This window comes from Halomonas qaidamensis (genome assembly GCF_025917315.1).
Classification (GTDB): domain Bacteria; phylum Pseudomonadota; class Gammaproteobacteria; order Pseudomonadales; family Halomonadaceae; genus Vreelandella; species Vreelandella qaidamensis.
This window is the reverse complement of record NZ_CP080627.1, coordinates 634,386-749,728: the sequence shown is the minus strand read 5'-3', so window position 1 is coordinate 749,728 and position 115,343 is coordinate 634,386. Positions and strand designations below refer to the sequence as shown.

At 53.8% G+C, this 115,343-nt stretch carries 100 protein-coding genes and 1 tRNA gene (1 of these 101 only partly in view); 51 read left to right on the top strand and 50 right to left on the bottom strand.

What is annotated here, in order from left to right; genetic code table 11:
• Positions 1 to 106: 106 nt before the first annotated feature.
• From eno to pilM, 12 genes are all read right to left on the bottom strand, one after another.
• A complete protein-coding gene (eno, locus tag K1Y77_RS03515; RefSeq protein ID WP_264430365.1) occupies positions 107 to 1,396 on the bottom strand; it encodes a phosphopyruvate hydratase in 1,290 nt (429 codons plus the stop codon).
• A 69-nt stretch (positions 1,397 to 1,465) separates the two neighbouring features.
• On the bottom strand, positions 1,466 to 2,350 hold the full coding sequence (gene kdsA, locus K1Y77_RS03510) for a 3-deoxy-8-phosphooctulonate synthase (protein WP_404813844.1): 885 nt from the start codon (positions 2,348 to 2,350) through the stop codon (positions 1,466 to 1,468).
• A 10-nt stretch (positions 2,351 to 2,360) separates the two neighbouring features.
• Positions 2,361 to 4,016, bottom strand: a complete 1,656-nt coding sequence (locus K1Y77_RS03505) for a CTP synthase (protein ID WP_030069662.1) — start codon at positions 4,014 to 4,016, stop codon at positions 2,361 to 2,363.
• Positions 4,017 to 4,312: 296 nt separating this feature from the next.
• Complete coding sequence (locus K1Y77_RS03500) at positions 4,313 to 5,731, bottom strand: FAD-dependent oxidoreductase (RefSeq protein ID WP_030069660.1); 1,419 nt, start codon at positions 5,729 to 5,731, stop codon at positions 4,313 to 4,315.
• 32 nt (positions 5,732 to 5,763) lie between these two features.
• Positions 5,764 to 10,221, bottom strand: coding sequence for a glutamate synthase large subunit (gene gltB, locus K1Y77_RS03495; RefSeq protein WP_264430363.1), 4,458 nt, complete (start codon positions 10,219 to 10,221; stop codon positions 5,764 to 5,766).
• A gap of 524 nt (positions 10,222 to 10,745) precedes the next feature.
• Positions 10,746 to 11,852 carry a 3-dehydroquinate synthase gene (aroB, locus tag K1Y77_RS03490; protein ID WP_264018768.1) on the bottom strand — a complete coding sequence of 369 codons (1,107 nt, stop codon included), beginning with the start codon at positions 11,850 to 11,852 and terminating at the stop codon, positions 10,746 to 10,748.
• A complete protein-coding gene (gene aroK / locus K1Y77_RS03485; protein WP_030069653.1) occupies positions 11,849 to 12,415 on the bottom strand; it encodes a shikimate kinase AroK in 567 nt (188 codons plus the stop codon). Before aroK ends, aroB begins: the two co-directional genes overlap by 4 nt.
• Entirely contained in the window at positions 12,415 to 14,445 is a 2,031-nt protein-coding gene (pilQ, locus tag K1Y77_RS03480) for a type IV pilus secretin family protein (protein ID WP_264430359.1), read from the bottom strand. Before pilQ ends, aroK begins: the two co-directional genes overlap by 1 nt.
• A gap of 29 nt (positions 14,446 to 14,474) precedes the next feature.
• A complete protein-coding gene (locus tag K1Y77_RS03475; RefSeq protein ID WP_264430358.1) occupies positions 14,475 to 14,999 on the bottom strand; it encodes a pilus assembly protein PilP in 525 nt (174 codons plus the stop codon).
• On the bottom strand, positions 14,996 to 15,643 hold the full coding sequence (pilO, locus tag K1Y77_RS03470) for a type IV pilus inner membrane component PilO (RefSeq protein WP_030069647.1): 648 nt from the start codon (positions 15,641 to 15,643) through the stop codon (positions 14,996 to 14,998). The genes K1Y77_RS03475 and pilO overlap by 4 nt, the downstream gene beginning before the upstream one ends.
• Positions 15,640 to 16,209, bottom strand: a complete 570-nt coding sequence (locus tag K1Y77_RS03465) for a PilN domain-containing protein (RefSeq protein WP_264430356.1) — start codon at positions 16,207 to 16,209, stop codon at positions 15,640 to 15,642. Before K1Y77_RS03465 ends, pilO begins: the two co-directional genes overlap by 4 nt.
• Positions 16,206 to 17,267, bottom strand: a complete 1,062-nt coding sequence (pilM, locus tag K1Y77_RS03460) for a pilus assembly protein PilM (protein ID WP_264430354.1) — start codon at positions 17,265 to 17,267, stop codon at positions 16,206 to 16,208. The genes K1Y77_RS03465 and pilM overlap by 4 nt, the downstream gene beginning before the upstream one ends.
• A gap of 193 nt (positions 17,268 to 17,460) precedes the next feature.
• Here pilM and K1Y77_RS03455 point away from each other — a divergent pair, with 193 nt between their 5' ends.
• Positions 17,461 to 19,989 (top strand): penicillin-binding protein 1A, encoded by a 2,529-nt coding sequence (locus K1Y77_RS03455; protein WP_264018773.1) that lies wholly within the window; start codon positions 17,461 to 17,463, stop codon positions 19,987 to 19,989.
• Positions 19,990 to 20,067: 78 nt separating this feature from the next.
• Here the strand turns inward: K1Y77_RS03455 and K1Y77_RS03450 are convergent, their stop codons facing one another.
• The 4 genes from K1Y77_RS03450 to lhgO form a co-directional block, all read right to left on the bottom strand.
• The gene (locus K1Y77_RS03450) at positions 20,068 to 22,080 is read right to left on the bottom strand and encodes a TRAP transporter permease (protein ID WP_264018774.1); all 2,013 of its coding nucleotides are present in this window, start codon (positions 22,078 to 22,080) and stop codon (positions 20,068 to 20,070) included.
• A gap of 32 nt (positions 22,081 to 22,112) precedes the next feature.
• A complete protein-coding gene (locus K1Y77_RS03445) occupies positions 22,113 to 22,625 on the bottom strand; it encodes a DUF1850 domain-containing protein (protein WP_264430352.1) in 513 nt (170 codons plus the stop codon).
• A 44-nt stretch (positions 22,626 to 22,669) separates the two neighbouring features.
• A complete protein-coding gene (locus tag K1Y77_RS03440) occupies positions 22,670 to 23,629 on the bottom strand; it encodes a TAXI family TRAP transporter solute-binding subunit (RefSeq protein ID WP_030069639.1) in 960 nt (319 codons plus the stop codon).
• Between the two features lie 161 nt (positions 23,630 to 23,790).
• Entirely contained in the window at positions 23,791 to 24,987 is a 1,197-nt protein-coding gene (lhgO, locus tag K1Y77_RS03435) for an L-2-hydroxyglutarate oxidase (RefSeq protein WP_264430351.1), read from the bottom strand.
• Between the two features lie 122 nt (positions 24,988 to 25,109).
• Between lhgO and csiR the strand changes: the two genes are divergently transcribed.
• The 5 genes from csiR (at position 25,110) to gabT (ending at position 30,767) form a co-directional block, all read left to right on the top strand.
• Complete coding sequence (csiR, locus tag K1Y77_RS03430) at positions 25,110 to 25,799, top strand: DNA-binding transcriptional regulator CsiR (RefSeq protein ID WP_030069635.1); 690 nt, start codon at positions 25,110 to 25,112, stop codon at positions 25,797 to 25,799.
• 85 nt (positions 25,800 to 25,884) lie between these two features.
• Entirely contained in the window at positions 25,885 to 27,063 is a 1,179-nt protein-coding gene (locus tag K1Y77_RS03425) for an acyl-CoA dehydrogenase (RefSeq protein ID WP_030069633.1), read from the top strand.
• 18 nt (positions 27,064 to 27,081) lie between these two features.
• Positions 27,082 to 28,296 carry a CaiB/BaiF CoA transferase family protein gene (locus K1Y77_RS03420; RefSeq protein ID WP_264430349.1) on the top strand — a complete coding sequence of 405 codons (1,215 nt, stop codon included), beginning with the start codon at positions 27,082 to 27,084 and terminating at the stop codon, positions 28,294 to 28,296.
• Positions 28,297 to 28,523: 227 nt separating this feature from the next.
• A complete protein-coding gene (locus K1Y77_RS03415) occupies positions 28,524 to 29,327 on the top strand; it encodes an EAL domain-containing protein (RefSeq protein ID WP_264430346.1) in 804 nt (267 codons plus the stop codon).
• 165 nt (positions 29,328 to 29,492) lie between these two features.
• Positions 29,493 to 30,767 (top strand): 4-aminobutyrate--2-oxoglutarate transaminase, encoded by a 1,275-nt coding sequence (gene gabT, locus K1Y77_RS03410; protein ID WP_264430344.1) that lies wholly within the window; start codon positions 29,493 to 29,495, stop codon positions 30,765 to 30,767.
• Positions 30,768 to 30,897: 130 nt separating this feature from the next.
• Here gabT and K1Y77_RS03405 read toward each other — a convergent pair whose 3' ends face one another.
• The 4 genes from K1Y77_RS03405 to K1Y77_RS03390 all read right to left on the bottom strand — a co-directional run bounded on the left by K1Y77_RS03405 (position 30,898) and on the right by K1Y77_RS03390 (position 34,703).
• A complete protein-coding gene (locus K1Y77_RS03405) occupies positions 30,898 to 31,146 on the bottom strand; it encodes a YkoF family thiamine/hydroxymethylpyrimidine-binding protein (RefSeq protein WP_038481590.1) in 249 nt (82 codons plus the stop codon).
• 18 nt (positions 31,147 to 31,164) lie between these two features.
• A complete protein-coding gene (locus K1Y77_RS03400; protein WP_264018780.1) occupies positions 31,165 to 31,986 on the bottom strand; it encodes an alpha/beta fold hydrolase in 822 nt (273 codons plus the stop codon).
• A 143-nt stretch (positions 31,987 to 32,129) separates the two neighbouring features.
• On the bottom strand, positions 32,130 to 33,176 hold the full coding sequence (gene dinB / locus K1Y77_RS03395; RefSeq protein WP_264430341.1) for a DNA polymerase IV: 1,047 nt from the start codon (positions 33,174 to 33,176) through the stop codon (positions 32,130 to 32,132).
• A 63-nt stretch (positions 33,177 to 33,239) separates the two neighbouring features.
• Positions 33,240 to 34,703, bottom strand: a complete 1,464-nt coding sequence (locus tag K1Y77_RS03390) for a protein adenylyltransferase SelO (RefSeq protein WP_264430340.1) — start codon at positions 34,701 to 34,703, stop codon at positions 33,240 to 33,242.
• Between the two features lie 70 nt (positions 34,704 to 34,773).
• Here K1Y77_RS03390 and K1Y77_RS03385 point away from each other — a divergent pair, with 70 nt between their 5' ends.
• On the top strand, positions 34,774 to 35,415 hold the full coding sequence (locus K1Y77_RS03385; protein WP_264018782.1) for a DNA-3-methyladenine glycosylase: 642 nt from the start codon (positions 34,774 to 34,776) through the stop codon (positions 35,413 to 35,415).
• Here K1Y77_RS03385 and K1Y77_RS03380 read toward each other — a convergent pair.
• Complete coding sequence (locus K1Y77_RS03380; protein ID WP_035536194.1) at positions 35,412 to 36,251, bottom strand: NAD-dependent protein deacetylase; 840 nt, start codon at positions 36,249 to 36,251, stop codon at positions 35,412 to 35,414. The two genes, K1Y77_RS03385 and K1Y77_RS03380, sit on opposite strands and share 4 nt — an antisense overlap.
• Before the next feature lie 115 nt (positions 36,252 to 36,366).
• On the opposite strand from K1Y77_RS03380, the gene K1Y77_RS03375 reads away from it, so the two are divergent.
• On the top strand, positions 36,367 to 37,539 hold the full coding sequence (locus K1Y77_RS03375; protein ID WP_030069612.1) for a UbiH/UbiF/VisC/COQ6 family ubiquinone biosynthesis hydroxylase: 1,173 nt from the start codon (positions 36,367 to 36,369) through the stop codon (positions 37,537 to 37,539).
• A gap of 77 nt (positions 37,540 to 37,616) precedes the next feature.
• Complete coding sequence (locus K1Y77_RS03370; protein WP_264430336.1) at positions 37,617 to 38,813, top strand: E22 family MetX-like putative esterase; 1,197 nt, start codon at positions 37,617 to 37,619, stop codon at positions 38,811 to 38,813.
• Positions 38,814 to 39,032: 219 nt separating this feature from the next.
• On the opposite strand, the gene K1Y77_RS03365 is transcribed toward K1Y77_RS03370, so the two are convergent.
• The 11 genes from K1Y77_RS03365 to K1Y77_RS03315 all read right to left on the bottom strand — a co-directional run bounded on the left by K1Y77_RS03365 (position 39,033) and on the right by K1Y77_RS03315 (position 49,780).
• Complete coding sequence (locus K1Y77_RS03365; RefSeq protein ID WP_030069608.1) at positions 39,033 to 39,686, bottom strand: DsbA family oxidoreductase; 654 nt, start codon at positions 39,684 to 39,686, stop codon at positions 39,033 to 39,035.
• 111 nt (positions 39,687 to 39,797) lie between these two features.
• Positions 39,798 to 40,760 (bottom strand): ribonuclease Z, encoded by a 963-nt coding sequence (locus tag K1Y77_RS03360; protein ID WP_264430333.1) that lies wholly within the window; start codon positions 40,758 to 40,760, stop codon positions 39,798 to 39,800.
• 118 nt (positions 40,761 to 40,878) lie between these two features.
• Positions 40,879 to 41,172 (bottom strand): HigA family addiction module antitoxin, encoded by a 294-nt coding sequence (locus K1Y77_RS03355; protein ID WP_030069600.1) that lies wholly within the window; start codon positions 41,170 to 41,172, stop codon positions 40,879 to 40,881.
• Complete coding sequence (locus tag K1Y77_RS03350) at positions 41,172 to 41,450, bottom strand: type II toxin-antitoxin system RelE/ParE family toxin (protein WP_030069598.1); 279 nt, start codon at positions 41,448 to 41,450, stop codon at positions 41,172 to 41,174. The genes K1Y77_RS03355 and K1Y77_RS03350 overlap by 1 nt, the downstream gene beginning before the upstream one ends.
• Before the next feature lie 198 nt (positions 41,451 to 41,648).
• Positions 41,649 to 41,912 carry a Txe/YoeB family addiction module toxin gene (locus tag K1Y77_RS03345; protein WP_030069596.1) on the bottom strand — a complete coding sequence of 88 codons (264 nt, stop codon included), beginning with the start codon at positions 41,910 to 41,912 and terminating at the stop codon, positions 41,649 to 41,651.
• On the bottom strand, positions 41,905 to 42,159 hold the full coding sequence (locus K1Y77_RS03340; protein WP_030069594.1) for a type II toxin-antitoxin system Phd/YefM family antitoxin: 255 nt from the start codon (positions 42,157 to 42,159) through the stop codon (positions 41,905 to 41,907). The genes K1Y77_RS03345 and K1Y77_RS03340 overlap by 8 nt, the downstream gene beginning before the upstream one ends.
• A 393-nt stretch (positions 42,160 to 42,552) precedes the next feature.
• Complete coding sequence (locus K1Y77_RS03335) at positions 42,553 to 43,419, bottom strand: DUF7281 domain-containing protein (RefSeq protein ID WP_030069592.1); 867 nt, start codon at positions 43,417 to 43,419, stop codon at positions 42,553 to 42,555.
• On the bottom strand, positions 43,416 to 44,645 hold the full coding sequence (locus K1Y77_RS03330; RefSeq protein ID WP_264430326.1) for a hypothetical protein: 1,230 nt from the start codon (positions 44,643 to 44,645) through the stop codon (positions 43,416 to 43,418). Before K1Y77_RS03330 ends, K1Y77_RS03335 begins: the two co-directional genes overlap by 4 nt.
• Positions 44,642 to 45,271, bottom strand: coding sequence for a condensin complex protein MksE (locus K1Y77_RS03325; RefSeq protein WP_264430324.1), 630 nt, complete (start codon positions 45,269 to 45,271; stop codon positions 44,642 to 44,644). Before K1Y77_RS03325 ends, K1Y77_RS03330 begins: the two co-directional genes overlap by 4 nt.
• Positions 45,268 to 48,933 (bottom strand): ATP-binding protein, encoded by a 3,666-nt coding sequence (locus tag K1Y77_RS03320; RefSeq protein ID WP_264430322.1) that lies wholly within the window; start codon positions 48,931 to 48,933, stop codon positions 45,268 to 45,270. Before K1Y77_RS03320 ends, K1Y77_RS03325 begins: the two co-directional genes overlap by 4 nt.
• 172 nt (positions 48,934 to 49,105) lie before the next feature.
• Positions 49,106 to 49,780 (bottom strand): GntR family transcriptional regulator, encoded by a 675-nt coding sequence (locus K1Y77_RS03315; RefSeq protein ID WP_030069585.1) that lies wholly within the window; start codon positions 49,778 to 49,780, stop codon positions 49,106 to 49,108.
• 265 nt (positions 49,781 to 50,045) lie between these two features.
• Between K1Y77_RS03315 and K1Y77_RS03310 the strand changes: the two genes are divergently transcribed.
• From K1Y77_RS03310 to K1Y77_RS03285, 6 genes are all read left to right on the top strand, one after another.
• Positions 50,046 to 51,602: an ABC transporter substrate-binding protein gene (locus tag K1Y77_RS03310; protein WP_030069583.1), complete on the top strand. Its 1,557-nt coding sequence runs from the start codon at positions 50,046 to 50,048 to the stop codon at positions 51,600 to 51,602.
• Between the two features lie 83 nt (positions 51,603 to 51,685).
• Positions 51,686 to 52,663: an ABC transporter permease gene (locus K1Y77_RS03305; protein ID WP_264430318.1), complete on the top strand. Its 978-nt coding sequence runs from the start codon at positions 51,686 to 51,688 to the stop codon at positions 52,661 to 52,663.
• Positions 52,660 to 53,493: an ABC transporter permease gene (locus K1Y77_RS03300; RefSeq protein ID WP_030069574.1), complete on the top strand. Its 834-nt coding sequence runs from the start codon at positions 52,660 to 52,662 to the stop codon at positions 53,491 to 53,493. Before K1Y77_RS03305 ends, K1Y77_RS03300 begins: the two co-directional genes overlap by 4 nt.
• 10 nt (positions 53,494 to 53,503) lie before the next feature.
• Entirely contained in the window at positions 53,504 to 55,159 is a 1,656-nt protein-coding gene (locus tag K1Y77_RS03295) for an ABC transporter ATP-binding protein (RefSeq protein WP_264018791.1), read from the top strand.
• Between the two features lie 36 nt (positions 55,160 to 55,195).
• Positions 55,196 to 56,578 (top strand): FAD-binding oxidoreductase, encoded by a 1,383-nt coding sequence (locus K1Y77_RS03290; protein ID WP_030069570.1) that lies wholly within the window; start codon positions 55,196 to 55,198, stop codon positions 56,576 to 56,578.
• Between the two features lie 30 nt (positions 56,579 to 56,608).
• Positions 56,609 to 57,718: a pyridoxal phosphate-dependent aminotransferase gene (locus tag K1Y77_RS03285; RefSeq protein ID WP_264430310.1), complete on the top strand. Its 1,110-nt coding sequence runs from the start codon at positions 56,609 to 56,611 to the stop codon at positions 57,716 to 57,718.
• Positions 57,719 to 57,772: 54 nt separating this feature from the next.
• On the opposite strand, the gene K1Y77_RS03280 is transcribed toward K1Y77_RS03285, so the two are convergent.
• The 8 genes from K1Y77_RS03280 to K1Y77_RS03245 all read right to left on the bottom strand — a co-directional run bounded on the left by K1Y77_RS03280 (position 57,773) and on the right by K1Y77_RS03245 (position 70,253).
• The gene (locus K1Y77_RS03280; protein WP_030069565.1) at positions 57,773 to 58,729 is read right to left on the bottom strand and encodes a branched-chain amino acid transaminase; all 957 of its coding nucleotides are present in this window, start codon (positions 58,727 to 58,729) and stop codon (positions 57,773 to 57,775) included.
• Complete coding sequence (locus K1Y77_RS03275) at positions 58,726 to 59,832, bottom strand: class II histone deacetylase (RefSeq protein ID WP_264430307.1); 1,107 nt, start codon at positions 59,830 to 59,832, stop codon at positions 58,726 to 58,728. Before K1Y77_RS03275 ends, K1Y77_RS03280 begins: the two co-directional genes overlap by 4 nt.
• Positions 59,833 to 59,842: 10 nt before the next feature.
• The gene (locus K1Y77_RS03270; protein ID WP_264430305.1) at positions 59,843 to 60,892 is read right to left on the bottom strand and encodes a histone deacetylase family protein; all 1,050 of its coding nucleotides are present in this window, start codon (positions 60,890 to 60,892) and stop codon (positions 59,843 to 59,845) included.
• 31 nt (positions 60,893 to 60,923) lie between these two features.
• Positions 60,924 to 61,862, bottom strand: a complete 939-nt coding sequence (locus K1Y77_RS03265; RefSeq protein ID WP_264430303.1) for an ornithine cyclodeaminase family protein — start codon at positions 61,860 to 61,862, stop codon at positions 60,924 to 60,926.
• A gap of 1 nt (position 61,863) precedes the next feature.
• Positions 61,864 to 62,220: a RidA family protein gene (locus K1Y77_RS03260; RefSeq protein WP_030069556.1), complete on the bottom strand. Its 357-nt coding sequence runs from the start codon at positions 62,218 to 62,220 to the stop codon at positions 61,864 to 61,866.
• Positions 62,221 to 62,364: 144 nt separating this feature from the next.
• Positions 62,365 to 63,132, bottom strand: coding sequence for a helix-turn-helix transcriptional regulator (locus K1Y77_RS03255; RefSeq protein ID WP_030069554.1), 768 nt, complete (start codon positions 63,130 to 63,132; stop codon positions 62,365 to 62,367).
• A 171-nt stretch (positions 63,133 to 63,303) separates the two neighbouring features.
• Complete coding sequence (locus K1Y77_RS03250; protein WP_264430300.1) at positions 63,304 to 69,780, bottom strand: calcium-binding protein; 6,477 nt, start codon at positions 69,778 to 69,780, stop codon at positions 63,304 to 63,306.
• Positions 69,781 to 70,166: 386 nt separating this feature from the next.
• A tRNA-Leu gene (locus K1Y77_RS03245) sits at positions 70,167 to 70,253 on the bottom strand.
• A gap of 113 nt (positions 70,254 to 70,366) precedes the next feature.
• Here K1Y77_RS03245 and queA point away from each other — a divergent pair.
• From queA to secF, 5 genes are all read left to right on the top strand, one after another.
• Positions 70,367 to 71,398: a tRNA preQ1(34) S-adenosylmethionine ribosyltransferase-isomerase QueA gene (gene queA, locus K1Y77_RS03240; RefSeq protein WP_264018801.1), complete on the top strand. Its 1,032-nt coding sequence runs from the start codon at positions 70,367 to 70,369 to the stop codon at positions 71,396 to 71,398.
• Between the two features lie 64 nt (positions 71,399 to 71,462).
• Entirely contained in the window at positions 71,463 to 72,581 is a 1,119-nt protein-coding gene (tgt, locus tag K1Y77_RS03235; RefSeq protein WP_404813845.1) for a tRNA guanosine(34) transglycosylase Tgt, read from the top strand.
• A 71-nt stretch (positions 72,582 to 72,652) separates the two neighbouring features.
• Positions 72,653 to 72,979 carry a preprotein translocase subunit YajC gene (gene yajC, locus K1Y77_RS03230; protein WP_030069547.1) on the top strand — a complete coding sequence of 109 codons (327 nt, stop codon included), beginning with the start codon at positions 72,653 to 72,655 and terminating at the stop codon, positions 72,977 to 72,979.
• Between the two features lie 134 nt (positions 72,980 to 73,113).
• Positions 73,114 to 74,967 (top strand): protein translocase subunit SecD, encoded by a 1,854-nt coding sequence (secD, locus tag K1Y77_RS03225; protein ID WP_030069546.1) that lies wholly within the window; start codon positions 73,114 to 73,116, stop codon positions 74,965 to 74,967.
• 75 nt (positions 74,968 to 75,042) lie between these two features.
• The gene (gene secF, locus K1Y77_RS03220) at positions 75,043 to 75,969 is read left to right on the top strand and encodes a protein translocase subunit SecF (protein ID WP_030069545.1); all 927 of its coding nucleotides are present in this window, start codon (positions 75,043 to 75,045) and stop codon (positions 75,967 to 75,969) included.
• Between the two features lie 129 nt (positions 75,970 to 76,098).
• Here secF and K1Y77_RS03215 read toward each other — a convergent pair whose 3' ends face one another.
• Positions 76,099 to 76,893, bottom strand: a complete 795-nt coding sequence (locus K1Y77_RS03215) for an inositol monophosphatase family protein (protein ID WP_030069543.1) — start codon at positions 76,891 to 76,893, stop codon at positions 76,099 to 76,101.
• A gap of 142 nt (positions 76,894 to 77,035) precedes the next feature.
• On the opposite strand from K1Y77_RS03215, the gene trmJ reads away from it, so the two are divergent.
• The 15 genes from trmJ (at position 77,036) to K1Y77_RS03140 (ending at position 91,447) form a co-directional block, all read left to right on the top strand.
• The gene (trmJ, locus tag K1Y77_RS03210; protein WP_030069541.1) at positions 77,036 to 77,782 is read left to right on the top strand and encodes a tRNA (cytosine(32)/uridine(32)-2'-O)-methyltransferase TrmJ; all 747 of its coding nucleotides are present in this window, start codon (positions 77,036 to 77,038) and stop codon (positions 77,780 to 77,782) included.
• Positions 77,783 to 77,964: 182 nt separating this feature from the next.
• Positions 77,965 to 78,930 carry a serine O-acetyltransferase gene (cysE, locus tag K1Y77_RS03205; RefSeq protein WP_264430297.1) on the top strand — a complete coding sequence of 322 codons (966 nt, stop codon included), beginning with the start codon at positions 77,965 to 77,967 and terminating at the stop codon, positions 78,928 to 78,930.
• Positions 78,931 to 79,006: 76 nt separating this feature from the next.
• Positions 79,007 to 79,474, top strand: coding sequence for a Fe-S cluster assembly transcriptional regulator IscR (gene iscR, locus K1Y77_RS03200; protein WP_030069537.1), 468 nt, complete (start codon positions 79,007 to 79,009; stop codon positions 79,472 to 79,474).
• Positions 79,475 to 79,505: 31 nt separating this feature from the next.
• The gene (locus tag K1Y77_RS03195; protein ID WP_030069535.1) at positions 79,506 to 80,675 is read left to right on the top strand and encodes an aminotransferase class V-fold PLP-dependent enzyme; all 1,170 of its coding nucleotides are present in this window, start codon (positions 79,506 to 79,508) and stop codon (positions 80,673 to 80,675) included.
• Positions 80,676 to 80,732: 57 nt separating this feature from the next.
• The gene (locus tag K1Y77_RS03190) at positions 80,733 to 81,059 is read left to right on the top strand and encodes a HesB/IscA family protein (protein WP_030069533.1); all 327 of its coding nucleotides are present in this window, start codon (positions 80,733 to 80,735) and stop codon (positions 81,057 to 81,059) included.
• Between the two features lie 163 nt (positions 81,060 to 81,222).
• Positions 81,223 to 81,648 (top strand): nucleoside-diphosphate kinase, encoded by a 426-nt coding sequence (gene ndk, locus K1Y77_RS03185; RefSeq protein WP_030069531.1) that lies wholly within the window; start codon positions 81,223 to 81,225, stop codon positions 81,646 to 81,648.
• 85 nt (positions 81,649 to 81,733) lie between these two features.
• Positions 81,734 to 82,918: a 23S rRNA (adenine(2503)-C(2))-methyltransferase RlmN gene (rlmN, locus tag K1Y77_RS03180; protein ID WP_030069529.1), complete on the top strand. Its 1,185-nt coding sequence runs from the start codon at positions 81,734 to 81,736 to the stop codon at positions 82,916 to 82,918.
• A 133-nt stretch (positions 82,919 to 83,051) separates the two neighbouring features.
• Positions 83,052 to 83,786, top strand: a complete 735-nt coding sequence (gene pilW, locus K1Y77_RS03175; RefSeq protein WP_030069527.1) for a type IV pilus biogenesis/stability protein PilW — start codon at positions 83,052 to 83,054, stop codon at positions 83,784 to 83,786.
• Positions 83,787 to 83,825: 39 nt separating this feature from the next.
• Positions 83,826 to 84,833: a RodZ domain-containing protein gene (locus tag K1Y77_RS03170; protein WP_264430291.1), complete on the top strand. Its 1,008-nt coding sequence runs from the start codon at positions 83,826 to 83,828 to the stop codon at positions 84,831 to 84,833.
• 8 nt (positions 84,834 to 84,841) lie between these two features.
• The gene (ispG, locus tag K1Y77_RS03165) at positions 84,842 to 85,957 is read left to right on the top strand and encodes a flavodoxin-dependent (E)-4-hydroxy-3-methylbut-2-enyl-diphosphate synthase (RefSeq protein WP_030069523.1); all 1,116 of its coding nucleotides are present in this window, start codon (positions 84,842 to 84,844) and stop codon (positions 85,955 to 85,957) included.
• Between the two features lie 88 nt (positions 85,958 to 86,045).
• Positions 86,046 to 87,341, top strand: coding sequence for a histidine--tRNA ligase (hisS, locus tag K1Y77_RS03160; RefSeq protein ID WP_264430289.1), 1,296 nt, complete (start codon positions 86,046 to 86,048; stop codon positions 87,339 to 87,341).
• Positions 87,342 to 87,418: 77 nt separating this feature from the next.
• Positions 87,419 to 88,078, top strand: a complete 660-nt coding sequence (locus K1Y77_RS03155; protein WP_030069518.1) for a YfgM family protein — start codon at positions 87,419 to 87,421, stop codon at positions 88,076 to 88,078.
• Positions 88,075 to 89,259 carry an outer membrane protein assembly factor BamB gene (bamB, locus tag K1Y77_RS03150; RefSeq protein ID WP_030069516.1) on the top strand — a complete coding sequence of 395 codons (1,185 nt, stop codon included), beginning with the start codon at positions 88,075 to 88,077 and terminating at the stop codon, positions 89,257 to 89,259. Before K1Y77_RS03155 ends, bamB begins: the two co-directional genes overlap by 4 nt.
• Positions 89,256 to 90,659 carry a ribosome biogenesis GTPase Der gene (der, locus tag K1Y77_RS03145; protein WP_030069514.1) on the top strand — a complete coding sequence of 468 codons (1,404 nt, stop codon included), beginning with the start codon at positions 89,256 to 89,258 and terminating at the stop codon, positions 90,657 to 90,659. Before bamB ends, der begins: the two co-directional genes overlap by 4 nt.
• 173 nt (positions 90,660 to 90,832) lie before the next feature.
• A complete protein-coding gene (locus K1Y77_RS03140) occupies positions 90,833 to 91,447 on the top strand; it encodes a hypothetical protein (protein WP_264018809.1) in 615 nt (204 codons plus the stop codon).
• Here the strand turns inward: K1Y77_RS03140 and K1Y77_RS03135 are convergent.
• A complete protein-coding gene (locus tag K1Y77_RS03135; protein ID WP_030069510.1) occupies positions 91,444 to 92,325 on the bottom strand; it encodes an ATP-binding protein in 882 nt (293 codons plus the stop codon). The two genes, K1Y77_RS03140 and K1Y77_RS03135, sit on opposite strands and share 4 nt — an antisense overlap.
• 97 nt (positions 92,326 to 92,422) lie before the next feature.
• Between K1Y77_RS03135 and K1Y77_RS03130 the strand changes: the two genes are divergently transcribed.
• Together K1Y77_RS03130 and K1Y77_RS03125 are read left to right on the top strand one after the other, a co-directional pair.
• Complete coding sequence (locus tag K1Y77_RS03130; protein WP_030069508.1) at positions 92,423 to 93,226, top strand: M48 family metallopeptidase; 804 nt, start codon at positions 92,423 to 92,425, stop codon at positions 93,224 to 93,226.
• Positions 93,227 to 93,248: 22 nt separating this feature from the next.
• The gene (locus tag K1Y77_RS03125) at positions 93,249 to 93,506 is read left to right on the top strand and encodes a hypothetical protein (RefSeq protein ID WP_030069507.1); all 258 of its coding nucleotides are present in this window, start codon (positions 93,249 to 93,251) and stop codon (positions 93,504 to 93,506) included.
• 93 nt (positions 93,507 to 93,599) lie between these two features.
• Here the strand turns inward: K1Y77_RS03125 and aroE are convergent, their stop codons facing one another.
• The 5 genes from aroE to K1Y77_RS03100 all read right to left on the bottom strand — a co-directional run bounded on the left by aroE (position 93,600) and on the right by K1Y77_RS03100 (position 98,033).
• Entirely contained in the window at positions 93,600 to 94,427 is an 828-nt protein-coding gene (gene aroE / locus K1Y77_RS03120) for a shikimate dehydrogenase (RefSeq protein WP_264430286.1), read from the bottom strand.
• 9 nt (positions 94,428 to 94,436) lie between these two features.
• Positions 94,437 to 95,369, bottom strand: a complete 933-nt coding sequence (hemF, locus tag K1Y77_RS03115; RefSeq protein WP_264018812.1) for an oxygen-dependent coproporphyrinogen oxidase — start codon at positions 95,367 to 95,369, stop codon at positions 94,437 to 94,439.
• A gap of 41 nt (positions 95,370 to 95,410) precedes the next feature.
• A complete protein-coding gene (locus K1Y77_RS03110; protein ID WP_030069502.1) occupies positions 95,411 to 95,968 on the bottom strand; it encodes an L-threonylcarbamoyladenylate synthase in 558 nt (185 codons plus the stop codon).
• Positions 95,969 to 96,050: 82 nt separating this feature from the next.
• Complete coding sequence (gene dprA / locus K1Y77_RS03105) at positions 96,051 to 97,172, bottom strand: DNA-processing protein DprA (protein WP_264430283.1); 1,122 nt, start codon at positions 97,170 to 97,172, stop codon at positions 96,051 to 96,053.
• Between the two features lie 42 nt (positions 97,173 to 97,214).
• On the bottom strand, positions 97,215 to 98,033 hold the full coding sequence (locus tag K1Y77_RS03100; protein WP_454771253.1) for a peptidoglycan-binding protein: 819 nt from the start codon (positions 98,031 to 98,033) through the stop codon (positions 97,215 to 97,217).
• Between the two features lie 228 nt (positions 98,034 to 98,261).
• On the opposite strand from K1Y77_RS03100, the gene def reads away from it, so the two are divergent.
• The 8 genes from def (at position 98,262) to K1Y77_RS03060 (ending at position 106,718) form a co-directional block, all read left to right on the top strand.
• Complete coding sequence (gene def, locus K1Y77_RS03095; protein WP_030069496.1) at positions 98,262 to 98,774, top strand: peptide deformylase; 513 nt, start codon at positions 98,262 to 98,264, stop codon at positions 98,772 to 98,774.
• A 146-nt stretch (positions 98,775 to 98,920) separates the two neighbouring features.
• Positions 98,921 to 99,907, top strand: coding sequence for a methionyl-tRNA formyltransferase (gene fmt, locus K1Y77_RS03090; protein ID WP_264430280.1), 987 nt, complete (start codon positions 98,921 to 98,923; stop codon positions 99,905 to 99,907).
• Positions 99,904 to 101,238 carry a 16S rRNA (cytosine(967)-C(5))-methyltransferase RsmB gene (gene rsmB, locus K1Y77_RS03085; protein WP_264018814.1) on the top strand — a complete coding sequence of 445 codons (1,335 nt, stop codon included), beginning with the start codon at positions 99,904 to 99,906 and terminating at the stop codon, positions 101,236 to 101,238. Before fmt ends, rsmB begins: the two co-directional genes overlap by 4 nt.
• Before the next feature lie 64 nt (positions 101,239 to 101,302).
• Positions 101,303 to 101,509 (top strand): dodecin, encoded by a 207-nt coding sequence (locus K1Y77_RS03080; RefSeq protein ID WP_030069490.1) that lies wholly within the window; start codon positions 101,303 to 101,305, stop codon positions 101,507 to 101,509.
• Between the two features lie 113 nt (positions 101,510 to 101,622).
• A complete protein-coding gene (gene trkA / locus K1Y77_RS03075; RefSeq protein WP_264018816.1) occupies positions 101,623 to 102,996 on the top strand; it encodes a Trk system potassium transporter TrkA in 1,374 nt (457 codons plus the stop codon).
• Positions 102,997 to 103,059: 63 nt separating this feature from the next.
• A complete protein-coding gene (locus K1Y77_RS03070; protein WP_030074886.1) occupies positions 103,060 to 104,508 on the top strand; it encodes a TrkH family potassium uptake protein in 1,449 nt (482 codons plus the stop codon).
• 50 nt (positions 104,509 to 104,558) lie between these two features.
• Entirely contained in the window at positions 104,559 to 105,812 is a 1,254-nt protein-coding gene (locus tag K1Y77_RS03065; protein ID WP_264430277.1) for a TraB/GumN family protein, read from the top strand.
• Positions 105,813 to 106,718, top strand: coding sequence for a DMT family transporter (locus K1Y77_RS03060; RefSeq protein WP_264430275.1), 906 nt, complete (start codon positions 105,813 to 105,815; stop codon positions 106,716 to 106,718).
• On the opposite strand, the gene K1Y77_RS03055 is transcribed toward K1Y77_RS03060, so the two are convergent.
• Entirely contained in the window at positions 106,715 to 107,476 is a 762-nt protein-coding gene (locus tag K1Y77_RS03055; RefSeq protein ID WP_264430273.1) for a tRNA-uridine aminocarboxypropyltransferase, read from the bottom strand. The two genes, K1Y77_RS03060 and K1Y77_RS03055, sit on opposite strands and share 4 nt — an antisense overlap.
• A gap of 210 nt (positions 107,477 to 107,686) precedes the next feature.
• Between K1Y77_RS03055 and bioB the strand changes: the two genes are divergently transcribed.
• From bioB to bioA, 6 genes are read left to right on the top strand one after another with little or no spacing between them, the layout of a single operon-like run.
• Positions 107,687 to 108,763 carry a biotin synthase BioB gene (gene bioB, locus K1Y77_RS03050; protein WP_264430271.1) on the top strand — a complete coding sequence of 359 codons (1,077 nt, stop codon included), beginning with the start codon at positions 107,687 to 107,689 and terminating at the stop codon, positions 108,761 to 108,763.
• The gene (gene bioF, locus K1Y77_RS03045; protein WP_264430268.1) at positions 108,750 to 109,904 is read left to right on the top strand and encodes an 8-amino-7-oxononanoate synthase; all 1,155 of its coding nucleotides are present in this window, start codon (positions 108,750 to 108,752) and stop codon (positions 109,902 to 109,904) included. Before bioB ends, bioF begins: the two co-directional genes overlap by 14 nt.
• The gene (locus K1Y77_RS03040; RefSeq protein ID WP_264430266.1) at positions 109,892 to 110,632 is read left to right on the top strand and encodes an alpha/beta fold hydrolase; all 741 of its coding nucleotides are present in this window, start codon (positions 109,892 to 109,894) and stop codon (positions 110,630 to 110,632) included. Before bioF ends, K1Y77_RS03040 begins: the two co-directional genes overlap by 13 nt.
• Positions 110,623 to 111,402: a methyltransferase domain-containing protein gene (locus tag K1Y77_RS03035; RefSeq protein WP_264430264.1), complete on the top strand. Its 780-nt coding sequence runs from the start codon at positions 110,623 to 110,625 to the stop codon at positions 111,400 to 111,402. Before K1Y77_RS03040 ends, K1Y77_RS03035 begins: the two co-directional genes overlap by 10 nt.
• Entirely contained in the window at positions 111,399 to 112,124 is a 726-nt protein-coding gene (gene bioD / locus K1Y77_RS03030) for a dethiobiotin synthase (protein ID WP_264430262.1), read from the top strand. Before K1Y77_RS03035 ends, bioD begins: the two co-directional genes overlap by 4 nt.
• On the top strand, positions 112,121 to 113,392 hold the full coding sequence (gene bioA / locus K1Y77_RS03025) for an adenosylmethionine--8-amino-7-oxononanoate transaminase (RefSeq protein ID WP_264430261.1): 1,272 nt from the start codon (positions 112,121 to 112,123) through the stop codon (positions 113,390 to 113,392). The genes bioD and bioA overlap by 4 nt, the downstream gene beginning before the upstream one ends.
• Before the next feature lie 5 nt (positions 113,393 to 113,397).
• Here the strand turns inward: bioA and K1Y77_RS03020 are convergent, their stop codons facing one another.
• On the bottom strand, positions 113,398 to 114,111 hold the full coding sequence (locus tag K1Y77_RS03020; RefSeq protein ID WP_264018824.1) for an SIR2 family NAD-dependent protein deacylase: 714 nt from the start codon (positions 114,109 to 114,111) through the stop codon (positions 113,398 to 113,400).
• 32 nt (positions 114,112 to 114,143) lie between these two features.
• Positions 114,144 to 115,343: the 3' portion of a bifunctional isocitrate dehydrogenase kinase/phosphatase gene (gene aceK / locus K1Y77_RS03015; RefSeq protein ID WP_030074864.1), read on the bottom strand. The gene runs 567 nt beyond the window's last position; 1,200 of the gene's 1,767 nt are visible here — the last part of the coding sequence; its start codon lies beyond the right edge, outside the window; it ends in the stop codon at positions 114,144 to 114,146.

The window sequence follows — 115,343 nt, the reverse complement described above, 5'->3', positions numbered from 1 at the left end:
CATAAACCCAAATTACAAAAAGCATTTGAGTCGTTAGCGTCGGCATTTGTAAGACATCTCTTACAAAATTTTGAGATATCTCTTACACGCCGACGCCCATTTCCACCTACTGCCCTTTAATAGCTTTCAAGCCAGGGTAGACCACATTGCCCAATTCGGCTTCGATGACGAGCAGACGGTTATATTTCGCTACGCGGTCGGAACGGCATAGTGAGCCCGTTTTAATTTGGCCTGCACAAGTGCCCACTGCTAAATCAGCAATCGTAGTATCTTCAGTTTCACCGCTGCGATGAGAAATGACGGCTGTAAAGCCAGCATCCTGGGCCATTTTGATCGCATCCAGCGTTTCAGACAGCGAGCCAATTTGATTGAATTTGATCAGAATTGAGTTACCAATTTGTTCGTCGATGCCACGTTTGAGTATTTTAGTATTGGTAACAAACAAATCATCGCCAACCAGCTGTACTTTCTCGCCCAGCTTGTCAGTCAGTGCTTTCCAGCCCGCCCAGTCTGACTCATCCATACCATCTTCGATGGAAACAATCGGATAGTCCGCACAAAGCCCCGCCAGGTACCCGGCAAAACCTTCGGCATCGTAGCTTTTACCTTCACCACTTAAGTTGTACTGGCCATCTTTGTAGAACTCAGAAGAAGCACAATCAAGCGCCAAGGTGACGTCTTTACCCAGGGCATAACCCGCGTCTGCAACAGCTTGCTTAATGATCGCCAGGGCGTCTGCGTTAGATGCCAAGTTAGGAGCAAAACCGCCTTCGTCACCCACAGACGTAGAAAGGCCTTTAGCAGACAGCACTTTTTTCAGCGCGTGGAAAATTTCCGCGCCCATTCGTAGGCCTTCACGGAAGTTTGCCGCACCTACTGGCTGTACCATGAACTCTTGGATATCAACGTTATTATCCGCATGCTCGCCGCCGTTAAGAATGTTCATCATCGGTACCGGCATGCTGTACTGGCCCGGCTGGCCATAAAGCTCGGCAATGTGCGCATAAAGCGGCACACCTTTCGCATTAGCAGCGGCTTTAGCGGCAGCCAGTGACACCGCTAGGATGGCATTTGCGCCCAGATTAGCTTTGTTTTCAGTGCCATCCAGGGCCAACATTGCGTCATCCAGCCCACGCTGATCACGCGCATCCATTCCTAACAACGCACCACTGATTTTGCCATTCACGGCCTCAACGGCTTTTAAAACACCTTTGCCAAGGTAACGTGTCTTGTCGCCATCGCGCAGCTCAAGCGCTTCGCGGGAGCCAGTAGAAGCACCGCTGGGCGCACATGCTTCACCTACGGCGCCACTTTCCAGACGCACCATAGCCTGAACTGTGGGGTTGCCGCGGGAATCAAGCACTTCTAGCGCGCTGATTTCAACAATTTTGGTCATAACAGTATCCTTTGGTTGTCAGTCTAATGGATGATTGGGGTTCAATGTACACCAAGTTTGCTACCGCGGTTAACGGATGGTAAGAGGCGCAAACCCTTTCACCAGGGCATCTAACTGCGAAAGCTGAGTCAAAAATGGCTCTAATTGATCCAATGGCAGTGCACAGGGCCCGTCGCACTTAGCGTTATCTGGGTCTGGATGCGCTTCTAAGAAAATTCCCGCTAAGCCAACTGCGACGCCCGCACGGGCAAGTTCGGCTACTTGGGCACGGCGGCCATCGGCACTGTCCGCACGGCCACCTGGACGCTGTAAGGCATGGGTAACATCGAAAAACACCGGATAGCCGGTCTGCTTCATATCACCAACGCCCAGCATATCCACTACAAGATTGTTATAGCCGAAGCTAGTGCCACGCTCGCACAACATCAGGCGATCGTTACCGGCTTCTTGGAATTTGGTAAGGATATGGCGCATTTCGTGAGGTGCTAGAAACTGCGGTTTTTTTATATTAATCGCCGCGCCGGTGTTGGCCATCGCCACCACTAAATCGGTCTGACGGGCAAGAAACGCTGGCAGCTGAATAATATCAGCAACTTCCGCCGCAGGAGCTGCCTGCCAGGGTTCATGAACGTCGGTTATGATGGGCACGTTATAGCGCGCTTTAATATCCGCTAAAATCTGCAAACCTTTTTCTAGGCCTGGTCCACGATAAGAGTGGATCGAACTACGGTTTGCTTTATCAAAGCTTGCCTTAAAAACATAAGGCATCCCGAGTTTTTGCGTCACCTTCACATAGGCCTGCGCCACTTCATCGGCAAGCGCCGCCGACTCCAGCACATTCATGCCGCCTAATAACATTAGCGGCAAAGAATTGCCGGCGGTTAGGCCGGCAACGTTAATATGACGCTCTGGAAGGGCTGATTGAGACGCCGAAGACATGCTCTTGGAAGACATTCGCTCTCCCTTATTCCTGAGTCGTTGTATGGGCGCGCGTGCGTGCCGTTTTGTGCTCTAAAGCAGCGTTAACAAACCCAGAGAACAGCGGATGCCCATCGCGCGGTGTTGAAGTAAATTCCGGATGGAATTGGCACGCCACGTACCAAGGATGATCAGCCAGCTCGACCACCTCTACCAAGGATTGATCAACGCTCTTGCCTGAAATAACCAAGCCCGCCTGCTCCAACTCATCAATAAACTGGTTATTGACTTCAAAGCGGTGGCGGTGACGCTCGACAATCTCATCAGCGCCATAGGCTTCGCGGGCTTTGCTGCCTGCTTTCAAATGACAGATCTGCCCACCTAGACGCATCGTACCGCCTAAGTCAGAGGCAGCGTCGCGCAGCTCGATCTTGCCTTCGGCGTTAATCCACTCAGTAATCAAGCCCACTACGGGGTGCTTGGTGTCGTGGGTAAATTCGGTAGAGTTAGCGTCTTTCCAGCCAGCTACGTTGCGGGCAAACTCAATGACTGCCACCTGCATGCCAAGACAAATCCCCAAGTAGGGAATATTGTTCTCACGGGCAAACTGGGCGGTAAGAATTTTGCCTTCCACGCCGCGCTCGCCGAAGCCACCAGGCACTAAGATGGCATCTTTGCCAGCGAGCCGTTCGGTTCCGTGGTGCTCAATATCTTCAGAGTCGATATAGTCGACATTAACCTTGATACGCCCTTGAATACCCGCATGAATGAGCGCTTCGTTAAGTGACTTGTAAGCATCCAATAGCTCCATGTACTTGCCGACCATGGCAATGCTTACCGACTTCAGCGGGTTCAGCTTGGAGTCCAGCACCTTAACCCACTCAGAAAGGTCCGCAGGCTCGGCTTCCAAACGCAGCTTGTCGCAAACAATGTCGTCCAGGCCGTGCTCGTGCAGCATCAACGGAATGCGATATATGGTATCGGCATCCTGCAGCGGTACCACCGCACGCTCTTCTACGTTAGTAAACAGAGCAATTTTGCGGCGCTCGCTCTCTTCCAACTCTACTTCACTACGGCAGATCAGAATATCCGGCTGGATACCAATCGAACGTAGCTCTTTAACGCTGTGCTGAGTCGGCTTGGTCTTAGTCTCGCCTGCCGTCTTGATATACGGCACCAGCGTGAGGTGCATGTAAATCGCCCGGCTGGCGCCAAGCTCACTGCGAATCTGGCGAATTGACTCAAGAAACGGTAGCGATTCGATATCACCTACCGTACCACCGATTTCCACCAGCGCCACGTCAAAGCCTTCACCGCCAGCATAGACACGCTGCTTGATCTCATCGGTAATGTGCGGGATGACCTGAACGGTGCCACCCAGGTAATCACCACGGCGCTCTTTGCGCAGCACACTCTCGTACACGCGGCCAGTGGTGAAATTATTACCTTGGGTCATTTTGGTGCGAATAAAGCGCTCGTAGTGCCCTAAGTCCAAGTCCGTCTCGGCGCCATCTTCGGTGACGAACACCTCGCCGTGCTGGAAAGGACTCATGGTGCCCGGGTCCACGTTGATGTAGGGGTCGAGCTTGAGCATGGTGACCTTAAGGCCGCGGGCCTCTAGAATCGCCGCCAGCGAGGCCGACGCGATGCCCTTGCCAAGAGAGGACACAACGCCGCCGGTCACGAAGATATATCGTGTCATGGAAAACCTGTCGAAACGTGATCAAAAGGCGTAACAGAAAGCCACACCAGGATGGGATGACAGAATAGCAGAGTACGCCTAAAGGCTCAATTTGAACTGCTCTCGATGGGCGACACCGAGGTCAGACCTAAACGAGGGTCTTTTGTCATGGCCGGAAAATGTTCCCCTCCGGCATTTCCGCCATCCATGGCGGTCAGATGACAAAAGTAGCGCCCATGGATGGGTTCACAGCGCCCTCGCGAAGGCCTGAAGTCGGGAAAGTCGCCCTATTAAGACTTACTTCCCCAGTCTCACTATCAAACCCCCAGGTAATCCAAAATCCCCTCAGCAGCTTGGCGGCCTTCATAAATTGCGGTCACGACTAAGTCAGAGCCGCGCACCATATCGCCACCGGCAAAAATTTTCTCATTGCTGGTTTGGTAGGCGTACTGGCCGTGTTCTGGCGCTTTTACGCGATCACGCTCATCGACCTGGATGTTGGCACCATCAAACCAAGGCGCTGGACTTGCCTGGAAACCAAACGCTACCACGACAGCGTCAGCAGCAATGATCTCTTCAGACCCAGGCACCACTTCAGGACGACGACGGCCATTCTCATCGGGCTCACCCAAACGGGTGCGCACAACCTTAACCCCTTCGACCTGCTCTTCGCCCACCACCGCAACCGGCTGACGGTTGAACAGAAACTCAACGCCCTCTTCACGCGCATTGGCAACTTCACGGCGTGAACCCGGCATATTCTCTTCATCGCGGCGATAAGCGCAGATCACGCTATCAGCGCGCTGGCGAATGGAGGTGCGATTACAATCCATGGCAGTATCACCACCACCCAGCACCACCACACGCTTACCTTCCATCGAGATAAAATCGTTAGGATCTTTTTCAAAGCCTAACCGGCGATTAACGTTAGCGATCAGGAAATCGAGCGCTTTGTACACGCCAGGCAAATCTTCGCCGGGGAAGCCCCCTTCCATGTACTTATAGGTGCCCATCCCTAGAAAAACAGCATCGTATTCCTGCAGCAGCGTGTCGAATTCGATGTCGGTGCCAATCTCAGTATTCAAACGAAACTCGACACCCATCTCTTCAAAGACAGCGCGGCGACGTTCCATCACGTTCTTTTCCAGTTTGAACTCTGGAATACCGAAAGTAAGCAGGCCGCCAATCTCGGGGTATTTATCAAACACCACCGGCTTGACGCCATTGCGTGCCAGAATATCAGCGCAACCAAGACCTGCGGGCCCCGCACCGACGATAGCGACCTTCTTATCGGTCCACTCCACCTTAGACATATCCGGACGCCAGCCCATCGCAAACGCCGTGTCGGTAATGTACTTCTCCACCGAACCGATAGTAACCGCACCAAAGCCATCGTTCAGCGTACAGTCGCCTTCACACAGACGGTCTTGTGGGCATACGCGGCCACAGACTTCCGGCAGCGAATTGGTTTTGTGTGACAGCTCAGCCGCTTCAATAATGTTGCCTTCCACCACCAGCTGAAGCCAGTTGGGAATATAGTTATGTACTGGGCACTTCCATTCACAGTACGGATTGCCACAGTGCAGGCAACGGTGCGCTTGGCTCGCCGCATCAGTGGGTTTAAAAGGTTCGTAAATTTCAGCGAACTCTTTTGACCGAGTATGTGCGGCTTTTTTCTGTGGGTCTTTACGACCCACATCTACAAACTGAAAATCGTTGTTTAAACGGTTAGCCATGATCTCTCTCCTCGAAGCGTAGGCTCTGGCGGTTATTCCGGCTGACGCCGAGATTGATTCAGCAAACTACCCAAACTTGCCGCTTTTGGCTTCACTAGCCAGAAGTGGCGCGCGTAGTCACCAAAATCTTCCAGAATCGCCGCGCCTCGCGCGGAGCCTGTTGCCGCAACGTAGGCTTCAATCATTTCACGTAGATGACGACGATACGCTTCCATCGCTTCAGTATTGACCCGATGGATTTCGACCAGCTCGTGGTTGTACTTATCCACAAAAGTACGGTCTTCATCCAATACATAGGCAAACCCACCGGTCATGCCCGCGCCAAAGTTAACGCCAGTTTCACCCAGTACGCAGACCAACCCACCAGTCATATATTCACAACAGTGGTCACCTGCGCCTTCAATCACCGCAGTCGCCCCTGAGTTACGCACCGCAAAACGCTCACCGGCAGTTCCTGCGGCAAACAGCGTGCCGCCTGTCGCGCCATACAGACAGGTGTTGCCAATAATGGCGGTTTTGTGGCTCTTAAACTGACTTACCTTGGGTGGCACAATCACAATACTGCCGCCGTTCATGCCTTTGCCGACATAGTCGTTGGCATCGCCTTCGAGATAGAGGTTTAAGCCACGAGCATTCCACACCCCAAAACTTTGCCCAGCCACCCCAGTAAAGCGGGCATTGACTGGCGCTGCCTCCAAGCCATCTTCACCGTAACGTTTAGCAATCGCACCAGAGGTTAACGCGCCCACGCTGCGGTCACAGTTGGTAATAGTGAAATCAAACTCACCCCCCGACTGGCTTTCAATGGCTGCTTTTAGCGCGGCCAGCACTTCCTGGTTCTTGGCGCCTGGATCGTGGGGCACATTACGGCTCACGGTGCAGAACTGCGGCGCCTCTGCGGGCACAAAATCATTTGATAGCAGCGGAGTTAGATCCAACTTACGCTGAGCCGCAGTATTGCCTTCTAACACTTCCAGCAGGTCAGTACGACCAATCAGATCAGTCAACTGACGCACACCCAGCATTGCCATCAGTTCACGCACTTCTTCAGCAATAAAGCGGAAGTAGTTTTTGACCATATCGACAGTGCCACGGAAATGCTCGCCGCGCAGAAAGTCATCCTGTGTTGCGACACCGGTGGCGCAGTTATTCAGGTGGCAGATACGCAGGTACTTACAGCCCAATGCCACCATCGGCGCAGTACCAAAGCCAAAGCTCTCAGCACCAAGAATCGCCGCTTTTACCACGTCAAGACCGGTTTTGAGACCGCCATCGGTCTGTAGACGGATCTTGTCACGCAGGCCGTTAATACGCAGTGCTTGATGAACTTCGGGTAGACCCAGCTCCCAGGGTGATCCCGCGTGTTTAATAGAGGTTAGGGGGCTTGCCGCAGTACCACCGTCATAACCGGAAACGGTGATCAGATCCGCATAGGCCTTCGCCACACCGGTAGCTATGGTGCCAATACCCGGCTCAGAAACCAGCTTTACCGACACCTGTGCCTCTGGGTTGACCTGCTTAAGATCAAAAATCAGCTGCGCCAAATCTTCAATCGAGTAGATATCGTGGTGAGGCGGTGGCGAAATAAGCGTCACACCGGGCACTGAATAACGCAGCCGAGCAATTAACTGGTTGACCTTGCCACCAGGCAGCTGACCACCTTCGCCGGGCTTAGCACCCTGGGCGACTTTGATCTGCAACACGTCTGCATTGACCAAATAGGCCGGGGTAACACCAAAGCGGCCAGACGCAATCTGCTTAATTTTCGAGCTGCGAATAGTGCCGTAGCGAGCAGGATCTTCGCCGCCTTCGCCTGAATTGGAGCGCCCTCCCGCCTCGTTCATTGCTTGGGCTAACGCTTCATGGGCTTCCGGCGAAAGTGCACCTAACGACATACCTGCACTGTCAAAGCGCGGAATAAGCGCTTCAACTGGCTCAACTTCCTCTAATGGAAGAGGCGTCGCAGCAGGTTTTAGTGTCAATAAATCACGAATCGTCGCGACCGGACGTTCATTTACCAACCGGGCGAACTGCTTCCACTTCGCGTAGCTGCCTTCTTGCACCGCAGCCTGAAGCGACTTCACCACATCTGGATTGTAAGCGTGGTACTCATAACCATGGACATACTTCAGCATGCCGCCTTGAGAAATGCCTTTGCGGGCAATCCAGGCATCTTTCGCTAGCAGCTCTTGCTGCATCTGAAGCTCAGCAAAACCAGCACCTTGAATGCGCGATGCCATACCGACAAAGCAGGTATTCATAACCTCATCGGATAGCCCCACCGCTTCAAACAACATAGAGCCACGATAGGAAGCCAGCGTTGAGATTCCCATTTTAGAAAGAATTTTGAACAGCCCTTTCTGCAGGCCTTTACGATAATTCTCCCGTGAATCAGCTGGGTTGCCCGTTAGCTCACCGGTGCGGTGCATGTCAGCCATCACTTGGTAAGCAAGCCAGGGGTAGACCGCCGTTGCACCTACGCCAAACAGCACTGCCATTTGGTGGGCATCCCTTGCATAGCCGGTTTCCACCACGATATTGGCATTGGGACGTAGCGCCAAACGACCAAGGTGAGAGTGAACGGCTCCTACTGCTAAAGCCGCCTGGATGGGCAACTGCCCTTTGGGAAGGTCAGCATCGGTCAACACCAAAATCACTTTGCCCGCATTTACCTGCGCTTCTGCCTCTTGGCAAAGCAAAGTGACTGCCTGCTGAAGGCTACTACTTTCGGGGTCATAGCCAAGTGACAACGTATGGCTGGCAAAAGCAGGGTCATCTTGATTAATAAGTGCAGTGAACTTACGCGGCGACAGCACTGGTGTCGTTAGAATCAAACGGTGAGCATGCTCAGGTGTTGCCTTAAAGACATTTAGCTCTGCACCACAGCAGGTCTCCAGCGACATAACAATCGCTTCACGAAGCGGATCAATCGGCGGGTTTGTTACCTGGGCAAACTTTTGACGGAAGAAATCCGTCAGCAGGCGCGGACGGCTAGACAATACCGCCATAGGCGTATCATCACCCATTGAGCCGACTGCTTCCTGACCACTTTCTGCCAGCGGACGCAGTACCTGATCACGCTCTTCAAAGCTCACCTGGAACATTTTCTGCTGAACATTAAGGGCGTCGGTATCCATCGTCTGGAAACGCGCAAGCTCGGTCAGCGCCGACTCTAGGTAATTAGCTTCCTGCTTAAGCCAACGCTTATAGGGATATGCTGATTTCAGACGGTTATCGATATCCTGGGTGTGCAACACTTCGCCTGTTTCAGTGTCTACCGCTAGCATTTGGCCTGGGCCAACGCGGCCTTTAGCGACAACATCCTCAGGGCGATAACCGTATGTACCAATTTCAGACGCTAGCGTAATGTAACCATTCTTGGTGATCACCCAACGTGCGGGACGAAGGCCGTTACGGTCGAGCATACAAACAGCTTGACGGCCGTCAGTCATCACCACGCCCGCCGGGCCATCCCAAGGCTCCATGTGCATGGAGTTGTACTCATAAAACGCGCGCAGTTCAGCGTCCATGGTCTCAACGTTTTGCCAAGCAGGCGGTACCATCATGCGCACCGCACGATGCAGCTCCATACCACCAGTCAGCAGCACTTCCAGCATGTTATCCATGCTTGAGGAGTCTGAGCCAGTGGTATTGACGATTTCGTCAAGCTCAGCAATATCAGGCAGACGTTCATTAACGAAATTGGCTTTGCGGGAATTCGCCCAGCCGCGGTTGGCTTCAATCGTATTGATCTCACCATTGTGCGCTAGCAGGCGGAATGGCTGGGCCAGCGGCCAGCGCGGTGCGGTGTTAGTAGAGAAACGCTGATGGAACACGCAAATAGCGGTTTCCAGGCTCGGGTCATTTAAGTCTTTGTAGAACGCCGGCAAATCTTCCGGCATGACTAGGCCTTTATAGGAAACAACCTCTGATGAGAGTGAAGCAACATAAAAGTCTTCATCGCTACGTAGCGCTTGCTCTGCATAGCGTCGCGCCATAAACAGATCAACATCGAAGCGTTCACTACCTAAATTTCCACTACTAGCTGGCTGAACAAACAGCTGCTCAATACGCGGCAGACAGTCCAGCGCCATAGGACCACACACGCTAGAGTCGGTGGGCACTACGCGCCAGCCCAGTATCTCCAAGCCGCGGCTGTTTAGCTCGCGCTCAAGGATTTCTTTAGCATGAGCTGCACGCGTATCGTCATCTGGTAAAAAAATAACGCCCACAGCAAAACGCTCACCAAGCTCCGCATCAAGCGCCTTCTTCGCGGCAGCACGCATGAATTGCACCGGCATTTTCAGCAGTAAGCCGCAACCGTCACCGGTTTTGCCATCTGCCGCAATACCGCCGCGATGGGTCATACAGGTAAGTGATTCAATAGCCGTTTTCAGCAAGTCGTGGCTGGCCTGCCCTTCCATATGAGCAATAAGGCCAAAGCCGCAGTTATCGCGAAACTCGCCAGGCTGGTGAAGACCTCTATTCATGGGCGTGCCTCTAGTCAGCGTGTGTTTTTTTAGCAGTGTTTTGATGATATATTGACGAGTTTTTCTTTTTTTAGTATTCCACTGCCTGCTTGAAAACAGGCACTTCTCGCCTTCACTGCTTTAAGAAATGGTCGCCCAGCATAGCGATTTGCCGGTGTGTAGCGCAATCACCCAGAACCCGCAAATCTTCAAAAAACCTCGTCAAATCCTGCATTTGCATTCGCACTGAATGGAAAAATATATTAACTTCAACCACTTGCAATGCAGCAAAACGTTATTTCAACGATGCCAACACAATATTAAACTTTAGTATCAAATCGCTCAAAAACCCCATGCCGATAGCGCATAAGGCATGCGGATTACATACAAAATGATCCTCACTTGACAACCAGGCAACAAAAAACCCACGCGAAGGTGGGTTTTCCGTATAGCTTTTTTATTAATACTTCCTGTCAGCACTATTGACCAGTAATGTCAGTTATCAATACTGCCAGCCTATAGCGTTTAACAATACGCTTTATTATTTAGTTGCGCGGAAAGTGGTGAAGTAGCTCACGCAGCATATCAGGCGGCGTGGCATCACTTACACAGGCGTCTCCTAGGGCATTGAGTAGCACCAAACGTAGGCGGGAATCAATATTCTTCTTATCCAGCTTCATACGAGCTAAAAAGTCATCTACTGTCATTCCGGCAGGTGCCGCCAGTGGTAATCCGGCGCTTTCAATAACTGCCTTAGCACGCGCGAGGGCATTGCTATCAATCCAACCAAGCTGATGAGAGAGCGTTGCCGCCATCGCCATACCCGCTCCCACAGCTTCACCATGTAGCCAGTTACCGTAACCCTGATGCGCTTCGATGGCATGCCCAAAGGTATGCCCCAGGTTTAGCAGCGCACGAACGCCCTGCTCAGTTTCATCCTCCGCCACAATGTCAGCTTTAATTTGGCAACTTTGGGCAATCGCTTCAGCAATTACCGAAGGCTCAACACCACGTAGCGCCTGCATATTCTCTTCTAGCCAGCCCAAGAAACGCTCATCACGGATTAACCCGTACTTGATTACCTCTGCCAAGCCTGCAGAAAGCTCACGACTAGGCAGTGTGGTCAAAGTATTGATATCAACGATGACTGCTTTCGGCTGCCAAAACGCGCCAATCATATTCTTACCCAGCGGGTGATTAACGCCGGTCTTCCCACCTACCGAGGAGTCAACCTGAGAAAGTAGCGTGGTAGGCACCTGAATAAAAGCAACGCCACGCTGATAAGCAGCTGCTGCATAACCGACCATATCGCCAATCACACCACCACCTAAAGCAATCAGCGTACAGCGACGGTTGAAACCCGCCTCTAACAGCGCATCCCAAATCCGGCTTACCTGCTCAATGCTTTTGTACTGTTCGCCGTCAGGTAACACCACGGTATGAACATCTAAATGATCCGGTAGGCTGGCGCAAAGCGATTCTAAATAAAGCGGTGCGATAGTCTCATTGGTCACAACCATCACCTGCTGACCAGCAAGATAAGGCACTAAGACGTTGGCACGTTTAAGCAGCCCAACGCCAATATGTATTGGGTAGCTACGTTCGCCTAGCGCGACGGTGAGTGTGCGCTGGGCGTTTATTGTTTCAGTCATTGTGATACCTTTTTGCTTTGGGCCCGCGCAATTTCCAAAGGGTCCACCATACGATGGACACGACGCAGAATTTCGTTGACCACCGCACGTGGACTGCGCCGATCAGTTCGCACCGTAATATCGGAGGTCGCTCGATACAGCGGATCCCGTGTGGCAAACATATCGTTCAGTACTTGTTCACGATTATCACACTGTAATAACGGGCGGTTGCGATCTTTGGCAGTCCGCTTCAGCTGCTGGTCAACGGTGGTCAGTAAATAAACGACGGTACCGCGTTCACGTAAAGCACGGCGATTTTCTTCACGTAGCACCGCTCCACCGCCGGTCGCTACCACCACGTTCGGCAACTGAGTCAGCTCGTCAATCATCTGGCTTTCACGCAGCCGAAAGCCAGGCTCACCTTCAACGTCAAAAATCCAAGGTATATCCGCGCCGCAGCGGTCTTGTATGGCGTGATCGCTGTCAAAAAACGAGCGCGATAATTCAGCCGCGAGCAAGCGACCTATCGTGCTCTTGCCAGCCCCCATGGGGCCAATTAAAAAAATATTGGGTAATTCTTGCATCAGCGAACCGCCAAACCATCATCAAGTAGTCGTGGAGTAATAAAGACCAATAACTCTACCTTTTCATTGCTCTCTTCGGTATAGCGAAACAGTCGCCCAAGCAAAGGGATATCCCCAAGCAGCGGTGTTTTAGCTATTTGGCTCAACTGTTCTGTTGTCAAAATACCGCCCAGCACTACCGTTTGCCCATTATCAACCAGCACTTGGGTTTCTATTTGGTTCGTATCAATTGGCGGCTCACCACCAAATTCACTTTCCCGGAAACTATCGTTTTTAATCACTAAATCCATAATGATGCGGTTATCCGGAGTGATTTGTGGTGTTACTTCCAAGGAAAGCTCGGCCTCCTTAAACTCTGTATCAGGATTCCCCTGAGCATCTACGCTCTGGAAAGCACGTTCTTCACCTTGACGAATAATAGCAGTACGTTGGTTGGCAGTGATCACTCGGGGCTGAGAAATTGTTTGGCTTTTACCTTCACTTTCCAGCGCTCTTAGCTCTAAATCCAGCAAAATATCACCAGAAAGATAGCCAAAGCTAAACCCTGTATTGGACGCTGCCGTGGATCCTAAATCAACCGCCAGACCCGCTTGGGCTCGATTGAGACTGTTAGGGTTTACATCTCGTCTTTCAAAAACGCCGTTGCTATCTTGCTGGAAGCCTCCCGTAGTTGACGCCCCCCAGTTAATACCCAGCTCCCGTGAGGCGGTATCTCGAGCAATAACAATTCTTGCTTCAATTTGCACCTGCCTCACGGCCACATCCAAGCGATCTAACGTGCGAATAATATCGCGCACCTGGTCTGCGGTATCTTGTACCAGTAGCGTGTTGGTACGCTGATCGATACTAACTCGCCCTCGATCGGTTAACAGACCAAAGCCATCACCACCACGCAACAGTTGGGCAAGGTCTTCAGCGCGCGCGTACTTTACTTCGATAAATTCAGTGACTAAGGGTGCCAACGTTTGGCGCTGGTTGCGTGTTTCTATCTCTTGCCGTTCAAGCGCCGCCAGTTCACTAGCTGGCGCTACTACGATCACATTACCCTGTTCACGGCTTGCAAGCCCTTGGCTTTGCAAGATCAGCGCTAATGCTTGATCCCAGGGAACATCGTTCAAATTAAGCGTAATACGACCAGCAACGCTATCGCTGGCCACTAGATTGAGACCAGTAAACTCTGCCAAGGTAGCCAGTACTGCACGTACTTCAATATCTTGAAAATTAAGGCTTAATCGCTCTCCAGTAAACGACTCCCCTTGTTGCTCTCGCTCCTGCTGTGATGCTTGACTGACTGGCTGAATCTCAACTGCCAGCGTACGTCCATTTTGCGATGAAATCATCGCGTAAGGGCCATTCATTTGCAGTTCAAGTCGCACATCACGCTGCCCAACAAAGGGAGTAATACGAGTAACGGGTGTCGCGAAATCGGTGACATCATAAACTTGGTTAAGCGCATCGGGCAGGTCAATGTCCCTCAGTTCTACCAATACACTGCCTCCGCTCCCTTCACGCAGGTTAGTCACTACACCATCGCGATTAAATGTCACCAAAACACGTCCCGCGCCATTCTCGCCACGCTGAAAATCAATATTTTCAACACGGGGCCCTTGGTTGGGCGGCTGAGTAGCCTGCGATGCTGGCATAGACGCGGAGTTTCCTGAGACGAAGGTGACTCTTAGCTGATCTCCGACTACACGAGAGGTGTAATCAAGGGATTCATTCAAATCAACCACGAGACGCGTTCGCCCACTGCCCTCCAACACGGTCACCTGCTCAACACCACCACGGCTAACGGCAATACGGCGTTGGGCAACGGCACTCTGTGTATCGGCTAAATCAAGCGCTAGACGAGGAGGTGCGTCTAACCGATAGCCTCTTAGCTGGGCAACGCCGCCACTGAACTGCAACACTAACTCTACATTACCGTTATTGGTTTGGCGCACATCTAAATCGGTAAGTACTGAAGCCATGCCGAGCGACGGCACGAAGGCTATCAATAACAGTAAAATTTGGCGAAATGTGACGACCATAGGGGGATATCCGGTAACAAGTAAAAAAATTATTCCTCGAGGGTGAGCGTTGCCTGCCGCTCTTGCCACCCGTGCTGAGGGCTGAAAACGCGTTCAACAATACTGATTTCCTGTGGGCCAATCTGGTTAATAAGACCATGGTTGGTGCCTAGATAATTACCTTCTCGTACGCTAACAATGTCTCCCTCAGGAGGGGCAATTAATGCGACTTGCTGCCCTCCCATACGCAGCGTACCGACTAAGCGTAATGTCTGAAGCTGAAAACGTTCCAACGGCTCTTGGGTGCGCTGTTGATCGGGGGCAAGTTCACTCATGACCTGCTCCACCTGCAACGCATTTTCGCGAACGCCTTCAGGCGCTAAAAAAGGACTGCGTGCATCGCTAAAACGGTAATCAAGCGACTGGTACTCTGGTAATTTCTTAACTATCTCCGGCGCTTGCCCACCAGGAGCACGGCGTATTTCTGAAAGTGTTTGGTCTAGCTGGCCTAATTGAGGATCGCTGCAACCAGATAAGCCGACACTACACAGCAGCAGGCATAACAAGCGCTTCATGGCGTGCTGCCCCCTTCTGCCGATACTGTCTTGTAGCTATATGTGCGTGCAAGTAGCGTCATTCGTAGCGTGTCACCGCTCTGATCAACAGGCAAGAGTGTTAAGTCGTGTTGAGTAATAATTCGCGCTAGATCGCTAATATCCGAGACAAATTGCGCCAACGCATGGTAACCCCCTCGCACCTGGATATCGAAAGGGTGCTCAATATAGTGGGTATTGCTCACCGGAGGCCTTAAACGAATAGTCTCAATGGTCAACCGGTTCTCAATGGCAGCGTCGCTGATGCTATCTAATAAAGAAGGTATTTCTGCGCTGGTAGGCAACATTGCCTGCATCTGCACCATCTGTTCTTCAAGAATCGACAACTGACTACGTATATCTGGCAAAAAGGCAGCTTCAGAGGCTTTGCGTCGATACTCGACTAACAGTCGCTCTTCTTGACGCTGTTCCGCGGCAAGTAAGTCACGCGACTCGCCCACGAACCACCAATTAATAGCTAAAAAAGAAATTAAAAAAACAAATAGTCCTAGTAGAGCTTTCAGCAGCCCGGGCCACTCGCCGGCTTCTTTAACATCCAACGTCTGCCAATCAAGATTGCGCAGACGTTGCCACTCTCGGTTAATCTGTCCACGGTTAACCATCATAGCGCAGCCTCCAGGGAAACAGCGTCACTAAGAGGCTGCTGCATCACTTCAAACTGAAAAACACGCCGTGTGTCATCTTGGCCGCTGGCAACCTCAGAAAATAGCGGTACACCCAACCCAGGCATATCTGCAATTTGTCGTAACTGCTCAGAAATTTGACGCTCATTACTGGCGACCGCGGAAAGGCTAACGAGCTCTCCGCTGCGTGTCATACGTTGATACACCACACCATCGGCAACGCTAGCGGCAATATCATTAAACAGCCTTACTGTACTCATACGTTCGGAATTAAGCGTTTGAAACAACGCTAACTGCTCACCTAAACGTTCCGTATCACCCTGATAGCGCTGCACATCGGAAATTTCAATGTTGAGCTGCTCAATATAGGTAGAAATATAAGCATTACGCTGTTGCTGAGCAGCCAATTGCTGCTGATATATGTACAAGATGCCTAGCCCACACGCAGCACCTGCCACTAGCATCAATAACATAACGCCGTAAAACTTCTTCGTGCGCCTTTCTCGCCGTACTTCACGCCATGGCAAAAGGTTGATATTAATACTCATTGGCTAACTCGCATTGCCAATCCGCCCGCCGTTAGCATCGCAGGTGCGTCATTGCTTAACGCTTCTTTATTAATCCGTTTATTGATGCGCATACGCTGAAACGGTTTAGCGATAGTTACCGACATACCACTATCGTCAGCGATACGCTCTGCAAGGCCCGGAATAACGCTACAACCACCTGCTAACACAATATGTTGAACCTCATGCTGACGACCAGCGGTATAATAAAGCTGCAATGACCGTCCTACCTGTTGCACCACCGTCTCTAAAAATGGAGTGAGCACTTTCTCTTGGTAATCACTAGGTAGCCCGCCACGCTTTTTAGCAAAACCAGCCTCTTCTATGCTCATGTGGTAATACTCACGAATCGTATCGGTTAACTGACGTCCACCAAACACGGTATCGCGGCTATACACAATGTGCCCGCCCCGTACCACGTGAAAAGCGTTCATATTCGCCCCGATATCAACTAACCCCACACACGCAGTTGGATCGTTTGCGACGTTTAGTTGCCGGCGTAACTCGGCCAGCGCACGCTCCATCGCAAATGTTTCTACGTCGACTGCAGCAGGTTCCAGCCCAGCACGTTCTAATGTTTCGGTAAGCTGGGTCACATCTTGTTGGCGACACGCCACTAAAATAACCTCTTGCTTGTCCTCATCAAAAGGAGCGGGACCGAGGCATTGAAAATCAAATGCCACTTCGCTGAACGGAAAAGGAATATGGCGGTCAGATTCGGCGATTATTCGCTCTTCAATTTCTTCTTCGCTTAGCGAAGCAGGAAAGGTCAGTGTTTTAGTAATAGCGGCACTCGCTGGTACAGCCACCGCCGCTTTTCGCGTAGAGGGCTTTGCGTGCTCCACAGCACGCCTAAGCACATTTGCCACATCATTAATGTCGCGGATGCGCCTTTCAACCACCGCGCCTTCTGGCAATGGACGAACAGCGTAGCTTTCTACTTGATAGTTATCGTTATACTGTTTGAGCTCTAACAGCTTGACGGTCGCCGATGTAATATCGACGCCAATCAACCCTTTACGGGGTGTGAGTAAGCGCATCTTGGGTTCGGCTCCGCCTGCCTAACGTGCAAGTTTCGAGATTACATGATTTTCACCTCAGTCACACGCGAATGGCATTACGGCATATCAACACTGGTGACCGCTGCTTCCCCTTCCTATAATGGCAGCCAATTGCGTGATACGGTCGTTTGGATACCGTGTCTATTCTCATTTCCACGGGTGTACTCTGTTCATGACGTTTTTTCGAACCCTCATCCTGTCACTGTTTTCACTGATCGTTGCGCTTATTGGTGCTACCGTATTGGCAGTGGTGGGTGCTGCTATTTATTTCTCACCTGGCCTACCTGATGTGCGCCAGCTGCAGGATTTTGAACTACATACACCGCTTCGCATCTTCACCAATGACGGCAAGCTCATTGGTGAATTTGGCGAAGAACGCCGCATGCCTGTCGACTTTGCTGATATTCCCCAGGACATGATTAACGCACTGATCGCGGCGGAAGATGCCAATTACTTTGATCATGCTGGCGTTGACCCTCGCGGCATTGCAAGGGCGGCGGTAGAGTTAGCCCAGAGTGGCGGAACTATCCAATCCGGCGGCTCGACCATCACGATGCAGGTTGCGCGCAACTATATGTTGACGCTTGACCAGACGTTTACTCGCAAAATTCGCGAGATTCTTCTGGCTCTGCAAATGGAGCAGATTCTTGATAAAGAGGAGATTTTCGAGCTTTACGTCAACAAGATCTTCCTCGGTAATCGCGCTTATGGTATCGCTGCAGCCTCTGAAACATATTACGACAAGCCGCTGGCAGAGCTAACGCTAGCTCAAACGGCCATGATTGCCGGTCTTCCTAAAGCGCCTTCCGCTTTTAACCCGCTAGCTAATTCCGAGCGTTCGCTCATTCGTCGCAACTGGATTTTATTCCGTATGCGCGAGCTTGGTCTTATTGAAAACGATATTTATCTAGCAGCGGTGCAAGAGCCTGTTACTGCACGTCGCCATTACACCCAAACCGAAGTAGATGCGGCTTATGTTTCAGAGATGGCCCGTCAATTTGCTATGGAACGCTTTGGCGATGCGGCATATACCGGTGGCTATCGTATTTACACCACGATTGATAGCACGCTACAGCCCTATGCGCACCAAGCTCTGGCAAACGGCTTATTGGCATACGATCTACGCCACGGCTGGCGTGGGCCAGAACAGCAGGATATCGCTGCCAGCTTGGTTGAAGCTCAAGAGCAAACCGCTACCCTCGGGCTAGAGGAAGAATTATCAGAATCACCCGAAATTCGCGAAACCGCCCGCCAAGCCGCCGAGCGCAGCCAAACACAAGTTGAAGGGGTGGATGGTGATGTTAGTAACTGGTTACAGGTGTTAGAGCGCACGCCCAACTATGGCCTCCTCCAGCCAGCCATTGTGGTTGAGAGCAGTGGTCGTGAGATGCAGGTACTTACCCGTGGCGGAGAGCTGCGTACAATCGAATGGAGCGGCCTAAGCTGGGCACGCCCCTATTTAAGCCCACGCAGTCGCGGTGCAGAACCAAGTAGCGCAGAGCAGATTGCTGTTCGTGGTGACCTGATTCGAGTGGTTGAAAACCAGGACGAAACACTTCGCCTATCGCAACGGCCCGATGCCGAAGGTTCTTTGGTTGCCCAAGATCCTCGCACCGGCGCTATTTTGGCCTTACAGGGTGGGTTTGATTTCAATGCCAGCAAGTTCAATCGCGCCGTTCAAGCCCAGCGCCAATCAGGCTCTATTTTTAAGCCGTTTATCTATCTTGCTGCCCTAGAAAATGGCGAAATGAATGCGGCAAGCGTGGTTAATGATTCCCCAGTTGTACTCGATGACGGCAGTAATTCCTTATGGCGTCCGGTCAATTCAAGCCGGGATTTCCAAGGTCCAATGCGCTTGCGCCCCGCGCTTGCTCGTTCGCGCAACCTAGTCACGATTCGTGTACTACAAGCCATGGGTCTAGACCATACTATTAGCTATTTAGAAGGGTTTGGTTTCTCTCCCAGCCGCTTGCCACGTGGGCTGTCACTTGCTTTAGGCAGTGCTACCTTAACCCCCATGGAAATGACCAACGCCTACTCCGTAATTGCCAACGGCGGCTTCCAGGTCGCACCATGGTTCATTGAACGCGTCACGCGTAACGATGATGAGGAACTAGTGGATGAGGCAACGCCCCAGGTTGCTTGCCCTAGCTGTGCTGAAGGGCAAGAAACTGTTGAAATCGACGGCAAAGAGTACCCTGTTGCTCCTCGAGTAGCCGATCCTGCGGCTGTCTATATTCTGCGCGATATGCTGCGCGACGTTATTACCTCGGGCACAGGACGAGGCGCACTAAGCTTGAACCGCGATGATATTGTTGGCAAAACAGGCACCACCAATAGCCAGCGTGATGCATGGTTCGCTGGCTTTAACAGCGACTTAGTGACCACTGTGTGGGTAGGCAAAGACAGCAATGAAACTATTGCTGAGTATGGCGCCAATGCCGCTCTTCCTATCTGGGTAGATTTTATGGGTGATGCATTAGAAGGTACGCCTTCAGCGTTACCCGAACGTCCAGAAACTATCGTCAGTGCCCGTATCGACCCAACCACTGGCCGCCGCTTGCAGGATGGTCAATCGGGAGGCATTTCGGAACTCTTCCACCGCGACCACCTTCCTGGCTTTCAGCAACGTCGTATCAGTCGTGAACTAGAAGAAGTCAGTGGTTCTCAGGGATCTGGTACTGCTGAGTCAATTTTCTAATCTCAGCCTTCTCAATGTTAAAGCCCGGCGGCCTAATGGTCGCCGGGCTTTTTCATGGTGAGTATTAAAGCTCTTGGATTAACCGTTCACTGGCTGAGACTCTTGCTTGCAGGCGACCCAATTGGCACCAATCGCGACCATCATTATTGCCACCCCAGCAATTTCAGTTAACAGACTAGGGTAGAAGACCCCAACAATAGCGCCACCAATCGCCAAACGCGGCAGCAAGGACATTTTAGTGAATAAGTAGCCCTCCAGTGCTGCAGCAAACGCGCACAGTGCCAAGATAGCAATCAGTGCATTCCACACCACCACCAACACTGGCCCACCCACAATGATCTCTGGGTTGAAGACCATAAACAGCGGAATCAGGTAGAGCCCTTTAGCAAACTTCCAAGCTTGGAAGCCAGTCTCCATCGGCTTACTACCTGCAATCGCTGCCCCTGCAAAGCCTGCCAGGGCGATAGGTGGAGTCACATTAGAATCTTGGGAATACCAGAACACCACTAAGTGGGCGATCAATAGCGGCACCCCAAATTCAGCGGTCAGCGCTGGGCCCACCAGCACAATCAAGACAATGTAGCTGGCGGTTACCGGCAACCCCATCCCCAAAATTAAGCTTGCCAGCAGTACCATCACTAGCGCCAACACTAGGTTGCCGCCAGAGAAAGCCAGCATCATGGAGGAGAATTTAAGGCCAAGCCCTGTCAGGCCCACTACGCCAACAATAATCCCTGCTACGGCACACGCCATGGAAACAGCAACGGCATTACGCGCGCCAAGCTCTAAGCCTTGAACCAGTTTAACTAGCCCTGCCCACACCACGCCTTTAGTGCGGCTAACGGTGACTGGCTGCCCTTGCTTGGGGGCAATAAAGAAGTACCACAGTGCATAACGGAGAACGGCCACGGCGATAATGGTGACCACTGCGTAATAACCCACGCGCATTGGCGACATGCTCATTGCCAGCAGCCACACCAATACTGCCAGTGGCAGCAGGAAGTGCCAGCCATCTTTCATCACCTGACGCATCTGCGGCAGCTCACTTTTTGCTAACCCCTGCATGCCCTGCTTCAAAGCAATAATATGCACAAACAGATACACCGTCGCAAAGTACATTATCGCTGGCAAAATGCTGATTTTGACGATTTCTAAATAAGGCGTATTGGTGTACTCGGCAATTAAGAAGGCACCTGCGCCCATCAGCGGCGGCATAATTTGCCCACCGGTCGATGCTGCGGCTTCAATCCCACCCGCCTGCTTCGGCTGATAGCCCAGCTTTTTCATCAGCGGAATGGTAAATGCCCCAGTGGTCACCACGTTGGCAATCGCACTACCTGAAATGGAGCCCATTCCCGCAGACGCCAGCACAGCAGCTTTTGCGGGGCCACCCCGTTGGCGACCCGTGGCGGCATACGCCATATCGATAAAAAACTTACCCGCACCAGTGCTTTCTAAAAAAGCCCCAAATAGCACGAATATAAAAATATAGGTTGCCGCAACACCCAGCGGCAAACCAAAGATACCCTCTTGCCCTAAATAGAGCTGTCCTGCAATGCGCTCCAAGGTATAGCCGCGATGCTCTAAAATGCCGGGCATCCATTCACCTAGCCATGGCAGCTCGCCACGAGGTCCTGCAAACGCGTAGATAATGGCAAGCAGGCCAATCACTGTCATACCAAACCCAACGGCACGACGGCTTGCCTCAAGTACCGTCACCGTGGCAATGCAAGCCACTAATATATCGGTATCGTTCCAAAAGCCGGCACGGCTAAAAATCGCATCTAGATTAAATACTAAGTAACCACCGGTGATCATCGCGCCGGCTAAAAATAGACAATCGATCCCCCAACCTAAAACACCGCGCTTCCGCTTCGGCCCAAACGCTGGAAACATCAAAAAGGCCAATAGCATAATCAGTGCTAAGTGGATGCTGCGCTGGTAGAAAAGCCCCAGGGGCTGGATTCCCGCAGAGTAAAGCTGAAACAGAGAAAGGCCCACCGCAACCGCGGTGATACACCACAGTACAATGCGGGGCTGCATCGCATTCGCGCCGGGCATCACAACCGGCGGTGGAGTGGAATCGTTCATGAAGTCCTCGGAAGCGTTAACTAATGTCGTTTTTATTCACTTGGGGCGGCGTCGGGGGCAATTAATTGAAGGATGACACGTTGCCCAGCGGCGACCTCACTTAAACTCACCGATGAGCGTTCATCACCTGGCCACACCACTTGATGGTTAACCGCAGGGGAGCCCACTCTTAACACATAGCGGTTGTTGGCAACTGGCTCATTAATGGCGTTAATCCAGTAACCGCCCTCACCGTCTGACACCTGCACCCCACGGCCAAAAACATGCCCAAGCCCGGCGGCAAAATCAGGTTGATGGCTACGCTCTAGCTGCATCACACCAGCCACATTGCGATAGCAGTCAAGTACCGTAAAGTGCTCAACAGAGTGCTTCCATTGAATGCACCAGCGACCGCCATTAGGCACTGCTTGATTCACCAGAGTAGCGCCCTCTTCGGTCACAATGACTAAGCGCATAGACGCAATCGCCGAAGCGGGGGAAGCCCCCACTTCGGCGAGCGGTAGACATGCAACAAGGAGCACCATCAGTCGTTGTTGCCACTGCATGGCTATGTCCTTATGGCAGCGTTCTTTAACAGAACCTTCAACCGTTAAGGGCGCAGACGATCGGGAATATCAGCACCAACTTCTTCAAAATAGCGGATGGCACCCGGGTGTAACGGCACTGGCGTAGAGTTCATGGTGAACTCGATCGTGGTGTCGTTGGCAGCAGGATGAACAGCGATCAGCTCGTCAGTATTCTCGAACAGCAGCTGAGTCAACTGATAGGCAAGCTCTTCATCCATATCAGAATTCACCACCAAGACATTGGGAATACCAATGGTCTGAATGGCCTCATCCATGCCGTCATACATACCCGCTGCCAGCTGATAGGGCGCGAACACTGCTTCTGCTTCCTGGGCGTTAGCAACTTCTTCATCAGAAAGACCGATTAAACGAATATCACGGGTAGCCGCAAGGTTAAGAATGGAACTGGTTGGCGGCCCAACGCTCCAGAAACCGGCATCGATATCGCCATCACGAATGGCATCAGCAGTTTCGTTAAAGTTGAGGCGCTGAGGAGTAAAGTCGTCGTAGCTAATGCCATTGGCTTCCAGTACGGCACGCGCATTGAGTTCGGTACCACTACCCGGCGCACCAACAGAAACGCGCTTACCGGCAAGATCAGCAATCGTTTGGATATCCGACTCGGCTAGCGTCACTAGCTGTACTGCATTGGGGTAAACAGACGCCAGCGCGCGGGTATTTTCAATCTGGCGACTTTCAAAGTCGCCGCTGCCGTTATAAGCCTGATAAACCGTATCCGCGAGCGCGAGTGCCAAATCGGCATCGCCACGCATAATTAGGCCCATATTTTCGACGGAGGCACCGGTAACCTCAGCGGTCGCCTGAGCGCCTTCAATATGGTTATTAATCATTTCAGCAAAGCCACCGCCGATTGGATAATAAACCCCGCCGGTACCACCAGTCGCAATAGAGAGCTGCTGCGCACTGGCGGGCAGTGCGACGGCTAACATAGATGCTGCCACTGTATATTTTAGAGTTCTCATGAGCATTTCCTACGTCCTTTTTGGACTTATTAAGTAGGGTTGACGATAAGGGGGCGTCAAGCCCCTCTGCTTCTGGTTACCGTAAACGGCAAGTAGAAACGGTGCAAAGAAGTTAGCACGGCTTTAGCGTGAGATGCTAATACAACACTACTCATACAACACTACTCACTCAGCAGCCCTTTTACCTGTTCCACAATATGCGCTCCTATTGGTAACGCCGAGGTCGCCGCAGGAGAAGGCGCATTGCCTACGTTGACGGTGCGCCGCGTATTAACAAATAGAAAATCATCCACCAGTTTGCCATCATTCGACACCGCCTGAGCCCGCACCCCCGCAGGATAAGGTGTTAAGTCTTCTGCCGTTAGACTAGGGCAATACTTGCGCACTAAAGACAAATAACCGCGCTTGTAGAGCGAGTTTTTCATCTCAAGCAACCCAGGCTTTAGGTGCTTGCCTAACACTTTCAAGATGCCCGGATGGGTGAATATCTGACCCATGTCGGTCAGCGACATATCCTTTTTACGGTAGCCTTCGCGCTTCAACGCCAGCACCGCATTGGGGCCAACCGTCACCGTGCCATCAATCATGCGCGTCAGGTGTACGCCCAAAAACGGCATGGTAGGATCCGGAATGGGATAAATCAGATGATTAACAATTCGGTTATGGCGCTCTGGCAGCAAGTAATATTCGCCGCGAAACGGACAAATCGTAAAGCCAGGGTCTTGCCCCAGCATGCGGATCACCCGATCAGCCATCAGTCCTGAACAAGACACCAAGTAACGGCTGGTGAACGTGTCATTTTGCGTGGTCACCACAACATCGTTGGTACGCTCATCAAGACCAGTGACGCAGCTGCCATAATGAACTTCACCCCCTAAACGCTCGAATTCAGCGGCCATCGCTTGAGTAACCTCGGCATAATTGACGATGCCACTTGAAGGTACAAAAATACCCGCTACCCCAGAGATATTAGGCTCGCGCTCTTTTAGCGCATCAGCCTCTAGCCATTCTCGCTCCAAACCATTGGCAGCGGTTCGCTCCCATAGCGCTTCCATACGCTGTTTCTCAACGGCATTAGTAGCGACTAACAATTTGCCGCAGATATCGTATTTTACGTTGTGCTGATCGCAAAATTCACGGGTCGCGCGGTTGCCCTCAAGACAAAACTTAGCCTTCAGACTACCCGGTGTGTAATACACCCCGGCATGAATGACTCCACTATTGTGACCCGTTTGGTGCTGCGCGGGGCCAGACTCTTTTTCGAGCACCAGCATACGTTTCTCTGGATACGCTTTTTGCAGCTGCATAGCGGTCGAAAACCCCAAAATACCGCCACCAATAATGATGAAATCCCACATGAATGACGTTACCTGTGCCAAATTTTCAAAATTTATTGATAATAGCCGTTAATCGACGTTGATCGCCACGTCCCTACATTGGTCTAACATACTGACCCGGTACACTCGCCTAGGGAGATACCATGGAGCACGATGCGCCGCGCCCAAACCTCGCTATCAGCGCTTATGGTGCGCTAAAGCACGACATTATTCGCGGCCGCTATGCGCCGGAAGAGAAGCTATTGATGAGCCGTCTAAAGGAGTATTACGGCGTCAGCACCGGCCCACTCCGAGAAGCGCTTTCCCAACTAGTCGCCGACCGTTTGGTGATTGCGATTAGCCAGCGCGGCTATCGTGTTGCGCCGATGTCACTGGCTGAACTCAATGACATCTACGACGCCCGCGCACAGTTAGAGGGCCTGATTTTGCGCTTAGCCATCGAGCGCGGCGACGACGACTGGGAAGCTAACGTGTTGGCGACTGCTCACAGGCTTTCCAAAGTGACTGAAGTGAGCTCACCTGATGAGCTGCTTGATGGCTGGGACTCACGCCATAAAGCGTTTCATACCGCCATTGCCAGCGGTTGCAACTCGCCCCACCTACTACAAATGCGCGATACGCTGTTTAATCAGGTTGAGCGCTATCGCCACCTGTGGCTGCAGGAAACCGTGATGTCTCCCCAAGCGCTGGAAACCAAACGCCAAGAGCATGCTGCCCTAGTCGACGTCATCCTAGCCCGTGACACAGAGCAAGCAGCTAACCTGATGCGCGACCACTTAATGACCCCAGTGCCAATCATTACCCGCGTGCTAACAGCTCGAGGCATTCAATAAATTCGCCGTTTTAAAAAAATGTAGAAATTTTATAAGAACGACGATACATTGAACTCAATATGATAATGCCTGAGGAGTTCACGCCATGACACGCTTCAATTGGGATGACCCGCTACACCTTGAGCACCAGCTTACCGACGAAGAGCGCCAAATTCGCGATGCCGCCCACGACTACTGCCAGGAAAACCTGCAGCCACGTGTGCTGAGTGCTTTTCGCGAGGAGCGCTTTGACCGTCAGATTATGAATGAGATGGGCGAGCTTGGTTTGTTGGGTGCGACCGTCTCCCCAGAGTACGGCGGCGCAGGCGTTAACCATGTAGCCTACGGTTTGATTGCCCGCGAAGTAGAGCGCGTCGATTCTGGCTACCGTTCGGCTATGAGCGTGCAGTCATCGCTCGTGATGTACCCCATTGAAGCCTATGGCTCTGAAGAGCAGAAGCACAAATATTTGCCTAAGCTTGCCAGCGGTGAAATGGTCGGCTGCTTTGGTCTAACCGAACCAGACCATGGTTCAGACCCCGGCTCCATGATTACCCGGGCAGAAAAAGTTGACGGTGGCTATCGCTTAACCGGCGCTAAAATGTGGATTACCAACAGTCCGATTGCTGACATTGCAGTGGTGTGGGCGAAGTCCGCTGCCCACGACAACCAAATTAAAGGCTTTATTGTTGAGCGCGGCACCGACGGCTTCAGCACACCCAAAATTGAAGGCAAAGTGTCACTGCGCGCCTCTATTACCGGTGAAATCGTACTGGATAACGCCTTTATTCCTGACGAAAACTTATTGCCTAACGTTAGCGGCTTAAAAGGCCCCTTCGGCTGCTTGAATAAAGCCCGCTACGGGATTTCCTGGGGCGTATTAGGCACCGCCGAGTTCTGTTGGCATGCCGCTCGCCAATACACGCTAGACCGCAAACAGTTTGGCCGTCCGTTAGCCTCTAATCAGCTGATCCAGAAAAAGCTCGCGGATATGCAAACCGAGATCACCTTGGGCCTGCAAGCCGCCTTGCAGGTAGGCCGCCTGATGGACAGCGGCAACTGGGCGCCTGAAATGATCTCGCTGATTAAACGCAACAACTGCGGTAAAGCGTTGGATATCGCCCGCGTCGCACGGGATATGCACGGAGGTAACGGCGTTTCCGACGAGTATGGCGTTATTCGCCATATGGTGAACCTGGAATCAGTAAACACCTACGAAGGCACACATGATGTCCATGCCTTGATTCTTGGCCGCGCCCAAACCGGTATTCAAGCGTTTTTCTAACGGCAAACGAGGCACCCGATGAGCACAGCAACCAAACCACTTGCAGGCATTAAGGTACTCGACATTTCCCGCGTACTGGCTGGCCCGTGGTGCGGGCAGATGCTCGCGGACATGGGGGCCGACGTGATTAAGGTAGAGCGCCCTGTCAGCGGTGACGACACTCGCCACTGGGGGCCTCCATGGCTCTCTGGTAGCTCAGAGTCGGCGTACTACCTGTGCGCCAATCGAGGCAAGCGCTCGGTTACCGTGGATATGGCAACGGCCGAAGGGCAAGCGCTTATTAAACAGTTGGCCGCTCAGTCTGACGTGCTGCTGGAAAACTTTAAAGTCGGCGGCTTAAAACGCTACGGCCTTGATTACGCCAGCCTAAAGACGCTGAATCCGCGGCTTATTTACTGCTCGATCACCGGCTTTGGCCAGGAAAGCCCTTATGCGCACCGCGCCGGTTATGATTTCATGATTCAAGCCATGGGCGGCATTATGAGCCTAACCGGCAAACCTGACCATGAACCCGGTGGTGGCCCCGTGAAGAGCGGTGTGGCTTTTACCGATATATTCACTGGCTTATATGCCGCCAATGCAGTGCTAGCCGCGCTTTACCAGCGCCGCGATAGCAACGTTGGATGCCATATTGACATGGCGCTGATGGATGTGCAGGTAGGCGTACTGGCAAACCAAGCTCTCAATTACTTAACGTCCGGTCACGTGCCCGAGCGAATGGGCAATGCGCACCCCAATATTGTGCCTTATCAAGCGTTTGCCACCGCAGATGGTCACATGATCGTGGCCGTCGGCAACGACGAACAGTTTAAGCGTTTTTGCCACGTGATTGACCAGCCAAACCTACCGCTAGACGCGCGATTTGCCACCAATGGCGCGCGTGTAAAACACCGCGAGGAATTGCTTCCTGCTATCGCCGCCGCGTTAGCTACTCAGAAAACAGATACGTGGTTAACCGCTTTTGAAAATGTCGGGGTGCCCTGTGGCCCTATCAATACGCTAGATCGCGTCTTTGACGACCCCCATGTTAAAGCCCGCGGCCTAAAGCAAACGCTCCCTCACCACCAAGCAGGCCAGGTTGATTTGGTGGCAAACCCCATCCGCATCAATGGGGAATCGATCAGTGCTCAAACGGCCCCTCCTTCTCTGGGCGAACACACTCAGCAAGTGCTCGATGAGCTGGGCATTACCCGCGAACAGTGCCATGCCTTGCGTCAAGCAGGCATTATTTAACCTTATCCGATTGCACGCCAGACACGCATTAAAGCGCCCAACAGGGCGCTTTTGCTATTTACGCTAGCGTCGCTATAATTTCTATACAAAACCTATACGGAAAGTTCACAAGCGACTAAACTGTTTTCGTCTATAATTAGATAATTAAATAAAGTTTCAAATTAACCGACGACAGCTCAAAAGATCGGCAGGCTGATAATTAAGCGCACGGCGATAGGGGGAATTTCATGGGTCACTGCGCATGGGTAGAGGGTAGTTGTAAACGCTGCGAAGGAGACCTTCCTTTTGAGTTCACGATGGCTTTCCAGCCGATCGTCGACGTATCACTTGCGCGGGTTACGACCCATGAAGCGCTCGTACGGGGTATTAATGGCGAATCGGCTTGGAGCGTTATTTCTCAGGTAACCGATGATTTGATGTACCGCTTTGACCAAGCTTGCCGAGTAAAAGCGATTGAAATGGCAAGCGCACTAAATATGCAAACAGACTTATCAATCAATTTTTTACCCAATGCTGTTTACGAGCCGGAAGCCTGTATTCAAGCGACCCTCGAAGTTTCACAACGCGTTGGGTGGCCAATGGAACGCCTCGTTTTTGAAATCACCGAAACCGAGCGCGTACGTGATCGCCAACATCTACGCAACATTATCGAAGCGTACCGCGAAATGGGCTTTAAAACGGCCTTAGATGACTTTGGTAACGGCTATGCCAATCTTGATTTATTGACTGACCTAACGCCGGACAAGCTTAAAATTGACCGTGAACTGGTGATGAACTGTGACCATGACTCACGCCGCCAAGCGTTGCTTAACTCGATTTTTTTGTTAGCCAAAGAATTAAATATGACACTGATTGCTGAGGGAGTGGAAACCCATGCAGAAGCCCTGTGGTTAGCGCGGACAGGCATTGTTCGCCAGCAGGGATTTTTTTACGCAAAACCCGCCATTAATTGCTTGGGCCCAGACCTCACCTCTCGATTATTAGACTTAAGAGAAGAGGTGTGTGTAGGCTTAGAAACATCAATCTACTGAACACCAACCTTCTGTCTACTACCTACTGTCTTTTATTTACTACCCATAACACCCGTTTTATCGTCTATATAACGAATATGAAACAATGAAGACCGAACCTGTCATATGAACAGTGTCACTGCAGACTTTTTATAAGCAATATCCAACACCCAAAGGAGTTGAGCCATGAGCAATGCCGAGCTAAACGAACTAAAGCAGAAGTACGTTGCGGCGGGCGCTGCCAGCCCTGCTACCGCTTTTGCGGATCGTGCTGAAAATGCTGAGATCTGGGACGCCGACGGCAACCGCTTTATCGACTTCGCAGGTGGCATTGGCGTTTTGAACGTAGGGCATCGTCACCCGAAAGTCGTTGCTGCTGTGAAAGCCCAGCTGGATAAGGTCATGCACACCTGCCAGACCGTCATGCCTTATGAAGGTTATGTGAAGGTTGCTGAAAAACTTAGCCATATTGTACCGGTACGCGGCCACGCAAAAGTCATGCTAGCTAACTCCGGCGCAGAAGCGCTGGAAAATGCGGTTAAAATTGCCCGCGCGGCCACCGGCCGTTCTAACGTTATTTGTTTCGATGGTGGTTATCACGGACGTACGTTTTACACCATGGCCATGAACGGCAAAGTCGCACCGTATCAAACCGATTTCGGCCCGATGCCTGGCACGGTATTCCGCGCCCCTTACCCGGTGCCCTACCACGGTGTCAGCGAAGACGAAGCCATTCGTGGTCTAAAAATGACCCTAAAAACTGACGCCAATCCAAAAGATACCGCCGCTATTATTTTAGAGCCCGTGCTAGGCGAAGGCGGCTTCTATCCCGCGCCCAAGAGCTTTCTTGAGAAAATCCGCGCAATTTGCGATGAGCATGGCATGCTAATGATCATCGACGAAGTGCAGTCTGGCTTTGGCCGTACCGGTAAAATGTTCGCCATTGAGCACAGCGGCGTTGAACCGGACATGATGACCATGGCGAAGAGCATGGCTGACGGCATGCCCATTTCTGCGATTGTTGGCACCGACAAGGTCATGGACGCTTCAGGCCCCAATTCTCTGGGCGGCACCTATACCGGCAGCCCCACGGCCTGTGCCGCAGCGCTGGCCGTGATGGAAGTGTTCGAAGAGGAGAATATTCTTGAAAAAAGCCAAGCGCTGGGTGAAAAGCTAGCGGCGCGTTTTAACGAGTGGCAAACCAAGTTCGATTGCATTGACCATGTGCGCAACATGGGCGCTATGGCAGCATTCGAGCTAGTCTCAAATAAAACCGATCGCACGCCCAATGCTGAGCTTGCTGCCGCGCTGTGTAAAAAAGCCCGTGAGGAAGGTTTGATCTTGCTCTCTTGCGGCATGTACGGCAATACGATTCGCTTCTTAATGCCGGTCACGATTGAAGACAGCGTCCTAAACGAAGGGCTGGATATTATTGAATCCTGCCTGGAATCGCTGGTTTAAGGGGCTCTGATTCAAAAGGCCTATAACAGCTCGTAGCGGGGGTCTTTTGCCATGGATGGCAAAAGTAGCGCCCAGGGATGGGTTTACAGCGCCCCCGCCTAGAGCTGTTTCGGCCATGCCAGCTCTCTACTTACCGAGGGCGTCGATCGCCTTCGAGGAAATTAGCTGTAAAAACCGCTTTTCCATGAGTCTCAAACGACCATTTCATGACATCGCTTAACGCCGCCATCACCGCATCGAATTCCCCGAACACCTGGGTACTCATTCGATTAGGGTGTACTTCTAACCCGGTGGCTTCCAAACGTTTTACCACCTCTTTCACCACTGGCTTAAAATCATCGGCCAGCGGGTAATAGCTTAGCTGTACGGAAAGATACATCCTGCCTCCTTATTCGCTTTATGCGCGCTTACTGGCTCCCTGTGAAAAACGCTGCCACGCCGCTAATATGGCCGCCCGCGTTTCATCTGGATGCTCCATAGGGAACATATGGGTACCAGGAACCTCGCTGATAGCTAACCCACGACGCTGAAGCCGCTTAACCCGTGTGGGGGTGAGTAAGTGCGACTCTTGCCCTGCCACTAGCTGGATCGGCACACCAACTCGGCGTGGCAACCCAGAAAGGTGATCCGGCAGATGGCGAAAAATCTCCACCTCAATACGCGGGTCGAAGGTTAGCTCAGCACTACCATCGTCTAGCAAGCGCGTGCCTGCTTCAATGTAGTCGTTCAACGCCTCTGGGGTAAAGCGGCGAAATAATCCACGGCGGCGTAGCGAGTTAGCCATGGCTTCTCGGCTAGGCCACACGCTGCGCCGCCCCTGGGTTTTGCCAGCGGGCGTGATGCGGTCCATAAAACCGAATCGTTTCGCCGCTTTCATCACCCAGGCATCCGGCCCCAGCATCAACGGCGGGTCAAGCATAATCACACCACAAAAGCGTTCTGGCTGTTTATCTGCCGCCATCGCCATCAGCGTGCCGCCTAACGAGTGACCAACGCCCAATAGCGGCGCGTCTGTTTCAGGTAAATAGCTCAGCAGTTCATCAACTAAATTGCCCCAGTTATGGTTCACCGGGTAATCCGGGTGATGACCCAATCGATCCAGCGGATGAAGGTCAAACGACTCTGCCAGCGGTTCCAGCAGCGTGCGATAGCTTAAGCCAGGAAAGCCATTCGCATGGGCGAACACTAAACGAGGGCGTTGGGTGGCATGGGCAGACATGGTTCGCTCGCAGGGTAAGAAGACAGGAAAGCAGCGTGGCAACAGCATCCACGCTAACTGGCTAGCAAGTAGATAAACTATCATACGTCTGTTTTAACTCGCCTTTAAATGAGCGTCAATCGACATAAGTATTAACAGGCTAATTAAAACAGTGAGAGTTGCTGAACGGTAACTTCTTCTGCCAAGCGATAGCCCACGCCTAAGAGCCGAACCGGCCTCTCCCCTCGTAACCAGCCAATAGTTAACAGGGATTCGAACTGATCTAGGCTGGGCGCTGGGTCGGCGTGTTCCACGGTGGTTTGGGTAAAGTCGTTGAATTTCACCTTTACCATTAGCCCGCGCACGGCGGGCGCTGGGTCTAGTCTGGCATAGCGCTGCTCTAAGTCACTGAGCAGGTCAGGCAACTGCTGGCGACAGGCTTCCAGCGTCGGCAAGTCTTGGGAGTAGGTTTGCTCAGTGCTGATCGATTTTCGCTCGCGATGGGTTTTCACTGGCCGCTCGTCGCGCCCATGGCTTAGCTCGAACAGCCGATGCCCGAAGCGGCCAAACTGTTCGACCAGCTCGGTAAGCGAGCGAGCCCGCAAATCCGCGCAGGTTTGGATACCCAACCCCGCCAATTTTTCAGCGGTGCGCGGCCCTACCCCATGGATTTTCTTGACTGGCAGTTGCTGCACAAAGCTATCAATGTCGTTTGGTGTGATCACAAACAGGCCGTCCGGCTTGCGCCAGTCACTGGCAATTTTGGCAAGAAACTTATTGGGTGCGACACCTGCCGAGACGGTAATACCTATTTCGCTCTTCACCCGCTGACGAATCGCTTCGGCCATGCGGGTGGCGCTACCGTTGCAAAGAGTGACATTGGTCACGTCTAAAAAGGCTTCGTCTAGCGAGAGCGGTTCAATCAGTTCGGTCACATCGCGATAGATCGCAAACACTTGGCGCGCCACCGCTTTGTATTTGGCCATATCGCCACGGATCACGATCAAATGCGGGCAGCGTTTGAGCGCCTGGGCCATGGGCATGGCCGAGTGGATGCCAAATTCGCGGGCGGGGTAGTTACAGGTGGCGACAACCCCGCGCTGCTCAACGCTGCCACCTATCGCAATAGGCACGTCGTTAAGCGCTGGGTTGTCGCGCATCTCTACCGCTGCGTAGAAGCAGTCACAGTCGCAATGAATAATTTTGCGCACAGGTTGCCCTTGCCTCCGCCCTTACCTGTAAATAATCACAGTTTACCACAGGAAAAGCCGCGACTAGGTGCCACAAAACGTTCTTAGTACCTGCTCGTTTTCCGTTGCAGGGGCTGCAAGGCGGCGCGCTTCTGCGGATTCATCAAAGGGCTGGGTGACCACAGCAAGCAAGGTGTGAAACGGCGCAAAATTACCCTCGTAAGCTGCATCGATAACTTCCTGAACACGGTGGTTGCGGGGAATAACAACCGGATTAGCACGCCGCATGGCGTCTAAACGCTCACTGTCTTGGCTGGCAACCTGTGCGGCTTGCCACTGATCCAACCATGCCGCCAGTTCATTGGGCTGGGTGGTCAGCGCTAACAGTGCCTCTTTATGCAGCTCGCTTGAGGTGCTGGCGTAATGTGTCAGCGCATCAAAGGTGGCGGTCATATCCATTCGCCCCTGGTGCATCTGGCTCTTTAGCGCTTTCATCAGCGGATCTGCTTGATCGCTTTCTGGAGCAAGGCCGAGTTTATCTGCATGCAGGCGACACTGCTCGGCATCAAACAGTGGTCCAAAGCGACGAATGCTGTCGGTGGCCTGCTCTACCACGGTATCGCCCTCTTCGCGCATCAGCGGCAGTAACGTTTCTGCAAAGCGGGCTAGGTTCCATTGGGCAATCGCAGGCTGGTTGTCGAAGGCATAGCGCTTACCTTGATCAATCGAGCTGAAGACCTTTTGCGGGTCAAACTGCTCCATAAAGGCACAGGGGCCGTAATCGATGGTTTCTCCGGCAATGCTGCAGTTATCGGTATTCATCACACCATGAATAAAGCCAAGGCTCATCCAACGCGCCACCAGCGCCGCTTGGCGAGCAACGACTGCTTCTAACAAGGCTAAATAAGGATCGTCTGCACTGGCGGCTTCGGGGTAGTGGCGAGCAATCACATGGTCGGCCAACGCCTTCAGGGCAGCTTCATCTCTGCGCACCGCAGCGAATTGGAAGGTGCCTACACGAATATGGCTGCTGGCAACGCGGGTAAAGACCGCGCCAGGTTCAGGCAGTTGGCGCACCACTCGTTCGCCGGTCGAAACAGCGGCTAATGCACGGGTGGTAGGCACGCCCATTGCAGCCATAAATTCACTGACCAAATACTCACGTAATACCGGGCCTAACGGCGAACGACCATCACCACCGCGGGAAAAGGGCGTGCGGCCGCTGCCCTTGAGCTGAACATCGCGCCGTATGCCGTGCTGGTCGATGACTTCCCCTAATAACAGCGCGCGGCCATCCCCTAGTTGCGGCACAAAGTTACCAAACTGGTGCCCAGCGTAACCTAGCGCCCGCGGTTCTGCGCCTGGTGGCAATTGGTTGCCACTAAACCATTGGGCAAGGGTGGCATCATCGGGCTTAACTTCTATTCCTAGCGTTTCTGCCAACCGCTGATTAAATACAATCAGCGTCGGCTGGTTCACTGGCGTTGGCTGACAGGCCATCCACAGTGGCTCGGGAAGCGTGGCAAACTGGTGTTCAAATGACAGCACGGGCGACTCCGCTTTTAAAAGAAAGGACTAACGAATACCCTAGCAGCTTACTCAAGTAATTGGCGATATCATGGCGCATACTGACCCATTAATTGACGTTAATCGACTCGCTAACACAGCGGCGTTACCTCCTCTTCCGCGCGACTTTTATCACCGCGACACCCTCGCCGTCGCTCGGGATCTATTGGGTTGCCGACTGGTTCGTTACTACGAAGGTGAGCTGATGATCGCGAAGATTGTCGAAACAGAGGCCTATCGGGGGTCTGAAGATTCGGCCTGCCATGCGCATCGGCGCAAAACGCCGAGAACGGAGGCCATGTTTGGGCCACCAGGGCACGCCTACGTGTATCTGGTGTATGGCATGCACTGGCTGCTGAACGTTGTGACACAGCCAGAAGGCAACCCGTGCGCGGTGCTTATTCGTGCGGTGGAGCCAGTGTCAGGCGAAGCGGCCATGCGCGCGCTACGTGATGTAAAGGGCCGCAATCTCACCAATGGCCCCGGTAAGCTAACCCGCGCGCTGCGTATTGATAAAACGCTATATGGTCATGATATGACCCAGCCGAACGCGCTATGGATAACAGCGGGCACTCCTCCCGATGCCGTTGCCTCTGGCCCTCGCGTGGGTATCGATTATGCCCAGCCCACCGACCGCGATGCCCCTTGGCGGCTGTGGAGTGAGGGCAATCCCTGGGTCTCGAAAACGCGTTAGTCACGCTTCAAACACGCCACCGCGTGCTCTAGCACTGGCGTTAACGGAGCGCGCCACTGATGGGTTAAGAGCGCATCGGCGCGAGTAACGCCCAACGACAGCGAGGCAACTGGCAAGCCCATGGCGTGGGCATCACGGCAGTAGCGGTAACCGGAATACACCATCAACGAGGTGCCCACAGCCAATACAGCATCGGCGTTTTGCAGCCCTGCTTGAGCAGCCAAGCGCCGCGCTGGCGGCACCACATCGCCGTAATAAACGACCTGGGGCTTTAAGATGCCTTGGCAACGTGGGCAGTCCAGCACCTTAAACGTCGAAAAATCGGTTTCTAAATCTGCATCGCCGTCGGGGGCATGGCGGGCATCTAACGCTGCAAAACGGGGATTCATGTTAGCCATTTCGCTGTGCATAGCATGGCGCATAAGTTGGTAACCGCAGGTCATGCACGCCACCATGTCTGCTCGCCCGTGCAAATCAATCACCTTGCTAGAACCTGCCCGCTGATGCAGACGGTCCACGTTCTGTGTCACCAGCAGTTCCACGTAGCCCATGGTTTCAAGCGCCGCTAGTGCACGATGCGCACCGCTCACCTGGGCTTCACGCATGGCCTTAAAACCAATAAGCGCCCGCGCCCAATAGCGCTGGCGCACCGCCAGTGAGGCCATAAAATCGCCATGCTGTACCGGCGGCGGTCGCTTCCACTGCCCGTCCGCATCACGGTAATCAGGAATGCCGCTGTCGGTGCTGACTCCTGCGCCAGTAATCACCCACAGTTTAGGATGGCGCTCAATAAAACTCGCCAGCGCTTCCCCTGCCTGCGCGATGCTATTTGTCATTTCCACGGCCTGCGTCAATGGATCACCCTATGCAACACTGCGACAAGTAAACGATACTGTATGACAATAAAGGGTCATGCAATATGCCCTCGTTATTCAACGTAAGGAGTGCCTCATGCAGTGGGATCACGAGATTATCATTGTCGGCGGTGGCATGGTGGGAGCTGCACTGGCGGCTCGGTTAGGCCATGCCGGTATATCGGTTGGCTTGGTAGAACGCGGCAGCGCCCCCACCCCGCCCAGCGGCGATTATGACCTGCGTATCTCCTCACTTAATGCCCGCTCGCTGTCGTTTGTAAAAGCAAGCGGCACCGAGCTACCGGAAGAGCGCTGCTGCCCATTTCGCCATATTGATGTCGCCAACCAGGATGGCTCCGGCCATTCGCTATTTTCTGCCCAGGACAGTGGCATGGATGACTTCGGTATTTTTATCGAAAACCGCACCCTGCAATATGCGTTATGGCAGCGCTTAGAGAATCTTCCCAGCGTGACCTGCTACACCCAGTGCGCGCCGCTGAGCACCATGGCCGCCAGCACCGGCCGCATGCTGGAGCTAGATAATGGCAAAACCTTAAGCGCCCGATTAATAGTGGGCGCTGATGGCGCGCATTCAACGCTACGAGAACTCGCCGGCATTAGCGTTAGCAGTTACGACTACCATCAGCGGGCGATGATTATTAACGTGGAGACCGAGCTGCCCCAGCAAGATATTAGTTGGCAGTGTTTCACCCCCACTGGCCCGATTGCCATGCTGCCCTTACCCGGCCAACGTGCATCGCTGGTGTGGTATGACAGCGACGAAGCCACCAAAGCCCGTGAACAGCTATCCAATGACGCTCTAAAAACGGCCATTGAAACCGCCTTTCCTAAGCGGCTTGGCAAGCTAACAAGAGTCGTGGCAAAAGCGAGCTTTCCCATTAGACGCCAGCACGCTAAACGCTATATCGGCAAGCGCTTAGCCTTGATTGGCGATGCCGCCCACGTGGTGCATCCGCTGGCAGGACAAGGGCTGAATATTGGCCTGCATGATGCCGACACACTGGCAGAGCTAATCATCAAAGGCCGCGACCCTGGTGACCACATTAGCCTGCATCGCTTCGAGTGCCAGCGCCGCTTAGCCAACCAAGCCATGATTGCTGCCACTGACAGCTTCCATCACTTGTTTACCGGCGCAAAACCGCTACGCCAGCTGGGTGATCTCAGCCTGCACCTTGCCGAACGCGTACCGCTCGCCAAACGTATGATGATGCAACAAGCTAACGGGCTAAACCCATTTAAAATGCGCTAAAGCCGTCTACGCTAAGAGGGTGGCAACGCAGCCGTTGCCAACAATAATCATAACAATCCCTCATTTAAGGAAGGCGTATGCCCCTCAAGCAACGACACTCTTTATTGACCGTGGTGACGTTCACTAGCCTCGGGTTACTTGCAGCATCACCGCTACTCGCCTGGGATGGCGTCGTCGAAAAACAAACCTTCGAGATGCAAGACTTCACCACTCAAGGCGGCGAAACAATTCCCGAGCTTGCGGTGGGCTGGGAAGCCTACGGTGAATTAAACGACGCCCGTGACAATGCCATTTTAATTACCCATTTTTTCTCTGGCACCAGCCACGCAGCAGGTCGTTATGACCCGGATGGCGAGCCAACCGGTTACTGGGATGCCATCATTGGCCCCGGCAAACCACTGGATACCGACGAGTACTACATTATTGCGTCCGATACGCTGGTGAACCTCAACGCCCACGACCCCAATGTCACTACCACTGGCCCCGCTTCTATTAATCCAGACACCGGCGAACCGTGGGGAATGGACTTTCCTGTAGTGACGATTCGTGACTTTGTCGAGGTACAGCGCGCATTGCTAGAGAGCCAGGGCATTGAATCGCTACACGCGGTCATGGGTGCCTCCATGGGGGCGCTTCAAGCGTTTGAATGGGCCAGCGCGTACCCTGACAAAGTGGACAGGCTGATTCCTGTTATTGGCGGCGGCGTTGCCGACCCCTGGTTACTGGCAACGCTTAGCGCCTGGGCAGCGCCCATTCGCTTAGACGCCAACTGGAATGAAGGCAATTACTACGATGGCGAGCCACCCACCGATGGGCTAAAAGAAGCGCTCAAGCTCGTCACCCTCAATGCCAATCACTGGCAGTGGGCCAACGAAACCTTCAACCGCGACTGGGCTGACGAAGAGCGCGATCCTGCTCAAGATATCAACGCCCGCTACGCCATTGAACAAACGCTGGATGACGTCGCCGCCGCCCGCGCTGAACTTTCCGATGCCAACCACCTGCTCTACCTGGTCCGCGCCAACCAACTCTTTATGGCGGGCCACGGTGATTCACTAGAAGAAGGACTGGCCGCCATCGACGCCCCAACGCTGATGCTGTACAGCGAAAACGACCTCGTCTTCGCCCCCGAAGGCGTACGCCGCACTGCCGAGCTGATAGAAGCCGACGGCACCGAGGTGACGCTTGAAACCCTGGAAGGCAACCGCGGCCATTTAGATGGTGTTGTCGCTATCGACCAAGCCAGCGAAACGCTGCGAGAGTTTTTGAAATAGCTTTTGAAATAGCTTTTGAAATAGCTTTTGAAATAGCTTTTAAAATAGCTTTTGAAATAGCGAGTAACGCGCGGGCTTATTGAGAGCCCGCGCTTAAGAAATAGCGTTTTGAAATCGTTTGACTAGCCACACGCCAGCGACAAAAACGCTGGGAAGCGAAGAGCATTCACCCAGCGTATGGTGATGCAATACTAGAGCCGCCCCAGAGGCTGTAGGGCATTAACGGCTTGCATTTTCCTCAGCCACCTGACGAAGCGCATCGACAAGCACATCAGCTGGCTGGGCGCCAGAAATCAGGTAGCGTCCATCGAGTATAAACCCCGGCACGGCAGTGACCCCTGCCTCCATGAATTTCTGCTCTGCCTCTCGAACGTCGTCCGCGTACTGATCAGACCGGGCGATGGCCTCGGCAACGTCACCGTCAAGCCCAACTTCAATAGCCTTCTCTCGTAGCACCTCTGGATCCGAAGGACGCTTGGCATCACCAAAGTAGGCCTCAAATAATGCCAACTGCAGCGCCGTCTCTCGGTTCTGCGTTGCGGCCCATGCAAGCACACGATGGGCATCGAAGGTATTATTCGCCCGGCGCTCCAGTGCACCACGGAAATTCAGCCCAAGTTCTTCGGCCACGGCCATAATCTCCCGCTGGGACTGCTCCATGCTGGCCGCGTCCTTGCCATACTTGCGGCATAAGTGCTCTAGGATCGGCTCGCCCTCGGGCGGCATGTCCCGGTTGAGCTCAAAGGGCTGCCAGAAGAGTTCTACATCGATCTCACCATCAAGTATCTCTAACGCTTGTTCGAAGCGCCGATAGCCGATCGCGCACCACGGGCATGCTACATCGGACACCAAATCGACTCTCAACTTCTGCATGAGGACTCTCCTTGCTGGGTTCGGTCATCGGGGCTCAAACAGCGCCGAGCACTGGCTTGTAACACGAAACCCCTAAACGTAACCAGCCCAGACGACCACTTGCAGAAAACACTACTCGCCCTTTATTTCAGAAAAGTGGCCCGTTTTTTCCAAGGTGTATTCGCTAAAATCCCGCGCCAAGAAAAGCGAGCCTGAATAGACGCTTTGTGCTTCTTTGCGGATGTCCTCTATAGACGGCGACGCACTGGGGTTAAGCTGATAACGAGGGCTGAAGTGCGTCAGCACCAAATTAGGCAACTGTGCCTTTTCGGCAAAAGCAGCAACAAGTTTGGCGTAGCTATGTCCCACATCACCGGCCTTCTGGGCCATCTCTTCGGTATAGGTGGCCTCATGCACCAACACCTGCGCCTCTGCACACGCCTCGTTCAATAAGTCAGGCTGGTCATTGTCTCCAGCGATCACTACTTTCCTGGGCTTATTCTTAAAAATTAAGTAATCATTGCTTTTTAACTGCTCACCTGCAAACTCACTATCAACCCCTTGCTTCAACTGCCCCCACAACGGCCCTCTTGGAATCCCCTTTTGCGCTAGCTTATCCACGTCCAGGGCAGCATCAACCTTTCGCTCCGTAAATGCATAGGCATAAGACGCCACCCGATGTGAAAGTCCGAAGGTCTCAACCGCGATGCTCTCAAACTCAACGCTTGGCAGATCGTCTGAGGCGATAAACTCCAGGGCGAAAGGTAAGCATAGCTGCGTCACCTCACAGGTTGCCTCCAACCACGTTTGGATACCTGCGGGCGCAACAATAGTCAGCGGCGCTTTCCGGCCACCCATGGCGGCACTCGCCAGAATGCCCGGCAGCCCATAGCAGTGGTCGCCGTGCACATGGGTAATCAAGATGGCTTTCAACGAATGGAACGACAGCTTGGTATGTAAGACCTGATGCTGAGTGCTCTCACCACAATCAACCAGATACCAGCCCTTCCCTTTGCTTTCACGCAAAGCGATCCCAGAGACGTTTCTTTGCTTGGTGGGCACGCCTGCGGAGGTGCCGAGGAAAAGTAGGTTCATATCGCGTCCGTGCTTTCTCTATTAGAAACCTGAACCTAGTCTGGCGGCATACAGATTTCCAATAAGTTTGGTTGCTCAGCTTTTTACAACAGGATGCCAACGACAACAGTAGCAATCGTTAAGCGGCCTCAAAATCCAATGGCTGCAGGTCGTCCAAATTAATTGTGCTGCGAGCCATCCATAGGTCATACATATCCTGCATTAATAGCCAGCTCTCTGGGGTACGTCCGAGAACCTTCGACAAGCGCAAAGACATTTCAGGGCTAATGCCACTATCCCCTTTGAGCAACCGTGACAAGGTGGATGGTGAAACACCCAAGTTGGAAGCAAGCTGACGGGAGCTAATACCAAAAGGCTCTAGGTAAACTTCCCGAATAAATTCGCCAGGATGCGGCGGATTATGCATCGTCATTAGTGATAATCCTCATAATCAAGAATGTACGCATTACCATCTCGAAATTCGAACGTCATGCGCCAATTTCCGTTGACCCAAATTGACCACCGCGCTTTGTCTCTCCCCTTCAACGGGTGGAGCCTAAAACCGGGGATATCCATATCTTCTACTGACACGGCCGTGTCCAGAGCAGCAAGCTGCATACGCAATTTCTTGGCATGATCCGCTTGTATACCAGCGGTGCTGCCACTAGCGTAGAACCGCTTGAGTCCCTTGTGGCGGAATGATTTAATCATCAGTACATCATAGCGCGTTGCGCATCACGCAACAAGCAGATCTATATTATTTGAGTTACCCGAGCCTGAGCCAACAACTTACCCTTTCGGGATTTGGAGTAGCGCTAACGCTTTACTCACCGGAAAATGATGGGCGCCAGCGAGTTATTTTTCCGGTGCAGTAACTAACTTGTTAGCTGCCCTGTGGAAGGGCCGAAACTAATAGTGATAACGACACGAAATGATCGTAATCGCATTATCATCAACTGCGTAGACTAATCGATTCGTATCATCTATACGTCGCGACCAAAAACCAGCTAAGTTTTCCTTTAACGGCTCTGGTTTACCAATACCTTCAAAGGGTGAGCGTCTAGCGTCGTTTATAAGCTTGTTTATTCGTTTCAGCGTTTTTTTGTCCTGGGTTTGCCAATACAGGTAATCGCTCCAGGATTCGTCAGTCCATGACAGTAAACGACTACTCATCCATTAAGTCTCTATGGGTTACCTTACCTGCTTTGAACTGTTCAATTGAGCGATTCAAATGCTCAGCATTCGCCGGTGAGCGCAGTAAGTGCACCGTTTCCATCAGACTGTTGTAGTAGTCTAGCGACATAACAACAGCATCTTCCGAATCACGGCGAGTAATCACCGCTGTATCCGCGTCATTAACAACGGAATCTAATACTGCTTTCAAACTATTTCTTGCCTCTGTAAAAGATACAATTTTCATAGAGCCTCCACTTGTACGCTTTACAGGACAAGTATAGCCTTAGACCTTAACATGTACAACATGATGAACACGTCAGTTGTGGCAGCTAGCACAGGGCACACCGATGGTTTTTAGTCACCGTCCATCATTCCCGAGTCACAGCACATCATTCCCAAGTCACCGCACTGTCATTCCCGAGTGGGGTTATCGGGAATCCACCTTGACCTTGACCTTGACCTGCAGCAGCTCGAAATCCCAGGTCAACATGGATTCCCGCTAAGGGCCTGCGGGAATGACGAGGGCGGCTCGGAGGGCCTGCAGGAATGACGAGGGCGGCTCGGAGGGCTGGGGTAGAGTCATCTTCAGGCACTTATTACACAAAAAACCCAGCCCATCGGTTAATGCCAGTCAGCCTTAACTGAGCGATACACACACCAACTCCCCTCCAAACCACTGCTGTTTTAGCCCGCGCTGTTTTTCCAACAGGGCTAAGTACGGGCGTAGTGGGTGGTGGTCAGGCAACGTGAGATGCAGCTGGCGTAGGCGGCGTTGGAAAGGCAGCTGTTCAGCGGGTTGGTGCAGTGGCGTGACGTTTTGGGCGAGCCATTCGATACCAGGTAGTAGTAAATGCGTCGCGTCGCTGTCTAGGGCTAGGGTCACGCCTTTGGCGTCGAAGTCACCGGCGTAGAGGTGTGGCCGATTGGTTTTGCGCCATGCTTTTTTCAGTTCAGCAAAGCCGCCGCCGTAGTGGCTGTCGCCACGGTAAACCACCAGCGGGTTAGCGTAGCCACTCAGCGCTGCTATCTCAGGTGAAAACACGTAGAAGCTGTCCAAGTTTTCCACTTGAACAAGCGCCCCAAACACGGCCAGCTTCAAGCCGCTTACATCAACATCGCGAATGCTGCGCGGCTCTGGCGCAAGCCACGCCGAGGGCTGCGGTGACAAGTTGATCAGCACGCGTTTTGCGCGTGGGCCTTCGCGGCGGCTTTTATCCTCCTCAACGCCTTCTGCCGCCTGGGCGGCACTGCTTAAACCACTTAACGAGCGCCCTAGCGGTGCCAAACGGTCACTCTCCAGTATATTGTTGATTTGCGCCATTAGGGTGGCGTCAAAGCGCAGCGTTTGATTGGAAATTCGCTTGGTCAGATCTATATCTTGTTGGCGGCACCACGCCACCACATCTTCGACCCATTTGCCTCGGGATTTTTCTACCACGGGCTGGCGGTTAAGCTCTCGAACAACACTGTTGAGCCCGGCACGGGCGCGGCCTGATAACGTCATATCGCCACCGCTAGTGCGACGTCATGAATCAGGCGCAGATCGTTAAATGGGCTGGCCGGTGATTCGTCTTGGTGTAGACGAAACGCTTGCTGCTCGCTACGCGGCAAGCCCTGGTATTCGGAGATCACCTGAAACAGCCAAATTTCATCGGGCCAGTCGAGGTGACTGTCATACAGATAAGCGAGGGCGCTAATCGGCTCGGCGGGGGGCTGATCTAACACCGCGAGGTAAAAGCGTTCCACATCTTGTTTAAGCGCCTGCTGGCGAGCAGCGGCAAGGTCATCTTCCGGCGTGAGCGCAGCCACTGCCGACTCGACGGTGTGCGTAGCATGGCGCGGGGTTGGCAATTCATGCAGCAGTTCTGCCAGCACGCGGCTTTCTAGCGCCCGGTCTAGTGCTGGCGCAGCGGCGGCATGTAACGGCGCAGCGCGGTTGAATAACGCAGGTACGTCGCTGCGTTTAGCGTAATTACTCGGCACAAAGCCTGGATGTTCGCGCATAAACGCGACCATGCCGCTGATCAGGCGGCTGCGTGCCTGCTGTTTGCGAAAGCGTGCCATTAGCTCAATTAACCGCCGCTGCACTTCCCGCAGGCTGGTGTAATGATGGCTTAAGCGCTGCTGTAGCTGGCTGATCAGTAGCTTGCGCAGGCTGCCATCGCTACCTACTAACGCAATCAGCTCGTCGAAATCGATCAGTGCCAGGCCATCCAGCAACCTAACAATTTGTTTTTGGGCGCGGTCGTTTTCGCGGATCTTATCGCTCAACTGGCTAACAAAGCCGAAATCGCTGTTGAGCCGTTGCCAAAGGCTATCAATAGCATCGGCAAAGCGCCCGTTTAGATCGTCGACTTCCTGACGCAGGCGTAGCAGCTGCTGCTCCTGTCGCCAATGCTCACCTTGGCTGCGGGCTTCACGGTAGCTGTGCACCAACGAGCGCACTAGCTCAAGAGTTTCCGCGACATCGGCATTTACATGGCGGCGGGTTTCGTCGGCGAGCATTTCAGCGATCAGGTCGCGCACCTTGGGAGAGAGCTTTATCCCGCTCTGCTCATCTGGCCGCCATAACACCCGAGCGGCCAACAGCTTGCGCAGCGCACTGTCGTTGAGGCCGTCTAACGGCACGTCATCGCGGGTGTAGCCCTGCATCAGCCGTTCGGCGTGCTTGCCCAACAGCGCCAGCCGTTCAGCACCGGTTTTCAGTAGGCGGCTTTCCAGTTCGCTCACAGTAGCGTCTCCTGGGCACCCTCTTCCCGCTCCGCGTCGATGGGCAAGTTTTCCTCATCGCGGATAAAGCGCACCACCTCGATCAGGTAATCAATTTTACCGGTGACCACAAACACCTGACGCTCTGTGTGGGGCTGAAGCAAGTAGCCATGCTCTTTCAAGCGCTTAAATAGCTGCTTTACCTGGGCATCTAACTGGTCACTCTGGGAGCCAAAGAAGCTGTCCGTGGCTAGTCGTTCCAAACGCTCACGCAGGCTTTGGTTGTCTTCGCACTTAGCGCTGAACTCAGCGGGCTTGAGCACATCGCCAGGGGCCGCCAAGGTGTCACGGCCTAGCGCTTCTTGAACCAGCTGCAGCCATTCCAACAATGGCAACAGGCTGTTGACCGTGTCACTCAGCTGGCGCGATAGCTGCTCCCGAGCGGTTTCATTAAGCTGTCGCCAGGCTAAAAAGTAGACACTGCCTTCATCATTGCTCGCCAGCCTGCGGTTGAGCGGTCGCAGGTAGTCATCAATCGCGTCGCGGGTCTCTTCATTTGTCAGGTGGCGGAAAGCGTTGTCATCACTGACGGCGCAGACAAACTCGCCAGCCAGCAAGCGTTCCAGTAGCGGGCCGTGTTCGATCATGCGGTCACCTCTTGCTGACGCTCCTTGATCCGCTGTGCAAGCGGGCTAAGGCGCGGCTCAATACGTTTTAGCAGACGCTGGTTGGGCTGGTTAGGGTCCCGCTCAATCAGGTAGCGATTAGCAAACAGCAGCAGCACATCCGACTCTGGGTTGGGGAAGGCACCGACAATATGAATGCGGTTGCTGTCACAAGCGTCGAATAACTTTTCGACATTGTGATAAGCCAGCGTGCCAATTTCATCAATCGGCCAATGGATAGCAATTTGCGCATCCCCCCGCAGCAGCCGCGTAAACGCCAGCAGAAACTTACACAAAATCAGGTAAGCCATGCCATGGCTGGAAGACTCCAACAGCTGGCGGTCGTTTTTGATCACCAGATCAGTGCCACCTTCGTTTAGGTGCAGTTCAAGTCGCAGCAGACTTTCGAAGCTGTACTGCTGGTCACTGCGCAGTAGGTCAACCACATCGGCCAGTGCATTAAGGTAATCGTCACTGGGCAGCTCCTGGCCGGATTCCCGCCATGCTTTGTAGCGCTGGGCGAACAGCTTTAAAGGCTCCCAAAAGCCCAGTTCATCAATCGTCGATTGAATGCGCACTTCCGCTTTGCTGATGCCTTCTAGGCGCAGGTCATCCGCCACTTCGTCGGAAAGCCGACGGCTCTGGGCGCTGATTCGGCGGTTTAAGTCGCGGAAGACAATAAAGAATTTATCCAGGTCATCGCTTAGGTTGCGCCCTTCCTGAATCAGCTGCTGCTGTTGATCTTCTAACAGTTTTAGCATGTCGCGCAGCAGCGGTAACACCAGTCGCGGGCTGTCATTTGGCAGCTTCTCGCGTTCGCTTTGCAGTGCATCGGCAAAGCCGCTGCTGGCATCTTTAATCAGTTGGCTTTCTACCTCCAGGCAGCCCCGACGCAGCTGCTCAAGCTGCTGATGGCGACTGGTTAGCGCTTGGCGCGCACGCTCAATGCGCTCCTCCATGTCACCTACGACATCTGCTAAGGGCGCACCCTCTGAAACAATGTCCAAACTTTCCAACTGGGTCAGCAGCGGCTTAAGGGCTTCTACGCTGCTGTGGGCATTTGCGCGCTGAATTTTAAGCTCATTAACCGCTGATTGATGCGCGTCGCGTGCGGCATGGAAGTCGTTTTTAAGGCGCGCTTTTTCACGTTTCAACTGCTGGTCAAGCTGCACAAGCTCCGCTTCCTGAGCCACCAGTTGGGGCTTGTGCTGGCTCCACTCTACACGCATAAAGCGTTGGTACTCGGTGAGCTCTTCCTGGCGAGCGGCGACCTTACGAATGCGTTCGTCCTGGTTCGCCAGGCGCTCTTTAGTCTCTTTTAGCTTGGCGGGGTCTACGCCCTGGTCGGCCAGCTCCTGACTAAAGGCTTCTTCCAGTTCCGTGCGTTGGCGCTGATGTTCCTCGTTGGCATCGTTGAGCTGCTGCTTGTACTGGCGTAGCTGCGCCTCCAGGCTATCCAGCTGGTGTTGCGCGTCGGCTTTTAACTCCAGCAGCTGGCTCTGATGGGTTTCGGCAAGCTCGGCAAGCGACTGGCGTTTTTCTTCGCGCAGTCCGGCCTGGGCTTGCTCCTGGCGAGCCAACGCCGCTTGGTGCTCCGCCCGGCGTGCCTGCTGGCACTGGGTATGGCGCTCTTGCTGCTGACGGCGAGCCTCCAGGGCATACTCCACTTCCTGTTCGGCCCGTTGATAGACCAACCGCGCCTGATCTTGCGCCTCATCCGCCTGCTGAACCCGTTCGTTGTGCTGCTTTAGGGCTTTTTCGGCAGCGGTACACTCCGTTTGGGCGCGCTTTTTGACACTATCTGCCTCTTCAATCGCCGCCAGCAAACTGGCTTCGTCCTGGGCGTAATCCGGCAGTGCAATGGCACTTAGGTCCAGCACTAGCCCGAACAAGTCGTCGCTAGCGCTTTCAGCAAGCTGCGGGGCGAGGTCTCGGCGTTCAAGCAGTTCTGGCGCAATGACCTTGCCAAGCTGCTGTTCCCAGCCAGGCCGGTGGTAACGCAAAAAGTGGCGCAAGCTGCCCTGCTCTGGGTCGCGCTGTTGATAGAGCACGTAGCAGTGCTGTTCGGCCCGCTCGCGCTGCTGACGACACTGCACCAGCTGCTGCTCGGCGGCATCGCGCTCACGCTTGTGGCTTTCAAGCTCGCGGCGCAGAGCTTCCAACGTGGCGGCGGCGACGCTGCGTTCCTGCTGTGTTTGGTCTAAACGCGCTTGGGCAAGCTCGGCTTCTTGAACTTCTTCAGCAGTTTGGGTGGGCATCGCCAGCTGCGCTTTTAATTCGGCTAGCTGCTCAACACCCAGTTCTAACTGCGCTTGATACTCACCTTCTAGCCGTTGGCGCTCTTGCTGATAGCGCTCGTTATGCTGCTGTTCGGCTTGCCACTGTCGCTCTCGGCGCTGGGCTTTTTCCTCGACCAGGGCATCTATCAATTCCTGATTTTCTTGAGTTTGGCGGGCAAGTATTTCGGAAAGCTCGCGTAACCGGCCATCTAAGCGCGCCTGGCTTTCTTTTACCGCCTCTTGCATAAAATGCAGATGCTGCTGGAGCTGATCACGCTGTTCACGCCACTGGGGCAAGGCGTTGATATCGCGCTCCAGCCCGGCCATGTCAGCATCGGCGTAGTGCTCGAACTGAGTTTGCAGATCATTCAGGCGGCGCTGAGTGTGCTGCAAGTCGCTTGCGACTTCACTGCGGCGGTCGTTCAGCTCATCGCGCTGCTGGGTATAGGCATGTTCACGCTGTTGGAACTCTCGCTGGTGGCGGTTTAACTCACCATCCAGGTCCGCAATGCGCTGCTCCGCCTGCTGATGATCGGCGCTTAGCTGGGGCTTCAACTGCCAAAGCGTGGTCTCTAGCTGGGCCAGTTCGCGGTCGATGCCGCCAAGTTTGGTCAACGCGGCCTGCAGTGGCTCCAGGCGCATGGATTGGCGCATCTGGGCAATCCACTCCCGCGCTTTGGCACTGCGAATGCGGGTGACCGGCAGCTCCACGCCATCCTCTTCGAAAATTGCCGCCAGCATGGTTTTGAGGGTGTCCATCTTGCCCTCTTTCGCATGCACCGCAGAGACCAGCTTTTCGATATGACGGATACGCCGTTCAGGGTTAACTAGGCTAAATTGCGCTGCGATTTGGCGCAGCTTTAAGCCATCGCGGCTATTACCGTGAAGCTGGGTGAAGTCGTTTTGGATCACCGAGCGAAACTCGGAGGTAGCTCCCAGCTTGGAAGAGACAGGAATCCCGCTGCTACGCAGCCCGCTAGACCACTGTGGGTACTCCAGCGCCAAGGGGCCTTTTTCAGTGTCGATCAGATAGTCTTCTGGCCGATAAGGGGCACCGACAAAACGGTACTCCACGCCACCTTCTTGCTTGCGCGTCAGAACTACTTGGCAAACATTGCCTGCTTCGCGGCGGTATTCGTAAACGAGATAGCTTTGACGAGTGGGCAAATAGAAGGCATCAAACTTCATGCGGGTTTTCGGCACCACCTTGTTGGGCAGCTCGCCGTAAAACACCGGCACTAACCGCTGAAGCGTGGTTTTGCCTGACGCGTTGGTGCCACAAATATTGGTGTGGCCATCCACATTGAGTTCAACCACTCCCGACAAGTGGCCGTGAATCATAACGATGCGTAGCAAATGCGCCATGCCGTGTCCTTGATCGTCAAACGTCCGAAAACGCTATCTTGCCAGACCTAGCGCAAAGCGGCATCTGTTCACATGTGAACTATTCATTCACAGGATTTATCAACGTCGGACACGTCTCCAGCTTTTTCTTCAATTACTTTTTCAATTACTTCTTCAATTACTTCTTCGCCGTTCAATCGCCCACACTGCGCACTACGAAGTCTCTGGCGACACCGATATGGTAATCAATCGCCTCACGGCAAGCCTCGGCGCTGCCGCTACCCAATGCATCGAGCAGCTGGAAATGGCTAGTGGCAATGGTATCGGGGGCTTCGTGGGTTTTGGTAATCAGCGTAATGCACAGACGAAGTTCGTGGGTTAAACCATCAAAGGCCCTCAGCAGCCGCTCGTTGCCTGCATGATGAAGCATTAACCGATGAAACTGCAGGTCTTCTTCAATGCGACGTGTTCCATCATTGCTGGCGGCCGCTTCGCACAACGTGTCTACCTGCTGTTTTAAGGCGCGCTCAGCCTCGCTGCTATAGCGCTCTGACAAGCGCTGGATAGCATGGCGCTCAAGGCATAGCCGCAGATCGAAGACATCCTCCAATTCAACGGCATTCAACGCTCTGACAAAAAAACCTCGCCTTGGTTTTGAGACCAAAAGCCCACGACTTTCCAGTAAGCGCGCAGCCTCACGAACCGGTGCGCGGCTGACGCCTAAATCCCGGGATAGCTGCACTTCTGACAGCCGCTCACCGGGCAAAAAGTGTTGCTGGATAATCGCTTGCGTCAAATAGTCAGCCACCTGCTCAACAAGGTTTTGCTGTTGAATAAAGCCACCGGGAGCCACTGAGGAAGAGACCATAGAGTCTACTCTTATTAAGTATTACGTATTTTTAGTATGACGCAAAAAAGCATTCTGTCGACGGCCGATTGCCGACTGTCGACAGTTTTACAAACCACTGCTATGTTCAAAAAGGTCTCGCCTAACGACCACAACAACGATTTATAACGGCAACTCATAACAACGCTCTATCACAACAATCACAACTGGGCTGTTTTGTATCACGCCTCGCTCGCCTAACGACAACGTAAATCTATTACGTGCTAATAACCGAGGAGCAGGAAACATGAAGACACCACTGGCTTTGGCAATTTCCGCTGCAGCATTCGCTTTTTCGTCGGCCGCTCTATCAGACGACCCGAAACAGGGCGGCACTGTTAACACCATTATTCAACCAGAACCGCCAGGCTTAGTGTTGGGGATGGTGCAAAACGCCCCTACACGCACCGTGGCAGGCAATATCTATGAAGGGCTGCTGCGCTACACCACAGACCTGGAACCCATGCCGCAGCTCGCAGAGTCATGGGAAGTCAGCGACGATGGCCGCACCTATACTTTTCATCTGCGTGAAGACGTCACCTGGCACGACGGTGAGCCCTTCACCGCTGACGACGTGGTATTTTCTGCCGATGTTTTCCACCGCGAGCTGAACCCCAGTGCGCGGGCCGTTTTACAACATGTGGAAAGCATCGAAGCAACGGATGACCACACCGTTGTATTTACCTTAATCGAGCCCTTCGGCCCGTTCCTGATCTCCTTTGAAGCAGGCACCTTCACTATGGTGCCTGAACACCTTTACGCGGATACAGACTTCCGCAACAACGAACACAACGACCACCCGATTGGCACAGGCCCTTTCAAGTTTGCTAATTGGGAACGCGGCACCGTCATTGAGCTGGTTAAAAACGATGACTACTACGAAGACGGGCTCCCCTATCTAGACGGCGTCAACTGGCACATCATTCCAGACGGCGGCTCCCGCGCTGTCGCCTTCGAGAATGGCTCCATCGATGTCCTGCCAAGCGGCACCGTTGAGAACTTCGATATTCCGCGCTTATCCGCCATGGATAACGTCTGCATGACGGAAGAAGGCCACGAATATTTCAGTCCCTTCGCCATGCTGTGGATGAACAACCGTGAAGGCCCCACCGCCGACAAACGCTTCCGCCAAGCGGTGATGTATGCCATGGATCGTGAATTTGCCAAAGATGTGCTGTGGAATGGCTTAGGCAATGTGCCGCTCTCAGCCTTTGGCTCCAATGCGCGTTTCCAACATGACGGTTTAGAGCCTTACGATCACAATCCAGACCGTGCCCGTGAGCTGTTGGAAGAAATGGAGTATGACGGCGAAGAAATTACCATTCTGCCACTTCCTTACGGCGAAACGTGGACCCGCTGGGCTGAAGCTGTACAACAGAACCTGCGTGAAGTGGGTATTAACGTAAGAACCCAAGCCACCGACGTAGGCGGCTGGAACCAGCGCCTGGGCGACTGGGATTACGATCTCGCCTTTACCTACCTGTTCCAGTATGGCGACCCAGCGCTGGGCATTTCGCGCACCTACCTTTCCGACAATATTGCCAAAGGCTCACCCTGGAATAACGTAGAAGGCTACGAAAACGAGCGGGTCGACGAGCTGTTTAACGCTGCGGCCACGGCCTTCCCTGATGAAGAGCGTGAAGCGCTATACCGTGAAGTGCAGGAGATTCTCCACGAAGACGTGCCTGTCGGTTGGTTGATGGAGCTTGGCTTCCCTACCCTTTACCGCTGTGACGTAAAAGACCTCGTGACCTCCGGCGTGGGTGTTAACGACGGCTTCAAAGATGCTTGGCTAGACCGCTAGTTTTAGCCACAGCCCCACCCAGGTAGCGCCAGCTGCCTGGGTGCTTCAGCCATGTCATGAAGGTGTCGGTCAGGAAGGTGTCTATGGTTTACGCTCGCTTGATAATGATGCGGCTATTGAAGGCCGTTATCGTATTGTTCTTAATCGTTATTTTTAACTTCTTTCTTATTCAGATGGCCCCCGGAGACCCTGCGGCGATTTTAGCCGGTGAGGCGGGCGCGGCTGACCAGGAGTTTCTCAACCAGTTACGTGAACGCTTCGGACTTGATCAGCCGATATATGTGCAACTGTGGCGTTACGTATCAGGCATTGCCATGCTCGATTTTGGTTACTCCTATCGGCTTGGTGTACCTGTTTTTGATCTGATTATGGATCGCTTACCCGCCACGCTGTTGCTAACCGGCACGGCGTTTGTGCTCTCGCTGGTGCTCGGCATAGTGGCAGGTTCCATGGCAGCGGCGCGGGTTAAAAAGCCCTCTGGCTCGCTAATTATGGCGCTGGCCTTAGTGTTTTATGCCACGCCCTTGTTTTGGGTAGCACTGATGTCGGTGGTGGTGTTTTCTGTTTATCTTGGTTGGCTGCCCGCTTATGGTCTTTACACGGTTGGCGCGGGCCACACTGGCTTTGCGCTTGTGCTGGATGTCGCCAAGCATTTAATACTGCCTGCCACCACGCTGGCGCTATTTTTTATGGCGATTTATACCCGTATGACGCGCACCTCAATGCTCGATGCAGCCCAGCAGGACTTCGTTAAAACCGCCCGTGCGAAGGGTTTAAAGCCTAGCGTCATTCAGCGCCGACACATTCTGCGCAATGCCTTACTGCCGATTATCACCCTGGCAGGCTTGCAGGCTGGGCAGATGGTTGGTGGCGCTATTCTGACGGAAACCGTATTTGCTTGGCCGGGTATTGGGCGACTGATGTTTGAAGCGCTACAGCAGCGTGACTACAACCTGTTGCTGGGTATTTTCTTCTTCTCAGCGGCGTTGGTGATTGTCTTCAATATTCTTACCGACTTGGTTTACCGCCTGGCTGATCCGCGCATTAAGGGGGCCTCATGAGCTTTTTCGCACGCTTTGCGCAAAACCGTGGTGCCCTGGTAGGGCTGATCATTCTGCTATTGATTATCGCCATGGCGATTCTTGCTCCGCTGCTATTTCCTGAGTCTCCCTGGCGCATGGTTCAGCGTCCCTTTTTGCCGCCGCTTTCCCAGGACGGTTTTCTGCTGGGCACCGATACCATGGGACGCAACGTGGCTGCAGGGTTAATGCATGGAGCCTGGGTGTCGCTGCTGATTGGTTTGGTATCCACTAGCGTTGCCCTACTAATTGGCGTGCCGCTGGGAGCGATTGCGGGCTACTACGGGGGGCTGATTGACGACGTACTCATGCGCTTTACCGAGTTCTTTCAAACCATCCCCAACTTTGCCCTGGCAATTGTGCTAGTGGCAATTATGCAACCCAGCATCACCTCCATTGTGCTGGCAATTGCGCTGGTCAGTTGGCCCCCGGTTGCCCGTTTGGTAAGGGCTGAGTTTATGTCGTTGCGGCACCGTGAATACGTTGAAGCGGCTCGCTTGGTTGGCCAAACCAATAGCACCATTATCTTGCGTCAGATTCTGCCTAACACGCTGTCGCCAATTATTGTGTTGGCGTCGTTGATGGTCGCTACCGCTATTTTGCTGGAATCGGCGCTGTCGTTTTTAGGCTTGGGCGACCCCAATGTGATGTCCTGGGGCTACATGATTGGCGCAGCGCGTACGGTTATTCGTCAAGCGTGGTGGCTGAGCTTCTTTCCTGGTGTAGCGATTCTGCTCACCGTTCTAGCATTGAACTTAGTCGGTGAAGGGCTAGACGATGCGCTTAACCCCAAACTTTCCCGCGAGCGCTAGGAGCCCCTTTATGACGGTCACTACCAATTCTAAAAAAGAGCATCCATCAGCTGAAACAGTACTTAGCATTCGTGACTTAAGTGTGGCGCTACCCAAAGGGGCCGACCGAGCCTTGGCGGTGGAAAACGTTAGCTACGACGTTAATCGCGGCGAAATCATGTGCGTGGTCGGGGAGTCCGGCTCAGGTAAATCCATGGCTGCTAACACTGTGATGGGACTGCTCCCTAAAGGCGTTCGCCCCGTTCAAGGTGAGGTCAACTTTCTGGGACAAGACGTTATTTCCCTCACCGAGAAGCAGCATCGCGCCCTGCGCGGCCTTAAAATCGGCATGATTTTTCAGGAACCGATGACTGCGCTTAATCCGTTAATGCGGGTCGGTGCCCAAATTGCTGAGGTGTTCGAAGCACACGGTCAATTAACCCCCAAACAACGGCAAGCGCGCGCTCTGGAGCTGCTGATTGAAGTCGGTATCCCGCAGCCAGAAAAAGCCATTAGCGCTTATCCTTTTGAGCTTTCAGGCGGCCAGCGGCAACGCGTCATGATCGCCATGGCATTGGCCCTTGAGCCCGTACTGTTAATCGCCGACGAGCCCACCACCGCGCTGGATGTGACTACCCAGGCCCAAATCCTTGAGCTTATTCGTGATCTGCAGCGCCGCCGTGGTATGGCGGTGATGTTTATTACTCATGATTTTGGGGTCGTGGCTGAAATTGCCAACCGCGTTTGTGTTATGCGCCATGGTAAAATTGTCGAAATCGGTGAAGCAAAAGAGGTGCTGGAAAATCCACAAAATGCTTATACACAAGCACTGATTGCCGCCATTCCCAGCAATGCCGTGCCACCCCACCGTGAGACAAGCCAGGTGGCCCCACTGCTAGAGATCAAACAGCTAAATAAAGTCTTTCGTTCACGCGGGGGATGGTTTAAAACGGCCCGCGAAGTTCGCGCGCTGGATGATATCTCGCTAACCTTGGCGCGCGGCGAAACTATCGGCATTGTTGGCGAATCGGGGTCGGGGAAATCTACCCTTGGCCGCTGTGTGGTGCGTCTTGAACATCCAGATAGCGGTGAACTGCTGCTCGATGGTGTTAATCTTTCACAGCTAAAGGGCGATGCATTGCGTCGTGAACGCCACCGCGTGCAGATGATTTTTCAGGACCCCTACGCCTCGCTTAACCCACGTACTCGGGTCGGCATGGCGATCGCACAAGGGCCTATGGCCAATGGCACCCCCAAAGCCACTGCCCTGAAACAAGCGGGGGAATTGCTTGACCTAGTGGGTCTTGGCGCAAGCGCCGTGGAGCGCTACCCCCATGAGTTTTCCGGCGGGCAGCGCCAGCGCATTGGCATTGCCCGTGCGTTAGCGTTAAATCCAGAGCTTATTGTGGCAGATGAAGCAGTCTCAGCACTGGATGTGTCTATTCAAGCCCAGGTGCTTGAGCTGCTTGAAGAACTGAAGCAACGGCTTTCGCTTTCACTACTGTTTATTACCCACGATTTACGGGTAGCTGCGCAAATTTGCGATCGCATCGTGGTAATGCAGCATGGCCGTATTGTTGAGCAAGGCAGCGCTGAACAAATATTCCTTCAGCCAAAAGAAGCCTATACCCAGTCGCTGCTTGATGCGATTCCTGGTCGTCAAGCGCCGGTGGCGGCTACCGCCTAATCACTGAATCGTTAACCTCTTTACCAAGGAACACCCATGCAGATAACCCTGGAGGCGCTGCGTAAACTTGTTGGTGCTGCCCATGTGCTCACGGGCAATGATGTCACTAGTCGCCGTGTTGACTGGATGACCGGTGCGCCCTGCCAGGCAGGCGCCATTGTGCGCCCGGCAGATACCGAACAGTTAGCGGCTGTTATGCAGGCATGCCACGCGCTTAAACAGCCAGTGGTAACCCACGGCGGCTTAACCGGTTTAGTGCATGGCGCGGAGGCTAGCCCAGGGGAGCTGGTCATTTCCCTGGAGCGCATGACCGCTATTGAAGAAATTGACCAAGTCGGTGGCACCATTACCGTGCAAGCCGGAGCGCCACTTCAGCGGGTACAGGAAGCTGCTAACGAGGTTGGCCTTCAGTTCCCGCTGGATTTAGGCGCACGCGGAAGCTGTACGATTGGCGGCAATATCGCCACCAATGCTGGCGGTGTGAGGGTGATTCGCTACGGCATGATGCGCCAGCAAGTACTGGGGCTGGAAGCAGTGATGGCCGACGGGCGTGTTGTCAGCTCCATGAACCGCATGCTGAAAAACAATGCAGGGTTTGATTTAAAGCAGCTATTTATTGGCAGTGAAGGCACCCTTGGGATTATTACACGCGCCGTGCTGCGGCTACAGCCGCCTACTCCTAGCGAGCAAACGGCGCTGGTGGCCTGCCCCTCGTTTGACGCGCTCACCGGGCTATTAAGCCATATGGGCAAAGCGCTTGGGGGTGGCCTGGGTGCGTTTGAGGTAATGTGGCAAAACCACTATCGCCTGCTCACTGAAACCCTGGCGAGGCACACGCCCCCGATCCCAGCAGAACACCCCTTTTATGTGATTATCGAATCACTCGGCAACGATGAAACCCACCATGCAGAGCAATTCCGGGCAGCGCTTGAACAGGCATTTGAACAAGACTTAGTCGTCGATGCGGTGATTGCCCAATCAAGCGCACAAAGCGATGGTCTCTGGGCGATACGAGAAGATATTGAAGGGCTCATCAAGGGGCTGGCACCCATCTTTACCTTTGATGTCAGCCTGCCCATTGCCGATATGCAGCGCTATACCGATGCCTTAGAGAAGCAACTGGTACAACGCTGGCCAGATGGCCGCTTGGTGGTATTTGGCCACCTTGGCGATGGCAACCTGCATATTTCTGTTAGCGTTGGCAGCGATGCACCAGAAGAGCGCCATGCGGTAGAAACACTGGTTTACGAGCCACTTAAAGCACTAGGAGGCTCTGTTTCAGCGGAGCATGGCATTGGTTTAGAAAAACGCCCCTGGCTTAGCACCTGCCGCTCTCAGGCGGAAATTGAATTAATGCACACACTCAAGCAGGCGTTTGACCCGCACCAGCTGCTTAATCGCGGTAAGATTTTGAGCTAACAATATTCACTATTCTCTTAGGATACCAATATGCCCTCCTACCCCCATCATCTTACTGGTGACGGTCCCCTTAATCCGTTTCCTGGGATTAAAGTTTTGGAGCGCCGCATTGGCCGCGAGATCCCTCATCGATTGGGCTCTAATGAAGGGCTGGACATGCCCCATCGTGCGCTACGTGAGCATTTTGGCGATGCTGTCGTCGAGCATGTTTATTGCTACGGCGATGCAGAAGCTCTCGGCGTGCGTCAGCGACTAAGCGCCCAGCAAGGTATACCGCTTGACCACTTGCTGGTGGATGCCGGTGCCGACAGCTTGATTGCGTTAGCACTGCGCACCACCTGCACACCGGGCGACACCGTGGTTAGTACGGCGGGCACTTACCCAACCTTTGGTTACTTTGCGAAAGGCCAGGGTTGCCACTTAGTAGAACCTAGCTATGTTGAAGCCCCTGGCCTACTGGCCCCTGATTTGGAAGCGTTAGCGGCGGCAGCACACCAGGAAAATGCCCAGCTGGTCTATTTAGCCAACCCGGATAACCCTAGCGGCCACCTGCATAGCGACAGTGCCATTCTCAAGCTGCGCGACGCACTGCCGGATACCTGCTGGCTGCTGCTGGATGAGGCGTATGGCGATTTTCGTGATGACGCCAACGGTGACTTCGCGGCCAAGGCACTTCCTGGTGTCATTCGCCTACGCACTCTGTCAAAAGCCCACGGTTTAGCAGGCTTACGCATTGGCTATGCGATTGCTGACCCTGATGTGCTTGCCTTGATGATGAAGGTACGCATTCACTACGCGGTATCCACCTTTACCCAGGCAGCCGCAGAAGTCGTGCTCGACCACCCTGATGAAGTTAACCAGCATATTGCGGAAGTGAAAGCACGGCGGGAACAGTTAGCAGCTTATTTCCAGGCACTGGGTGCCGACGTACTGCCTAGCGCCACCAACTTTATCGGCATTCGCTTACCAACTGCCGAACTGGCCGAGCGGGTAAACCGCGAGCTACTGGAAGCAGGCCGTTTAATCGCACGCCCCGCTCACCCAGCACTTGGTCATGTCTTACGCATTACCGCCGTTGCGGATGCTCTGGAACCAGGGCAGCTGGCGATTCTTGAGCAGGCCATTAAAGAGAATGCCTGACAGCACTAGCTGTCAGGCATTATTTAAACACTGGGCGGGTTAGGTAGAACGAACCTAGGCGGGTGTTAACCAGTGCTTGAATGCGGCCAGCTCGCCGCGTACTGCTTGGCGATACAGGCGCTGCAAGCGCGCGGTCACACTGTCGTCCGGTATCGGTGCGTCGACTGCCGGCGCACCCGCCCTTACCCCGATGCGGCGGCCATCCAGTTCACGCAGAGGAAGAATTTCCGCAGCGGTACCGGTTAAAAATGCCTCATCGGCGGTATACAGCTCATCGCGGGTGATGCGTCGCTCACGCACTTCTATGCCCAGCGCTTCGCGGGCTAACTGAATCACACTGTCGCGGGTGATGCCCTGCAAGCAGGACGTCACTTCGGGCGTGTGCAGTACGCCATCGCGCAATAAGAACACATTAGCAGCGGATGCTTCAGCCACATAGCCTTCCGGATCGAGCATGATGGTTTCATCAAACCCTGCTTTCACGGCGGTATTCAGCGCCAGCATCGAATTCACATAATGACCGCTGGTCTTGGCACGACACAGGCTGATATTGACGTGGTGACGCGCCCAAGAAGAGGTCAGCGCACGTAACCCACAGCGGGTTGCCTCCGGCGATAGATACGGCCCAAGATCCCAGGCAGCAATCATCACATGGGTGCTTAATCCTTTGGCTCGCAGGCCAAGGCCTTCCGCGCCAAGAAACACTGTTGGTTTAAGATAAGCGTTAGTTAGCTGATTTTTACGCAGGCACTCCTGCTGGGCCTCGATAAGCGCCTCTTCGCTAAAAGCGAGCGGAATATCTAAGGAGTGGGCGCTCTCTGCCAAGCGGCGGGTATGCTCAGCTACCCGAAACAGCGCCGTTCCCTGCTCACCTTCATAGGCACGCACGCCCTCAAAGCAACCCATTCCGTAGTGCAGCGTATGGGTAAACACATGAACCTTGGCCTCCCGCCAAGCCAGCCATTCACCATCCTGCCAAATCCAACCATCGCGATCATAAAGCGGTGTCATTGCGTGCATTGCTCCCACTGTTGGCGCCAGCCGTCGATAAGCGCCTGCTGGTGCGGTTGTAAGGCCTGATACCCCCAGGCAGCAATTTCATCGTTTTGCGGGTCAGGTACACTAATACTGCTACCGGCTAAGGTTTGGATAACGCTGTGCCCACATAGCGGCACATAGCCTTCTGAGTAGCCGCCTTCATGGACGAAGACCAGTTTCTCCTGACAGCAACGGGCGGCAAGCGCCTTTAGCTGTGCGGTCATTTCGGCAAACGCCGCACTGTTGAGCAGCATCTTGCCTAGCGGGTCTTTGGCACAAGCATCATAGCCACAGGCCACCACGATTAAATCGGGGTTAAACGCTTCCAGGGCTGGCAACACCAGCGACTCCATCGCATAGCGATAAGCGCCCAAACCACAGCCCGGCGGCAGCGGAAGGTTGAGATTTGCCCCTAGCCCCTCGCCGTCTCCCTGCTCTTCAAAACTACCGGTATCAAGCGGATAGTTCGCGGCTTGATGAACGGAAACGGTAAACACCTCAGGCTCAGCGTAGAACGCCGACTGCTGGCTGTTACCGTGGTGCACGTCCCAATCAAGAATCGCTACACGCTTCACTTGCCCCAAGGCCCGGGCACGCATCACCGCTACCGGGATGTTGCCCAGCAAACAGAAACCACGCCCCTGATCCGCCTCGGCGTGATGTCCCGGTGGGCGGCAAAGCGCATAAGCGTTATTGACATGCCCAAGCGCCACGTCTTCTACCGCTGCGACGGCAAGCCCCGCTGAATGCTTTGCAGCGGCCCAGCTGCCAGGCGTAAAGGGTGCACAGTCACCGCCGTTGCCACCGCCATTCGCATCGGCTTCCGCCAGCATTTTCAGGTAACGCGGGGTGTGAAAGCGCAGCAGGTCTTCCTGTGCAACAGCGGGTGGCTTAACCACCTTCAGTTCATCTATCAGGCCGCTGACTTCAAGCAGGTTTTTCAGCCGACGCTTGCTTTCGGGACTTTCCGACGCAGGCTGCGGCTGAAGAAATTCTCCGGGAGCGGAAAAAACGCCAATCGCACCCTGGTCGTGCCAAAAGCAGCGTTCGTGCCAGTAAAACCCTGTGTTACTCATTGAGCTTCTCTCAACTTCTCTGATAACCGCGCATAAAAGCGGCTAGGTTAGCGCTGAGATGTTCGGTTGGATAGCCCCCCTCCTGAATGACCACGGTGGGCTGTGATAAACCGCTCAACAGCTCACCCAGAGCCACAAAGGCTTCCGTTTCGACGTTAAACCCCGCAAGCGGGTCATCCTTATGGGCATCCAACCCCAAGGACACCACCACCGCTTCAGGCTGGTAACGGTTGAGCTGCTCAATCAGCGTGGCCACAGCGTTCAGATAGGTCTCGCCATCACTGCCCAACGGCAAAGGTAGATTAACGTTGGCACCTTTGCCCTCTTCGTTACCGGCTTCATCCACTCCCCCCCAGAAGAAAGGGTAAAAATCACTGGGATCGACGTGTACAGAGCCGGTCCAGACATCCCCGCGCGAATAGAAAATATCCTGAGTGCCATTGCCGTGGTGTAAGTCCACATCAATGATCGCTACTTTAGCGAACTTTTCACGCAGCACGCTGGCAGCCAAGGCAGCGTTATTCAGCAAGCAGAAACCGCCCGCGTTGTCTGGCCCTGCATGATGTCCTGGTGGCCGACACAGGGCATAAGCACGAGAGGGGGAGTCGAGCGATGCTCCACTCATCACTTCCTCAGTTGCCGCCACGGCGGTCGCCGCCGAAGCGAGTGCCCCTTGAAAGCTGGTGTCGCCTAACGGGCAGGCCATATCATGTAAATGCCAGCCCGCCTGGCCAACCGGGTGACGTGGATAGTGGCTCGCCCCCCCACAAGGGTGAACGTTAGGTGCTACCAGCGCCGCTGCATTAGGCAGCGCTTGCCAACGCGCATAAATCGTTTCCAAGAAGCGTAAATAGCGCGGCGTATGAATCTGCTCAAGGCGTTTACGCAGCGTCGGCGAGTCGGTTTCACTAGGTGCCGTTAGGCTCAAACCAGCCGCCGCTAGCCCTTTGCTAAGCAGCTCAGCGCGAACCGGCCCTTCAGGTGAAGGTGCCGGCTGACCGCGCAGCAGAAAGGTCGGCGGCGCATGGTGGTCTTGATCAGGGTGGTAAAAGCACTTCATGTGTCGCAGCCCTGCCTTTTTATCTTGGGAATCATGCTGTTGTCATAGCCTCCCATACTTCAATCGCCGCCGCTAAGTCTTCAAGTGATGCGCCCACTGATTTAAACAGCGTGATCGCATCTACAGAGCAACGACCCGGCTTAGTTCCCGAAAGCACCTCAGCAAGCTCTGCCTTGATCTCTTCGAAACGGAATACGCCTTCGTCAATCGCTTGAAGAATATCGCCAGCTTCACCCTTAGCGCCTGCGTAGGTATCCACAAACACATCAGCGCGGCGCAGGCATTCAGCATCGGTTTCGCGCATCTGAGGGCGGAAAGCACCGATAAGGTCAACATGGGTGCCTGGCGTTAACCACTCGCCTTTAATCAAAGGCGTAGTGGAAAGCGTGACACAACTGACGATATCAGCTTGGGCAACAGCGTCTTGCAAATCGCCCACGGCTTGGGTATCGAAACGGTCGGCATACTCCTCAGCAATAGCAGAGGCTTTATCAGGGTTTCTACCCCACACTAAAACGCGTTTGATAGGCCTCACGCTGGCATGGGCTTCAATGACCATAGGGGCTAACTTGCCAGTACCCACTACCAGAAGCGTTTCGGCTGCTTCGTTAGCTAATGCCTGCGCGGCCAAAGCGGAAGCAGCTGCCGTGCGACGGCGCGTTAGTTCACTGCCATCAATACAGGCCAGCGGCTGCCCATGTTTGCCTTCGCTAAGCAAATAAAGACCTGAAATAGCAGGAATATTATGCTGGGCATTTTGTGGAAATACGTTGACCATTTTGACGCCAATATAGCCTGCTGTTTCCCAAGCAGGCATTAGCAGCATAGTGGCTTCACCGTCGGGGCGATGCATGGCGTGATGGTGGCGTGGCGGAGATTCAACACCGTTCACAAAGGTCGTATGTAGCCGCTTAATCAAGCCTTTCCAGGCAAGATGGCGTTCCACCTCCGCCGCTGATACAACCTGCATATTAAGCCTCCGGCAGCGCAGCAACGACCATGATTTCTACTTTCCATTCCGGCTTAGCAAGCTTCGCTTCGAGGGCTGCACGCACCGGCGGACGGCCAGGCACTACCCAAGCATCCCAAGCGGCGTTCATTTGATCAAACTCAGCCATGCTGGTGACCCAAATCTGGGCCGAGACCAGATGCTCTTTCGAGGTACCTGCTTGGGCTAACAGCTGATCGATACGCGCAAGTACTTGCTCGGTCTGGCCACGCATATCAGCGGTCGCGTCGCTCGGTACTTGGCCGGCGAGATACACGGTGCCGTTATGAATCGCTACTTGGCTCATACGGGCATTGCTGTCTTGATAGGTAACACTCATGAGGTCTCTCCAAGGAAGGTAAGGTTCCTCTTGAGACTACGACGACGATGCGCAATGTGCTTGCCCGAAACTCTGCAACATTTGCCCGCAAGTGCTGAAATTCCGCAAGAATGAATACGTAGGCGGTGGACGTTGCAACGACGGCTAACGGTCTGAGGAGGGGGCAATTTCAAAGTAGCGCCGGTAGGCACGTGAAAAACTGCCTTGATCACGGAAGCCAACCAGCATAGCTATATGACCTAGGCTCAGCGCACTGTGGCGCACCAGGGTACGGGCATGTTCAAGCCGCCTGCGCTGTACATACGCCAAAGGCGTCACCCCGGTTAGTTCGCGAAAGCAGGCATGAAAATGACCAGGGCTTAGCGCACATAGTGCGGCTAACTGCTCAACCCGAATATCGTCCGCTAAGTGCTGATCCAACCACGCATCCAAGCGTTCTAGATCCAGCCGTTCACTGATACAGCGAGCGCCAATTTTATCAGCGACCTGCTTCGGCTCATCTTGAAGGTACATATACAGCGCCCGAAGCAGCAGCACAGCAATTTCATTTTGCAGCGCGGGGCACTGCTCCAACTGATGCGCCAACGCATGGGTAAGCTGATTAAGCGCCGGGGGCACGGTAAAAAAGCGCGGCTTATCGAACAGCCGCTCGATTTCACTACCTTTTTCTAAAACCGCCAAGTGCTTCACCGGAATATCCAGCACCAGCGTGCGGTTGCTGCCATCACCTTGGTATTCGTGGTGCCGGGACGATGGGATCAAACAGCCACGACGCGCCGTCACGCGCTCGCTCTGCCCTTCCATAGCAAGCTCCGTCACGCCACACGTTGCCAGAATTAACTGGTGAAAGTCGTGGGCGTGGGACACCTGCTCCGGGGCTAAATTGCGGTTATGCAGCTCAAACTGAACCATGGACGTACCGTTCGGCGTTACGTTAACAAGATCACTATAAAACGGCTGCCACTATAAAAGCGAGGAAAGCACCGACGCTTTCTTTTGCAGGAAAAAACGGCTGTACAAACAATACACATCACCGATGGAGGGCAATAGTGGCTACACACGCCAATATTGCCCTTACACAGCCTAAGCAAACGTGTTGTAGTTGGTATTCCAGTTAACGTCGTCAAAGTCACCCAAATTAATATTTTCAAACGTTGCCAGCGTATCAGCGTCAAACGTACTGTTTGAAAGGGCTTCAACACGCTGTAGCAGGGCATCGTCATCAATATCTTGGGTACTGCCGTCGCCCGCTAAGAGATACACCACGTCGCCGGTTTCAAGGCCCAGTTGATCAAACCAATCAACGCCGCTTTCGAACTCAGCGGTGGTGAACACGACAAACGCGTCATTGACGTCTAGTGCCTGCACCTCACCACTGATGACCAACCCAGAGCCATCGCCGCGCAGCGCAGCAAACTCTTCGGCGGTCAAATCAACGCGCAGCTCATCGGCACCTGGCACATCACCAACACGGAAGTCAGTAATGCTCATCACCTCGCCACCAGACTGGCCATCTACCGTAAAGGTTTGGGCTAGTTGCTCAACGCTACCACCCGCTTCAGCACCCGGCTGGTGCTCGTAGCCATTAACGGTAAAGGCAATATTCAGATCCTGCTCATCGTTAGTGTTAAGCGGGTCATCAATTACGACAATGCTGGCGGCATCATCGACCAGAAACTCAGCAGGCTCATCCCCATTGCCCACCACATTCAGGGTGTAGATATTGTGGTAGGTGTCCTGGACTACCCATGTGGTGAGCGAAGAGAGCGGCACATCGCTATTGACCGCACCCTCCAGCAGCGTGCTGGCGGCGTCAAACAGTTGCTCTGCCGCACGGACATCTAACAACCCTGCATCAAAAAAGGCCGTTTGATCGGTATCTAACGCGTAATTTTCGGGGATGATTCTTCCGCTGACGAAGCGCTGCACCAGATCGCCCAGGGCGTACGAAACCGTTAACCCTGTTTGGTCAAAGTTGTCTAACTCACTGAGCACTTCAAAATCTTGAGAGCTGATCTCATCCGTATTAACGCGCACACTGTTCGCCGCTAACAGCACGTCACTATCGATAGCGTCAATAAGCCGCTGGGCATCATCTTCAATGACCCAGATCAGTAGCGTGTCACGATCCAGCTCAGCGGCATTGTTGGCATCTGCCAGTATAGGAGCAACAGTAGCGAGCAGTTGCTCACCTTCCGCGACTGTTAACGGGGTGACATTAAACGGTTGGTCAGCCAAAATTTGATAGCTGCCAGGACGCTCCTCCGTACTGGCAGGCAGTACCTCTCCCGCATTGATGACGGCAACCGCATCTTGCAGAGAGTAGCCTACTTCGATGCTATCGAGCGTCACGTTGCCTAGCGCAACGAACGCTTCGTACTGCTCGGCGGTCAGCAGCTCATCGGCTCCCAGCTGCAAGCTGATGTTATCCGCACCCAGTACCCATGCCTCTTCACTGGCTGCCAATAGATTAGTCGCCTGGGCATTGGTGATGCTCCAGGTCTGAAGAGTTTCCACGTTGACATCGCGGCTGTTTAGCGCCCCATCAACAATCGCCTGAACCGACTGATAGCGGGCTTGTGCATCTTCAACGGTTGCCAGTGAAAAGTTTGGTAGCTCAACACTGCTTGGGGTAATTTCGTAGCTATTGGCAATGCTTTCAATCTGGTTGAGCGTTAAATTGCTGGTTAAAATAAACCGCACCGGCGTGTCGCCAAGTTCAAAACTCTCTATCCGCTGTAAACGCTGTAAATCGGCAATTGCTAGAATGTCGTTATTCACCGATACCTGCTCTGCGCCGGTAATGTGCAGTGGGAACGCGGTGCCAACCTGGGTTTCAAGCAAGGCCGCTGACGTATCAACCACCGTCCACTTCAGCAGTGTATTTAACACAGGCGTCGGCGCATTATTGGCATTTGCCAGCGCAGATACCGCCTTATCTACCAGCGGTTTAACGTCTGCCGCGGTGAAGGTGCCAACCGACAGCTCTGCATCGGTAATACGATAACCCACGCTGTTATCATTCGGGTCTTTATTAAGACTTTCAACACCCTCTTGGTCGATCACCTGGAGTGCTTCTTCCAGGCTATACAACACTTCAATAGGGTCATTGGCGTACTGATAATTGCCTAGCGTTATCAGCGACTGATATTGGGCGTAAGTGATTTGATCATTGGTAATTGCCACCGTATCAGCCAGGGTGACATGGCCCTGGTTGATCGCTTGAATAACGTTGTCAGCCGTGTCGCTTACCGTCCAGTCAAACAGGGCCTGCACGGTTTGGTTATCATTGACCAGGCCGTTAGCGGCTTCCAATACGGTGCGGATATTGGCCAAGGTATCAGCAGACTCTGCGACGGTTAATGTCGCGGTAAAGGGCGCGGTATCATCTAGCAGGCTAAAACGTCCTGCTGGCGCGAGTAAATCAGCCTCTTCGGCACGCAACGCATCGCTAATATCGGCATAGGAGACCGCAGTCGCCTCACCTAAACTAAAATTATCCAGCGCCGCATCTAAGCGTTCATATTGTGCAGCGGTTAATGTGGGGTTAGTGACTTGAATCGTCTCTGCAAGCTCCAAGCCTTCCGGAAGATTAGCCCTTAGCTGGGACTGGATATTGTCATAGCTATCCAGCACGCTCCACGTATAGACATTGGTAAGATTCGGCGTGTTTTCGGCGTTATCCAGCAGCTGGCGCACAGCGGCTAGATCATTAATAGCAGACTCGACGGTCAGTGACTGCGGCGCAAATAACGCTGTGCTGATCAGATAGTTCGCCACGACATCATCGGCACCCACACTAAATGCCTGCGCTAGCGTGTATTCCACCTGCTCGTCGCCGCGCTGATACCCAGCGTTGTCGCTTTCAATGGCTAACAACGCCGTGTAGTCGTCAAGCGTAATCGTTTGATCAGTAACACGAACCTCATCGGCGCGAGCGATATGCGGTGCGCCTTGTGCAGCGGCTAAAATCGCCTCAGCGGTATCGTTAATCACCCAGTTGTACAGCACGTCAGCGTCTAGCCCACCGGCGTTATTGGCACCGCTAATAATATTTTCCACACGGGCGAGTTCTACGCTGGCCTCAGTAACGCTACGCTCTTCAGGGTTATAAACGTCTAGCGCAAGTTGATAATTGCTCGCCAGCTCGATGTCGGTACTAACAGCACCTTCTAAGGTATAGAGAACAACGGTGTCGGCCAACTCAAAGTTCTCTAGCACCGCCAAACGTTCGTACTGGGCTTGATTAATCCCTGCATTGGCAACACGCACCTGATCCGCCAGCGTTACGTGGTCTTCAGCAATATCGCCAATGATGGTGTTGGCGTTATCGACCACTTCCCAGCTAAACGGCAGATCTTCGCGCAGCTCCGCGCTATTTTCAGCGTTAGCCACTAACCCTTCGATCTGGGCATAGTCTTCCCGTGCAGCTGCCACAGTGAGTTCGCTACCCAGACGAACCACCTCTGGATTAATCGCGTAATTGGTGAGCAGCGTGCCAACGTCTTCGGCGTCAATGGCTTCCGACAAGGTGTACTCGACGGTTTCACCAGTGCGTACGTAGCTGCTCTGAAGCCCTGTTAGGGCTTTATACTGCGCCAGGCTAATCATGTCGTCGTTAACGTTGACGGCATTAGCACGCAGTAAGTGAGCAACATCGCCCGCGCCAAGAACCGCATCGGCGCTATCCAGCACCGTCCAGTTAAAAAGCTGATCGGCATTAAGCGAGTCTGAGTTAAGCGCGTTAGCCAGAATGTTTTCTACCGTGGCAAGCGTCTCATGTGCTTCCAACACGCTGACACTGCCTGCATTAAGGGGCGGCGCAAGGGCAATATCATAGTTGTCGGCAATCACCTCGGCCGCGACAGCTTGCGCCAAGGTGTAACCGACAACGGTGTCGCCTAGCTGAAAGTTGTCCAACGTATTTAGCTGGTCAAACTCATCGACGGTGAGAGAGCGATCACTGATCGTGATGGGGTTGGCACCGGTCACATGGGCATCATTGAGGTCTGCAATAATAGCAGTGGCGCTATCACTCACGGCCCATTGAAATAGCGACAGCGGCGGCTGATTATTGGCACCTTCCAACACCCGTGAAACATCGGCAAACGCTGAGGCGGCCTGGGCGACGGTCACGGTGCCTACATCGAGAGGAACATCAAGATCAATAAGGTAGTTGCTGGCCAGTGGCGCTGCTTCAAGAGCTTCCTCTAACGTATAACCAACGGCTGTAGCGCCTAACTCAAAATTGTCCAACGCATCAAGCTGCTTAAATTGCGCAGGGGTAATCACGGTTTCCGTAACGCTGACACGACGGGCTTCGTTAAGCTGCGGGTCGGCGCTGGAAGCGCCAATCACGTTTTCAAAGCTATCGAGAATGGTCCAGTCCAACAACATCTCGCGGTTTAAGCCATCCTCACCGGTATTAAGGGCGCGGTCCGTTAACAGTCGGGTTTCATCAATAAGCTCTGCAGCTTCACGCAGGCTTAGGGCATTTTTATTTAGCGGCACCGCTGGGTCTAACGTGTAGTTGGCGGGCATTTCTGCCGTTTCCAGTGCCTGTTCTAGCGTGTAAGGCACGACGGTGTTACCAAGTACGAAATTATCCAGCGTATTCAGGTCTGCAAACTGGTCCGGTCGAATCGTTTCATCCGTCAACGTGACGCGTTCCGCGCCTAAAACGGCAGGACGCTCCAAACCACCGGTAACCAGCACATCTTCGACGCTGGCGCGAATTGACCATGTGTAAATGTCGGAAAGCTCGATAGGCGCCGTTCCAACATCGTAATCACCCGCTAAAATCTTCTCTACCAATGCTAAACGGTCAGCGGCGACGGTCAGTCCTAGGGTGCCCGCAGAGAACGGCTGACCAGGATTGACCAAGTACTGCGATGGCAAGTCTCCTTGTTGCGCAAGATTAACCGCGGTTTGAAGCGTGAGATAAGGAAGATCAGCGCGAACATCAATCGTATTAGAAAGATCACTGTTGGGATTTTGGGCGGCCTGCTGAGCATCGCGCAGTGGATTGTTGTCCCCGTTTCGGTAGGCATCAAGGCTGACATCTGCGCCCGCGTTATCAATAGCATCCAGCGCTTGCTTTACTTGGCCTGTAATAGAAGGTAGCCCTAATACATCGGCCATTTGCTGATTGGTGAGTTCGCGACCTGTTTCATTGGCTTGATTGAACGCATTCGCCAAGCGTGACAGCGCATCGCTACTGCTAATCCCTGCGCTGTCAGCCATCGCCAGCAAGCTAGCCACTTTGATGCCTGCGATAAGCAAATCGACGCTAGAGGACGCTTCAGCCAAGGGGTCGGTGGTCAGTATGTTCAGGCGTTCGTCCAGGCCTAACGCGGTTTTAATCATGCTCTGGGCGTTAGCGTCATTGACATCAAACTGCGCCGATAGCTGAACCATCATGGTGGTCAGCGGCGTGATTACCGTGGCGTTTTCTGGCGCGCGCAGCACTCCATTGAAGGGCAGGCCCGTGGCAATATCGACCCCACCTGTGGCAGTCAGAATACCGCTGCCCTGCAGGCCACTGAAGAAACCGTTGCTATTGGTTTCCACTTGATTGGCATTAACTGCGCGGGTAACGGTGGCACCGGCAATATAGCCATCAATCACATAGCCGCTAATGGTCGGCGGCTGAGGCTCTGGTTCTGGCTGAGGCTCTGGCGCTGGTTGTGGGCTGGAACCACCGCCACCTCCCCCACCGCCGCCTGCTGCGGCCGCCCCTAACGCAAGCGCACCGCCGCCGAGATACAGCCAGGGTGGAATATCACCAAACGAGCTAACCGGTGTGTTGCTAGCGCTTGAACCGCCTATGCTGCTCGAGGTAGTTTCACTGCTGCTCATACTAGGTGAGAAAGAGGCGCTCGGCACAAAGAGCAGTGCGCCAAAATCTGTACTTTCTGCAACACCTTGCTGTAACGCACTACTCGGGCTAATCAGTAAAAGGTCGCCCTGCTGTACAACCGCGCCCCGCTCCACCAGCAACAGCGAGCCGTCAGCGCGGGTAATCATCACATTGCCATCGGGCAACAGCTCCCAGGTCTGCACATTGGGCAGCTGGCTTAACGGCACAAGAAGGCCGCTGTCGGCATCTAATTTTTCCATAAGTGCGGTGATCTCGACCACCACACGGCCACCTTCTAGCGCAACATCCGCAGCCGCTAGATAAATACGCTGGCCGTTATCCATTACCAATGTCAGGCTGCCATTGGGCTGGCGTATCACCTCAGCCACCCCTTGCAGGTCGTTAATAGCGACCATGTCATCAGCCAACGCCTGCTGAGCCATCAACGGCAGTACGAGCGTTGCCGCCATGCCGCCACGCTTCAACACTTTCTGGTTTTTCGCCATCCAACGCCGAACGAAAGCAAGACGTGCCTGCGGATCAGCCGGTATTTCTATCCGTGCCACACCCTCCTGGGTATCAGCGAACGCCTCCCAGTCGCCCTGAGAGCTAACCGCACTCACCCTGACGCCATTAAGCAAGTGGCCGTTCATCACACCAGGCTGGGTCGACTTAAGAATATCGGCTGATGGTATCGCCATTGAGCACTTCTCCACTGAAAGTTCGCAGGCGCTTGGCGCCTAATCGTTTTTATATCCGGTTGGCGTTCATCGCCCACGCGCCTGCAGACACCGTGCTTATCAAGCGCATTAGAAAAATAGGCTTAAGTATTTCACAAAGAAGTGTTAACCAAACCCTGAAAAAGGCCGGTTAAAGTGCGGTAACAGAGCATTAGACACATCATCATTAACAAAACGTAGTAGCGAGCAACAAGATCAATGGACAAAAAGTGGACACTTGAAAAACGGGGAGCTGAAAAACGGGGAGCTGAAAGCTGGAAAAAGAGGATTGAAAAACGACGCAAGCAGGCACAAAACAAGCAGGCACAAAAAAGGGCCTAGCGATAAAACGCTAAGCCCTTAAAATTTGGTGCCGGTGGCCAGACTCGAACTGGCACACCCGTAAAGGCGGCGGATTTTGAATCCGCTGCGTCTACCAATTCCGCCACACCGGCAATGGATGCGCATTATACGGAGATAACCTCGCAGGTCAATCACATTGACTGACTTTATCTATCTAAAGCGCTATCCTATGCCGCCTGTTTGACCACTGAAAAGAGCCATTCCCATGCAGCGCGCGGACTTTCATTTCGAGTTACCTGATGAGCTAATTGCTCGCTACCCCTCTGAGCAGCGCAGCGACTGTCGTTTGCTATGCGTGGATGGCAAAAGCGGTGCGCTTGAGCATCGCCGGTTTCCTGATTTGCTTGAGCTACTCGAACCAGGCGACTTGCTGGTCTTCAATGACACGCGAGTCATTCCAGCGCGCTTGCACGGCCATAAGGCGAGCGGCGGAAAAGTAGAAATGCTGCTGGAGCGTCCGTTGGACAGCCACCGTGGTTTAGCGCATATCCGTTCGAGTAAATCGCCAAAACCAGGCACCGAACTGATCTTTGAAGGCGATATTCATGCCATTGTTGAAGGCCGCCGCGATGCGCTGTTTGAGCTACGCTTTCTAGGCGACACGCCGATGATTGCGCTACTTGAGAAGCACGGCCATATGCCGCTACCGCCGTATATTACCCGTGAAGATGAGCTGAGTGATCGAGAGCGCTATCAAACTGTATATGCTCGTCGCGATGGTGCCGTTGCGGCGCCCACCGCAGGGCTTCATTTTGATCAGCCCTTATTGGATGCTTTGGCTGAAAAAGGTATTAACAGCGCGTTTGTGACTTTGCACGTTGGCGCAGGCACCTTTCAGCCAGTGCGCGTCGACAACATTCTCGAACACCATATGCATAGTGAGTGGATTGAGGTTTCTGAGGCTGCTTGCCAACAAGTTCGCGACACTCAGGCCGCTGGAAAACGAGTCATTGCTGTCGGCACGACCAGCGTGCGCTGCTTAGAAAGCGCTTGCCTGAAAAGTAGCGATGGCCAGATCGCTCCGTTCAGCGGCGACACCGACATCTTTATCTACCCTGGCTACGAATGGCGCTGTGTGGATGCTTTGATTACCAACTTCCATCTACCTGAGTCGACGCTGCTAATGCTGGTCTCCGCGTTTGCAGGCTATGACCACATGATGCGCGCATACCGCGCGGCAGTAGACGAGCGCTACGCCTTTTTTAGCTACGGCGATGCCATGCTACTGACCCGCTAAGCACCACACACCCGCGCCTTAACCGATTATTGACGAGTTATTTTAGATGCGAAACGAATGCTTTATGCGCTTTGAGCGCCTTGCTGAAGATGGCCGTGCGCGCCGGGGACGCCTGCACTTTCCTCGTGGCACCGTGGAAACTCCCGCCTTTATGCCGGTGGGCACCTACGGCACAGTGAAGGGCATGACACCAGACTCCGTGAAAGAGATTGGCGCAGAAATCATTCTCGGCAATACCTTTCACCTATGGCTGCGCCCAGGCACCGATGTCATTGAAGCTCATGGCGATTTGCATGACTTTGCCCAATGGGACAAACCCATCCTGACCGACTCAGGCGGTTTTCAGGTATTTTCCTTGGGTGAAATGCGCAAAATCACCGAGCAGGGTGTGCATTTCCGCTCACCAGTCGATGGTAGCAAGGTATTTATGGGGCCGGAAGAGTCCATGGCCGTGCAGCGCTCGTTGGGCTCTGACGTGGTGATGATCTTCGACGAGTGCACCCCATACCCCGCGACCTTTGAAGAAGCCGAAAAATCCATGGAGCTTTCGCTGCGCTGGGCAAAACGCTCCCGCGATGCCCATGGTGATTCGCCTTCAGCGTTGTTCGGTATTATTCAAGGTGGCATGCACCCTGAACTTCGCGAACGCTCACTAAAAGGGCTGCTCGGTATTGGCTTCGATGGCTTAGCCATTGGTGGCCTATCGGTGGGCGAGCCCAAAGAGGAGATGATCAAAGTACTCGATTATCTACCCACCTGGATGCCAGACGATACCCCACGCTACCTAATGGGCGTTGGCAAGCCAGAAGACTTGGTAGAAGGTGTGCGCCGCGGCGTCGACATGTTTGATTGCGTGATGCCCACTCGTAATGCGCGCAACGGCCACCTGTTCACCTCAGACGGTACAGTTAAGATCCGTAATGCCAAACACCGCTTTGATACTCGACCGCTTGATGAAGGGTGTGACTGCTATACCTGTCAGAATTTCTCACGCGGCTACTTACACCACCTTGATCGTTGTAACGAGATGCTCGGCTCCATGCTCAATACCATCCATAACTTACGCTACTACCAGCGGGTAATGGCTGATTTGCGCGCGGCAATCGAAGCGGGTACATTGACGACCTTTGTGGAAGGCTTTTACGCCCAGCGCGGCCTGTCAGTGCCTCCCCTAGCGAATTAATCGCCATCCGCCGTTGGCGGGTGGTTTAATCGGTTCACCCATTGAGTTTTCTAACCCAGGAGTTCTCTGCAATGCTGGATTTCTTCATCTCACCAGCCCATGCCCAAGAAGCCGCTGCCGGCGGTGGCATCGCGCAAATTGTTATGCTGGTTGGTTTTGTACTGATCTTTTATTTCTTGCTGTGGCGTCCCCAAGCAAAGCGCGCAAAGCAGCATAAGCAGTTGGTTTCTGGCTTGGCTAAAGGCGACGAAGTTGTCATCGGTGGCGGTCTTGTTGGTCGTGTTACCAAAGTTAATGATGAGTTCCTAACGCTGGAAGTTTCTGAAGGCACCGAAGTTAACGTGCAGAAAAATGCCGTTGCTGCCGTACTTCCTAAAGGCACTATTAAGTCCATCTAACGCCTGCATTCCCCCCTGCCGATCCAGTGCCAGCCACCCCGGCAGGGGTGACATGGTAGCCACGATGGTGAACTTTGCTGTGCGCGGTTTGTCCGTGCACAGCAATTCCGTTTGTAATTGAAGGCAGGGCTTGCATGCTCAACCGTTACCCCCTGTGGAAGTATCTGCTGATACTGGTCGTCCTGGTGGTTGGCCTTATCTATTCGCTTCCCAACTTATTCCCCGCAGATCCCGCTATCCAAGTTAGTGATGCCCAGGGCGACTCGCTGGATGAACGGCAAATATCCCGCGTTGAAGAAGCACTCATCGACAGCAATATCGCCATTAAAGCGATCGAAGAAACGAATGGCCAATGGCTAATTCGTTTACAGAGTGATGATGACCAGCTAGATGCCCGTGATATCGCCTCCGATGTATTGGGCAACGATGCCACTGTTGCACTCAACCTTGCTGACGCCACCCCTGGTTGGCTGCAAGCCTTTTCCGCATCTCCCATGACGCTGGGCCTCGATTTACGCGGAGGTGTGCACTTCTTACTTGAAGTAGACATGGACGCCGCCCTTACCCAGCGTATGGAAGTGAATGCTAGTGCCATGCGTGAGCTGCTGCGTGGTGAGCGTATTCGCTATCGCAATACCACCATCAACGATCGGTCACTCTCTATCGATTTCGGCAGTACAGATGATCGTGATACTGCTCGACGCTTGATTAGTCGCGACTTCCCTAATTTTGAATATAGTAACGAAGGCGATGGCCGCGCTTCTAGCCTTGTTATGACGCTAAGCGACCAAACCGTTAGCGAGATTCAAGACTATGCGATCAATCAAAACCTCACCACGCTACGTAACCGCGTGAATGAACTGGGCGTAGCTGAACCGATGGTTCAACGCCAAGGCCCTAGCCAAATTGTGGTTGAGCTGCCCGGCGTTCAAGATACCGTCGCTGCCAAGCGCATTGTCGGCGCAACGGCAAATCTAGAGTTTCGCCTGGAAGCACGTAACGACACACCAGATACAGAAACCGAGCGTTTCGAATTCCGTAACGACCCAGCACGCTCAGCGGAGCTGATGCGCGACGTCATTATTACCGGCGACAGCGTATCCAGTGCCAGCAACAGCTTTGATGAAAATGGCCGCCCCCAGGTCAACATCAACCTAGACGGCACCGGCGGTACGCTTATGAACCGCGCTACGCGTACGAATATCGGCCGTAATATGGCGGTGTTATTCATTGAACATAAAAGCGAAGATCGGGTAGAAATCGACCCCGAAACGGGCGAAGAAACCACTGTCCGCGAGCCTTATACCGAACGCGGCTTGATCAGCCTTGCAACCATCCAAAGTGCGTTGGGCAATAGCTTCCGCATCACCGGTTTAGACTCGCCGACTGAAGCTGCTGAGCTTGCTCTTCTGCTGCGCTCTGGTTCACTAGCCGCCCCTATCTACTTTGTACAAGAACGCACTATCGGCCCAAGCTTGGGTGCTGAAAATATTGAGCGCGGTCTGCTCTCGGTTCAAATCGGCCTGTTGCTGGTCGTTCTGTTTATGCTGGCACGTTACAAAGTGTTTGGCATATTCGCCAATATCGCCCTGGCGCTTAACCTGACGCTGCTAATTGCGGTGATGTCGATGCTCGGTGCCACACTTACACTGCCAGGTATCGCCGGGATTGTGCTTACCTTGGGGATGGCGGTGGATGCCAATGTTCTAATCTTCGAGCGCATACGCGAAGAATTACGCAATGGCATGTCGATACAGCAGGCAATCCATGCGGGCTACGAGCGCGCTTTCACCTCTATCGTGGATGCCAATATCACCACACTACTGGTGGCGGTAATTCTGTTCTCGATTGGTACCGGTCCGGTAAAAGGCTTTGCCGTTACGCTCTCTATTGGCATCTTGACATCCATGTTCACTGCTTTACTGGTAACGCGCGCCATGGTCAACCTGACCTATGGCAGCAAGCCCGTCAAAAAGCTGTGGATTTAACATGGATCTAAATGGCATAGATTTGAAAAGCATGGATCTGAACCACGTGCTTAGCCCAGAATTTAAGAGGTGGTAATGAAACCCCTATCACAACTGCAAATCGACTTTATGGGGCGGCGCAACTTTGCGTTTGTCGTCTCTGCCGTGCTGCTAATTATCTCAATTGGCGCCATTATTTTTCAGCAATTAAATCTCGGGCTGGACTTCACGGGCGGTACGCTGGTGGAAGTACGTTATGGTGCCGCACCGTCATTAGATGCGATTCGCCAACTGCTTGAAGACAGCGGCTTCCAGGATGTGTCAGTACAAACGTTTGGTGCATCAACCGAAGTGCTTATCCGACTCCAGCAGGCATTCGATGCTGATGTCGGCAATGAGGTTGTCAGCTTGCTTCGTGCCAATGGCGATAGCGTTAATCTAGTAAGGGCCGAGTTTGTTGGCGCACAGGTGGGTGACCAGTTACGTGACCAGAGCGGCTTAGGCCTGCTGGTAGCCCTGGGCGTGGTGATGCTCTACGTTGCCTTTCGCTTCCAATACAAGTTTGCCATTGGCGCCCTGCTAGCCCTGCTGCACGATGTCATCATCGTTGTTGGCATCTTTGCGCTGTTTCAGCTGGACTTCGACTTAACAGTACTGGCAGCGATTTTGGCGGTAATCGGCTACTCGCTAAACGACACGATTGTTGTTTATGACCGTATCCGCGAGGCTATTCGCACATCACGTATTGATGATATGCCGCAAATCTTCAACGAAGCGATCAATGCCACGCTGTCCCGTACGCTGGCTACTTCTGGCACGACTGTGCTGGTGCTACTGGCGCTGCTGTTATTGGGCGGCGATATGATTAAGAACTTCGCCATTGCGCTGCTGATTGGCATCGTAGTAGGCACGTTCTCATCAATTTATATCTCAGGCGCACTACTGATTCCGCTTAAGCTTTCTCGGGAAGACCTTATACCCACTAAGAAAGAGCTGGATGAAGAGGAAGAAGAGCTGCCCTAAACGGCAGCTTGATCGCGCCAATACGTTAAGTGGCACGCAAAAAAGCCCCGCTGGCGAAAAACCAGCGGGGCTTTTTAACTTCATCATTTATTAACTACATCATTTATTAACTACATCGCTTTTTAACGCTTAAAAATGCGGTGCCAATTGTTTAATCAAGGCTTTGTACAGGCGCGGGCCAGCGGCCATCAGCTGACCTTCAGCATTCACTGTCGGTTTGCCATCAGGCGACCCTATCAGCGCTCCGGCTTCTTTCAGCAATAGCGTTCCTACCTGCATATCCTGCTCTTCAAGGCCCAACACAAACACACTGTCCACTCGGCCACAGGCGAGTTCGCAAATATCCAGCAGGCCACTACCAGATGCCAATATGGCTTCTACTTGAGGCGCTAATTGCTGAGTAATGGTCAGGTAAGCTGGCAAATGGCTAGGGCGTAACCAGGTTTCCGGCAGGCTCATGGCGATTCGCGTACCGCTAATAGCGGTAGGCTTGCTAACACGCATGCGCTTATCGTTATGCTGCGCACCGCGACCGCGGCTAGCAATATATTCATCGTCGGCGAACGGGCAAATAATGACCGCATGCTCAGGACGACCTTTTACGAGACACACCACTGAGAGAGCAAAGCCCTTACCTGCCACCGCTAAATTGGAATAGCCGTGCATTGGTTCAATCTTCCAGACGATATCAGCGCCTTCGCCTTCGCCCGCTTTATGGGGCGTATAGCGGCCACTGACGCCATGCAGGGGATACCCGCGCTGCAGCTGCTGAACAATGGTAGCCTCTGCTTTGCGAGCAGTATCTTCTAGCAAGCGGTCGAGGTTAAATTCATCGTGAGCATTTTCAATGCGTTCACGAACACGTAAAAAGTGTTCAACAGCGCCACGCGCAGCGCGCAGCGTAAATTGGACCATAGGATTCATGATCGGGCCTTGTCACAGTGATGTTAAAGAACGGAGGCAGTGGCAGGACTGCTTTGGCGCATAATTCTAACAGAGCCCCCTCGGGCATGCTATCGACTCATGCTAAACTGCGCGTTTTCCGCACTTGATTACCGAGCCCATTATGCTTGAGCGCATTCGTATTGTTCTTATTGGCACTAGCCATCCTGGTAATATTGGCGGCGTCGCCCGCGCCATGCACAACATGGGCTTAGCCGATTTAGCCCTGGTCGCGCCGCGCTGCGAAGTAATTACCCAAGACAGCATTTCCCGCGCCTCGGGAGCTGACCACCTGCTCCATCAGGCAACGGTTCACTCTACCCTAGAAGACGCCGTTGCTGACTGCACGCTTGCCGTGGGTGCTAGCGCCCGCTCGCGCACGCTGCCCTGGCCAATGATCTCTCCTCGTGAGTTGGCCGAACGTTTGCCCGATGAATGTCAGCCTGATAGCGCTCGCGTTGCCCTGGTGTTTGGCCGCGAGGACAGCGGTTTAACAAATGCTGAGCTGCAGCGTTGCCACGCCCATGTGCATATTCCCACCAACGCAGACTTCAGCTCGCTAAACCTAGCCGCCGCTGTTCAGGTGATTGCCTATGAGTGCCGTATGGCATGGCTAAGCCAACAGGATACCGCCAGCACCACTGAAGAACCGGATGATGCGTTGGTCACCCATGCCGAACTAGAACGCTACTTTGAACACCTAGAACGCACGCTAATTGCCATTGAGTTTCATGACCCCGCACAGCCGCGCCAACTGATGGCTAGACTGCGTCGTCTCTACCTGCGTGCTCGTCCAGAAAAAATGGAAATGAACATTCTACGTGGGATTCTTTCGGCAACTGAAAAAACAGCAGACAAACATCGGCCATAACGCTGACTACTGCTGCAGCCTGAGTTGCCGAAACTTGAAGTCGCCCCAGCGCGCCCCAACATCGTTTTTTAAACGTGGCATTGCGCTAACCATATTCCAAGAACCATATTCTAAGAACCATATTCTAAGAACCATATTCCAAGAACTTATGACTGCCGCCCTTTAACGCCCAAGGATCACCCATGTTTCAACGCCTGCGTGAAGACATTAATAGCGTATTCGACCGCGACCCAGCGGCACGTAACTTTCTTGAGGTGCTGACCAACTATCCAGGCCTACATGCCCTGCTGCTTCATCGCTGCAGCCACTGGCTGTGGAAGAAAAACCTTAAATGGCTGGCACGAACGCTATCGACATTTTCCCGCTGGCTGACCGGCATCGAGATTCATCCAGGTGCCACCATTGGCCGCCGCTTCTTTATCGATCACGGCATGGGCGTAGTGATTGGCGAAACGGCGTTAGTTGGCGACAACGTGACCCTTTACCAGGGCGTTACCTTAGGTGGCACCAGTTGGAATAAGGGCAAGCGTCACCCTACGCTGGAAGATGGTGTGATTGTCGGCGCTGGTGCGAAGATTCTAGGACCATTTACCGTTGGTGCAGGCGCAAAAATTGGCTCTAATGCTGTCGTTACTAAAGAAGTTCCATCCGGCGCTACGGTGGTTGGTATTCCAGGCAAGATCGTTAAACGCGCCGACCCCGATAGCGAAGAAGTATTAGACATCGATCCTGCTCGCCGTGAAGCGATTTGCCAAAAATTTGGCTTTGATGCCTATGGTGTTAGCCAGGATATGCCCGACCCTGTGGCACGTTCGATGCAGGCCATGCTCGACCATATGCATGCTGTGGATGAACGCATTGAGCGCATGTGTTCAACACTGCGCAAACTCGATGCTAACTATCGCGACGGCCAGCTACCTGCCCTGCGGGATGAAGATTTTGCCGACATTCTGGATGAAAACGATACAGGCTGCCCAGGAGTTGGCAAACATAGCCATGGCCCACAAACCAACACCAGGACGACCGAGACAGACACAGCCAATGCGCAGCAAACTGCGGCGCATCCACCTACGGACTCACCCTCCACTTTAGCGGCTGACACAGCATCAGAGTCGACATCTGAGTCAACGACATCGCGCAATAGTTGACCAAAGCACTCAGGATTTCCATAATAGCGCTACATTTGCCGTAAGTGCGCTGAGGTTCAGCGTCGAGGTGCCTGTCATGCGCTTGACCACTAAAGGCCGTTACGCCGTTACCGCCATGCTTGATTTGGCGATAAATACCCCCCAAGGGCCTACCAGCTTGGGGGACATTTCTCAGCGTCAGGAAATTTCGCTCTCTTACCTTGAGCAGCTGTTTGCACGCCTGCGAAGAGCTGGCCTAGTCAGCAGCGTGCGTGGCCCGGGTGGCGGCTATTTACTAGCGAAACCGCCTGAAGATATCAGTGTTTCTCAAGTGATTGATGCGGTTAATGAGACCGTGGATGCAACACGCTGCCAAGGGCTTTCAGACTGCCAACAAGGCGACACCTGCCTCACTCACCACCTATGGTGTGAGCTGTCTAGTCAGATTCGTAATTTCCTTGATGACACAAGCCTTGCACAGCTGATGCAGCGCCCCGATGTTATGCGTATTGCCTCTCGGCAACAGCAGCGCGTAGAAGCAGGCATTCTCGCCTCATCCCCTTAACGGCTTTCACCGCACGTTGGACTTTATGACGATGACCTCTTCACCTTCGCTGCCGATTTATTTGGACTATGCCGCGACCACGCCGGTCGATACGCGCGTCGCTAACATCATGCAGCGCTACTTAACGGTTGACCAGCTGTTCGCCAATCCTGCCTCGCGCAGCCACATGCTAGGCTGGCAGGCGGAACAGGTAGTAGAGCAGGCCCGCCGTCAAGTCGCGGATACCGTTGGCGCAGACCCACGCGAAATCGTTTGGACCAGCGGCGCCACTGAGGCCAACAATCTCGCGCTAATTGGCTATATGCGTGCCAATCGTGAGCGCGGCATGCACTTGGTAACGTCCACCATTGAGCATAAAGCAGTTGTTGATACCGCCAAGGCCTTAGAAATCGAAGGTTTTGAGGTGACGTGGATTACGCCAGGGCGCGATGGTCGTACAACGCCTGAGCAGCTGCGTGCCGCTATGCGAGACGATACGGCACTGGTATCGTTAATGGCAGTTAACAACGAACTGGGTAGCATTAACGATATTGCTGCGCTGGCAGAGATTACTCATGAGTTTGGCGCTGTTTTCCATACCGATGCGGCTCAAGCTGTTGGCCGTATTCCTTTAGATGTTGTAGCGCAGCAGATTGATTTAATGTCTCTGTCTGCCCACAAGGCTTACGGTCCTAAAGGGGTTGGTGCGCTTTATGTCAAACGCCACCCAGATATACGCCTAGAAGCCCTTATTCATGGTGGCGGTCACGAGCGAGGCATGCGTTCTGGAACTCTACCTACCCATCAAATTGCCGGGATGGGTGAAGCGTTTGCACTGATGCAACACCACCATCAGGAGGATCAAGCGCATATTGCCCAGCTACGGGCGCGCTTCCTGACAGGGCTAGAGGACGTTGATGGTGTCTTCGCTAACTCTCCACTGGAAAATGCCGTTCCCAATATTTTAAATCTGGCATTTAAAGGGGTAGACGGTGAATCGCTACTGATGGCACTGCGCGATGTTGCCGTATCAACTGGGTCAGCCTGTAACTCTGCTAGCGTCGACCCATCCTATGTTTTATTGGGAATTGGTATACCGCGCGCCCTGGCGCTGTCCTCGCTACGCTTCAGTTTTGGACGTTTCACTACCGACGCCGACATTGATCATGCACTGACATTACTGCGCCATGCATTGAGTGGTCTTCGCTCATCCACGCGTTAAATGGCTGATGCCATACTTGGCAATCAACCTACCGACTTCTTGAAGGAGAACGCCCCTATGGCAACTCTCAATATTACGCCCGCTGCAGCTCAGCAAATTCGCCATGTTCTCGATGAGCGTGGCCAGGGACTGGGGCTGCGCGTTTCCGTTAAACCTAGCGGTTGTTCAGGCTATAGTTACGTACTCGACTTTGCCGATGACGTCAGCGATGACGAAATTCGCTTTGAAGAGCATGGCGCTTGCGTATATATCGCGCCAGACGCGCTAGAAATACTCAACGGCAGTGAAGTGGACTATGTAAGCGAAGGGCTGAATCGCTTTTTCCGCTTCAACAATCCCAACGTTAAAGATGAGTGTGGCTGTGGCGAAAGCTTCACAGTCTAAGCGTTTAGCGCTGCATCACCGGTATTCATCCCCCCCTTGAGGCGCTATAATCGCGGCCACTCGGCAATTGGTGATGCAAACGCCCTGCCGACTCATTTTTCCTGCGCCGCCTCGGCTCTCCGGGGCGGCACTTCTGCTTTATGCCTCTTAAGGAGATTCCACCATGGCAATTGAACGTACTCTTTCTATTATCAAGCCTGATGCCGTTGCTAAAAATGCAATTGGCGACATTATTGCTCGCTTTGAAAAAGCAGGCCTGAAAGTTGTTGCTGCGAAGATGGTTCATCTTTCTGAAGAAAAAGCAGGCGGTTTTTACGCCGAACATAAAGAGCGTCCTTTCTTTAAAGACCTGGTTGGCTTCATGACGTCTGGCCCAGTCGTTGTTCAGGTACTGGAAGGCGAAGGCGCTATTGCTAAAAACCGCGATTTGATGGGTGCGACTAACCCGAAAGAAGCAGCACCGGGCACTATTCGTGCTGACTTTGCGGAAACAATCGACGCAAACGCTGTCCATGGTTCTGATTCGCCGGAAAGCGCTGCGCGCGAAATTAGCTACTTCTTCGGTAACGACGAAATTTGCCCGCGCTAAACCAAGCGTGCCGCCGATTCAACATCCGTTGCCGGCCATTTTCGCGGGGGCTAAGCCCCCGCCTTTTCTCTGAACGCTGACCGCCATGACCACTACCGTAGCTCAACATACGCCTACCTCTCTCTCTTCGACCGAAAGCGAACCTGCCGCCACTAACGCGCCAGAACGCCAGAATCTGCTGGGCATGTCTCGTGAGCAGATGGAGGCCTTCTTTTTGTCAATCGGCGAAAAGAAGTTTCGTGCTGCCCAGCTAATGAAGTGGATTCATCAGGAAGGTAGCGACGATTTTGCTGCCATGACGAATCTTTCCAAACCGTTGCGTGAAAAACTAGCTCGGTTGGCAGAGATTCGTGGTCCTGGAGTTGTTTACGAAGGCACTTCCAGCGACGGCACACGCAAGTGGGTCTTGGAAGTCGAAGATGGCAGTTACGTAGAAACGGTGCTGATTCCTGCAGAAAATGGCAAGCGCCGGACGCTATGCGTATCTTCCCAGGTAGGCTGTTCGTTAGACTGCAGCTTTTGCTCGACCGGCAAGCAAGGCTTCCAGCGCAACCTGACCGCCGCCGAAATTATCGGCCAAGTATGGGTCGCCCAGCGCAGTGTTGGCCCGCGCCGCGATACCGCTAATCGCCCGGTGACGAATGTGGTCATGATGGGCATGGGTGAGCCGCTGCTCAACTTTGACAATGTCGTTCCAGCAATGAAGCTGATGCTAGACGACAACGGCTATGGCCTTTCCAAACGCCGCGTTACGCTATCCACATCTGGCGTGGTGCCGATGATCGATAAACTTGGCGATGAGATCGACGTTAGCTTAGCCATTTCGTTGCACGCATCCACCGACGAGCTACGCAACGAGCTGGTACCGATTAACCGTAAATATAATATCCGTGCACTCCTGGACGCCTGTCATCGTTACTTATCGAAATGCCCGGATAATCGCCAGGTGACCATTGAATACACGCTCATTAGAGATGTAAATGACCAGCAGGAACATGCTGAGCAACTGGCGGCATTGTTAAAAGAACTGCCCTGCAAAATTAACCTGATACCATTCAACCCATTTCCTAACTCAGGCTACGAAAAGCCCTCACGCAACCAAGTGATGCGCTTTCAGCAATGGTTATATGACCTGGGTTATAACGCCACTGTACGTGTCACAAGGGGCGAAGACATCGACGCTGCCTGTGGCCAGTTGGTAGGGCGTGTGAAAGACCGCACTAAGCGTAGTGCACGCTATATTCAGTCCGTACAGCTTGACGCAGACTAAACCGTTGTTATCTTGACTTCCGTCGAGTGCGGCGCTTTGATGGACACGTTTTCGAACCGCCACACGCAAAAATGTTGCCACATAACTACGCGTCTGATGTTCACTGCAAAATGGTTGCTACAAGAGGGTGTACATGATCAGTCACTGCTGGCGCTTTTACCCATCTAGGGTTTGTATGCTGTGCGTGCTAGCCAGCAGTATGTTGCTAGTTGGCTGTGCCACGACTGATAACGCACTCTCAACCTCTGACGATGGCGCGGCAGATGCTTACACCCAATTAGGGGTAGCTTATCTAGAACGTGACAATCTTACCCGCGCGCTCAGTGCGCTTGATCGTGCACTTGAAATTAACCCACGTAATGCCGAGGCACTTCAGGCGCTTGCACTGGTCTATCAACAGCAGAACGAGAATGAGCTTGCGAGTCACTATTTCCAGCAAGCAATTAAGTCAGCCCCCTCTTTCACTCGCGCGCGTAACAACTATGCGGCGTTTTTGTATCAGCAGGGGCAGTTCACCGCCGCCTGCGAACAGTTAGAAACCGCATCTCAGGATGCCCAGTATGCCAATCGCGCTCAGCTGTTTACCAATTTAGGACAGTGCTATTTGGCAACCGAGAACATTAATGAAGCGCGCAAACGCTTACTGCGTGCAGTCAGCATTGATCCACGTAGCCCGCGTGGATATTTATTATTAGCCGAACTTGAAGTTTCACAGGGCAATTATGGTCAAGCTTGGGAGCCGCTGCAGAGCTATTTACAGCTGGCCGGGCAAGATCCAGTAGCGCTGGAAATGGCGATTGATATCGCCCATGCCCGCGGTGATCATGCCGCGGCTGCCAACTACCAGCGCTTATTGAATATTGACTAACGGTGCCCTGTTCACCTAATTATTGAAGGATGCTCAGCTATGAGCGATACACAGTCATACGAGAATGTTACGACCGCCAGTCCAACTGCTACTCCTGGCGAGCTTCTCTCGCGCCAACGTGAAGCACTTGGCGTACCGCTTACGGATGCCGCAAGGGCACTGAATTTGCGCCCAGCGGTGGTTGACGGTTTAGAGCAAGATAACTACGAAGAGATACCTGTCGCTGCTTACCGCCGGGGTTACTTGCGTGCTTACGCGAAGTATCTCGGTATGGATGACGGTTTAGTGCTTGAGGCCTATCAGGCCAACCATGGTAGTAAAGAGCCAGACCGCCGGGTAACGCCGGTTTCAGTCACTCGGCCACCGTCTCGTCTTGGTGCGTGGCTTTTCAAGCTTGTTACTTTATTAGTCATTGTGGCCTTAATTGCCGTCACCGTTATGTGGTGGCAAAGCCGTGGCGGCAGTGAACCACCCAGCATGGGAAGCAACCCCGGGTTAGAGGAAGGGAGTAACGCCGCGAGCACGCCAGCTAACAATGCAACGGCAACACCTGACCAACCCCTGGTTGCCACACCACAGCTTCCTAATAATACGCCTGCAGAACAGACTAGCTCTTCCGAGGGCATTGATGAGGAAGTGGCTAGCGCCGTATCGGCAGCTGTTGAGCCATCAGCAGAAACTGAATCATCGACTCCGGCGCCTAGCGAAGATACAGAGTTTGCCGCTACAGACGAAACAGCAGAAGCAACGGATGCCGCCGCTGACAGTGAAAACAATACGTCCGATGCAGCGCCAGCAACGAACCTCAACTTACTTGAACTGTCGTTTAACGAACAATCGTGGACTGAAATTTTTGATGCAAATAACCAGCGGGTGTTCGTCGGACTGCAAACCCCTGGCACCACAGCAAGTGTTGAGGGCGAGCCGCCTTTTCGTTTAACTATCGGCAACGCAACCGGTGTAGAACTGCGCTATGCAGGCGAGGACGTTAACCTTGTCCAACACGCCGGTGCTAATAATGTTGCCCGCTTTACCCTGGGAGAGTGACCCGTCTTATGCACGCCCCTTCTCCGATTAAACGCCGTTTTTCGCGCCAGATCCACGTTGGCAATGTCGCCGTCGGTGGTGATGCGCCGATTGCTGTACAGAGCATGACCAACACGAATACGCTGGATGTTGATGCCACCGTGGCACAAATTCAGCAGTTGGAAAAAGCCGGTGCCGACATCGTTCGCGTTTCTGTACCTGATATGGATGCCGCTGAAAGCTTCGGCAAAATCAAGCAACGTGTCGATGTTCCGCTAGTGGCAGACATCCATTTTGACTACAAAATTGCCCTACGTGTAGCCGAACTCGGTGTCGACTGCTTGCGTATTAACCCAGGTAACATTGGCCGCGAAGATCGAGTACGCGCGGTGGTTAATGCTGCCCGCGATAATGGCATACCGATTCGTATTGGTGTCAATGCCGGGTCCCTAGAAAAAGATCTACAGAAAAAGTATGGCGAGCCAACCCCCGCCGCGTTGGTGGAATCGGCTATGCGCCATATCGATTACCTGGATCGCCTCGATTTTCAAGAATTTAAAGTCAGCGTGAAAGCCTCAGATGTATTTATGGCAGTAGCAGCGTACCGCGACCTGGCTACGCGTATCGAGCAGCCGCTTCATTTGGGCATTACCGAAGCAGGCGGCCTACGCTCTGGTACGGTGAAGTCGTCGATTGGTCTTGGCATGCTGTTAATGGATGGCATTGGCGACACGATTCGCGTATCGCTAGCGGCCGATCCGGTAGAAGAAATTAAAGTTGGCTTTGACATGCTCAAAAGCCTAAGGCTGCGGGCAAAGGGTATTAACTTTATTGCTTGCCCCAGCTGCTCACGGCAAAATTTCGATGTCATCAGCACCATGAACCAGCTAGAAGAACGGCTGGAAGACGTCATGACGCCACTGGACGTCTCAGTCATTGGCTGCGTCGTCAATGGCCCAGGTGAAGCGAAAGAAACCGATATTGGCCTAACCGGCGGCTCACCGGCCAACTTGGTATATATCGATGGAAAGCCTGCTAGCAAACTACGTAATGATCACTTAGTGGATGATCTGGAAAAGCTTATCCGCGAGAAAGTGCGCCAAAAACAGCAGCAAGAAGACGACATGATTGCCCGCAGCGTTTAAAAAAGCCGAGCAAGCGATACCCAACCTGGAGGCGGGCATAACTTTTCTTTTCCCGCCCCAGCGTTGTCTCCCATACAAGGAGTTTTCATTGAGCAAGTCCGTCGCAAAAAAGATCCAGGCTATCCGTGGTATGAACGATTTATTGCCTAGCGAGAGTCCACGCTGGCAATTTTTTGAAGCCAAAGTGCGTCAGCTAATGCACCGTTACAGCTTTGATGAAATTCGTACGCCCATTGTTGAACAAACGGCGCTATTTGCTCGCTCAATTGGCGAAGTCACCGATATTGTCGAAAAAGAGATGTACACGTTCGACGACCGCAACGGTGACAGCCTAACGCTGCGCCCTGAAGGTACCGCAAGTTGCGTACGGGCGGCGATGGAACATGGATTGCTACATAACCAAACCCAGCGACTGTGGTATCAAGGCCCTATGTTTCGCCATGAGCGCCCTCAGAAAGGCCGCTATCGCCAATTTCATCAGGTAGGCGTAGAAACGTACGGCTTTGATGGACCGGATATCGATGCCGAAGTCATTCTGCTCTCTGCGCGTCTTTGGCAAGAGCTTGGCCTGCTAGAACACGTGACGCTAGAGCTTAACTCCCTAGGCTCTTCAGAGGCACGCGCGGCCTATCGCGATAAACTCGTTGCGTATTTTGAACAACATCACGATGTTCTTGATGACGACTCAAAGCGTCGCCTGACAAGCAACCCGCTGCGCATTTTGGATTCCAAAAATCCAGCAATGGCGGACATGCTTAACAATGCTCCACAGTTAATGGATCATTTGGACGATGAGTCGCGCACGCATTTCGAGCAACTCAAAGCCATGCTGGATGCAGCTGGCATTGGCTATGTTGTTAACCCACGCTTGGTACGGGGTCTTGATTACTACTGCCGCACGGTATTTGAGTGGACCACCACCGCCCTAGGCAGCCAGGGCACGGTATGTGCAGGCGGTCGCTACGATGGCCTAGTCGAGCAACTCGGCGGAAAACCCACGCCAGCCGTTGGTTTTGCCATGGGTATTGAGCGTTTAATATTGTTGCTAGAAACGCTAGACCTAGTGCCAGAAGAAGCGCTAGGTGGCTGTGATGTTTATCTGCTTCCGATGGATGATAACGCTACTATTGTAGCCCTTACGCTGGCCGAAGAACTGCGTAGTGAGCTGCCAACCCTTAGGCTGCAGCTGCACTGTGGTGGCGGCAGTTTCAAAAGCCGTATGAAAAAAGCCGATAAAAGCAACGCACCTATTGCAGTCTTATTGGGTGAAGATGAGCTAGCAGAGCAAGCCGTAACGCTTAAGTTCCTGCGTGAAGATCGCGCACAGTTGCGCGTCTCTCAGGCTGAGCTCGCCGCGACACTGCAACACCTAGTGTCCCATTAACCTTACTGTCGATATAGTTGGCAGACGAACACTCGCCAGCCGCCTTAGCGGCTGAGCTAAAGAACAGGAGGCCGCCCGTGGCGGAGCTGAGAAGCGAAGAAGAACAGCTAGAAGTAATTAAACGCTGGTGGAAAGAGAACGGAACCTCTCTCATAGCAGGGGCTGTTCTTGCGGCGGCGGGTGTACTTGGCTGGAATGCATGGCAAAACTATCAAGAAGGCCAAGCAGAAGCCGCCTCCGTGCGCTATCAGCAACTTGTCAATATGACCACTGGTAACACTTTGGCAGATGACCAGTTAGCCAATGCCCGTGAGCTCATTGATGAAATCACCAGTGACCATGGCAACACCCTCTACGCAGAATTAGCACAGCTGCTGGAAGCGCGTTTAGCCGTTCAAGAGGGCGATCTTGATGCAGCGAAAAGTGCGCTTGAGAATGTTGCTAGCGACTCTTCCCGCCGCTATGTGCAAAGTCTCGCATGGCTGAGGTTGGCGCGTATTGAGATTGCAAACGACAATCCAGAAGCAGCCCTGAGTTTATTAGATGAGTCGATTACCGATGCCCTAGCAGCTCAGCAGGCCAATGTGCGTGGTGATGCCTATGCGGCGTTAGGCCAAACAGAGCAAGCGCGAGACGCTTGGCAAACTGCGCTAGAACTGGCTCAAACCCAGAACCAGCCACTCTACGGCGTACAGTTCAAGCTTGACGATCTCGGCGTCGAAGAGGTGACACAATGATCACAACCCGCTTTCCTAAACTGCTATTTTCTAAGCCAACGGTGCGTCTTACCGTTGGTGCCGTGGCGCTGGCCTTGCTAGTAGGTTGTGCCAGCAAAGGCGAACCTGCGTATACGCCGAAAGAGCTGCGTAGTTTTGCAGAAACCTCTTCGCTTGAAAGCGTATGGAGTAGAAACGTAGGCGATGGCCTTGGTCGTGCCCGTTACCCCATAGCCCCGGCTCGCGAAGGCGAGACCATATTTGCCGCGGATGCTGATGGCGTGGTAGCCGCGTTTAACGCTGATAACGGCAATCGCGAATGGGAAATCGAACTGGATACGCCTATCTCAAGCGCCCTGAACGCCATTGCAGGTCAGCTTTATTTAGGTACTCGCAACGGTGAAGTAATCGCCTTGGATCAGCGTGATGGCAGTGTCAATTGGCGCTCACGCGTTTCCAGTGAAGTGCTGGCAGCACCACAAGCGAATCAACAGTTACTACTCGTTCAAAGCGTTGACGGACAAATCACCGCTCTCGACCGTGCCAGTGGCGAAGAGCGCTGGGTATATACCAGCTCGCAGCCTTCGCTTACCCTGCGCGGTACCGGCACGCCAATGGTCATTGATCCGGTGAGTTTTGTTGGATTTGCTAACGGGCAACTCGCCACGTTAGATAACCGCAATGGCCAGCCGCTGTGGGAATTGCAGATTGCCACTCCCCGTGGGCGGAGCGACGTCGATAGGTTAGTTGACCTTGCCGGTCAGCCTGTTGTCACCCCTGATGGTCGACTCTTCGTTACCAGTTACAACGGCAACGTCGTAGCTTTGGAAGCAACACGCGGTGGCGTTCTATGGGAAAGCAATTTATCTAGCCGTCACACCCCTATTTTGGTGGGTAACATTCTGCTTGTGGTCACCGACGATAGCCACGTTGTGGGCCTAGATGCCGACAGCGGCCAGGAAGTGTGGCGTAACGATGATCTAGAAGATCGCTGGTTAACAGCACCCGCGTTTGCTGATGGCCGCGTGGTCGTCGGTGACTTCGAAGGCTATGTTCATTTGCTTGACGCCCGCGAAGGCACGCTAGTCGGTCGTACCCGCGTACATAAGTCTGGCATCAGCGTGCGTCCCGCTACTGAAGGCAGCACCATTCATGTTCAGGCCAATAATGGTCGCCTGGAAACCCTGGAAGTAACTCCATGACACCCGTCATTGCTTTAGTCGGTCGGCCCAATGTGGGCAAATCGACGTTGTTTAACCGCCTTACCCGCTCACGCGATGCGCTCGTAGCGGACTTTCCTGGCCTTACCCGTGACCGTAAATACGGGAACGGAATGCTAGGCGGCAAAGCGTATACGGTGATTGATACCGGCGGCATCAGCGGTGACGAAGAAGGGATTGATGCGGCAATGGCCGAGCAGTCCCTGGCCGCGATTGATGAAGCCGATATTGTACTGTTTCTGGTAGACGCTCGCGCAGGGCTTAACGTGGCCGATGAAGCCATTGCTAACCATCTGCGCGTTAATCAGAAAAAAACCTGGCTAGTGGTCAACAAAACCGATGGTTTGGAAGAGCATTCGGCCATGGCTGACTTCTGGACCTTAGGGCTTGGCGACCCATGGCCGATTGCTGCCGCCCACGGCCGCAATGTTTCACTGCTCATTGACACAGTGTTGGAGCCATTTCCCGAACGCGATCCCAGCATTCCTGGGGATACCGGCACCAAAGGTATTCGTATAGGTGTTATTGGCCGTCCCAATGTGGGTAAGTCCACATTGGTTAATCGGCTGTTGGGCGAAGAGCGCGTTGTCGTATTTGATGAGGCAGGCACTACTCGCGATGCGATTGAAATACCTTTCGAGCGTCGTGGTAAGCCCTACGTATTAATTGATACGGCGGGGGTTCGGCGACGTAAGAATGTGAGCGAAATCGCTGAGAAGTTCTCAATCATCAAAACCCTTGACGCGATTAAAGAGTGTCATGTGGCGATTATGGTGCTCGATGCTCGCACCGGTTTAGTTGAGCAAGATATGCACCTGCTTGACTACGTGCTGACCACTGGCCGAGCACTAGTATTGGCTATCAATAAGTGGGATGGCTTGGAAAGCGACGCGAAGGAGAAAATGCGTTCAGAGATTAAGCGCCGCCTGGGCTTTGCCGACTATGCAGAGATGCATTTTATTTCCGCGCTGCATGGCACCGCTGTGGGTGATCTTTATCCTTCGATCGAACGAGCTTTCGATGCCGCGAACGCTCACTGGTCGACCAACCGGTTAACCACGCTACTTCAAGATGCAGTCAGCCAACACCCACCTCCCATGGTCAACGGCCGACGTATCAAACTACGTATGGCTCACCAAGGTGGCAGCAATCCCCCTATCATCGTAGTGCACGGCAACCAGACTGAATCACTGCCGGAAGCCTACCGCCGTTACCTAACCAACACGTTCCGTAAAGTGTTAAAGGTTCGCGGTACGCCGATGCGCTTTGAATTCCGCTCTGGTAGTAACCCGTTTGACCACATGGCAGGGGCAAGCGATAAAGAGAAAGCCAAAAAACGCGAACTTAACCGTACCAAAGAAGCGCGTAAAAGCCGCCGTTAATACCAACTTACTATGCTATACCCAACGCCTGCTGATTAACCTCAGCAGGCGTTTTGGTTGATAGCTCCCCCCACTAACAAATTAACTTGACAGTTATCCGCACGAGCCCTCAAATAGCCGCGCTTTTCGACAATTGCCTCTCTTACCTATTGCCCTTCTTAGGAGGGATATTAATGCACTACGCAATTAAACGCGGGCGCGGTTTGCTCTTACTGCTCTTGGCCAGCTTACTGGCAGGCTGTCTTGCCCTACCCCAAACAGGCTTATTTGCCTTTCGCTTGGCGGTAACATCACTGGGTATTGAAGAGGTGCGCATTGGCCCTTATAGCGTTCAAGCAGGGCTTGATACCAGTGACCTAACAAGCTTGCTCGCGTCTAGCCTAGGCGCTGGCAGCTTACCCGTTCAGGCAACCCTTGCAATGGGCTTGGGCTTACCCACCGGCATGCCTGCGGTTGAGATGTCAGGTTTTCGCTGGATGTTAGACATGCCGGGCATTGAACCGGTACAGGGCCAATATCAAGAAGAAGTAACGCTCACATCTGGGCAGGATTCAACTTTACGTCTACCGGTATCGTTTGACATTTTAACTACCGATACCCAGCGCATGATGCCCATGCTAGAACTCGCTAGTCAGTTAGCCACCCAAGGCTCACTACCGCCTGGCAGTGAGCTTGCTATCACACCGGGAGACCTGCGCGGCTTGGGCATGACATTACCCGCTGGGCTTTTAACACCGACCATTCGCCTGAACGTAGGCGCCGACGGCCAGTTAACACCTGTGCGTTAAGCCTGACGACTTCCACCTTCGTGAAGCCGTTTGCGGCCCACCCACTGGGCTGCAAACTGCCAAGCCGTTCGGCCACTGCGGCCTCCTCTTAGCGTGGCAAAACGAACCGCTTCTGCGCGTGCGGCATCACTCCAATCCTGCTTGTCACCAATACGGGCAACCCAGTGCTCACAGACCTCTAAGTAAGTCGCTTGGCTAAAAGGATGAAAGCCTAACCATAAGCCAAAGCGATCCGATAATGATATTTTCTCCTCAACCGCGTCACCGTGATGCAGCTCTTCACCCACAAGACGCGTACCGCTATTGTCGTCCATGGACTCGGGCAATAAATGGCGGCGGTTAGAGGTAGCGTAGAGCAAGACGTTTTCTGGTGGCCCTGTTAATGCGCCATCTAACACGCTTTTTAGCGCTTTGTAGGCATCATCATTGCCTTCAAACGAAAGATCATCGCAATACACCACAAAACGATGCGGTGTATTGCGCAACTGTTCGACTAACATCGGCAGACTGCTCAGATCGTGGCGATCTACTTGGATCAAGCGCAGTCCATCGTTGGCCAAAGAGTTAAGCAGCGCGCGAATCACCGATGACTTTCCGCTGCCCCGAGAACCCCATAGCAAGCCATGATTAGCAGGCAACCCCTGTAAAAAAGCACGTGTGTTATCGACTAGCGCTAGTTTTTGACGCTCAATGCCTAGCAGGTCATCCAGCGTCATCATGTCTCGCGGTGGTACGGGAACCAAGCGCCCGCCTAATGGATGACGCTGCCAAATAGCGGCTACATGCTTTTCCCAATCCACCTGGATTGGCGCAGGGGGTAACCAATGTTCTACGTGGTCCAGCAACCGCGTTAAGCGTTGGCTCAATTCAGCATCCATGATTGTCCTCAGAGTACGTTATGATAGGTATTGATTTACCACTGACAGTGGTTATCTTGTGTGCAAGGATCCCTACTCGTCTATAAGGAAACCGTCTATGCGTTGGCTTCGCCCACTGGCTGTTACTGCACTGTGTGCTTCTATTGCAGCATGCTCCACGTCTCCTACCGGTCGCTCGCAGCTGCTCCTGCTCTCTGATGATCAGCTCAATCAAATGGGTCAGCAAGCCTTTGCGCAGTATCAACAAGATATCCCCACCGCAGGTGAGGCAAGTCATCGCTATGTACAGTGCATTACGGATGCCATTGTAGAAGTGTTGCCAGCGGAACAGCGTAACCTTGATTGGCAAATTCGCGTCTTTGAATCTGAGCAACCTAATGCCTTTGCCTTGCCCGGTGGCTACATGGGCGTCAATACGGGCATGCTTGATATCGCAACTAATCAAAATCAGCTAGCTTCGGTTGTCGGCCATGAAATTGGTCACGTCATTGCGAATCATGCTAATGAACGCGCCTCAACCCAAAGCGCTACGTCACTTGGCCTATCAGTGCTTTCCAGCACCTCAGGAATGCAAACCCCAGGTGGCCAACAGCTGATGGGCGTGCTGGGCATGGGCGCTCAATATGGCATTGCGCTGCCCTTCTCACGCCGCCATGAAAGTGAGGCTGACGTTATCGGCCTTCAGTTAATGGCCCAGGCAGGCTTTGATCCACGTGAAAGTGTGACCGTTTGGGAAAATATGCAGAGGGCTTCCAGTGGTGGCTCACCGCCCGCGTGGATGTCAACCCACCCAAGCGAAGGTCAGCGCATTGAAGGGCTACAAGCCAATATGAATGACGCCATAGCAAGTTACGAACAGGCACGTAACAGTGGCCGCACCCCGAATTGCCCACGCCCCTAGGCACCTTACTATTGAGGTTTAAATGATTCGATTTGGTTTATTGCTGCTTGTCCTGCCGATTCTGGTATTACTCGGCGTCTATTTCTGGGAGCTGGGTGATGTACGCGCTTGTCAGCTTGAAGGTGGACATTGGGACTACCTAGCAAGTGCATGCAGCGAGTCGCCCCAGCCCTTTGTGTCGTGGCTTGAGCGATCTCCGCTACTGGTCAACGGCGGCATGCTGCTCTCAGTAGTCGGTCTCGTGATGTGCATGATTGGCTTTTACACCAAATCTCGCTAAACACGAGAGAACAACCAGCATTAACCAATAAAGGCAGCCGCAAGGGCTGCCTTTTGCTGACTTCTGTTCAGAACAAATGAAAACGAACGCTCGCTAGTCGCTGGCGACGTTCAACGATTGCCTTAACAGTGTGCGCACCGGAGCTGTTTCGGGCCGCACGTTACGCCATAAGAAGAAAGATTCAGCAGCTTGCTCAACCAGCATACCCAGGCCATCGAGCAACTTGGCACCGCGTGGGCCTGCCCACTGCAAAAACACCGTGGGCTCCGGGCCATACATCATGTCATAGGCCCAAGCGCCTTGGTTAAATAAGCTATCCGGCAACGGCGGCAAATCACCAGTAAGACTGGCGCTGGTGCCATTAATCACCAAATCAAACTGGCCTTCTAGCGTGTCAAGCCCACCGCCATGAAGGGTACCTAAGTCGGTAAACGCTTCTGCTAATTGAGCGGCTTTTTCCGCCGTTCGGTTGACGATAACGACCTCACGCGGCTGCTCAGCAAGCAGCGGTTCAAGCACGCCTCGCACTGCACCACCTGCACCGATCACCAGCACGCGTTTACCCTTAATAGGTACGTGATGGTATCCAAGGTCACGCACCAGCCCAATGCCATCCGTGGTGTCACCGTAAGTGCGGCCGTTGCCACCGACAATCAGCGTATTCACCGCTTGAGCACGCTTTGCGCGGTGGCTTAGGGTGTCGCACAGCGCAAAGGCATCGCCTTTAAACGGTACGGTCACATTTGCCCCGCGACCACCCGTTGCCATAAATTCCCGCCAGACGCTAGCAAAGCCCTCCACTGGAGCAAGCTCAGCGGTGTACGTTATGGGTTGGTGAGTTTGGTTGGCAAACTCTTCGTGAATTAACGGCGACTTAGAGTGCTTAATCGGATTACCAAACACACAGTAACGGTCGGTCATACAGGCTCCTTATGCAGTACCTTGCTGAGCGGCCTCAGCAAGCCAGTCACGGGGCACGAGGTAGTCATGCAATTGCGCCTCGCGACTACCTTCAAGGGGTGTAAATGCGTACTCCCAGCGGGCCAGCGGCGGCATCGACATTAAGATAGACTCAGTGCGCCCGCCACTTTGCAGGCCAAACAGCGTTCCCCTGTCCCACACTAGGTTAAATTCCACATACCGACCACGACGATATAACTGAAAATCACGCTCTTTTTCGCTCCATGCATCACCCTTACGGCGTTCCACAATCGGCACGTAGGCATCTAGAAAGCTGTCGCCTATCGCACGCTGAAACGCAAAACAGTTGTCGAAGCCGCCCTCATTCAAGTCATCGAAAAACAGCCCGCCCACACCACGTGTTTCTTCGCGATGCTTAAGATAGAAGTACTCGTCGCACCACGCTTTGTAACGCGGATAAACGTCTTCGCCAAATGGCAGGCAAGCAGCCTGGGCAACCCGATGCCAATGCACAACATCTTCAAACACCGGGTAATAAGGTGTTAAATCAAAGCCGCCACCGAACCACCATACCGGTGGTTCACCCTGTTTTTCAGCGATAAAAAAACGCACATTTCCGTGGCTTGTCGGCACATTAGGGTTTTCAGGATGGAGTACCCAGGAAACACCAACCGCATGAAAACTGCGCCCGGCAAGCTCTGGCCGTGCCGCTGTCGCCGAGGGGGGCAGCTGGGCACCGTAAACATGGGAGAAGTTAACACCGCCTTTCTCGAAAACAGCTCCTTCTTCGATGACTCTCGAACGCCCGCCGCCGCCTTCTTCACGCTGCCAGCTATCTTCTTTAAACGCCGCTTTTCCGTCAGCAGCGGCAAGCCCTGCGCACAACCTTTCTTGCAGGTCCAGAAGGTAATGTTTAACGTCGTCTAGGTGCTCGTGGGCCACAGTAACTCCAAAGAGGTCAAAGATAAGTGTAAGAGGCTGCGCTAAGAACGCATTATTTTGCCGGTTAGCAAGTCTCTAATGGTGCTGGGCTTTGCGTTGCCCCCAAGCTCACCTGCGACAATCGCGGCAACCTCTTCACCAAAAATAGTCGACACTTCCTCGGCGCTCATGGCGGGAGGATCGCCCGCACGATTAGCAGAGGTAGAGACGAGCGGGCCACCAAAGGCCTCACAGAGAGCCTTCATCAGCGGGTGATCGGTCACCCGCAATGCCACACTCTGATGGGCTCCGCGTACTAACCCATGGCTGCGACCATTGTCAGGCACTAGCCAAGTATTAGGGCCGGGCCAACTGGCGGCTAAGGGTGCATGCAAAGCTAGCGGCAGTTGGTTTAGCCAGGGCTGAAATTGCTGAATACTTGCAGCAACGATAATGACGCCTTTGGCGGGGTCACGCTCCTTCATCCGCATCAGGTGCGCTAGCGCTTCATCGTTATCGGGGTCACAGCTCAGCCCCCAGACTGCTTCGGTGGGGCAGGCGATAACGCCACCCGCTTTCAAAGCACGTACCGCTTCTTTAACGTCAACAGCCGATTTCATAGATGCTCCTCGTCACAAACGCGGCCCCTCATCACTTTGGCTTTTATAGTGCTATAAAATATAAAAAACGGTTACTTATATCCTACCATGAGCGTGTCAAACGCACCCAGCCGCCCGCTTGCTGCGCCACTTTGCCATCAAGCTCCAGCATGAGTAATCGCTGCTGACATTCACTGACCGTGATGCCCGCACTCTGAACCAATAGATCAATGGGCGTTGGCGTTGCTCCCAGCGCGCTTAGTACATTGTCTTTGAGCTCATCGTTATCGATAGGCAAGTCAAGACTTGTGTTTTCAGCGATAGCACGCGGAATGCTAGGCATATAGCGTTCAGACCAATGCTGCAATTCGTCTACAATATCGTCCACATGACGTACCAACGTCGCGCCACTGCGCAATAACTGCAGACAACCGCGAGCCTGTACATTATGCAACGAGCCGGGTAGTGCAAACAGTTCCCGATCTTGCTCCAGCGTTAGTCTTGCACTGACCAACGAGCCACTCTTCTCCGTCGCTTCGACCACTAACGTACCTAATGCAAGGCCCGTCACAATTCGGTTCCGACGAGGGAAAAAAGCTGGTCGAGCGCCAGTCCCCGGCGGATGTTCTGATAACAGCAAGCCTCCCGGCACATTGCTTAGCTGTTCATGTAACTCACGATGGCTTGGCGGGTAAATCACATCAACGCCGCAGCCAAGTACTGCAATCGATTGCCCACCGGCCGCTAACGCGGCGCGCTGTGCAACGCCATCCACCCCTAGCGCCATGCCACTGACAATACACCAGCCGCGATTAACCAGTTCTCGAGCAAACGCCTGAGCATTACCGCTACCTTCAGACGTGGGGCGTCGTGTTCCCACCATGGCAAGCTTTGGGCCCTCTAGTGCGCTAAGATCACCTTGTGCCCATAGCACCACAGGTGGGTCTGGCAATTGGTTGAGCAGCTCTGGCCATGCTGGATGATTACGATGAAGTAAATGCCGATTAGGCGCGGCGTTTAACCATGCGAAGGAGTGGTCGACTGCCTGCTGCAGCGGGCTGCGATCTGGCTGCGTTAACCAAAGCCTCAGGGCAGTAGCGGCGTTGCTGGGCAGCCCAGCAAGCCAGCCATGGGGCCATTGCGGCTGCTTGGCGACCAGCGCTGCGGTGCGAAGCGCCCCCATACCAGGAAGCTCATTCACCACTAACCACTCCTTGGCATCCATTCGCATCTCCTGTTAATTGAGTGGTGTTTAATTATGTGGCGTTTATGGCGTTGGCGTGCCCACCTTGTCACCAACAGCTAGCACCCTGGAAGCCTGCATCACCAAGGCATAGCTCATCTGGCTATAGGGTTTAACGATCATTACCTTGCCTGCATCAGTCGTGGGTAGCTGCAGCAACTCTTGAGTACGCGGGTCATTAACAAGCTCCCCCTGCTGCCCAACGTGCAACACATGTCCGGGCTGCAAACCATTCTGAGTACCGATATCCAGTGCCACTATTTGTAAGCGTCCAATAAAGCGTACTCCGCCAGGTACCGCAATAATCTGGCCAGCGATATTGTTCAACGGTAAACGAGGCTGAAAGCTAACTTCTGACGACTGAGCGTCAGGCCACAGGGAGTCTAGCGGTAGCAAAATATCGTTGTTACGTACTTCCTGGTAAGCACTGAGTACTTCTAAGCGTGCAATTCCGCCTTCACTGCTGAGCTGGCGCACTTCACCAATATTAATTAACTCCGTACCCAACGGCGCACCAGTAGCAGAAACATACGCCTCACCCATCCGATAAACCCCCAAATGTGCTCTGGCAGGCAGCTCTCCCCGCGCATATAACGTATCGCCGGCACCACTCATCAATCGTTGATTTTCCCCTCCCACAACGTAAGCCAGTTCTTGCGGGGGTTCACCTGGCTCTATTACTCGGTGTTCACGCAAAAATGCCCGGACTGCCTCCATAGGAAGCGGCGCCATCGTCTCTTGTTGGGGAACGGTACGCATCTGAGGTGAAAGCTTTACCACCCGTTGCGGTGTTTCCCAGGCAAACGCAGCGGTTATCATGAGCGTCAAACTTGCCAACGACACGCTATAATAAAGAAGCCTTTTCGCAACGATTTTTTTCGCCACTATCCTGTTCTCCCTTGCCAGTGATGGGTGAAGCCGTTGAGGGGAGCTGCATGGCGTTGTGCGTGCCCAGGAACGCTTACAGCATGATATAGTGGCCGATAGTAAAGCACTTAGGCTTGCCAACACAGATACAGATGGCAAAGCCTGCTCATATTAAAGACTCAGCATAACGGTGATTGTAACGCCATGGCCAAACTTCCTATTCTCGAATTCCCCGACGAGCGTCTGCGCACCAAGGCCGCACCGGTGGAAACCGTTGACGATGAGGTCCGCCAGCTCGTCGACGATATGTTGGAGACCATGTACGACGCGCGTGGCATCGGCCTTGCAGCGACACAGATCGATGTACATCGTCGCGTCGTAGTAATGGATGTCAGCGACGATAACTCGCAGCCGCTGGTGCTTATTAATCCGCGCTACGAACCCATTGGTGATGAAAAAGAACCCCTTTCTGAAGGTTGCCTATCAATTCCGGAATACTACGCGGAAGTACCGCGTTATTTAAAAGTAACGCTGAACGCACTAGATCGTAACGGTGAACCTTATGAACTGGAAGCCGACGGTTTATTAGCTCACTGCATCCAGCATGAGTATGACCACCTGGAAGGCGTGCTATTTGTTGACTATTTATCACCTTTGAAACGTGACCGTGTGATGAAAAAGATGCAGAAACGCCACAAACTATTACACGACGCATAAACCGACCTACGCCGTGTCAATAGCTGGCCAAGCCGACACGTTGCGACCACACGGAAAATGACTACCGTGTGGAGTGACGCTGTCGGCCTTTATGTTTTTACGCGCCACACCCTCACTTTTCCACTCAATGCTAGGTAGGCATCACCATGTCACAGTTGCGCGTTGTTTTTGCTGGCACGCCTGATTTCGCCGCTTCAAGCCTTGCTGCCGTACTCGAAAGTCAGCATCAGGTAGTAGCGGTATATACCCAACCAGACCGCCCCGCAGGCCGCGGGCGCAAACTCACCCCCAGCCCCGTCAAGCAGCTTGCGCTTGAGCATGGGCTACCGGTCTATCAGCCCGTCAGTTTAAAAGACACTGATGCCCAAGCGGAGCTGGCAGCATTAAATGCCGACGTAATGGTCGTGGTGGCTTATGGGTTACTGCTACCTCAGGCGGTACTCGATACTCCCCGTTTAGGCTGCATCAACGTGCACGCGTCGCTGCTACCACGCTGGCGAGGTGCTGCTCCCATCCAGCGCGCTATTGAAGCTGGTGATAGCGCATCAGGCGTTACCATTATGCAGATGGATGCGGGCCTAGATACCGGCGCTATGCTGTATGAAGTTCGCACGCCGATCACTCCCCGCACCACGGGCGGTGACTTGCATGACCGGCTAGCCATTCAAGGGGCGAATGCGCTGGTGAACGTGCTCGACATGTTAGACAGCGACGACCTAGCAGCAACGCCGCAGCCTGACGAGGGAGTTACCTACGCTGCCAAACTCAGTAAGGCTGAAGCCGAGCTGGATTTTCACCAGCCCGCTGAACGGCTGGCACGCAAAATCCGCGCCTTTAACCCCTGGCCTGTGGCGTGGTGCACGCTAGGTAGTGATCGCTTACGTTTGTTGATGGCCAGCGTTGAACCCGGCGAACAACCCGCTTCGCCGCCAGGCACGCTGCTGGAACATGGCGAAGATCACCTGCGCATCGCCTGTGGCGAGCAAGGCCAAGAAGTGCTGTGCGTTACCCGCGCCCAACTGCCTGGTGGTAAAGCAATGGCTGTGCGCGACCTGCTTAACGCCCGTCAAACCCCGCTTACCGTCGGCGCTCGCCTTGGGCACGCCGCCGCTCATCAAGGAGTTAGTGAATGAGCCAGAATCGCCCACCCAAAGGCGGCAGTGGCCAGGAAGTACGCGCTGCAGCCGCCCGTGCGCTAGTGCCGATATTAACTGATCAAGGCTCACTCGCTGGGTTAGATGAGCATAGCGTTATCGCCCGCGACCGCAGCTTATTAAAAGAGCTTTGCTACGGCACCTGTCGGCGCTTGCCACGCTTAGAAGCACTGGCCAACTCTCTGCTCAAACAGCCTTTTAAGAAGCGTGATAGTGATGTTCACGCCTTGTTATTGGTAGGCATCTACCAGCTGCTTTATATGCGCATTCCGGCTCATGCCGCAGTCGGTGAAACTGCAGGTGCCGCTCGTCTGTTGGGCAAAGAGTGGGCCACCCGGGTGCTTAATGGCTGCCTGCGTCGCCTTCAGCGTGAATCCGAGGAGCTTCAAGCCATCGTCGACCGCGATGAAAACGTTGCTCTGGAGCACCCGCCCTGGCTTCTCAACGCGTTGCGCAGCGCCTGGCCTGAACAGTGGCGAGCGATTGCGGAAGCGAATAACGAACCAGGCCCCATGACGCTGAGAGTTAATCAGCGCCACAATGACCGTGAAAGCTATTTACAGCAGCTCACTGAACAGGGATTAAGTGGACACCTATGCTTACATGCGCCAGATGGCATCACCCTGGATACACCCTGTGATGTCACCATACTTCCCGGCTTTGAAGAGGGTCATGTCAGCGTTCAAGACGAGGCAGCACAGCTTTCTGCCGCGCTGCTTGGCCCTGCTTTAGCACCACGCCCAGGTGCGCACGTTCTCGATGCTTGCTGTGCACCTGGCGGTAAAACTGCCCACCTATTAGAGCAGTTTGATATTGCGCTGACGGCCATTGATAGTGACAACCAGCGCCTAGGGCGTGTAGACGACACACTGAACCGCTTAGGTTTGACCGCAGAACTACAGCACGCCGATGCTACTCAGCAGGAGTGGTGGAGCGGCACTCCTTTTGACGCCATCTTGCTCGATGCTCCCTGCTCTGGCACAGGCGTTATTCGTCGTCATCCCGATATTAAAAAGCTGCGCCGTAAAGAGGATATTCGCCAACTCGCCAAGCTACAGCGGCAGTTATTAGATAACCTATGGACGTTACTACGCCCGGGCGGCACCTTACTTTACGCTACCTGTTCGGTACTGCCTGAAGAAAACGCAGAGCAGATTGATGCGTTTCTTGCCCGCACGCCGGATGCAAAAGTTACCACCCCAAGCGATGTCGCCTGGGGGGAACCCAGTGGCCAAGGCCGCCAACTGTTTCCCGCGCAAAGCGGCCATGATGGCTTTTTTTATGCCAGACTAGAGAAGCACGTTGCGTAACTTACTGCTCGTTAAGCCTTGTTGACTAGCGACGCAGTGAATTTATCGAAAAGATGGAGGCAATATGAGTCATCATACTTATAAGCATATCGAGCTAACCGGTTCTTCCGAGAAAGGTATTGAGGAAGCCGTGCAAAATGCCCTCGCCAAAGCCTCTGAAACCGTCAAACATATGCGCTGGCTCGAAGTAACTGATACCCGCGGCCATATTGAAGACGGCCGTGTAGCTCACTGGCAGGTCACGATAAAAGTCGGTTTTACACTCGAGTAATCCCGACCTGCTTTTTAACGGCGGCTGGTTTACACTGGCCGCCGTCTTTATTGCAGCGCACATATCTCTTGCCGAGAACGCGCTGGCGCTTACAACGGAACCGATGCTCAGCAATGAAAATCATCATTCTCGGCGCCGGCCAGGTCGGCGGCACCTTAGCGGAGCATCTTGCTCGCGAGGAAAACGATATTACCGTCGTCGATACTGACGGAGCTAGGCTACGCGAATTACACACCAAGCTGGATATACGCACCGTTACCGGAGCGGGGTCTTATCCTATGGTGCTGCGCCAAGCAGGCTGTGAAGATGCCGATATGTTGATTGCGGTGACCAACACCGACGAAGTCAATATGATCGCCTGCCAAGTCGCCCACACGCTATTTCGTACCCCCACCAAAATTGCCCGCGTACGTTCAACCGCCTACCTCACCCGTAAAGGGTTATTCGCCCACGAAGCGATTCCTATTGATGTACTGATCAGCCCTGAACAAGTGGTCACGGATCATGTGCGCCGCCTGATTGAGCACCCCGGTGCGTTGCAGGTGTTAGAGTTTGCCGGTGGTTTGGTGCAATTGGTGGCGGTCAAGGCGTTCTACGGAGGCCCACTGGTAGGGCAAGATTTAGCCTTTTTAGCCAAGCACATGCCCAATGTGGAAACACGCGTCGCCGCGATTTACCGCCGCAATCGGCCGATCATTCCCCGTGGCGATACGGTGATTGAAGCCGACGACGAAGTGTTTTTCCTGGCGGCACGGCGCGATATTCGCGCGGTAATGAGCGAACTACGCCGCGTTGAACGGGATTTTCGGCGGGTGGTGATTGCCGGTGGGGGCAATATCGGTGAACGCTTGGCCGAACACCTGGAGCACAGCCACCAGGTCAAAATTATCGAGCACAGTTTAGAGCGCTGTACCGCGCTTTCCGAACGGCTTGACCGTACAGTGGTACTTCACGGCAGCGCTACCAGCAAGCGGCTGCTGGAAGAAGAGAACATCGAAGAGTGCGATATCTTTTGTGCTCTGACCAACGACGACGAGGTTAATATTATGTCGTCGCTGCTGGCCAAACGCTTGGGAGCCAAAAAGGTACTCACGCTGATTAACAACGCTGCCTACGTAGATTTGGTTCAGGGGGGCGAAATCGATATCGCCATTTCGCCCCAGCAAGCGACCATCGGCAGCCTGCTTACCCACGTTCGCCGTGGCGATATCGTTAACGTCCATTCGCTTCGCCGTGGCGCGGCGGAAGCCATCGAGGCTATCGCCCATGGTGATAAGCAGTCGTCCAAGGTCGTGGGCCGCACCATTGCTGAGATCAATCTGCCCGAAGGCACCACTATAGGTGCCATTGTACGAGGCAAAGAGGTCATCATTGGCCATGGGGATGTGATGGTCGAGAGCGGCGACCACGTAATTCTGTTTGTGATCGATAAGCGGCGCATCCGTGACGTGGAACGCCTATTCCAAGTCGGTTTAACGTTCTTTTAGGAAACGTCCTTCTAAGCAACGTTCTTCAAGAAACCAAGCCATCGCTATGAGGCAACCACTGCTATGAGTTTGCGGGTCATACTACGCATTTTAGGGCTTTTGTTGATGCTATTTAGCCTCACGATGCTCCCACCTATGCTGATATCACTTTGGTTTCGCGATGGTGTTTGGCATGCTTTCATGAGCGGCATCGCCATTACGGTTATCACCGGGCTACTGCTTTACTTACCCAATCGCCGCGCCCACAAAGAGCTGCGGATTCGCGACGGCTTCATTATTGCGGCCATGTTTTGGACCGTACTAGCACTGTTCGGCTCGCTACCGCTGATGTTGTTTGGTGAAAGCGCGCTCGGTATCACTGATGCAGTATTTGAGTCGTTTTCTGGTCTTACCACGACAGGCGCAACCGTGATTACCGGCATCGATTTTCTGCCAGAATCCATCCTTTACTATCGCCAACAGCTACAGTGGTTAGGTGGCATGGGGATTGTGGTATTAGCTGTCGCCATTTTGCCCACGCTAGGTGTTGGCGGTATGGCCCTGTACCGCACTGAAATTCCTGGACCGCTCAAGGATTCAAAGCTAACGCCGCGAATTACCGAAACCGCCAAAGCACTATGGTACATCTACGCAACACTCACGCTGGCCTGTATGGTCGCTTACATGTTGGCAGGCATGGATTGGTTCGATGCATTAAGCCATAGCTTTTCCACTGTTGCGATTGGCGGATTTTCTACGTATGACGCCAGCATAGGCTACTTTGATAGTGCCGCTATTGAGCTTATCTGTATCGGCTTTATGCTGATTTCAGCGGTCAGTTTTAGCCTGCACTTTATTGCTTGGCGTGAAAAAAGCCTACTGCACTATTTTCAAGATCCTGAAGCCCGCTTTTTAATGATATTTCTTAGCGGGTTAACCACAATCACCGTGATTACCCTGTGGTTCACTGGCACCTATGACGATGTTGAAGGGCTGCGCCACGGTCTGTTCGAAGTGGTTTCAGTCGCCACCACAGCAGGCTTTGCGGTTGCCGACTTTTCAGGCTGGCCAGGCGCACTACCCTTTTTGCTATTTGTTGCCGCGTTTGTAGGCGGCTGTTCCGGCTCTACAGCGGGCGGCATGAAAGTAATCCGTATTATTCTAATTTTGAAACAGGGTATGCGTGAAGTTATGCGCCTTATTCACCCCAACGCCGTGATTGCCGTTAAAGTGGGCAAAGTCAGCGTGCCCGATAGTATCGCCCAGGCGGTATGGGGCTTCTTTTCTGCCTACGTTATGCTGTTTTTCCTAATGCTGGTGGGCGTGATGGCTACGGGTGTTGACCAAGTGACTGCTTGGTCCACGGTTGGTTCTGCACTGAACAATTTAGGCCCAGCGCTAGGCGAAGCTAGCAGCCATTATGGCGACTTACCCAGTCTAGCCAAATGGATACTGGTACTGGCTATGCTGCTTGGCCGTTTAGAAATATTCACGGTGCTGGTGCTATTTACGCCGGCATTTTGGCGTCGCTGATCTAGCGTCGACGAATTAACGTTTTTACATTTATGAGTTGAGTAACATTGATGACCCAGGATAATGCGACACCGCTGGCGCAAGACCCCAATGCGCTGCCAACTACCAGCGGCCCGTTAAAAACCGTCACCGTTGGCGGCACTCGTTACACCCTTCTCGGCACCGCTCACGTCTCAGCCGAAAGTGCCGATGACGTTCGCCAATTAATCAACAGTGGCACTTTCGATGCCGTTGCCATTGAACTATGCGACGCACGTCATCACAGCATGGATAACCCCGATGCAATGGGGGAGCAGGATCTTTTCCAGGTATTTAAACAGGGTAAAGCGGGCATGGTAGCAGCAAGCCTAGCGCTTGGTGCGTTTCAACAACGGATTGCCGAGCAGTCAGGCATTCAGCCTGGCGCTGAAATGCGTGCAGCAGTAGAAGAGTGCCGTACCCGCAAGCTGCCTTTAATGTTGGTCGATCGCGACGTTGGTATTACGCTAAAACGCATTTACCGCAATGTTCCCTGGTGGCAACGCTTTTCGCTATTTTCGGGGCTAATTGGCAGCGTGATGTCGCGCCAGGATGTCTCTAAAGAAGACATCGAAAAGCTCAAAGAAGGCGACATGTTGGAAGCCACTTTCAGCGAGTTTGCCGCAGAGTCGGAAGCGCTTTATACCCCGCTCATTCGCGAACGCGACCGCTATATGGCACTGCGTTTAGCTGAAGAAGCACCGCCTGGGCGCTACCAAAACGTGTTGGTGGTACTGGGTGCCGGGCATTTAAAAGGCACGGGTGAGCATTTAGAAGCACCGCTTCCCGACAACCCCACTGCAGAGCGTGAGTCACTGGAGGCAACGCCGCCACCGTCTAAACTCTGGAAAGCAGCCCCTTGGCTGATTACCGCGCTGGTTATTACCGGCTTTGTGATCGGATTTTCGCGCAATACCGAGCTTGGCTGGCAGCTAGTGATTGAGTGGTTTTTAATCAACGGCATTTTATCCGGTGGTGCGACCATTCTAGCCCTGGCACACCCAGTAACGGTGATCGCCACCTTCTTTGCTGCTCCGCTGACTTCGCTAAACCCTACCATTGGCGCAGGCTTTGTCGCTGCAGGGGTAGAACTTTACATGCGCAAACCAAAGGTGCGTGATTTTTCGACCCTGCGCCACGATGTTACCCAGCTGAAGGGGTGGTGGAAAAACCGTGTTTCGCACACCCTCCTGGTGTTCATTCTGGCAACCGTTGGCTCAGCGGTGGGCACCTGGGTCGCAGGCTTTAGGATTGCCGGCGCACTGTTCGGTAGCGGCGCGGCCTAAATGAGTGTGCTAAAACAGGCCCCATGGCAAGCCGATGCATTGCTATTACTGGTGACAGTGGTAGCTGCCAGTGGGTGGATTTTTTCTAAAGAAGCGTTAGCGGGCATGCCCCCGCTACTGTTTATTGGTACGCGCTTTTTACTGGCGGGGCTGCTACTTCTACCTTTCGCCTGGCCTGCTCTGCAGCGCTTGCCCCCACGTAGGGTAAGGCGCGGTGTGCTAGTAGGTTTTTTGTTTAGCGCCGCGATTGCCTTTTGGATTCTGGGGTTAAGTTACTCCGACCACCTGGGTGAAAGCGCGTTTATCAACAGCTTGGGGATTTTACTAGTACCCGTGGTAGCACGCTTGCTGTTTGGTGACCGCCCGCCACGCTCTACCTGGGTTGCTCTTCCGGTGGCGCTATTTGGCTTTGCACTGCTGTCGCTGAACGCAGGGTTTCGAATAGAAGCCAGTCAACTGCTAATGGTGTGTGCAGCACTCTGCTTTGCGCTATTGATCAACGTCAACACCCGCGTGGTGCGCAACGTGCCTGCGCTGCCATTAACAACACTTCAGTTGATTTCAGTCGGCAGCATACTGACCTGCCTATCGTTGGTCGTCGAGCATCAGCCTTTAGCGCTCAGCCCCTCCATAGTGGGCTGGTTTATGGCCAGCGTGCTGCTAGCCAGTTCACTGCGCTTCTTTCTGCAAATCAAAGCCCAGGGCATGACCACGCCTAGCCACGCGGCGGTTATCTTAATGCTTGAAGCCGTGTGGACTGCCCTATTCGCCGCATGGTGGTTTGGCGAAACCATGACCCTGCTACAGCTGCTTGGCTGTAGCCTGATTTTTACCGCCCTATTGATTAACCGCTGGTACTGGGTACGCAAAGTGATGCTGCGCTGGCTACCTAGCGCTCAGCGCTAACCCTTCCGAACTAACAGTCGCTGCATGGCAGCGGTTGGTTGAGCAATTTTGCGATAGTAGCGGCTCTCGGCATAGCTATCGTTAAATACATCAAAGTAATCGTCTAGCACATCAGCGGCATTTTCATCGCCACTTTGGCGCAACAGTTCAATGGCAACTTCCGCAGTACAAAGGTGCGATTTTGAGGCAGGTTTGCGAAGCCGATAGCGTGTTTCCCGCTCAGTGCGCAGCGGTAGTACCGGCAGCGCATCCAGATAAGGACTCTTGCGGAACATGCGTCGCGCTTGCCGCCACGTGCCATCTAAAATCACAAATACCGGAATACGTGCTTGCTGCTTCACCGCGTGCACCGCATTAATATCCACTACACGATCTGCGTAGTCGGGCTGGTCATCAGGAAAGATCACAAAAGGCGCGTAGCGAGGATCTTCAAGCAGCGCGGCTAACTCATCGTCTGGTGCGGTGCGATACCAGGTAAACACTTTGGTTTGCGTCAGCACATCCCCAATTAACCGTCCTGTATTAGTTGGCTTGTAGTGTTCTATAGAGTGGGTCAATAGCCACACCTGGGCGGTGCTATCCGCTTTCACTTGGTAAGGGCACAGGCAGTTGAGCTCAGGAAGATTGCACCCTTCACAACGTGTGACAAAACTTCCCCGTGCTTTAAATTCACGCCGAGGTGGACGCGGATGCCCCGTAGCAGGGTCGTAGTCAGTCAATGAAGAAGACTCAGGGGGCTGTGACGTAGCGTCAGACATCCGCGCTCCAATTTATAAAGGGCGATTAATAAAGGGCGATTAACAAAAGACGGTTAACAAAGGGCGCCGAGTATAAAGCAGCCCGACCACCATGACGAACCCCTGCTTTCTAAAACCACCACCTGTAAACCAAAAAGCTCCAAAAAGTTGACACTAAAAGCGGAACGCCGCTAGAGTCTTGTCAACTTTCAAAAGAAAAAAGGTTTACCCGTGACCGCCACCGCTTTTAATGCCGCCGCCCCGCGCCACGACTGGACGCTGGAAGAGATTAATGCGCTGTTCGCGCTGCCTTTCAACGACCTGCTATTTAAAGCTCAGCAAGTACATCGCGCCCACTTTGATGCTAACGCGGTGCAGGTCTCGACCCTGCTGTCGATTAAAACCGGTGCTTGCCCAGAAGACTGCAAATATTGCCCGCAGTCCGGTCACTACAACACCCAGCTCGAAAAAGAGAAGCTGCTGGAAATCGAAAAAGTCGTTGCCCAGGCCAAGGCTGCCAAAGAAGCCGGCGCTAGCCGTTTCTGTATGGGCGCAGCATGGCGCAGCCCGCGGGACAAAGATTTACTGCTAGTCGAAGAGATGGTTCGCCAAGTGAAAGCCCTAGGGCTGGAAACCTGCATGACACTAGGTATGGTCGACGGTGATCAAGCCAACCGTTTGGCGGCTGCCGGGCTGGATTACTACAACCATAACCTGGACACCTCCCCCGACTTTTATGGTGAAATCATCACCACCCGCACCTACAGCGACCGCCTAGACACCCTGGCCACCGTGCGTGAAGCGGGCATGAAAGTATGCTCAGGCGGCATTTTAGGCATGGGCGAAGGCGCACAAGACCGTAGCGCGCTGTTACAGCAGTTAGCCAAGCTGTCACCCCACCCAGAATCCGTGCCCATCAATATGCTGGTTAAAGTACCGGGTACGCCGCTGGAGAACGTTGAAGACTTGGACCCGCTTGAGTTTATCCGCGCCATCGCGGTGGCGCGTATTATGATGCCGCAAAGCCATGTGCGGCTTTCCGCTGGCCGCGAGCAGATGAGCGAGTCGACTCAGGCACTGGCATTTTTGGCTGGAGCCAACTCGATCTTCTACGGCGACAAACTGCTCACCACCGGCAACCCACAGGCAGACCGCGACCGCGCGCTCTTTGCAAAATTAGGCCTGCACCCAGAGCGCCGAGATACCTGCGAAGATGAAGCTGCTCACACCGAGCGACTCACCCAACAAGCTCAACAACGCGCCCAGGCAGAGCAGGCCGCAGCACTGGCGGTAGATGCTAGTGTCTGACGTGTGGCATCAGCGGCTAGCCAGCGCCAGGCAGCAGCGTGTTGAAGAACAGCGCTGGCGGCACCGCCAGGTGAACACCCATAGCACGCTGGACTTTGCGGGCAATGACTATCTTGGGCTGGCTCATGATCCACGTGTGCAGGCTGCCCAGGCAGAGGGTGCGCGTCGCTTTGGCGCAGGCGCGGGCGCGTCGCACTTGGTCAGCGGCCATTTGGAAATCCACGACGCACTGGAAGACGCCTTAGCCCAGTGGACCGGACGGCAGCGTGCACTGCTGTTTTCCACCGGCTATATGGCTAACCTTGGTGTGTTGCAGGCGCTCGCCGACCCAAATACCGCCCTCTTTCAAGACCGTTTGAATCATGCCTCACTGCTCGATGGTGCAACGCTGAGCGGCGCTCGCTCACGGCGTTTTCATCACCGCGATGGCGCTGATCTTGAACGCCTGTTAGCGCGCAGCTCCGCCACCCATAAGTTGGTGGTCAGCGACGGCGTGTTCAGCATGGATGGCGACGTTGCCGATATTGCCACCCTTGTCCACGTCAGCCAGCAGCACAACGCCTGGCTAATGGTTGATGACGCGCACGGCCTAGGTGTTGTAGGCGATAACGGTAGCGGCTGTGTGGAAGGTTTCGACAGCCAAGCGGTGCCTATTTTGGTCGGCACACTAGGCAAAGCATTGGGCACCGCTGGCGCGTTTGTGGCCGGTGACGCTGTGCTGATTGACCACCTCACCCAGTTTGCTCGCAGCTATGTCTATACCACGGCCCAGCCTCCCAGCATTGCCACTGCGACCCTGGAAGCGCTGACCATCGTGCAGCGCGAACCCGAACACCGCCAACAGCTAACGCGCCATATCCACTATTTTCGCCAGCAGGCCCAGGCGCTAAGGCTGCCCCTTGCCGACTCCCATACGCCTATTCAACCGCTGTTGCTAGGAGACGAGTCACGCACCATGGCTTGGGCGGCTAAGCTCTCCCAGCGAGGCATTCACGTCGGGGCGATTCGCCCACCCACGGTGCCCATGGGTGCCGCACGGCTGCGTATTACGCTGAGTGCCCGCCACTCGCTAGGCGATATTGATCGGCTGATTGAAGGGCTCAGCATCTGCCTGTATGAGGAGGCAGTATGTCCCGCCTAAACGCCGCCCCTCAACGTCTTGTGCTGCTGTCAGGTTGGGGAGTCGACCAGCGCATTTGGCAGCCGTTGGAACACCACTGGCCCGCCCCTAGCGAGGTACACACGGTGGAGTGGCCGGGCTATGGCGATACCCCTGCCCTGGCTGAACCTGCCACCCTTGATACTCTTGCCAGCGCCATGGCCGACAAGCTACCCAGCGACGCTGTGTGGGTCGGCTGGTCGCTGGGCGGGCTGTTAGCCAGCGCACTGCTCGATAAGCTGCCTGCGCCACGCGGCCTTGTGCTGCTTGGCACGGGCGAGCAATTTTGTAGCAATGATGGCGTCAGCAACGCCGAGCTTGCCAGCTTTCAGCGCGCCTTTACCCGCGACCCCGGCGCCACGTGGCGACATTTTTTACGTTGGCAAACCCAGGGCGAACCTAATACTCGCCACGCCCACCAACAGCTTCGCGCCATTCTGGGTGACACCCCAAGCGCCACGCTCAGCACGCTGTCCCAAGGGCTTCACTGGCTTGCCACATTGGATAACACCCAGCGTTTGAAAGAGGCGCCCTGTCCGGTCATTCGATTAGTTGGCGAGCACGATCCGTTAGTGGCTTCCAGCACCCGTGCTCAGGCTATCAACCTTACCCAAGCGGGGCACTGCCCCATGCTTTCCCAGCCAGCTCAGTTGGTCGCGACCATCGCTTCCCAGGCCGCACTTGTCACAAAGGAGCACGTATGCACCTAACGACAATGCCCGCACCAAACTGGCAAGCAAAAGTCGCCCACGCTTTTTCTCGGGCGGCTCCACGCTACGATGCTCTAGCCAGCGCTCAGCGTCAGATAGGGGAAACGCTCTGGTCATCGCTTCCGCCTAGTGCCGACAACATACTCGATCTTGGCTGCGGCACCGGTGTCTGGACACAACGACTAGCCACTCAGTTTCCCCAAGCCCACGTCACTGGGCTGGATATTGCCCCGGGCATGCTCGCCCATGCCCAGGCGCGCTATGGCAATCATATTCGTTGGCAGCAAGGCGATGCCGCTGCGCTGCCGTTTGAGCGCAGCACCTTTGATCTGGTCTTTTCCAACCTCGCCATCCAGTGGTGCCGCGATATCGATAGGGTTATGCGCGAGCTTCAACGAGTGCTGACCCCTGGCAGCCAAGTGCGCCTCACAACGCTCTTACCTGGCACGCTGGCAGAAGTCGCTACGGCTTGGCAGCGCCCGGAGGCGTTACTGCAAACGCCGAATGCCCAAGCACTTGAACGTGCCGTTGCACTGAGCGGTTTAACGCTGGTTGATCGCATCACCGAATGGCGGCGGTTTTACTACCCCGACCTAACGGCCGTGATGGCCTCAATTAAGGGGGTAGGCGCCCAAGTGGCACGACCCAAGGCGCGCCTTACCCGCCGAGAGCTGGCCGTCGCCCGTGAGCGGTTTGAAACGCTACGTGACCCCCAAGGGCTCCCCGTTAGTTACCACTGCATCACCCTGCACCTGGAAAAATCATCATGACCGTCTATTTCGTGACCGGCACCGATACCGATGCGGGTAAGACCCTGGCCACCAGCGCACTGCTGTGCGCTGCCAAATATCAGCAGCTCAGCACGCTGGGGCTTAAGCCGATTGCCTCTGGCAGCCACATCACGACGGATGGGCTGCGCAATAGCGATGCGTTGGCGCTACAGGCACAAAGCGCTCCACCGGTCGATTACACCACCGTTAACCCTTGGACGTTTGCGCCTGCTATCGCGCCACATCTAGCCGCCAGCGAGGCGGGGCACATTCTTAACGTCAACAGCGTAGTGGAATCGCTTACTGCCACGCTAAACGACACGCCGCGCGATTTAACGCTCATCGAAGGCGCTGGCGGCTGGCGCGTGCCACTCAATGAGCAAGACGACTTTTCCGATATACCGCGGCTGATGCAGCTGCCTGTCATTCTGGTCGTGGGACTAAAACTTGGCTGTCTTAATCATGCGCGGCTTACCGCAGAGGTGATCGCAGCCGATGGCCTAACCCTTGCAGGCTGGGTCGGCAGCGTGGTGGACCCTGCATTCGCCTCTGATACAGCACGCTTTGATGCCAATATCGCCCTGCTTAAAAACACCCTTAACGCGCCATGTCTAGGCATTATTCCCCATTTAGCTATCGCTGATGCCGTCCATGCGCGCCACGCGCTCTCACTAACCGCGCTGCTCAACACGCCCGTTTTGAACCAGGAAGCCGCTTTATGAGCTCTCCCGTCTGGCACCCTTATGCCCACCTCAAAACACAAGCTCCCGCCCCTAAAGTAGTCGGCGGCAGCGGTAGCCATTTCATCCTGGAAAGCGGCGAGCAACTGCTCGACGCTACCTGCTCTTGGTGGTGCATGATTCATGGCTATGGCCACCCGCGTTTAGTCGCGGCCATTCGTGAACAGGCAGGCGAGCTATGCCATGTCATGCTCGGTGGCCTCACCCATGATCCCGCCGACCAGCTTGCTCGGGAGCTAGTGCGCATTACCCCTGATGGACTTAATCACGTGTTCTACTCCGACAGTGGTTCCGTCGGGATGGAAGTGGCGATGAAAATGGCCCTGCAGTACCAGGTGCTCATCGGCCACCCCGAAAAATGCAAGATGCTTTCGTTAATGAAGGCCTACCATGGCGACACTACCGGCTGTATGGCGGTCTGTGACCCGGAAGAAGGCATGCATAGCTTGTTCGCCAGCCTGCTGCCCCAGCACCACTTTGCCCCCGCGCCCAGCGCACCGTTTAACGCCACACCGGAACAGGTAGCCTACGATTTAGCGGCACTTCGCGACGTTTTGGCGAGCCACCATCATGAAGTTGCTGCACTGCTGATGGAACCATTACTCCAGGCGGCAGGCGGGCTAAACATGACCTCGCCGGACTACCTGCGCGGTGCACGGGCGTTGTGCGATGAGTTTGGCGTGTTGCTGATTTTTGATGAAGTAGCCACCGGTTTTGGCCGCACCGGCAAGCTGTTTGCCGCCAATCACGCCAACGTGACACCGGATATTATGGTGCTCTCAAAAGGATTAACCGGCGGCTACCTCGGTCATGCAGCGACCCTGGCCAGCGACCGCGTTCACGACGCGTTTGTGGGCGACAGCGCCCACCATGCCTTTATGCACGGCCCTACATTTATGGGCAACCCGCTGGCCTGCCGCGTCGCGCTGGAAAGCCTGCGCGTGTTTGAAGAGGAGCGCTACCTGGACAAGATTGCGGCACTCAGCCAGCAGCTTAGCCGAGCGCTAATGGACGACTCCGCGCTGAACGCCCACCCAGCCGTGGCCGATGTGCGAGTGCTGGGTGCCACCGCGGTGATTGAAGCGCACTCCGCCGAGGCGCTAAAAGGCGTCGGGCAATTCGCCCGCGAGCGTGGGGTGTGGCTGCGACCAATCGGCCGCTGGCTTTACACCATGCCGGCTTATATCGCTACCGACGCCAACATCACTCAGATTACCGACGTAATGAAAGCATGGTTTTTGAAGCGATAGACAGTTCAAGGCAGCATCAAATTGCCCTGTTTGCGCCATTGGTTGACCAAGGCAGGAACGCCTTCACCTGCAGTGGTGTTAATCGCTAGAACGCCCGGCGGTGTTAAGGCATCCGCGTCGGGGTCGACCAGGGCACACGGGGTATCCAAGTTAATATACGACAGCAGCGACGCCGCGGGCATTACCGCCAGGGACGTGCCCACTACCAGCAAAAAATCCGCTTGGCTAACAAGTTCACAGGCATCTTCAAACAGCGTCACCGACTCGCCAAACCAAACCACATCCGGGCGCAGCTGGCTGCCTTTGTCACAAATATCGCCCAGCGCAATGCCGCCTTTCGGCAGTGGATAGCGCAGCCGCGTATCTACCGTAGAGCGTGCCTTCAAAATCTCACCGTGCAAATGCAGCACATGACGTGACCCTGCCCGCTCATGCAGGTCATCAATATTTTGCGTGACAACACTGACGTTAAAACCATCTTTTTCAAGCGCAGCCAAAGCCTTATGGGCAGCGTTGGGCTTGGCCTTACGAATTTGTTCGCGGCGCAGGTTATAAAACTCCAGCACGCGCTGAGGATCTCGACGCCAGCCCGCTGGCGTGGCTACCTCCTCGACCGGATGATCTTCCCAGAGACCATCGCTGGCACGGAACGTTTTAATACCGCTTTCGGCGCTAATCCCTGAACCGGTAAAAACCACTAAGTGCGGTGATGCTGCCATGTTTTCCTCGCGTAAATCACTGCGTATATTCGCTAATATACCAGCTGCCCTATGGTTCCCGCGAAACGCTGCTTATTACGATATGGATAAACATCGATCACCCGCCCATCGACAATGGCCTGCTGCAGTTCTAGCCAATAGTCGGGGTCAAATAACTCTGGGTGCTGCTGGATAAAAATAGCGCGAAGCTCTGGGTTGGCAAACATAAAAGGGCCGAACTCTTCAGGGAAGATATCATTGGGGCCAACGTAAAAACTCTCTCCCCCACCCCCTTGAAAGTCATTGCCATAGGCTTTGGGCAGGTGCCTAAAGCGGCACTCCGTGAGATAGCATACTTCGTCGTAATCGTAAAAAATCACCCGGCCATGGCGAGTAACACCAAAGTTTTTTAACAGCATATCGCCAGGGAAAATATTCGCCGCTGCCATCTGTTTAATGGCGTTACCGTAGTCTTTGAGCACCATTACGCACTCATCTGCGCTGCACTGTTCAAGGTAGATGTTTAGCGGTGTCATCATGCGCTCGGTATAGCAGTGCTTGATAATCACCTTGTCATCTTTCAGCGACACCGTAGAGGGTGCCACTTCTAGCAAGTGCGCCAAGCACTCTGGGGAAAAGTGATCCTGACGCGCGATAAAATTCGAAAACTCCTGGGTATCAGCCATGCGCCCAACCCGGTCGTGGCGTTTTACCAGGCGGTATTTTTCACGTACCACCGCGTGGGTAACGTCTTTGGCCGGATCGAATTTATCTTTAATGATCTTAAACACGGTGCGAAAACTGGGCAGTACAAACACCGCCATCACCATGCCACGGACACCAGGCGCAATGACAAACTGATCTTCACGCTTGGCCACCTGCTGGTTTAGCGCACGGAAAAATTCAGTTTTGCCATGCTTAAAAAAGCCAATGGAAGCGTACAGCTCGCCTTCAGGCTTATGGGGCATCAGCTGTTTTAAGTAATGGACAAACTCGCCCGGCACCGGTACATCTACCTGGAAATAGGCACGGGTAAACGAGAAAATAATGGAGACTTCATCAGTTTCTGTTAGCACCGTATCTAAGTGCAGGCAGGGGTCGCCGCCCTGCTGCTCGCCAAACCCTTCACCATGCAAAATGGGTAACACCAGCGGCACCTGCTCACCGCCGCCCAGAATACGGCCCACCAAGTAGGCCCCTTTATTGCGATAAAAGACGCTTTTCAACAATTCTAATTGAGCGTCATCTGCCTG

Excerpts from the sequence above, each read along its gene's own strand:
- eno (WP_264430365.1), bottom strand. The coding sequence starts at position 1,396 with ATGACCAAAATTGTTGAAATCAGCGCGCTAGAAGTGCTTGATTCCCGC.
- kdsA (WP_404813844.1), bottom strand. The coding sequence starts at position 2,350 with ATGTCTTCCAAGAGCATGTCTTCGGCGTCTCAATCAGCCCTTCCAGAG.
- K1Y77_RS03505 (WP_030069662.1), bottom strand. The coding sequence starts at position 4,016 with ATGACACGATATATCTTCGTGACCGGCGGCGTTGTGTCCTCTCTTGGC.
- K1Y77_RS03500 (WP_030069660.1), bottom strand. The coding sequence starts at position 5,731 with ATGGCTAACCGTTTAAACAACGATTTTCAGTTTGTAGATGTGGGTCGT.
- gltB (WP_264430363.1), bottom strand. The coding sequence starts at position 10,221 with ATGAATAGAGGTCTTCACCAGCCTGGCGAGTTTCGCGATAACTGCGGC.
- aroB (WP_264018768.1), bottom strand. The coding sequence starts at position 11,852 with ATGACTGAAACAATAAACGCCCAGCGCACACTCACCGTCGCGCTAGGC.
- aroK (WP_030069653.1), bottom strand. The coding sequence starts at position 12,415 with ATGCAAGAATTACCCAATATTTTTTTAATTGGCCCCATGGGGGCTGGC.
- pilQ (WP_264430359.1), bottom strand. The coding sequence starts at position 14,445 with ATGGTCGTCACATTTCGCCAAATTTTACTGTTATTGATAGCCTTCGTG.
- K1Y77_RS03475 (WP_264430358.1), bottom strand. The coding sequence starts at position 14,999 with ATGAAGCGCTTGTTATGCCTGCTGCTGTGTAGTGTCGGCTTATCTGGT.
- pilO (WP_030069647.1), bottom strand. The coding sequence starts at position 15,643 with ATGATGGTTAACCGTGGACAGATTAACCGAGAGTGGCAACGTCTGCGC.
- K1Y77_RS03465 (WP_264430356.1), bottom strand. The coding sequence starts at position 16,209 with ATGAGTATTAATATCAACCTTTTGCCATGGCGTGAAGTACGGCGAGAA.
- pilM (WP_264430354.1), bottom strand. The coding sequence starts at position 17,267 with ATGCGCTTACTCACACCCCGTAAAGGGTTGATTGGCGTCGATATTACA.
- K1Y77_RS03455 (WP_264018773.1), top strand. The coding sequence starts at position 17,461 with ATGACGTTTTTTCGAACCCTCATCCTGTCACTGTTTTCACTGATCGTT.
- K1Y77_RS03450 (WP_264018774.1), bottom strand. The coding sequence starts at position 22,080 with ATGAACGATTCCACTCCACCGCCGGTTGTGATGCCCGGCGCGAATGCG.
- K1Y77_RS03445 (WP_264430352.1), bottom strand. The coding sequence starts at position 22,625 with ATGCAGTGGCAACAACGACTGATGGTGCTCCTTGTTGCATGTCTACCG.
- K1Y77_RS03440 (WP_030069639.1), bottom strand. The coding sequence starts at position 23,629 with ATGAGAACTCTAAAATATACAGTGGCAGCATCTATGTTAGCCGTCGCA.
- lhgO (WP_264430351.1), bottom strand. The coding sequence starts at position 24,987 with ATGTGGGATTTCATCATTATTGGTGGCGGTATTTTGGGGTTTTCGACC.
- csiR (WP_030069635.1), top strand. The coding sequence starts at position 25,110 with ATGGAGCACGATGCGCCGCGCCCAAACCTCGCTATCAGCGCTTATGGT.
- K1Y77_RS03425 (WP_030069633.1), top strand. The coding sequence starts at position 25,885 with ATGACACGCTTCAATTGGGATGACCCGCTACACCTTGAGCACCAGCTT.
- K1Y77_RS03420 (WP_264430349.1), top strand. The coding sequence starts at position 27,082 with ATGAGCACAGCAACCAAACCACTTGCAGGCATTAAGGTACTCGACATT.
- K1Y77_RS03415 (WP_264430346.1), top strand. The coding sequence starts at position 28,524 with ATGGGTCACTGCGCATGGGTAGAGGGTAGTTGTAAACGCTGCGAAGGA.
- gabT (WP_264430344.1), top strand. The coding sequence starts at position 29,493 with ATGAGCAATGCCGAGCTAAACGAACTAAAGCAGAAGTACGTTGCGGCG.
- K1Y77_RS03405 (WP_038481590.1), bottom strand. The coding sequence starts at position 31,146 with ATGTATCTTTCCGTACAGCTAAGCTATTACCCGCTGGCCGATGATTTT.
- K1Y77_RS03400 (WP_264018780.1), bottom strand. The coding sequence starts at position 31,986 with ATGTCTGCCCATGCCACCCAACGCCCTCGTTTAGTGTTCGCCCATGCG.
- K1Y77_RS03385 (WP_264018782.1), top strand. The coding sequence starts at position 34,774 with ATGGCGCATACTGACCCATTAATTGACGTTAATCGACTCGCTAACACA.
- K1Y77_RS03380 (WP_035536194.1), bottom strand. The coding sequence starts at position 36,251 with ATGACAAATAGCATCGCGCAGGCAGGGGAAGCGCTGGCGAGTTTTATT.
- K1Y77_RS03375 (WP_030069612.1), top strand. The coding sequence starts at position 36,367 with ATGCAGTGGGATCACGAGATTATCATTGTCGGCGGTGGCATGGTGGGA.
- K1Y77_RS03370 (WP_264430336.1), top strand. The coding sequence starts at position 37,617 with ATGCCCCTCAAGCAACGACACTCTTTATTGACCGTGGTGACGTTCACT.
- K1Y77_RS03365 (WP_030069608.1), bottom strand. The coding sequence starts at position 39,686 with ATGCAGAAGTTGAGAGTCGATTTGGTGTCCGATGTAGCATGCCCGTGG.
- K1Y77_RS03360 (WP_264430333.1), bottom strand. The coding sequence starts at position 40,760 with ATGAACCTACTTTTCCTCGGCACCTCCGCAGGCGTGCCCACCAAGCAA.
- K1Y77_RS03355 (WP_030069600.1), bottom strand. The coding sequence starts at position 41,172 with ATGACGATGCATAATCCGCCGCATCCTGGCGAATTTATTCGGGAAGTT.
- K1Y77_RS03350 (WP_030069598.1), bottom strand. The coding sequence starts at position 41,450 with ATGATTAAATCATTCCGCCACAAGGGACTCAAGCGGTTCTACGCTAGT.
- K1Y77_RS03345 (WP_030069596.1), bottom strand. The coding sequence starts at position 41,912 with ATGAGTAGTCGTTTACTGTCATGGACTGACGAATCCTGGAGCGATTAC.
- K1Y77_RS03340 (WP_030069594.1), bottom strand. The coding sequence starts at position 42,159 with ATGAAAATTGTATCTTTTACAGAGGCAAGAAATAGTTTGAAAGCAGTA.
- K1Y77_RS03335 (WP_030069592.1), bottom strand. The coding sequence starts at position 43,419 with ATGACGTTATCAGGCCGCGCCCGTGCCGGGCTCAACAGTGTTGTTCGA.
- K1Y77_RS03325 (WP_264430324.1), bottom strand. The coding sequence starts at position 45,271 with ATGATCGAACACGGCCCGCTACTGGAACGCTTGCTGGCTGGCGAGTTT.
- K1Y77_RS03320 (WP_264430322.1), bottom strand. The coding sequence starts at position 48,933 with ATGGCGCATTTGCTACGCATCGTTATGATTCACGGCCACTTGTCGGGA.
- K1Y77_RS03315 (WP_030069585.1), bottom strand. The coding sequence starts at position 49,780 with ATGGTCTCTTCCTCAGTGGCTCCCGGTGGCTTTATTCAACAGCAAAAC.
- K1Y77_RS03310 (WP_030069583.1), top strand. The coding sequence starts at position 50,046 with ATGAAGACACCACTGGCTTTGGCAATTTCCGCTGCAGCATTCGCTTTT.
- K1Y77_RS03305 (WP_264430318.1), top strand. The coding sequence starts at position 51,686 with ATGGTTTACGCTCGCTTGATAATGATGCGGCTATTGAAGGCCGTTATC.
- K1Y77_RS03300 (WP_030069574.1), top strand. The coding sequence starts at position 52,660 with ATGAGCTTTTTCGCACGCTTTGCGCAAAACCGTGGTGCCCTGGTAGGG.
- K1Y77_RS03295 (WP_264018791.1), top strand. The coding sequence starts at position 53,504 with ATGACGGTCACTACCAATTCTAAAAAAGAGCATCCATCAGCTGAAACA.
- K1Y77_RS03290 (WP_030069570.1), top strand. The coding sequence starts at position 55,196 with ATGCAGATAACCCTGGAGGCGCTGCGTAAACTTGTTGGTGCTGCCCAT.
- K1Y77_RS03285 (WP_264430310.1), top strand. The coding sequence starts at position 56,609 with ATGCCCTCCTACCCCCATCATCTTACTGGTGACGGTCCCCTTAATCCG.
- K1Y77_RS03280 (WP_030069565.1), bottom strand. The coding sequence starts at position 58,729 with ATGACACCGCTTTATGATCGCGATGGTTGGATTTGGCAGGATGGTGAA.
- K1Y77_RS03275 (WP_264430307.1), bottom strand. The coding sequence starts at position 59,832 with ATGAGTAACACAGGGTTTTACTGGCACGAACGCTGCTTTTGGCACGAC.
- K1Y77_RS03270 (WP_264430305.1), bottom strand. The coding sequence starts at position 60,892 with ATGAAGTGCTTTTACCACCCTGATCAAGACCACCATGCGCCGCCGACC.
- K1Y77_RS03265 (WP_264430303.1), bottom strand. The coding sequence starts at position 61,862 with ATGCAGGTTGTATCAGCGGCGGAGGTGGAACGCCATCTTGCCTGGAAA.
- K1Y77_RS03260 (WP_030069556.1), bottom strand. The coding sequence starts at position 62,220 with ATGAGTGTTACCTATCAAGACAGCAATGCCCGTATGAGCCAAGTAGCG.
- K1Y77_RS03255 (WP_030069554.1), bottom strand. The coding sequence starts at position 63,132 with ATGGTTCAGTTTGAGCTGCATAACCGCAATTTAGCCCCGGAGCAGGTG.
- K1Y77_RS03250 (WP_264430300.1), bottom strand. The coding sequence starts at position 69,780 with ATGGCGATACCATCAGCCGATATTCTTAAGTCGACCCAGCCTGGTGTG.
- queA (WP_264018801.1), top strand. The coding sequence starts at position 70,367 with ATGCAGCGCGCGGACTTTCATTTCGAGTTACCTGATGAGCTAATTGCT.
- tgt (WP_404813845.1), top strand. The coding sequence starts at position 71,463 with ATGCGCTTTGAGCGCCTTGCTGAAGATGGCCGTGCGCGCCGGGGACGC.
- yajC (WP_030069547.1), top strand. The coding sequence starts at position 72,653 with ATGCTGGATTTCTTCATCTCACCAGCCCATGCCCAAGAAGCCGCTGCC.
- secD (WP_030069546.1), top strand. The coding sequence starts at position 73,114 with ATGCTCAACCGTTACCCCCTGTGGAAGTATCTGCTGATACTGGTCGTC.
- secF (WP_030069545.1), top strand. The coding sequence starts at position 75,043 with ATGAAACCCCTATCACAACTGCAAATCGACTTTATGGGGCGGCGCAAC.
- K1Y77_RS03215 (WP_030069543.1), bottom strand. The coding sequence starts at position 76,893 with ATGAATCCTATGGTCCAATTTACGCTGCGCGCTGCGCGTGGCGCTGTT.
- trmJ (WP_030069541.1), top strand. The coding sequence starts at position 77,036 with ATGCTTGAGCGCATTCGTATTGTTCTTATTGGCACTAGCCATCCTGGT.
- cysE (WP_264430297.1), top strand. The coding sequence starts at position 77,965 with ATGTTTCAACGCCTGCGTGAAGACATTAATAGCGTATTCGACCGCGAC.
- iscR (WP_030069537.1), top strand. The coding sequence starts at position 79,007 with ATGCGCTTGACCACTAAAGGCCGTTACGCCGTTACCGCCATGCTTGAT.
- K1Y77_RS03195 (WP_030069535.1), top strand. The coding sequence starts at position 79,506 with ATGACCTCTTCACCTTCGCTGCCGATTTATTTGGACTATGCCGCGACC.
- K1Y77_RS03190 (WP_030069533.1), top strand. The coding sequence starts at position 80,733 with ATGGCAACTCTCAATATTACGCCCGCTGCAGCTCAGCAAATTCGCCAT.
- ndk (WP_030069531.1), top strand. The coding sequence starts at position 81,223 with ATGGCAATTGAACGTACTCTTTCTATTATCAAGCCTGATGCCGTTGCT.
- rlmN (WP_030069529.1), top strand. The coding sequence starts at position 81,734 with ATGACCACTACCGTAGCTCAACATACGCCTACCTCTCTCTCTTCGACC.
- pilW (WP_030069527.1), top strand. The coding sequence starts at position 83,052 with ATGATCAGTCACTGCTGGCGCTTTTACCCATCTAGGGTTTGTATGCTG.
- K1Y77_RS03170 (WP_264430291.1), top strand. The coding sequence starts at position 83,826 with ATGAGCGATACACAGTCATACGAGAATGTTACGACCGCCAGTCCAACT.
- ispG (WP_030069523.1), top strand. The coding sequence starts at position 84,842 with ATGCACGCCCCTTCTCCGATTAAACGCCGTTTTTCGCGCCAGATCCAC.
- bamB (WP_030069516.1), top strand. The coding sequence starts at position 88,075 with ATGATCACAACCCGCTTTCCTAAACTGCTATTTTCTAAGCCAACGGTG.
- der (WP_030069514.1), top strand. The coding sequence starts at position 89,256 with ATGACACCCGTCATTGCTTTAGTCGGTCGGCCCAATGTGGGCAAATCG.
- K1Y77_RS03140 (WP_264018809.1), top strand. The coding sequence starts at position 90,833 with ATGCACTACGCAATTAAACGCGGGCGCGGTTTGCTCTTACTGCTCTTG.
- K1Y77_RS03135 (WP_030069510.1), bottom strand. The coding sequence starts at position 92,325 with ATGGATGCTGAATTGAGCCAACGCTTAACGCGGTTGCTGGACCACGTA.
- K1Y77_RS03130 (WP_030069508.1), top strand. The coding sequence starts at position 92,423 with ATGCGTTGGCTTCGCCCACTGGCTGTTACTGCACTGTGTGCTTCTATT.
- K1Y77_RS03125 (WP_030069507.1), top strand. The coding sequence starts at position 93,249 with ATGATTCGATTTGGTTTATTGCTGCTTGTCCTGCCGATTCTGGTATTA.
- aroE (WP_264430286.1), bottom strand. The coding sequence starts at position 94,427 with ATGACCGACCGTTACTGTGTGTTTGGTAATCCGATTAAGCACTCTAAG.
- K1Y77_RS03110 (WP_030069502.1), bottom strand. The coding sequence starts at position 95,968 with ATGAAATCGGCTGTTGACGTTAAAGAAGCGGTACGTGCTTTGAAAGCG.
- dprA (WP_264430283.1), bottom strand. The coding sequence starts at position 97,172 with ATGGATGCCAAGGAGTGGTTAGTGGTGAATGAGCTTCCTGGTATGGGG.
- def (WP_030069496.1), top strand. The coding sequence starts at position 98,262 with ATGGCCAAACTTCCTATTCTCGAATTCCCCGACGAGCGTCTGCGCACC.
- fmt (WP_264430280.1), top strand. The coding sequence starts at position 98,921 with ATGTCACAGTTGCGCGTTGTTTTTGCTGGCACGCCTGATTTCGCCGCT.
- rsmB (WP_264018814.1), top strand. The coding sequence starts at position 99,904 with ATGAGCCAGAATCGCCCACCCAAAGGCGGCAGTGGCCAGGAAGTACGC.
- K1Y77_RS03080 (WP_030069490.1), top strand. The coding sequence starts at position 101,303 with ATGAGTCATCATACTTATAAGCATATCGAGCTAACCGGTTCTTCCGAG.
- trkA (WP_264018816.1), top strand. The coding sequence starts at position 101,623 with ATGAAAATCATCATTCTCGGCGCCGGCCAGGTCGGCGGCACCTTAGCG.
- K1Y77_RS03070 (WP_030074886.1), top strand. The coding sequence starts at position 103,060 with ATGAGTTTGCGGGTCATACTACGCATTTTAGGGCTTTTGTTGATGCTA.
- K1Y77_RS03065 (WP_264430277.1), top strand. The coding sequence starts at position 104,559 with ATGACCCAGGATAATGCGACACCGCTGGCGCAAGACCCCAATGCGCTG.
- K1Y77_RS03060 (WP_264430275.1), top strand. The coding sequence starts at position 105,813 with ATGAGTGTGCTAAAACAGGCCCCATGGCAAGCCGATGCATTGCTATTA.
- K1Y77_RS03055 (WP_264430273.1), bottom strand. The coding sequence starts at position 107,476 with ATGTCTGACGCTACGTCACAGCCCCCTGAGTCTTCTTCATTGACTGAC.
- bioF (WP_264430268.1), top strand. The coding sequence starts at position 108,750 with ATGCTAGTGTCTGACGTGTGGCATCAGCGGCTAGCCAGCGCCAGGCAG.
- K1Y77_RS03040 (WP_264430266.1), top strand. The coding sequence starts at position 109,892 with ATGTCCCGCCTAAACGCCGCCCCTCAACGTCTTGTGCTGCTGTCAGGT.
- K1Y77_RS03035 (WP_264430264.1), top strand. The coding sequence starts at position 110,623 with ATGCACCTAACGACAATGCCCGCACCAAACTGGCAAGCAAAAGTCGCC.
- bioD (WP_264430262.1), top strand. The coding sequence starts at position 111,399 with ATGACCGTCTATTTCGTGACCGGCACCGATACCGATGCGGGTAAGACC.
- bioA (WP_264430261.1), top strand. The coding sequence starts at position 112,121 with ATGAGCTCTCCCGTCTGGCACCCTTATGCCCACCTCAAAACACAAGCT.
- K1Y77_RS03020 (WP_264018824.1), bottom strand. The coding sequence starts at position 114,111 with ATGGCAGCATCACCGCACTTAGTGGTTTTTACCGGTTCAGGGATTAGC.